The following is a 115,343-nucleotide window of genomic DNA, read 5'->3' as shown; positions in this document are numbered from 1 at the left end:
TGCCGGAAAAGTCATTATTAACATGGAACGCTATGTGCAGACGCTGGGCGATAAGCCGCAGGCGGAAGTGTTCAGCAATACCATCAAACAGATTAAAACCGCTTACCGCCAGTAAGAGTAAGCATGTTGCCCCCCGCGACGGGGGCAAATTCGTCAGTTATGTGCCTGCCAGTTTACCGACACACCCAGCGTCGGCAGCACCTCTTCCGGGCTGAAACGCCGTGTTCCACGATACTTCTCGGCCAGCGCAGGCTGGACCACCGGAATCCGGATCGCAAACAGATTATCTTCCGACAGAATGAGCCCCGGCGTCAGCGGTTCGTAAACCACCTGATGCTGCTCAAACATCTTCTCCAGCATCGGCGTGGCCGAACTGATGATATATTCCATGCCGTTCAGTTCTGCCAGCTGTACTGCGTGCCAGAGAATATTGAGCGGCAGCTCAGCATCCACTTCCAGCCGGGCTGAGAAGCGCGACATCTCCCACACTTTCTCATGGCTGAACGGCAATACGATGCCTTCGCTCTGTTCAGGTTCGAACCACGGCATCAGACGCGCACAGCCACTGATCCCGAAGCGGGCATTCCAGGCGATCAGCCAGGTGACGTCTGAACGATCGTAGCGGTCATACTCCTGGCCTGGCGTACTGAGGCGGGGAGGAATAGACCACCCCTCGCCGCGCGCAAAGACGCTGTAACGGTAGCTGCCCAGTTCGGCCAGTAATGAGGATGGCATATCCTTTAACTGCGTTTGCACTATTTTCATTATGCGCCTCTGACATCCCCATGTTGCTGTGAATTCTTTGCGCCAGCCCGGCAAAGTCCCGGCGCAGGGTAGACAACTGATCCAAACAAAGGAACTGCTAAAAGTGGCAGTTGTTTAAGTTCAAATCAGTCCGATTGCCGCTGCATAGCAGGCAATTTGCGTTTTATTGGAAACATTGAAACGCTTTTGCATATTTTTCTGATGAAAGTTAACGGTATGTTCGGAGATAGATAAAATCAGTGAAATTTCGGCCGCCGTTTTCCCTTCGGCTGTCCATTTCAGAATTTCCAGCTCACGCTGACTAAACTCGTTCTTCAATACCATCATGGCATCATCGCGGATGCGTTCCAGCGTATCCAGGCTTAGTTCCGCTAAAAGATGTAGTTTTACCTCAAGCTCAGCATGACAGAGCTGGAGAGGAATGGACTGTTTCGATGATATAGATAATATACCAATGACGCGATTTGGTGCCATTGCAGAGCACGAAAAACCGCTCAGCAGCCCATATTCTCTCGCCTCATCCCACAGGTTGCCAGCGTCAGCAAACTGCTCTTTCGACCAGACCATCCCCCTGCCCGGCTGCTGACATAATGTGAGCACCGGGTCGACAGCGTAGTAATTCTGCATTTCATAACGCTTTACCCAGAGCCGGGGGTAGGTGCTATGCAAATGAATACGCGGCCGGGTAAAAGGCACCGGATGCTGAATCAGAAAGGCAAAATAGTCGAAGCCTAAAGATTCAGTAAAGTGTTGCAGTAACGTTTTCAGTTCAGAAGAAAGCGTTACTGCCTGAAATTGTTTTTTCACCTCACTTCGCCAGGCGAAATAGTTTTCAGTGCTCATATTGCCTCAGCGTTTTTTTTCACTCGCCCTTACAGGGTTATTCAGTTGAATTCATCCGTTAAAATAAATGACCAGAAGAAGATTAAATTATTCCTGGCGCAAAGCCGTCGCTTCTGCAGCACATTTAACCTTTCACCGTGATAAGGAAGTGAAAACCCGCCCCTGCCAGTACAATGTGAGGCCGATCACAGCAATTTCAATGACCCTAAAAGAATAAGATTTTTCTGATAGGATTTCAATCCCTGCCAGTGCTGTTTAAAAAATCCTGAGCCTGAAACTACCTGTGAAAATAGCGTATAAGGATGCGCCTGTTGCGTAAATAAAGAGTAAACAAAGCGTTAATTATGGCGTGATAAGCGAAACGGTAACGGGAATGACCCACCTATTTTTTTATCAGGAAATAAGACTTAAGTCAGATGACAGTGAGCGCATTCTGTTTTGCAGCCGGGGCAGCATTCCGTCGGGCAGAGAGAGAATAGCTGTCCGCCCGCGACCCCGGCGGTTTTACACGACGCCAGTGACTCAGCTTCCGCAGTGAATGGCTGGCGTTATCGCTGGCTATTTAATCAGGCTGCGTGACAGGCTATTCTTCGCGCCAGTGCGTATCATCCTGTCTCTCCAGCTGCACCCATACTTTTTTTTACTCTACGGATAATCTGATTTGCAGAAAAGTGCCACGCCCATCCTGATTTGACTTAATTCAGCTTGCCGCCCGCAATATGTGCCTGAGATCACAATTCACGACGGTAGCAACGCCTTTACTGGCGCTATTCCGGTCAAAGAAAGTACTTTAAAGATAGTCACATTACGGGCACATTTGCGAATAATTTTTCCACAGGAAACACCGCCTTTTATTTCTTAGCGATTCCTTTTAAATAAACAATTAATTTAGCTTAATTCACGCGTCTGCTGTTCTGAAATAATTTCATCCGGCTGGCCGCAGGCGCAATCGGAATATGCAGAAAATCTGATCAATTTGTTTAGCCCGCCAGCACTTTCCTGTTAAATTAACTGGCACTAAAAATAACCACCTTCATGCTCCCCCTTCTCATTGCCCCGATGAGAATGAAGTCAGGCAGGATGAACGGCCATCATTCAGAGGTTTTATTTCTGCTGGTCCGATCAATATTAAATCAGCGCCGTTCTTTATCCTTTCTGATGATTCAGCGGCAGTAGCCTGTACCACGCATGCCCAGATGAAAATGTGAGGCGTGCGCAGAGTTATAGTCTGGCCCCAGCGCATTACCAAAGACCTCACAGCCTCCGCGCCAGAGCGTATGCAGCATCGCCGCTTTCTCTGCCGGCTGCTGCCAGTGACGACCGACCTCCAGCCGCTGACCATCCGCCAGCTGAAAGCCAGTGATATCCACGGCATCGGCGGTGGCATGTTCGCTGCGTCGTCCCTGCGCGCGATGGTAGATATTACGGCAGGCATAGCTGCCCACATGGGTGATCCGGACCAGGGGACTGTGCATATCGCGGAGCGTCTGCTGGCGGCTGCGCAGCGCATACATGGTGCTGGCCACTGCCATCGGGCAGCTCGCCAGAAAACTGCTGCTCAGGCTGACCGGGCCCAGTTTCTGAATCCGCAGCGGCTGGCTGATCGGGCAGGTTCCGGTGACTGGCGGGCGCTCGGTAAAGCTGACCCAGCCCGCCTGTTGCGCCCGGCGCATGACGTCCAGACAGGCACCGGCGTCACTGGCGAGGCGTTTCATCTTAAGCTGTGTCATCCATCCGGGCGGATCGGTCACAGAGAGCGGGGTAAAGGGATTAAACTGCGGCGGCAGATGCTGCTTAAGCCAGGGTAAGCTGCCCCACCCCAGCGCGATTAACAGCAAAAACAGGATAAGCGTGCGCATAGATCCCTTCGCAGCATGATGATTAACAAATAAAAAGTGTAGAGGCAGAACCCCGTTTCTGCCCTGAGGCTGACATAACGTGATGAATAATTACCCAGACTGACGCAAGAGTAACCGAAACTGTGCGTTATTACCGCTCACGGGACCAGAGGCTTCACAATTGATAAAAAAGCGTTACCCGATTCAGGCCCTCTTCCTCTATCTTATGCCGACTTGCCTCCGGGCAGACGCGTTTACTAACAGCCAGCAGAGCTGACACAACATCAAGACAGGAAAGACAATTCTATGGTTGATCAATCTAAAGAAACCACGCGCGCACCTGATGCGTCCGACAAGCTCCAGCGTAATCTGCATAATCGTCACATCCAGCTTATCGCCATTGGGGGTGCGATCGGTACCGGCCTCTTTATGGGCTCGGGGAAGACGATCAGCCTGGCCGGTCCCTCGATCATCTTCGTTTATATGATCATCGGTTTTATGCTGTTCTTTGTGATGCGCGCCATGGGGGAGCTGCTGCTCTCCAACCTCGAATACAAATCTTTCAGTGATTTTGCCGCTGATCTGCTCGGCCCGTGGGCGGGCTATTTTACGGGCTGGACCTACTGGTTCTGCTGGGTCGTGACTGGCATCGCCGACGTAGTGGCGATCAGCGCCTATTTTCAGCTCTGGTTTCCGGGCTTCTCGATCTGGATGAGCGCCCTGCTCTGCGTCGTGGTGTTCCTGGCGCTGAACATTGCCACGGTCAGACTATTTGGTGAAATGGAGTTCTGGTTCGCGATCATTAAAATCGTCGCCATCGTGGCGCTGATTGTGACCGGCGTTGTGCTGGTTTGTCTTCACTACCCCTCGCCTGGTGGCGGTACGGCGGCGCTGAGCAACATCTGGGATCAGGGTGGTCTGTTCCCGAAAGGCATCAGCGGCTTCTTCGCCGGGTTCCAGATTGCAGTATTTGCTTTTGTCGGTATCGAACTGGTGGGCACTGCCGCGGCAGAAACGCACGATCCACATAAAGTCTTACCGCGTGCGATTAATGCGATTCCGTTGCGCGTCATCATGTTCTATGTGCTGGCGCTGATGGTCATTATGGCGGTGACGCCGTGGACCCAGGTGATAGCCGATCGCAGCCCGTTTGTGGAGATGTTCGTTCTGATTGGCCTGCCTGCGGCGGCGAGTATCGTTAACTTTGTGGTGCTGACCTCGGCAGCCTCTTCGGCCAACAGCGGCATCTTCTCGACCAGCCGTATGCTCTATGGTCTGTCACAGCAGGGTGTGGCGAGCCGCGCCTTTGGCAGACTCTCGGCCCGTTCGGTGCCTACGACCGGCCTCTTCTTCTCCTGCCTCTGCCTGCTGGTGGGCGTGGCGTTGATCTACCTGATCCCGGATGTGATGAAGGTCTTTACCCTGGTGACAACCGTGTCGGCCATTCTGTTTATGTTCGTCTGGACCATCATTCTGTGCAGCTACCTGGCCTACCGGAAAAAGCATCCGCAGCGCCACGCGGAGTCAGCGTTTAAGATGCCGCTGGGCAAATTCATGTGCTGGGTCTGCATGGCCTTCTTCGCCTTTGTGCTGGTGCTGCTGACGCTGCAGGAGGATACGCGTCAGGCGCTGATGGTAACGCCGCTCTGGTTTGCCCTGCTGGGTGCAGGCTGGATGCTGCGCCGTCGTCGAAGCCGCTGATCGTCAGCGCACTCAACAAGCCCGGTCATCTGACCGGGCTTTTTTTTACAGCCGTTCAGCCAGCGCTGAGAAAATGGCGGAGAGCGCCGGACGTGCGTAAGGCAGACGCTGCGGTCGCGGATCGGGCTGCTCAGGCATGCCGAGTCCGAAGGTAAAGGTATACGCCTCCCCTTCCCCCATGCGCAGATCGGCGATCGTCGTCTGCCCATCCTGTTCGCGCAGGGCATAGAAACCGTGGCTGAACCAGGCAACGCGTTCTGCGTACCAGTTGCCCCGGAAACGGTCGAACAGTTCAGGATGGCGCGGATACCACCTCACCTGCAGCGGGCGGGACGGCGATAACAGCGACCACCAGGCTTCGCCATAGCGGTCGGGCGTTATCACCACGCTGCGCCAGACCAGGGTGTTAAAGGGTGTGGGCGTGACCAGCACCCTGTCCGTCGGGATCCGCTGCTGCACCAGCGAATCGTGAATCTGCCCGCCTGCAACAGCCTGAATCACCATACTCCACGCCAGATAAAGGGTGCTCAGCGCGAGTCCAGCCCGGTTGGCGCGCAGCCCGCTGGCGCTGCGCCGCCAGAGCGCCACCCCCAGACCAGCCAGCAGCGGCAGCGTATAGAGCGGATCGACAATATAGATACTGCCGACCGCATAAGGGTAGTCGGTCAGCGGCAGCCCCAGCTGGGTGCCATAGACCGTCATCAGATCCAGCAGCGGATGCGTAATCAGCGCCAGCCAGATTGCGGGCCACCACTGCGGCCATCGCACCCCGCGACGAAACAGCCCCGCCATCAGCCAGGCAATCACCGGCGAGGCGAGCGTGAGCCAGAGCAGCGCATGGCTGTCGGTGCGATGCAGGGTCATATTGCGAATCGCATCACCGTGGTCGAGAAAGACATCCAGATCCGGCAGGGTTCCACAGATCCCGCCCGCCAGCGCGGCCTGCCAGACCGGCACCCGACGCCCCATCACCGCGACACTGACAGCGGAACCCAGCACAAACTGCGACACAGAATCCATGACTTTCTCCCGTTACCCTGTCGTCGGGCGCTCCTGTTTCAGCGCACGCGAATACCTTCGATGATCATGCGCTGTACATTCTCAACGGTCTGGTCGAAAAACGCCGGATCGCTGAGCGTCTGACCGGTTACCGCCTCGACCTGAGTGGCAAAATCGGCGTAGTGTTGCGTGGTGGCCCACAGCATAAAGATCAGGTGCTGCGGCTGAACGCCCGCCAGACGCCCTTCCGCTATCCAGCGTTCGATAATCGCCGCTTTGTCATCCACCAGCTGCTTGAGATCCCCGGCCAGCTCGCCTTTCAGCAGCGGCGCGCCCTGCAGCATCTCCAGGCAGAACAGCCGGGACGCCTGCGGATGGTCGCGCGAGACCTCCAGTTTCAGCCGGATGTAGTGCCGGATGGCCATCAGCGGATCCTGGTCATGGGTCAGCGCACGCAGCGGAGCCAGCCAGACATCCAGAATCTCCTTCAGCACCGCCACATAAAGCACTTCTTTAGAGGGAAAATAGTAGAGCAGATTAGTCTTGGAGACGTCGGCCAGCTCGGCCACCCTGTCGAGACTGGTGCCGTGAATGCCAAATTGTGAGAAGAAGGTCAGTGCCGCTTCCAGGATGGCGGCCCGCTTCGCCGCGACGGCGCGCGAACGGCGTGTTGGCTTTTTTTCATCGGTTTTCACAGGTTTACCTCATCCATCTGGTGTCAGCGCATCATAGCAAAGGCCGGGAGAGCTGCCTAACGGCCCGCCTGCACCTTTTTTGTTCAGCCTGCATGCAAAACGTGCAGTGATTTTTGACCAAACGGTCTGAAATGGACCCGACAGTCCACTTACCTCTTTCGGGTTAATTTTAACTCATTGTTATTTATCACAATAAAAAATGTGGCACACAGTTTGCAAAATTGTGACTGAGCGCAGCCCACAGGGACGTAGCAGGATGCAGTGCCGCGCGTGAAACACCTTTCCCCCATCGCAACGAGGTTTCACATGAAGATAGGCGTCTTTATTCCGATTGGTAACAATGGCTGGCTGATTTCGTCCAACGCACCGCAGTACATGCCGACCTTTGAACTGAACAAAGCGATCGTGCTGAAAGCAGAGCATTACCATTTCGACTTTGCGCTCTCGATGATCAAGCTGCGTGGCTTCGGCGGAAAGACCGAATTCTGGGATCACAACCTGGAGTCCTTCACCCTGATGGCTGGCCTGGCCGCCGTCACCTCGCGCATTGAGATCTATGCCACCGCCGCCACTCTGACGCTGCCTCCGGCGATCGTGGCGCGCATGGCCTCGACCATCGACTCAATTTCGGGCGGACGTTTCGGCGTCAATCTGGTGACCGGCTGGCAGAAACCGGAATATGAGCAGATGGGTATGTGGCCCGGCGATGAGTACTTCAGCAGCCGCTACGCCTATCTCACCGAATATGTCACCGTGCTGCGTGACCTGTGGGGCACCGGCCGCTCAGACTTCAAAGGTGAATTTTTCACCATGAACGACTGCCGTGTCAGTCCGCAGCCGCAGCGCCCGATGAAGGTGATCTGCGCCGGACAGAGCGACGCCGGTATGGCCTTCTCGGCGCAGCATGCAGACTACAACTTCTGCTTCGGCAAAGGCGTCAACACACCAGCGGCGTTCAGCGCAACATCGGTGCGTATGAAGCAGGCGGCGGAGAAAGCGGGCCGCGATGTGGGTTCCTACGTGCTGTTTATGATCATCGCGGCAGAAACCGACGAAGAGGCGCGGGCGAAATGGGAACATTACAAAGCCGGTGCGGATGAAGAGGCGCTCTCATGGCTCACCACCCAGAGCCAGCAGGACACCAAATCGGGCAGCGATACCAACGTGCGCCAGATGGCGGATCCCGTTTCAGCCGTCAACATTAACATGGGGACACTGGTCGGCTCCTGGGCCAGCGTGGCGAAGATGCTGGATGAGGTGGCGCAGGTGGAAGGCACTCACGGCGTGCTGCTGACGTTTGATGATTTCCTGCAGGGGATCGAGAACTTCGGCCAGCATATTCAGCCGCTGATGGCCTGCCGCAGCGCCCTGCTGGACGCACACCAGGAGGTGGCGTGATGAAGACCGTTTACTGCGCTCACATCCGGGATATTCCTCAGGTCGAACTGCCGGCGCGTCCCGAACCGATCGCCTTTCCCCCCGCGCAGTCGGCGCTGATTGTGGTGGATATGCAGAATGCTTACGCCACAGAAGGCGGCTATCTCGATCTGGCGGGTTTTGATGTCTCCGCCACCAGGCCGGTCATCGCGAAGATCCATCAGGCGGTAACGGCAGCCCGCGCGGCAGGCGTACAGATCATCTGGTTCCAGAACGGCTGGGACAGTGATTATGTCGAGGCGGGCGACGCCGGTTCGCCCAACTTCCACAAATCCAATGCGCTGAAAACCATGCGTAAACGGCCCGAGCTGCAGGGTTCGCTGCTGTCGAAGGGCAGCTGGGATTATGCGCTGGTCGATGAACTGGTGCCGCAGCCAGGCGACATCGTGCTGCCAAAATCGCGCTACAGTGGCTTCTACAATACCCCGCTCGACAGCATGCTGCGCAGCCGCGGCATTCGACATCTGATCTTTACCGGCATTGCCACCAACGTCTGCGTGGAGTCGACACTGCGCGACGGCTTCTTCCTTGAATATTTCGGCGTGGTGCTGGAAGACGCCACGTATCAGGCGGGCCCGCCGTCGGCTCAGCAGGCCGCGCTGTTCAACATCGAAACCTTTTTTGGCTGGGTGTCGGATGTCGACACCTTCTGCGAAAGCCTGAATGCCCGCTAATTCAACCCGAGGATGACGCTATGCCGAAAACGATTATTGTACCGCCAGGCACCACGACGCCTATCGCCCCCTTTGTGCCGGGCACGCTGGCGGATGGGGTGGTCTACGTCTCCGGCACCCTGCCGTTTGACGCGGAGAACAACGTGGTGCACGTCGGGGATGCCGCAGCGCAGACCCGCCATGTGCTGGAGACCATTAAAAAGGTCATCGAAACCGCAGGCGGGAGCCTGGCGGATGTGACTTTCAACTCGATCTTTATCACCGACTGGGCCAACTACACGGCGGTTAATCAGGTCTATGCCGACTATTTTCCCGGCGACAAGCCCGCCCGTTTCTGCATTCAGTGCGGACTGGTTAAGCCGGATGCGCTGATTGAGATCGCCTCTGTGGCACACATCGGCCACGCGGAGGTCTGATGCAACTGGATATTCTGGGTCTGCAGGATCCCGATGCGCCGACGCTGGTGCTCGCCTCCGGTCTGGGCGGCGTGGCGGGGTTCTGGCAGCCACAACTGGCGGCCCTGACGGCGCGCTATCGGGTGGTGCTTTATGACCAGCGCGGCACCGGGCGCAGTGCTGACTGTCTGCCGCAAGCGTACAGCATGGCGATGATGGCGGCCGAACTGGCCGACGCGCTGGCGCAGCGGGGCATCCTGCGCTTCAGCCTGGTCGGTCATGCGCTGGGCGGTCTGATCGGACTGCAGCTGGCGCTGGATTTCCCGACGCGCATCGAACGGATCGTAGTCATTAATGGCTGGCTGACGCTGCATCCTCATACCCGGCGCTGCTTTGAGGCGCGGCAGGCGCTGTTGCTCAACAGCGGTGTGGCAGCCTTTGTCCGCGCGCAGCCGCTGTTTCTCTATCCTGCGGAATGGATGGCGCAGCATCAGGCGCGGATGGAGGAGGAGGATCGTCATCACGTCACCCACTTTCAGGGCCAGCAGAATCTGATGTGTCGGCTGCAGGCGCTGATGCATGCCGACTTCAGCGAACAGGCTGAGGCCATCACCCAGCCGGTGCTGGTCATCGCCAGTCAGGACGACCTGCTGGTGCCGTGGAGCTGCTCGGCCGCGCTGGCCCGGGCGCTGCCCGCCGCCACCGAAGAGAGGATGGCCTGGGGCGGACATGCCATGAGCGTTACCGACGCCGAACACTTCAATGCCCTGCTGCTGCAGTGGCTGGATCAGACGGATGACGTGCAGCCGCTGGAGCGCGTCGCTCTCACCTTTTACGGAGAAGATTATGAGCCTGGATACCCTTACCCCCACCGTTGAGAAGATGGCGTTCCGCAATGCGATGTCGCGGCTGGGTGCCGCGGTCAACATCATTACCACCGAAGGCCCGGCCGGACGCGCAGGGTTTACCGCCTCCGCCGTGTGCAGCGTGACGGACTCGCCGCCGACGCTGCTGGTCTGCCTGAACCGCGCCGCCTCGGTTTATCCGGTGTTCCGCGAAAATATGCAGCTCTGCGTCAACACGCTGGCGGCGGGTCATGAAGATCTCTCCAGCCTGTTCGGCGGCAAAACCCCGATGGCTGACCGTTTCAGCGCCGCAGAGTGGTCAGCGGCCGTCACCGGCTCACCCGTGCTGCGCGGCGCGGTCGCCTCTTTCGACTGCCGCATTACCCAGATTGTCAGCGTCGGCACACATGACACCCTGTTCTGCGAAGTCGTGGACGTGGTTCACAGTGAGGACAACCACGGACTGGCGTGGTTTGACCGGGGATACCATCCCCTGAAGCGGCAGGAAGCCCGTTAACGTTTTTTTCGCCCCCCCACCGGCAGTCATGATGCTCTGGAGTAGACGATGGCACAATCCTGGTTTCCACAATGGCAGAAGAAGTCGGCATTAACTGAAAACGGTATTATCGCCCCGGATGAGACGCTGCCGCTGGGGCAGACGCTGGTGCTGGGTTTGCAGCATGCGGTGGCGATGTTTGGCGCAACGGTGCTGATGCCGCTGCTGATGGGGCTGGACCCGAATCTGGCGATTCTGGTTTCGGGTACAGGTACGCTGCTGTTCTTCTTTATTACCGGCGGCCGGGTGCCCAGCTATCTGGGGTCGAGCGCCGCCTTTGTCGGTGTGGTGATTGCGGTCACCGGTTTCAGCGGTCAGGGGTTGAATCCCCATCTCAGCGTCGCGCTGGGCGGGGTGATCGCCTGCGGCCTGCTCTACACGCTGATCGGGCTGGTGGTGATGAAGTCCGGCACGCGCTGGATCGAAAACCTGATGCCGCCGGTGGTGACTGGCGCGGTGGTGATGGCGATTGGCCTGAATCTGGCGCCGATTGCGGTGCACAGCGTCTCCGCCTCGGCGTTCGACAGCTGGGTGGCGGTGATGACCGTGCTCTGCATCGGGCTGGTGGCGGTGTTTACCCGCGGGATGGTACAGCGTCTGCTGATTCTGGTCGGGCTGATCCTGGCCTGGGCACTCTATGCGCTGCTGACCAACGTTCTGGGGCTGGGCAAGCCGGTCGACTTTGCCCTGCTCTCACAGGCCGCATGGTTTGGCCTGCCGCACACCACCGCCCCGACCTTTGATCTGCAGGCGATGGTGCTGATCGCGCCGGTGGCGATCATTCTGGTAGCGGAAAACCTCGGCCACTTAAAGGCGGTGGCGGGCATGACCGGCCGCAATCTCGATCCCTGGATGGGCCGCGCCTTTGTGGGCGACGGTCTGGCCACGCTGCTTTCCGGTTCGGTCGGCGGCAGCGGCGTCACCACCTATGCTGAGAATATCGGGGTGATGGCGGTGACCAAAGTCTACTCGACGCTGGCGTTTGTCGCCGCCGCCGTCATCGCCATTCTGGCCGGTTTCTCGCCGAAGTTTGGTGCGCTGATCCACACCATTCCGGCACCGGTCATTGGCGGTGCCTCTATTGTGGTGTTCGGACTGATTGCGGTGGCAGGCGCACGCATCTGGGTGCAGAACCATGTCGATCTGGGTCAGAACAGTAATCTGATTATGGTGGCGACGACGCTGGTGCTCGGCGCGGGCGACTTCGCGCTGAAAATCGGCTCTTTCACTCTGGGCGGGATCGGCACGGCCACCTTCGGCGCGATTATCCTTAACGCGCTGCTGCGCCGTCGCACCGCGCAGCAGCAGGATGAGCCGCTGGCGCGACAGCAGAGCTAGCTACTCCAGCGGTGTGGCCGCAGGCTGCACCGCTTTTTTTCGCTTCAGACGCAGTTCGCTGACGATCACCCCGCAGACGATCAGCGCCCCGCCCAGCAAGGCCAGCCCGGGCAGACGTTCACCCGCGATGCGTCCCACCACGCCCGCCCAGACCGGCTCCCCGGCATAGATCACCGTTGCGCGGGTCGGTGAAACGCTGCGCTGCGCCCAGTTCATGGTGACCTGAATCAGCGCGCTGGCGGCTCCCAGCCCCAGAGCGCTCAGCAGCAGCGGCGTGGAGAGTGCAGGCACCCCTTCCCCGTTGGGGATCATCAGCCCAAAGGCGCACAGTGAGGCCACCGCCAGCTGGATCAGCGTCACGCGGCGGACATCTACCTTACCGGCGTAGCGGCTGATTAAGATGATCTCGGCGGCGATCGCCAGGGTGCTCAGCAGCGTCGCCAGTTCACCCTGGTTCAGGCTGATGCGCCCATCCTGCGGCCCGGCCACCAGCAGCAGGCCGGTAAAGGCCAGCGCGATCCCCAGCCATGACATCAGGCCGGGCGGACGACGCAGAAACAGCCACTGCAACAGCGGCACCACCGGCACATAGAGCGCCGTAAGAAACGCGGACTGGCTGCTGGATATGGTCTGCATCCCCCAGGTCTGCAGGCCATAGCCGCCCGCAATCGACAGACCAATCAGCGCCCCCGCCTTTACCTCCAGCCAGGTGATGCCAGCCAGATAGCGCCGGAAAAAGAGCGCCAGCAGCAGTGCGGCGGTGGCGAAACGGAGGCCGACAAAGAAAAACGGCCCCGAATGCTGCATCGCGCGATGCACCACCAGAAAGGTTCCGCCCCAGATCATCGTGATAAAAAGAAGTACCAGCTCCTGCCGCGTCAGGCGCAGGGTTAGCGCGCGGGATGTGTCCGACATAATTCACCTGATAGGGTATCCGGACAGTATTGTGAGGAGAGCCAGGGGTAAAAGCAATGACGTTCACCGCCGGTCTCACCCGGCGGCGGAGTGAGGTCAGGCGTCCGCTTTTTTAGGACTGCTGCGACCGCCCTTCTCCCCGGCACGCGCGGCGCGCTCCGGATCGTTTTTAAAATTGCCGCCGCTGTTTTTTCCGCCTTTGCGTCCTGCTTCTGCGGCCCGTTCACGGTTTTCAGCAAAATTGCCTGAACCTCCACGATGTGTGGCCATGATCTGCTCCTGTCGCGTAGTGCGATAAATAAGAATAAAACGCAGAGGGCTGAAGTGCCGGTTACACACTCACCCATGTTTAAAGAATAGCCAGATTCTGCTTTTATCCCGCTGACATTCACATTCAGCAACAGATTAATCGCCATATATTTGACTAAAAATCGCATATTCTGTGGCTGAACAACCGATTAGCTGCTGAATTATTGTCCACCCTTTCTGCCTCCGCTTTCGCTTCGCCCCCACATTACAAAAGCTCTTCTATACTTTTTTTGCACGTTAAAACCACCTGGAGAGATCTATGGCCAAGATTCTGGTGCTTTACTACTCGATGTATGGACATGTTGAAACGATGGCGAACGCGGTTGCAGAAGGTGCTCGTCGGGTTCCCGGCGCGGAAGTGGATATCCTGCGGGTACCAGAAACCATGGAGGCCGATCGCTTCGCACAGGTGGGCGGCAAAACCGATCAGCGGGCAGCAGAAGCAACGCCTGACGTTCTGCCAGACTACGACGCGATTATCGTCGGCACCCCGACCCGCTTTGGCAACATGTCCGGGCAGATGCGTACGTTCTGGGATCGCACGGGCGGTCTCTGGGCGTCAGGTGCGCTCTACGGCAAGGTCGCCAGCGTCTTTACCTCTACCGGCACCGGCGGCGGGCAGGAACAGACCATTACGTCCGTCTGGACCACCCTGGCGCACCACGGCATGGTGATCGTGCCCATCGGCTACGGCACTAAAGAGCTGTTCGATATCTCTGAAGTTCGCGGCGGTACGCCTTACGGCGCGACGACGCTGGCGGGCGGCGATGGCTCGCGCCAGCCGACCGAAGCGGAACTTAACATCGCCCGTTTCCAGGGTGAACATGTTGCCGGTGTGACCGTCAAACTGAAGGGCTGATTCCATTAAAGGAGAAAACTATGTCTACTGAACAATCGAAAGCACATCACGTCGGCGAATGGGCCAGTCTGCGTCATACCTCCCCTGAAATTGCTGAGGCCATTTTTGAAGTGGCCGATTATGATGAACGCCTGGCCGAAGAGATCTGGCGTCAGCAGGGCAGCGATGATGTCCTGATCCGCGCATTTGAAAAGACCGATAAAGATCTGCTGACCTGGGATGACAAGCCTGTCGAACGCAAAAACGTCTGATTCAGGGGCGGGACTTTCCCGCCCTCCTCTTTTTAGCTCACCAAGGAGTACGCGATGTCTTCCTATCAAAGCATTAATCCCGCGAACAACCAGTTGCTGAAAAGCTGGCCGTCACACGACGCCGACGCCGTGAGTCATGCGCTGGAGGTGGCCGACCGCCTGTTCCACTCCGCCTGGAGCAAGGGGGAGATCCAGCCGCGTCTGCAGGTCCTGAAAAAACTGGCTGATCTGATTGATAGCCGTGAGGAAGAGCTGGCGACGATTGCCAGCAAAGAGATGGGCAAGCTGATCGGTCAGAGCCGCGGTGAAGTGAAAATCTGCTCGCAGATTGCCCGCTACTACGCCGAGAACGCCGAACGCATTCTGCAGCCGGAAGCCTATCCCAGTGCACTGGGCGAAGCCTGGGTCGAATATCATCCGATCGGCGTGCTGGTGGCCGTCGAGCCGTGGAACTTCCCTTACTATCAGCTGATGCGCGTGCTGGCACCCAACCTGGCGCTGGGTAACCCGGTGCTGGCCAAACATGCCAACATCGTGCCGCACTGCGCCGATCTCTTTGAGAAACTGGTTCGCGAAGCCGGGGCGCCGGAAGGGGCCTGGACCAACCTGTTTATTTCTAACGAGCAGGTTGCCGATCTGATCGCCGACGATCGCGTGCAGGGTGTAGCCCTGACCGGATCAGAACGTGCCGGCAGCGCCGTCGCGGAGCAGGCAGGCAAGCATCTTAAAAAGTCGACGCTGGAACTGGGCGGCAACGATGTGTTTGTGGTACTGGATGATGCGGATCTGGATGAAGCGGTGCGTCAGGGGGTGCAGGCGCGCCTCAGCAACTGCGGTCAGGTCTGTACTGCCGCCAAACGCTTTATCCTGCATGAAAAAATTGCTGACCAGTTTATCAGCCAGTTCAGCGCCGCGCTGAGCGCTGCCACGCTGGGCGATCCGCTGGATGAGAAAACCACACTGGGGCCGCTCTCCTCTGCCGATGCACGTGACCGTCTGGTAAAACAGGTCGATGACGCGGTCGCCAGCGGCGCAAAACTGCTGATCGGCGGCAAAGCCGTTGAAGGAGAAGGCTGCTTCTATCAGCCGACGATCCTCACCGGCATCACCCCGGATAATCCGGCCTACTATCAGGAGTTCTTTGGCCCGGTTGCGCAGGTTTATGTGGTCGGTGACGATCAGGCTGCCATCGCGCTGGCGAATGACTCCCACTATGGCCTGGGGGGATCGGTCTGGACCCGCGACATTGCACGCGGCCGCCAGCTGGCCTCCGCCATCGAAACCGGCATGGTCTTCATTAATTCGCAGAGCGATACCTCTGCGGAACTGCCTTTCGGTGGGGTGAAACGTTCGGGCTATGGTCGTGAGCTGTCCGACCTGGGCATCAAAGAGTTTGCCAACCAGAAGCTGGTGGTCGTGGCGGGATAACCGTTCCGGCGCCATAAAAAAACCCCGTATCGACGGGGTTTTTTATTATCAGCAGGTGCGGGAGCTTACTGTGTCGCCACGGCTGCCGACTTAGTTTCGTCCTTGTTCGCGGCTGCAGGCGCGTTCGCGGCGTTGTCCGCTTTATCACTGCCTGCGGCTTCCGCCGGTGACTTATCGGCTTTGGCTTTTTCTGCTGCATCTGCCTTTTCGGCAGCGGCTTTGTCCGCTTTCGCTTTTTCAGCCGCAGCTTTGTCTGCTTTAGCCTTCTCGGCTGCCGCTTTATCCGCCGCTGCCTTGTCTGCATTAGCCTTATCAGCCGCCGCTTTATCCGCTTTGGCTTTCTCAGCGGCCGCTTTATCGGCATCAGACTTCGCTTTCGCCGCTGCGGCTTTATCCGTCTGCGCTTTATCCGCCGCCGCATCCTGGGTCGCTGCCGCCTCTGCGCTGTCGTCAGACTGCGCAGCCGCTGCCGGTTGTGGCGCCGCCGCAGACTGCATTGGCGTTCCCTGCAGCGCGCTGTTCAGCGCCTGCGAGAACTGCTCCCAGCTGCAATAGCCGTTTGCATCGGTTTCACACCCCGCCAGTTGCAGCGTGACACGCTTCGGCGGATTCTTCAGGCTCAGTACATCGGCATTACGCAGCTGATCGGCGCTCTGATAGACATACTCTACCTTCAGCAAATCCTTGTCATTTTTCGCGTCATGCCAGCGCTCAAACACAACCTGACCACCAATCGGCGTTTTTTCGTAGGTATCCGGCAGTTCATAAGGTTTGACCTGTAACGCACTCAGCAGCGAAGCGATGTTGGAATCGTGCCCCACCATCAGCGTCACTTTCGGCGCGTTGGCTTTGTCCTGATCCACTAACTGACTGCGGATGTAATCCACCAGCGGCGCCGCGACTTCACGGGAGACATCCGGGCTGGTGAACAGCGCATCCTGATAGCCATTTTTGATGGCCGACAGCTCTTTCCACTGTTCAGGCGTCTTGATCTGGCCCCATGCCACCTGCTCCAGCGGGAAACCTTCATAGTACTGCAGGGTGAACGCATCCATCAGTGAGTTACCCACTTTCAGCGGGCCACTGACGTTCGGCTCTTTGCCATTTTCTGCACTGAAGGTGTTCTGGCCGCTGCTCAGATCGCACTGCTTTTTATTGTTGCAGGCCGGTGAGGCCTTGTAGTCAACAATCTTTTCCAGGCGCTGGAAGGCGGGCTTCAGCGACAGTTTCTCATTCGCGGCAGCCATCGCAGCCAGCGCTTTTTTATTGAATGCTTCACTGCCATCGGTGATGACCGGATTGAAGATAGGATCCATGGTGCCCATTTCATCCTGATGGGTGACAGCGACGTCACAGCCAGGGAAAGCACCATTAACAAAGAACTGGGCGGTTGCCACAGTGCGCTGCAGGCTGTTGGCGTAAACAAAAACGTTGTTGCTGTCAGGACAGCTGCCGTTTTTCACCAGCCCCTGCTGTGCCAGCCACTGGCGGGTATAGTTACCCATATAGACTTCCAGCACGCCACCTTTGGTGGTCAGCTGTCCGCCGGGAACATCCCACTGCGGCCAGCTTTTTTTCGTCGACTGTTCCAGCACGCTGCCATTATCAGCCAGCGGCGCACGCAGATTGTGACGACTTAACATCAGCACCTGCTGGAGCTGCATATCACTGTCAGCCGCCAGGGCTACCGTACCGACCGGCAATGCAGCGAGTACTGACAATGCGCAAAGACTCAGTTTATTGATCATTGTGCCTATTCCATTCATTCAGTAAAGAAACACTCTGGCTATCAACCGATTAGCTCGCCTCAGAGCGATGTAATTAACAGTGTAACTCAGCTCGCCTCAGAAAAGCGCCAGATGTTTGCAAAAACAGTGAGTGGACTATAGCAGAGATGGAACGGAGAAAGGCGTGCGCCGTGGCGTAACCGGGAGACCCGCAGGGTTATTAACGCGGAATTAATCAGGGGAGGAGAGAAACGAAACAGGCCAGCACTGAGTGCTGGCCTGTAAAATCTGGCGGAGGAGGAGAGATTCGAACTCTCGGATGGTTTCCCATCGGCGGTTTTCAAGACCGCTGCCTTAAGCCACTCGGCCACCCCTCCGTTTTAAAACTTTACTGCATCGGCAAAATCGTCAGATCCTGCCACTTTACTCGCTGCTGTTAACACAGGGAAGATAAAGTGGCGGAGGAGGAGAGATTCGAACTCTCGGATGGTTTCCCATCGGCGGTTTTCAAGACCGCTGCCTTAAGCCACTCGGCCACCCCTCCGCAATGACGCGCACTATAAACACCCCGTTTCGCGATGTAAAGCATGATTCTGTCTATTCGCCTGAAAAACAGTCAGATTGTGATTTTTCGCTGTGAAAATCGCCACTCTGCTCAAACAATTAGCAGATTAACGCGTAAAGAAGGGTAAAACGCCTTTTCCCTCTTTAACAGCCTGCGTATTCTCGGCGCATATTTAGTGTTCTGCTTAAAGGAGCGCAACATGGAAAGAATTGTCACCTCATCGCAGTCCTCATTACTGTCAACGCACCGGGTTCTGCGCAATACCTATTTTCTGCTTGGCCTGACGCTGGCCTTTTCGGCCGTGACGGCGACCGCCAGCACCCTGCTCGCCCTGCCTGCGCCGGGTTTAATCCTGATGCTGGTCGGCTTTTATGGATTGATGTTCTTAACGTACCGTATGGCTAACAGCCCGATGGGGATTCTGGCCGCCTTTGCTTTCACCGGCTTCCTGGGATACTGCCTGGGCCCTATCCTCAGCTCGTTCTTAACCGCAGGCATGGGTGATGTGATCGCGCTGGCCCTGGGCGGAACCGCCCTGGTCTTCTTCTGCTGTTCAGCCTATGTGCTGACGACCCGCCGTGATATGTCCTTCCTGGGCGGCATGATGATGGCCGGTTTTGTGGTCCTGCTGGTGGCGGTCGTCGCGAATATCTTCCTGCAGCTGCCCGCGTTACATCTGGCGATCAGCGCGCTGTTTATTCTCTTCTCAGCCGGTGCGATTCTGTGGGAAACCAGCAACATCATTCACGGCGGCGAAACTAACTACATCCGGGCGACGGTCAGCCTCTATGTTTCGCTCTACAACATCTTTGTCAGCCTGCTCAGCCTGCTGGGATTTGCCCGCAGCAACTGATGTGCGCTCGGGTTCCATGTCAAAACCCCGCTCCGGCGGGGTTTTTGCTTTTTCTGACTGCCAGGTTTGATAAACTGCACCATCATTAATAAAGAGGATGTCGCGTGAATTTTAACGGTAACGAAATCGCCGTCGATGCCGAAGGCTACCTGAAGCACCCCGGCGACTGGAGTGAAGCTCTGGCGGCGCAGATCGCCCAACAGGAAGGCCTGGCCATGACGGAGGCGCACTGGGAAGTGGTCCATTTTGTGCGCGCATTTTATCTGGAATATAACACCTCCCCGGCCGTGCGAATGCTGGTAAAGGCGATGGCGCAGAAATATGGCGAGGAGAAAGGCAACAGTCGCTATCTGTTCCGCCTGTTTCCGGAGGGGCCGGCTAAGCAGGCAACCAAAATCGCCGGCCTGCCTAAACCCGCGAAGTGTCTGTAATTACCCGATGCGGAAATCGCGCGGCGGCTCAGCAGGCTGATGCGGCTCCACCAGCACCTGATCAACCCGGGCACTGCGGGGCCCGCCCGCTTTAAGCCAGGCGAGCAGCGCATCAACCTGCTCCGCCTCGCCCCAGGCAAAAACCTCCACGCTGCCATCGTCCAGATTCCGGGCATAGCCCAGCACCCCCAGCGTTCTGGCTTCCGCCTGCGTGCTGTAACGAAACCCGACGCCCTGCACGCGGCCATGCACCCAGGCCTTAAAACCGGTTGCTGACATGATTCTCTCCTGCTGCTGTTCGTTGCAATTTCCCGTTATCCACCGGACAATGGCACCTCATTTTTTCAGGTAAGCATAGCAAACTATGACAGTCAGATTGATTCTCACAAAGGGACGTGAAAAGTCCCTGCTCCGTCGCCATCCATGGGTCTTTTCCGGTGCCGTTGCGCGTCTGGAAGGCAAAGCGCAACAGGGTGAAACCATCGACGTCTGTGACAGCAACGGTAAGTGGCTGGCACGCGCCGCGTATTCACCCGCGTCGCAGATTCGCGCCCGCGTCTGGAGCTGGCAGGCCGATGAATCCATCGATATCGCCTTCTTTGTCCGCCGTTTTGAGCAGGCGCAGCAGTGGCGTCAATGGCTGGCAGCCCGCGATGGTCTGGACAGCTATCGCCTGATCGCCGGGGAGTCTGACGGTTTACCGGGCGTCACGATCGACCGCTTTGGCAACTTTTTAGTGCTGCAACTGCTCTCGGCAGGCGCAGAATATCAGCGTGCGGCGATCGTCACCGCCCTGCAGCAGTGCTTCCCGACCTGCGCCATCTATGACCGTTCTGATGTCGCCGTGCGCAAGAAAGAGGGTCTGGCGCTGGCACAGGGTACCGTGACCGGTGAACTGCCGCCGCCGCTGCTGCCGATTACCGAACACGGTATGAAGCTGCTGGTCGATATCCAGGGCGGGCATAAAACCGGCTACTATCTGGATCAGCGTGACAGCCGTCTGGCCACGCGTCGCTATGCGCAGGACGCCCGTGTGCTTAACTGCTTCTCTTACACCGGGGGCTTCGCTGTTTCTGCCCTGATGGGCGGCTGTCAGGAAGTGATCAGCGTCGATACTTCGCAGGAGGCGCTGGACGTTGCGCGCCAGAACGTAGAGCTGAACGAGCTGGATCTCTCCCGCGCGCGCTTTGAGCGTGATGACGTATTCAAACTGCTGCGCCGTTACCGTGACAGCGGCGAGAAATTTGACCTGATCATTATGGATCCGCCCAAGTTCGTCGAGAATAAAAGCCAGTTAATGGGTGCCTGTCGCGGCTATAAAGATATCAACATGCTGGCCATTCAGCTGCTGAATCCGGGCGGGATCCTGATGACCTTCTCCTGCTCGGGTTTGATGGCGACCGAACTGTTCCAGAAAATTATTGCCGATGCCGCGCTGGATGCCGGTCGTGACGTGCAGTTCATCGAACAGTTCCGTCAGGCGGCGGATCACCCGGTGATCGCCAGCTATCCGGAAGGTCTCTACCTGAAAGGTTTCGCCTGCCGCGTAATGTGACTTGAAAAATCGGCGCCTGCCCCCATATTGAAAGGAGAGCGTTTTTTTCGGAGGTCACTATGATTGCCAGCAAGTTTGGTATTGGTCAGCAGGTTCGTCATCGTCTGTCCGGCGTACTGGGCGTTATTGTCGATGTCGATCCGGAATATTCACTGGATGAGCCAAAAATCGAAGACGTGGGCGCGGAAGAGAAGATGCGCGCTGCGCCCTGGTATCACGTCGTAATGGAAGATGAAGAAGGCGATCAGGTGCACACCTACGTTGCCGAGATCCAGCTTTCAGGTGAAACCAGCGTGGAACATCCCGAGCAGCCTTCAATGGATGAGCTGGCTGCATCAGTGCGTCAGCAGCTTCAGGCCCCGCATCTGCGGCACTAATCTGTGGCGGCACGCTCTGCCGCCACGATTCACTTTTTAGCGAGTGATCCCCAGACGCGGGATCTCTATTTTCGGACAGCGATCCATAATCACCGTCAGCCCCGCATCCTGAGCCAGTACCGCCGCCTGTTCATTGATCACACCTAATTGCAGCCACAAGGTTTTAGCCCCGGCCGCGATTGCATCCTGCGCCACGCCCCACGCGGCTTCAGAATTGCGAAAGACATCCACCATATCAATCTCGCCCGGCACCTCGGCCAGCGTGGCATAAGCCTGCTGCCCCAGCAGCGTTTTGCCTGCCAGTTTCGGGCTGACCGGGATCACGTCATAGCCCTGATCGAGCAGATATTTCATCACACCAAAGCTGGGACGCTCGGGACGATCGCTTGCCCCGACTAAGGCGATACGTTGGGTGCGCGTCAGCACATCACGAATTGTCTGGTCGTTCATGTTTATCTCCTTTCAGGCCAGTGTTGAGTGTAGATGCGTGCGCTCGCTGCCGGGTAAGCCTCTGGCGAAATTAATTGAGCCCGCGCACGAATAAATATGTTTAAATGTAAATTAACTGCCATAATGTAAAAATTTGCTACACATATCCTTTCTGTCACTGGTTACCGGAGTTGAAATGAAGCTGTCGTTGGCTGTCACGGGGTTACTGGCTCTCCTCGTGTCGGCGTCCTGTTCTGCCATCACATTGAAGCTCGATCCACAGATCGATCTGCTGGTGCTGGATGGTCGAAAGATTTCAGGCTCGCTGCTTAAAGGCGCAGACAGCCTGGAGCTGGAGCGCGGTCAGCATCAGTTTCTGTTCCGGGTAGAGCAGCAGCGCCAGGGCCATAAAGACCGGGTGATCACCTACCAGTCCCTGCCGATGATCGTCACCTTCACTGCCACCGCCAGAACGCTGACTATCCGGCTGCCTGCGCTGGAGACAAAGCGTGAGCGTGTTCATTTTGATCGCAGCCTGAACTTTCAGCTGGTGGATGAAAACGGGCAGGAGATCAGCAGCGTGCGGGATCATCTGGCTGCCACCACGCTCGCCGATATGGAAAAGGCGATGCTGAACTACAATCGCACCCGTCAGATCGCCTCGGTGCCCCGCTTTGCGCGCACCGCCGCTGATACTCCCTCTTCCATACAGTTCACCGCCGATCTGGACTGGACAACCCAGGCGGAAATGCCTTCGCTGCAGCGCTGGTTCCAGCGCTTTGATGAAGCTACCCGTCAGCAGCTCCTGGCGCTGGTCAAAATGTTACGTACAAGTTGATAGCGCAGAAACGCCAGAGGTAAACTCATGATTTTCCGCCAGCAGACAGGCGTAATGAGGAAGCTTCGATGGAACAGACTATCCGCACCCTTGGCATAAAAAAACATATCGCACTGGTCGCCCATGACCACTGCAAAGCCGCCCTGCTCGACTGGGTAAAACAGAATCAGCCTGCGCTGGAACCTCATATCCTCTACGCTACCGGCACCACCGGCAATCTGATCAATCGTGATACTGGCCTGAACGTGACCGCGATGCTGAGCGGCCCGATGGGCGGCGACCAGCAGGTGGGCGCGTTGATTTCAGAAGGAAAGATCGATGCGCTGATTTTTTTCTGGGACCCGCTGAATGCGGTGCCTCACGATCCGGACGTGAAAGCATTGCTGCGTCTGGCGACCGTCTGGAATATTCCGGTCGCCACGAACCGCTCCACGGCTGACTTTATTATTCACTCCCCCCTGTTCGCACAACCCGTGGATATTCAGATCCCGGACTATGCGCGCTATCTGGCCGATCGCCTGAAATAAATCAGGCTTTTCGCAGCACCGGCACGCCCAGCTCGCGGAAATGGTCAACAAAAGGGGAAGGTGCAGCTTTATCGAACATCAGAAAAACCTGCTGGCGCGCGCGCGTTAGCGCCACATAGGCCAGACGGCGCTCTTCCGCATCGGGGAACGGCTCTGGCTGCGGTAACAGTCCCTGTTCGATGACTGATTCGCGGACTTCCGCCGGAAACCCCTCTTTTCCCTGCTGCAGTCCCAGCAGAATGACGTAGTCCGCCTGCTGGCCTTTGCTGGCATGAATCGTCATAAACTCCAGATTGAGCTTCGGCCAGCGGGTCCGGGCTTTATCCAGTAAGTCGGGCCGCAGGTAGTGATAGCGGGCCAGTAACAGGATCCGTTCATCCGGCTTCGCATAGCCACTGAGTTTGTTCAGCAGGGCTTCCAGCTGATCCTCTGCCAGCAGCGCAATCGACTTTTTATTGCCTTTGGTGATGCTGTTGAGCGGTTTTGCCAGCTGCTGTGGATTCTGCTGAATAAACCGGTTGGCGATGTCGCCGATGCGATCGTTAAACCGGTAGGTGGTGTCCAGTACGCAACGGTCGCCCTCACCGAAGTAGTGATGAAACGCCGTAGTCAGCGTCATCTCTGCACCGCTGAAGCGGTAGATCGCCTGCCAGTCATCACCCACCGCAAACAGCGCAGTGCGCTTATTCTGCTGGCGCAGGGCGCTGAGCAGTGCGGCGCGCTGGGGTGAGATATCCTGAAACTCATCCACCAGAATATGTTTCCACGGACTGATGAATCGGCCTTTTTCCAGAATGGCGATCGCCTGGTGGATCAGACCCGAAAAATCTACCGCCCCTTCCTCTTTCAGCGCGCTCTTCCAGGCTTTCAGCAGAGGTGCCATCAGCTTAATTCGTTTGCTGAAGCCATCCCGGATCGCCTCCGGCACTTCGGCAATCATCCCGGCCTGGGCGCCACCATGCATGCGCATCAGACCGAGCCAGCGCTCCAGCCGTGACGCCAGGCGTTTTGCCAGCCTGTCATCATCCCAGAAAGGCCCCTCCGGGACTTCCCACGCCAGTTCATCGCGTAACCATTGCCGCCAGCCGTTGGCCTGAGATTTTTTCTCCTGGCACTGCTGCCGCCACGTCTGAATCAGCAGCGTGCGCCGCGCCTCGGCATCACTCTCCAGCCGGCTGACGACCGGCTGTTTACTGCTGCCTTCGCGGATAATATGCAACGCCAGCGAGTGAAACGTGCGTGCCTGGATGTCGCTGGCCGACAGTCGCGACTGAATACGTGCGTTCATCTCTTCGGCGGCTTCCCGGCCAAAGGCCAGCAGCAGGATCTGTCCGGGGCTGGCCAGATTACGCTGCATCAGCCAGCCCGCCCGCGCGACCAGCACCGAGGTTTTCCCGCTGCCTGCGCCAGCCAGTACCAGCAGAGAATCCTCGCCATTCACCACCGCCTCACACTGCGAAGGATTGAGCGGCGTACTTTCGACGCTGGCGAAGAAGGCCTGATAGCGGGTCAGCATGGCCGCCGTCCAGTCGCGATTGCGCTGCCGCAGGGCCGCCTCGCCCTGCTCCAGCCAGTGCTGACAGAACGCCAGGTTCTCCCGGCAGTCAGCAAAAGCATCTAAACGGGCAAGCGGCAGAGGCAAGGCATCGAACTGATTGAGGATGCGGCTTTTCAGCGCCTGTAACTCGTGGCGGTTCAGCCAGCGATCCTGCTCGCTGAAGGTCCGGATCTCATCGCTCAACGTCTGCAGCACCTCGCAGCACACCGCGCTCATCTCCAGGCTCCAGCGCTGCCAGGCCTGCATCAGATAGTGGTGAAAGCGCTGCGTCTCCTGCCATTCCGTTCCGTGCAGGCGAACCACTTTTTCATCTGCCAGTAAAAACTCCAGCTCGCCCCACACCAGCCCGCGTTTGCAGGCGATGTCCAGTAACTGATTAAAGGGGATCAGATACTCGTGCTTATCGCCACTGACTTCGACGCCCGCCGTCAGAAGACGAACACGATTATAAGGATGCTGGGCAAGCCGTTTGCCCATTGAGGTTGCTTTCAGTTCCACGCCGACACCAACGTCAGAGAATAGGATTAGGGGGAGTTTACCTGTCAGACCCTTGGCGCTCCAGCCTTAAAACAGGCTAAACTTGGCGTCACATCTTGCGGAATGCAAAAGGAAAAGAAGATCATGCGCACCGTTTTAAATATCCTGAATTTTGTTCTGGGCGGCTTTTTCACCACCCTGAGCTGGCTGTTTGCCACCCTGATCAGCATCGTGCTGATTTTTACCCTGCCGCTGACGCGATCCTGCTGGGAAATCACTAAAATCTCGCTGCTGCCGTTTGGCAATGAGGCGGTGCATGTCGATGTGCTGCGGCCCGAAAGTAAGAGCGCCATCATGAATACTGGCGGCACCTTCCTGAATATCTTCTGGCTGATTTTCTTCGGCTGGTGGCTCTGCCTCTCCCATATCTCCGTAGGCATTGTGCAGTGTCTCAGCATCATCGGCATTCCGGTCGGGATTGCCAACTTTAAGATCGCCGCGATCGCTCTGTGGCCGGTGGGTCGTCGTGTCGTGTCGGTGGAAGAGGCGCGTGCGGCACGCGAAGCCAATGCCCGTCGCTATTAATATGATGTCACAGAGTCTGCCAGGCTGGCGGAAATACCTGTTTAACAGTACCTGGCGGTATCTGCTGCGGATCCTGTTTGCGCTGAGCGGCTGCGCGGCTATTCCCTGGTGGCTGCAGCAGATCGAATGGACGATTCCGCTGACGCTGGGTGTGGTGGCCGCTGCGCTGGCCGATCTCGACGATCGGCTGACCGGCCGCCTGAAGAATCTGCTGATTACGCTGCTCTGCTTCTGCATCGCCTCGGTGTCTGTCGAGTTACTTTTCCCCTACCCGCTGGCGTTTATGGCCGGACTGGCGATCTCCACCTGGGGCTTTATTCTGCTGGGTGCGCTGGGTCAGCGCTACGCGACCATCGCCTTCGGTGCGCTGCTGATTGCGGTCTACACCATGCTCGGGATCGGCCTGTTCAGCCAGTGGTATATGCAGCCAGTGCTGCTGCTGGTGGGCGCGCTGTGGTACAACCTGCTGACGTTACTGGGGCACCTGATGTTTCCGGTCCGGCCGGTGCAGGAGCAGCTGGCAGGCAGTTTTTCACAGCTGGCCCGTTATCTGGATGCCAAGGCTAACCTGTTCGACCCGGATGCGGGCGATCAGGATGATGCGGCGTTTATTGATGCGGCAATGGTCAACAGTCAGCTGGTGGCCCAGCTTAATCTGACTAAAACCACACTGCAGAGTCGTCTTCGCGGCGATCGCGGTTCGCGCGGCACCCGACGCAGTCTGCACTACTACTTTGTCGCGCAGGATATTCACGAGCGGGCCAGCTCTTCTCATCTGCAGTACCATCTGCTGCGCGGCGACTGGCGCTACAACGAAATTCTGTTTCGCTTTCAGCGCCTGCTCAATATGCAGGCTCAGGCCTGTCGTCAGCTGTCGCACTGCATTCTGATGCGCGAACGATGGGTTCACGACAGCCGGTTTGAGCGCGCCTTTGAGCGTCTGCAGAAAGCAATTGAACGTCTGGCACGACATGAACCTGAAGCGGCGCATACGGGTGCGCTGTTCTGGCTGTTACGCAATCTGCGCGCCATCGACGCCCAGCTGGCGTCCATTGAATCAGAGCAGACGCTGGCCGGTGACGATCCTCAGCACAGCGATAATCTGCTGTCCCGGGAGGGATTGAGCGGCTGGAGTGATATCCGGCTACGCTTCAGCCGTCACCTCTCGCCCTCATCCCCCCTGTTCCGGCATGCGGTACGCATGTCGATAGTGCTCTGCATCGGCTACGGTTTTATTCAGATTACCGGGCTGGAGCGGGGGTACTGGATTTTGCTGACCAGCCTGTTCGTCTGCCAGCCTAACTACAACGCCACGCAGCGACGGCTGGCCCTGCGTATTGGCGGGACGCTGGCCGGGATTGCCATTGGCCTGCCGGTTTTATGGCTGGTGCCCTCTACAGAAGGTCAGTTGATCCTGATTGTTATTGCCGGCGTGCTGTTTTTCGCTTTCCGCCAGGTTCAGTATGCTCAGGCTACCCTCTTTATTACTCTGCTGGTCCTGCTCTGCTTTAACCTGCTGGGCGAAGGATTTGAGGTTGCCCTGCCCCGGGTCGTGGACACATTACTTGGCTGTGGCCTGGCCTGGCTGGCCGTCGCGTTTATCTGGCCGGACTGGCGTTTTCGTCAGCTACCGGCGGTGGCCGAACGGACGCTGAAGGCCAACTGCCGCTATCTGGATGCGATCATGGAGCAATATCATCAGGGCAAAGATAATCGGCTGGCCTATCGCATTGCCCGTCGTGACGCCCACAATGCGGATGCCGAACTGGCGTCGGTCGTATCCAATATGAGCAGTGAGAGTCGCACCAGTCAGAAGCTGCGCGAATCAGCCTTCCAGCTGCTCTGCTCTAACCACTCATTCCTGAGTTACATCTCGGCGCTGGGCGCACACCGCGATAAGATTACCGCGCCGGAGCTGCTGGCCTTGCTGGACGATACCGTCTGCTATGTCGAGGATGTGCTTCAGACGGATGTGGTCAGCGATGAACAGGCTGAAACGATGCGTCATCAGCTGGCTCAGCGAATCAGCCAGCTGGCCGCAGATGCGGATACGCGTGCGCCGCTGGTGCTCCAGCAGCTCGGTTTGCTGGTGGCGCTGATGCCCGAGATCGCGCGCCTGCGCCGCACGCTGATTACCGATCAGCCCTCGCCGCCTCTGGGATCGGCACTGGATAACAGTGTGCGCTGAAACCAGGCATTAAGTTCAGCCCGGGTGGCCTGCGGCAGCGCGGCGGCATGGTGACCGGTGATCGCGCCCTGCAGCGCCAGCAGGGTCTGAAAACCAACGTGCTGGTTGATTGCTTTTAGCTTCAGCCAGCAGCGTTTGGCCCCCATCTGATAGAGATGGTTAACACTCAGGACTCCCGCTTCGTAGAGCATCATCTCCATACGCACGCTGAGATTAGGCAAATCTTTTAATCGCGGCGAGGCGTGTCGATCTTCCAGCTCCAGCTGTGCCGTCTCCAACGAGGCGGCCGAAAGCGCCAGCAGATGTTCAGCGTCGCGCCACAACGTTTCATCAACCCGAAAATAGTTGAGGCTCACGAGCTTGCCCCGCTTGCGGAAGATCAGCGGCTGAAGCGGACGCTCGGTAATATATTGTCGCAGGGGTTCACTGGCGCGCAGATAAAGCTCGTCTTTATTGATCAGGGCAAAAACCACACTTTCCACCGCCAGGGCATATCCCCCAAACTGGGTGCGGGACTCTATCGGGCCTAACGGGGCCAGGCACGCTCTGGAGCGCTCCACCACCGGATTTACCTTTTTCACAACACCACCTCCTTGTAAGAACTATCTTGTAAATTGCCTTGGGTATCAGTCAATTAGAAGATAAAAAAAAGCGCCAGTGGGTTCAACGAATAAATAGGTCTTCTACTAATCTTGTCGCGTTTTTGCGAGGCATTTTCAGAAATTTGGGTTGATCTTTATTCAGGATGACAGTACTGTATATTCATACAGTCCACTGCTGGTGATTAACTTATGCGAACACAACATCCTGATAATGCACGCTATGCTCATCATTATGCGTCCTCATCTCTGCCGGCTTCGCAGCCAGGGGGGATTACTGAGCTACGTTACAGCGAGCAGCCCGGAATGATGCAGATGTTACTGTTGCCTCTGTTACAGCAACTGAGTCAGCAATCGCGCTGGCAGCTATGGTTAACACCGGCACACAAGCTGAATCGCAACTGGCTGCAGGCGTCGGGGTTGCCTCTGGATAAAAGCATGCATATTGCTGATTCTGAACGTCTGAATGCTGTGGAAGCGATGGTCAAGGCACTGCGAACCGGAAATTACAGTGTCGTTCTGGCCTGGATTCCTTACGAGCTTGATGAAGATGAGCGGCGTCAACTCGAAAATGCAGCGGCTGAAGGTGAGGCGATGGGGTTGATTTTGCGTGCAAGTGGAACGCCTGAAGCGCCACTCAGACCGCAAACTGCCATAAAAATTCAGTCGGATTTGTTTCATTAAGTAAAAATCAGAAGTTTCCCAAGCTATTTTTCTTATCTGTCGTCGCTAAACCACTGATTCTGTTAGTTCGAGTATTGACAATGGTTTAGCATGTTTTCAGGGCTTTTTGCCGCGACAATACTGCCAGGCTAATTGTTAGAAATTGTGTATAAACCGCTGTTTTTTTACAGTCGCGTCTCACATCATACTTGTAAGTTTCCAATCTCGTTGTAGACTTTATCTCGCCAGGGTGCTCAATAACCTCCGTTTTTTGCGGTAGAGTCATAAGCGAGCGTTTTGACCCGGCGAAGGATTTAAACCAAGAGCAACCTTTTTGCTCATTGCCTATTTGGATGATAACGAGGCGCAAAATGAAAAAGACAGCTATCGCAATTGCAGTGGCACTGGCTGGCTTCGCTACCGTAGCGCAGGCCGCCCCTAAAGATGACACCTGGTACACCGGTGCTAAACTGGGCTGGTCTCAGTATCACGACACTGGCTACTACGGTCACGGTTACGAAAACAACAACGGTCCAACTCATGAAAGCCAGCTGGGCGCAGGTGCGTTCGTTGGTTATCAGGCAAACCCATACCTGGGCTTCGAGATGGGCTATGACTGGCTGGGCCGCATGCCTAACAAAGGTACTGTGACCAACGGCGCGTTCAAAGCACAGGGCATCCAGCTGGCTGCTAAACTGAGCTACCCAATTTATGACGATCTGGACGTTTATACCCGTCTGGGCGGCATGGTATGGCGTGCAGATTCAACGCAGACTAACCCAACTACTGGCCGCATCAGCGACCACGACACCGGCGTTTCTCCGCTGGCAGCAGTGGGTGTTGAATATGCACTGACCAAAAACTGGGCTACCCGTCTGGACTACCAGTGGGTTAACAACATCGGTGATGCGCAGACTGTTGGTGCACGTCCAGACAACGGCATGCTGAGCGTAGGCGTTTCATACCGCTTCGGTCAGGATGACGTCGCTGCTCCGGCTCCGGCTCCAGCTCCAGCGCCAGCTCCAGTTGTTGAAACCAAGCGTTTCACCCTGAAGTCTGACGTTCTGTTCACCTTCAACAAATCTACCCTGAAGCCAGAAGGCCAGCAGGCTCTGGATCAGCTGTACAGCCAGCTGAGCTCAATGGATCCTAAAGATGGTTCCGTTGTCGTACTGGGCTTCACTGACCGCATCGGTTCAGAGCAGTACAACCAGAAACTGTCTGAGAAACGTGCTCAGTCAGTCGTAGATTACCTGGTTTCTAAAGGTATCCCTTCTAACAAGATCTCTGCACGTGGCATGGGTAAATCTAACCCAGTTACCGGCAACACCTGTGACAGCGTGAAAGGCCGTAACGCCCTGATCGACTGCCTGTCTCCGGACCGTCGCGTAGAAATCGATGTTAAAGGCATCAAAGACGTTGTAACTCAGCCACAGGCTTAAGTTAAAACGTAATAAAAAACCCCGCTACGGCGGGGTTTTTTTATGGCTGTTATCTATGTTATTCAGCGCTCAGGCTGATGCCCTGCCCGGTCAGTCGTTTTCTGTTTCCGACTTGCCCAGAATGGCCTGCAAATCCTGCTTCAGACTCGACATCTGCGTCGCATATTTCTCTTTACGTTCGGCATCTTCAATGAGCTGAACGATAGTGTCTGAAAGGGTGCAGCCGCGCCGTTGTGCCAGACCCGCCAGTCGCTGCCAGACCAGATACTCCAGGTCGATCGACTTTTTACGGGTATGCTGGTGTTCAGCATTAAAATGACGTTTGCGCCGCGCACGAATGGTCTGCTTGAGTCGGTTATCAAGATCGGCATGAATATGCTCCGCAATCCAGTCGTTTACCGTCACCGGATTGTTCTCCATCGCCAGCAGTTTATCGACCGCTGCCTGCGCCGCGCTTAATTCAAGGTGACGCGTGATCAGTTCACCTTCCCGATGTTTCTTCACCAGGTATTTCCACTTCCATCCACTTTCAAGATTTTCGAGTTGCTGGTATTTCATCGGAATCTCATCGTGATCACGTAACAAGCTAAGAATAACAGCTTTTTTCCCGGATGCAGCAACGAAAAACATGCTGTCGTCATCACATCTTCGACGGGAAGTCTGCAGTGCTTAACAAAGGTGAATCCTGTATAATCTCGCTTTTCTTCAAACTGACAAATGCGATTATTTTGACCAGCACTCAACTTACGTGGCAGACCTTACAGCCGGATAGCGCGCAATACCAATCCGTTTTCTCCCGAATTGCTGATGAAGAAACTGATGCTCTGGCAACGGTGCAGCCCAGGTTGCTGAATGCGCTGGCGCATCTGCATCACCAGACGCAGGGATTTCCCTTACTGCTGGTGCGTAGCCAGGAGAATCGCGATTATCTGGCACTGATTGCTCAGGCTGCACAGCGGGTCATGTCCGACAGCACTACGCTATGGGGCGGCGATTACCATATCATGGCTGACAACGTCACGCTTCAGCCCCCTTCCGATCCTCAGCGTCCTTTCACCAGCCAGGGTGGCATTCACTTTGCCGAGTGGGTTGAGATGGAGCAGCTGTTTGGCTGCGTACGCCAGTATAAAGACCGGATCCAGCTGGAGCCCGGGCTGATTCATCAGGCGAACGGCGGCACACTGCTGCTGTCACTGCACAGTCTGATCGCGCAGCCGATTCTCTGGTTACGCCTGAAAAGGTGTATTGAGCAGGGCTATGTGGAGTGGACCTCTCAGGATGAACGCCGGCCGCTGCCTGTATCGATTCCGCCTTTGCCACTCAAACTGAATCTGGTCCTGTGCGGCGAGCGTGAGACGCTGGCCGCGTTTCAGGAACTCGACCCTGAAGCGCACGAGATGGCCATCTATACTGAATTTGAAGAGAACATTCAGATTCTTGATGAGGATGACATGCTGGCCTGGTGTCGCTGGAATAGCGATCTGGCGCAGCAGGCGGGTCTGCCCCAGCCTGAAGAGGACTTCTGGCCAGAGCTGATCAAAGAGGGTGTCCGCTACAGCGGCGACCAGGAAACGCTGCCACTCTGTCCCCGCTGGCTGCAGCGGCAGATACGTGAGTCAGCGCTGATGGGTGATGCTCTGAATGGGGAAGCGCTGCGTGATGCGCTGGAAGCGCGCCTGTGGCGCGAGAACTACCTCAACGAGCGGATGCGTGACGAAATCCTGCTGCGCCAGATCCTGATTGAAACTGAAGGCGAAGTCGTCGGTCAGATTAATGGTCTGTCGGTTGTCGAATATCCTGGCCATCCCCGAGCCTGGGGCGATCCTTCGCGGATTACCTGCGTGGTGCATCCCGGCGATGGTGAGTTCATGGATATTGAGCGAAAAGCGGAGCTGGGCGGCAACATCCACGCCAAAGGCATGATGATTATGCAGGCATACCTGATCGCCGAGCTGGAACTCGATCAGCAACTCCCCTTCTCCGCCTCGATGGTTTTCGAGCAGTCCTACTCCGAGGTGGATGGTGACAGCGCCTCGCTGGCCGAACTCTGTGCCCTGATCAGCGCGCTGGCTAACCAGCCGATCAATCAGCAGATTGCCGTGACGGGTTCCGTCGATCAGTTTGGTAATGTCCAGCCGGTCGGCGGACTGAACGAGAAGATCGAAGGATTCTTCGATATCTGCCACCAGCGGGAGCTGACGGGTCAGCAGGGTGTGATTATTCCCGCCTGCAATGTGCGCCATCTCAGCCTGAACCAGGCGGTGGTGAGTGCAGTGGAACAGGGCCGTTTCCATATCTGGGCGATCGATCGCGCCGATGAGGCGCTGCCGCTGCTGACCGGTAAAATCTGGAGCACCGAAGATGGCCTGGGCGATTGCCTGCTGAATACCATCCAGGAGCGCATCAGCCAGTTCAATCAGCCGGATGTTCCACCACGTCCCTGGGCGCTGCGCTGGCTTAACTGGTTCAACCACCGTTAATCCGATTTGCTCAGCGTACAACTGTTCGCTAATATTCGTGATTCACTAAAACAAGGCTTATTGAAAACATGGTAGATAAACGCGAATCCTATACCAAAGAAGATCTGATCCTGTCAGGTCGTGGTGAACTGTTTGGCGAAAATGGTCCGCCGCTTCCATCTGGCAACATGCTGATGATGGACCGCGTGGTCAAAATGACCGAAGACGGCGGCAAATATGACAAAGGCTTTGTTGAAGCGGAGCTGGATATCAATCCTGATCTCTGGTTCTTCGGCTGCCACTTTATCGGCGACCCGGTCATGCCAGGCTGCCTGGGCCTGGATGCGATGTGGCAGCTGGTCGGTTTCTATCTCGGCTGGCTGGGCGGCGAAGGCAAAGGCCGTGCGCTGGGCGTCGGCGAAGTGAAATTCACCGGTCAGGTTCTGCCGGACGCGAAGAAAGTGACCTATCGCATTCATTTCAAACGCGTGATTAACCGTAAACTGGTGATGGGCGTGGCAGATGGTGAAGTGCTGGTTGACGGCAACCTGATCTACACCGCCAGCGATCTTAAAGTCGGTCTGTTTAAAGATACGGCCGCTTTCTAAACGTTTCCCCGGAAACAAAAACCTCCGCGCATGGCGGAGGTTATTTCCCTTTTCAGTGACAGCCGGTTATGCAGCGACCGACCTGTCCTCCATGGCCTGTCGCCAACCTCCCAACCAGTGAGACTTAGCGTCAATCAACTGATACGGACACATCTCTTTTGAGCGTCCAGTAATGCCTGCCTGATAACCACGTGAATGGGCGCGTTCGAGGCGGTCTCGTTTCTGTCTCTTCATACTCCGTGTCCCTCATGTAAGGTCTGTGGAATCTGGTGGAAAGAAAAGTGGTGAATTAATGTTCAACCACCTTTAATGTTCTACCCCCTGCGCCCGCAAAGATCAATGCCCAATCTTCATACACATGTCATAAATGTGACCTTAATCGGTAAAATTAATGCCGAATTGTGATGCGTAATACAACACTATCCTTCTGATTCAGCTAATAAAAAAGCCCCTGGGCCTGGTCGGTAAATCGCGACCTTTGCTCAGGGGCTTAGCTTATTTATTCACATTAATCTTAATTTAACGCAACCACACTGTTGGCGATTTTCTGTGCCGTCTGCTGCCAGCCGACGGACAGCGTTCTGACCATCGCGTCATAGCCATCTTCGGTCTGCGGCAGTACCACGTTAAAGGCCTGTTTGGTCAGTTTGCCCTGATGTTCCAGCGTCCATTCGCCGCTGACGATCGCTTTGCCATCGTAGCGACCCTGGAAACCGGTCACGGTCACGTTCAGCGTGTCGTGCTGCGCGCCTAACGGTGACCCGGCCACCAGCCGACCCGGCAGCGCCTTACTGAGGTTGGTGATCAGCGTCTGCTGCAGCTGCTGGTCGAGCGGGCTGGCCCAGAGATTGTTGGCGGCGATGACATATTTGACATCGCTGGTCTGATAAACCAGACCGTTGCCCGCCAGATAGTCCGGCACCGTCACCTGCTGCACCCACAGCATCGGCTGTGCTTCGGTCAGCTGACTGCTGCTGACCTGCATGGAGGCTGCCCCGGAGGGCAGCTGATACCAGGTGTCTTTAACGCTGCTGCTGCACGCGCTCAACACCAGCGCGGCAGAAAGTATCAATCCTTTCTTCACTGTTTCGCCCTCTTCGGCTGGGGATCCTGTCCCGGTTTCGCCTCGAATACCAGCGCGTTGCTCTTGGTGTTAAGCGTTCTCAACACCGGCTGCAGCTCACGCAGTACCTGATCCAGTCGCTGCATATCGCCGACCAGCTTAGTGTAGGCCGGTGAACCGGGTTGCAGACCTTTCATACTGCGATTCAGTTCACGCAGCGTCTGCTGCAGATCCTCAGGCAGCGTTTTCATCGCCGGACTGCCGGTCACTTTATTGATGTTGTCGATGGTGCGCTGCAGATCACGCATCGTCTTCTGGCTCTCTTTCAGCGTGCCGGTGGCTTCATTGACCATGCCATTCAGCGGCAGGCTGTTGATCTTATCCAGCGCCGCCATCAGTTTCTGCTGAATCTGGCTCAGACCACCGCTGACCGTTGGGATCACCTCATAGCCCGAGACTTTCTGCGGTCCTTTGTAGGCTGGCGCATTGTCATAGAAGTCGAGGTCAACATAGAGCGCGCCCGAGAGCAGGTTGCCGGTTTTCAGCGTGGCACGCAGGCCGCGTTTCTTACCATCCTGTAGATGCTGTTCCAGATCGAAATTCTCACCCAGTCGGTTGATAAAACGATCCGGCTCGATACGGATCAGCACCGGCACGCGATAGTCGTTGTTGAGCGCCTGATCCAGCCCCGCTTTTCTCAGCGGCGCCTCTGCGACCGTCCCCAGACGAATGCCACGGAACTCAACCGGCGCGCCCGCCTGCAGGCCACGGATGGAGTCAGAGAAGAACATCACGTAGTCGACATGGTTGGTATAGAGCGAATCCTGGATGCTGCGCTGATCGTCAAACAGATGGTAGTCCGACTTATTCTTCGCCGGCTCACCCAGCTCCCAGCCGTCTGGCACATCAAAACTGACACCACCACTGAACAGCGTGGTCAGCGACCCCATTTCCACCCGCATGCCCGAAGCGGACATATCTACGGCAATGCCGCTGTCCTTCCAGAAGCGCACGTTGGTGGTGATCAGACGATCGTAAGGCGCTGCCACAAACAGCTGATAGGTCATCATGCGTTTCTCAGTGTCGAAAACGCTGGTTTCGACCGTGCCGACGCGATAGCCGCGGAACAGCACCGGATCGCCCGGATTAAGCTGACCAGCTTTCTTACTGTCCAGCACGATACGGATCCCTTTGGCATCCGGTGGCGCTAACGGCGGCGCATCCAGCAGCTTGAACTGCTCCGGAGCCTGATCTTTGGTGCCCGGCTGTAATTCGATATAGGCACCTGACAACAGGGTGCCAAGACCACTGATGCCTTCACGCCCGACCTGCGGTTTGACCACCCAGAAAACACTGTCGCTGTGCAGCAGCTTTTCCATGCCCGCATTCAGGCGCGCTTTAATTTCCACATGGTGAAGATCGTCGCTTAACACCGCGCTCTCCACCACACCGACATCGACGCTACGGCTTTTGATCGTGGTTTTACCCGCCACGATGCCCTCAGCGTTTTCGGTGATTAAGGTGACTTCCGGGCCCTGATGGCTGAAGTGATAGAAGAGGATCCATCCGCCAATCAATAGGGTAACGATGGGGACAATCCAGACCGGCGACCAGCGCTTGATCTGCTCCACCTTTGCATGGCCGTGATTAGTTTCCGTCAAGGCGCGACTCCTTCCTGTTATTTTCGCGTACACGATCCCAGGTTAATCGCGGGTCAAAGGTCATGGCCGCAATCATGGTAATAATCACCACCATCGCAAACAGTACCGCTCCCCACGCGGGATAAACATTCATTAACTGCCCCATGCGCACCAGCGCAGAGAGCACAGCAATCACAAACACGTCGATCATTGACCAGCGGCCAACAAACTCCACCACCTCATAGATTTTGTGCATCCTGTGGCTGTCGCGCTGGCCGCGTCCGCTGGCATCCCAGCAGAGCCAGCCAATCGCCACCATTTTCAGTGAAGGCACCATAATGCTGGCGATAAAGATAACCAGCGCCACCGGATAGGAACCCTCCCCCCACAGCAGAATGACGCCCGCCATGATATTGGAAGGATAGGCGGTGCCGAGTGTTTCCGTCACCATGATCGGCATCAGGTTGGCCGGAATGTAGATCAGCACTGAAGTCATCAGCAGCGCCAGCGTCCACTGCAGGCTGTGCTTCCGGCGCGCCTGGGCGGTGACACCGCAGCGCGGGCAGGTATGATCCGCTGCGGGCAGGATAGCCATACAACAGGGACAGGATCGCAGCCCCTGCTCTAATCCGCTGATGCCCGCTTCAGGCAGATGGGGCAAAGCGGGCTGGGGTAAAATCCTGTCCCACAATTCGCGGCGGTCAACGCACTGGAAAGCGCGCAGCTGTAGCAGACAGAACAACACCCAGGGCCAGAAACTGGTCTCAAGGCCGATCTCGCCATAGGCCATCAGCTTAACGAAACTGACCAGTACGCCAGCCATAAAGATTTCTGCCATGCCCCAGTTTCGGAGCCAGAACAGAATGCGGGCCAGGCAGACTCTGAGTGAGACAGGCAAAGGGATAGAATTGACCAGCAGCAGAATGGTGATCATGCAGAAGGCCGGGACCGCCTGTACAAACAGCAGGAACAACGTCGCCAGGCTGCTGTAATCCTCAGATACCATCACTTTCGGGATCTGAGCCAGCGTAATCTGGCTGGTCAGCCCGGCCACTTTCATGGAGACGAAAGGAAACAGATTGGCCAGCAGCAGCATAAAGAGGGCTGCCAGCGCATACCCCGTTGGCCGTTTACGCGGTTCGTGCCAGTTGGCCGTCAGCGTGGTGTGGCAGCGCGGGCATGAGGCTCGGCTGCCGACGGGAATATCCGGCAGCTTAATCATTAAATCGCATTGTGGACAGAGCATCCACGCGTTACTTTTCACTGCTGAACACATCCGATCACCCCGCCTTACGCGCCATTTTTCAGCGATTCAAGCTCTTCCCAGCGCGCAAAAGCGGTTTCCAGCTCCTGCTCGGTCTGAGCCAGCTCATCCAGCACCGGTTGTGTCTGGTCGTGTGCCTGACTGAAGAAGTCCGGATGACTCATCTTCGTCTGCAACTCACCGATGCGGGCTTCCAGCTGCTCCAGTTTTTGCGGCAACTGCTCCAGCTCACGCGTCAGATTGTAGCTGAGTTTATTCACGCTACGCTTAACATCGTTTTTTTCCGCAGCAGGCTTAGCGGAAGGCGTGGCGGCTTTTGCCGGTGCCGCAGCGCGGTGCTGTCGGTAGGCCGCGCGCTGCTGCTGGGCATCGTGATAGCCGCCGACGAAGGTACCAATCTCACCGTTGCCTTCGAAAATCCAGCACTCAGTGACCGTGTTGTCGACAAACTGACGGTCGTGGCTGACCAGTAATACGGTGCCCTGATAGCCGGCGATCAGCTCTTCCAGCAGCTCCAGCGTTTCAACGTCGAGGTCGTTGGTCGGTTCATCCAGAATCATCAGGTTGCTGGGACGCAGGAACAGGCGCGCCAGCAGCAGGCGGTTACGTTCACCGCCTGAAAGGGCACGCACCGGCGTCATGGCACGCTTGGGATGGAACAGGAAGTCCTGCAGATAGCCCAGCACATGCCGTGGTTTACCGTTGACCATCACCTCCTGCTTGCCTTCTGCCAGGTTATCCATCACGGTGCGATCCGGGTCCAGCTCGGCGCGATGCTGGTCGAAGTAAGCCACTTCCAGCCTGGTGCCGGAGTGCACACGTCCATGATCGGCTTTCAGCTGCTGCAACATCAGCCGCAGCAGCGTGGTTTTACCGCAGCCGTTGGGACCGATCAGCGCAATCTTGTCGCCACGCAGCACCTGCGCAGAGAAATCTTTTACCAGCGTTTTGCCGTCCACCGCGTAGCCGACATTTTCCAGCTCAAAGACGATCTTACCGGAGCGGGAGGCTTCACCCACCTGCATGTTGGCTTTGCCCATCACTTCGCGGCGTTCTGAGTGCTCGCGACGCAGCGCTTTCAGCGCACGCACACGGCCCTCATTACGGGTACGACGCGCTTTGATGCCCTGACGGATCCAGACCTCTTCCTGCGCCAGTTTGCGGTCAAACTCCGCATTCTGCATCTCTTCAACGCGCAGCGCTTCCTCTTTACCTTCCAGGTAGAGATCGTAATTCCCTGGCCAGGAGACCAGCTTGCCTCGGTCGAGATCGACGATGCGCGTTGCCATATTGCGAATGAATGAACGGTCATGCGAAATAAAGACGATGCTGCCGCTGAAGTTCTTAAGGAACGTCTCCAGCCAGTCGATGGTTTCGATATCCAGGTGGTTGGTCGGTTCATCCAGCATCAGGACGCGCGGGTTGCTCACCAGCGCCCGGCCCAGCGCCGCTTTACGCAGCCAGCCACCCGAGAGCGAGGAGAGCTCGGTATCAGGCTTCAGGCCAATCTGCTCCAGCACATCATTGATGCGACTCTCCAGCTGCCACAGGTTCTGATGGTCAAGGATGCTCTGCAGGCGCGCCATCTCATTGAGGTTCTTATCGCTGGGATCCTCCATCACCACATGGGAGATGGCGTGATAGGCTTTCAGATGCTCGGCCTGCTCTTCCACGCCCTCGGCCACGAAGTCATAGACGGAACCGGTAATATTGCGCGGCGGATCCTGCTGCAGACGCGCCACCACCAGATCGGTTTCATAGATAATGCGACCATCATCCAGCGGCTGTTCGCCATTGATGATTTTCATCAGCGTGGATTTGCCCGCACCGTTGCGGCCCACCAGACAGACGCGCTCGTTCTCTTCGATATGCAGTTCGGTATTATCTAACAGCGGTGCATCGCTGAAAGAGAGATAGGCACCGTGGATACTGATTAATGACATGTAATCTTATTCCTTACCGGCATGAGTGATGAGCCAGCAGTTGTGAATCTGACGGTTACGTGCGAAGTCCTGCGACTGTGTTTTCTGGGTAATATCCTGCGCCTGCAGGCCCAGTGCTTTCAGGCCATCCATGTCCATTTTAAAACCGCGTTTGTTGTTGGAGAACATGATGGTGCCGCCGCGACGCAGCAGGCGCTTCAGGTTACGCATCAGCATCATATGATCGCGCTGAACGTCGAAGCTCTCTTCCATACGTTTTGAGTTGGAGAAAGTTGGTGGATCAATAAAGATCAGGTCAAAGTTCTCGTCACTCTCGTTCAGCCAGCTCAGACAGTCTGCCTGCATCAGACGGTGCTGACGCCCGGTCAGGCCGTTGAGGCGCAGGTTGCGCTCCGCCCACTCCAGATAGGTGCGCGACATATCAACAGTCGTCGTCGAACGTGCGCCCCCCAGACCGGCGTGTACGCTGGCAGAGCCGGTATAGGCAAACAGGTTGAGGAAATCTTTGCCCTGGCTCATCTGACCGAGCATTTTACGGGCGATGCGGTGATCAAGGAACAGACCGGTGTCAAGATAGTCGGTCAGATTCACCCAGAAGCGCGCATTAAACTCTTTGACTTCGAAGTAGTCACCTTTCTCATTGAGCTTCTGATACTGCGCTTTGCCTTTCTGACGTTCACGCGTTTTCATAATCAGACGATCGGCAGGCAGCTGCAGCACGCTCAGCGTCGCGCTGATCACGTCGAACAGACGCTGACGGGCTTTGTTGGGGTCGATGGTTTTCGGTGGCGCGTACTCCTGGATCACCACCCAGTCTGCATAGCGATCGACCGCAACGTTGTAGTCTGGCAGATCGGCATCGTAAATACGGTAGCACTCAATGCCTTCCTGACGCGCCCACTTCTCCAGCTTCTTAACGTTTTTACGCAGACGGTTAGCGTAATCTTCCGCAATCTGTCCGGCATTTTCGCTGCTGTTAACCGCCAGCTGATAGTTTTTCTGTACGCAATCCAGCGGGCCGTTCTTCGCTTTAAACTGGCGATCGGCACGCAGCTGCAGGCAGCTCAGCAGTTCTGGCGAGGCGCTGAACAGCGAGAGATTCCAGCCGCCGAAGTGCTGCTTCATCAGACGTCCGAGCTGGCTGTGCAGGGCAATCAGCGCGGGCTCGCTCTCCAGACGTTCACCGTAAGGCGGGTTGCTCAGCACCGTGCCGTGAACGGCCGCATCGACCGGATTGGTCAGTTTCAGCAGATCCTGTTGGGCAAACGTAAACAGCTCAAAGACACCAGCCCGGCGGGCGTTCGCCTGTGCCCACTCCAGTACCCGGCCATTGTTATCATAGCCGAAGAAGCGCGCCTGGGTGGCGGCGGTGCCAGCGCGCGCACGGCTCTGCGCCTCGGTTTTGACCGCCTGCCACAACGCCGCATCGAAGCGATTCCAGGCGGTAAAGCCCCAGTGTGTGCGCAGCAGGCCCGGTGCGCGATCGCTGGCGATCAGCGCAGCTTCAATCAGCAGCGTACCCGAACCGCACATCGGGTCGATCAGCGGTGTGGAAGGCTCCCAGCCGGAACGCAGGACGATCGCCGCCGCCAGATTCTCTTTCAGCGGCGCCTGGCCGGTCTGCTGACGATAACCACGCTGATGCAGTGAACTGCCGCTGAGATCCAGCGCAAGGCTGGCGCGGTCGCCGTTCAGCCAGACGTTGATACGGATATCGGCCTGCTCGCGATCGACATCGGGGCGCTCCAGATTCTGCCGGGTAAAGCTGTCCACGATGGCATCTTTCACTTTCAGCGCACCGAACTGGCTGTTACGGATGGATTCGTTGGTGCCGCTGAAATGCACGACAAAGGTTTTGTCGTTGCTGAACAGGGCCGGCCAGTCCACGCTCTGCACACCCAGATAGAGATCCAGGTCGCTGTAGACGCCGAACTCCCCCAGCGGCAACAGGATGCGTGATGCTAAACGGCTCCACATCAGGCTCTGGTACATGACGCGATCGTCGGCTTCGTAGTGAACGCCTCCCTGCACCACTTGCAAATCCTGCGCGCCCAGCGCGTCCAGCTCACTTTTTAACAGCTCTTCGAGCCCACGCGCCGTGCTGGCAAACAGAGAATTCATATCGTCACTTTTTAACTCTTGAGAAAATTGTCGCGCATTATAGCGAATCGGAGACCTATGTCATAAAGTTAGCTTCTTTTGTGTTGCGCGTCGGGTTTCAAGGAGAACACCATGATCACGCTTTCCCGCTTATTTATTCATCCGGTAAAGTCGATGCGGGGACTGGCGCTGTCGCATGCGCAGGTCTCTGACAGCGGGCTGGCCTTTGATCGACTGTTTATGGTGACGGAAACCGACGGCACCTTTATTACCGCGCGACAGTATCCGGAGATGGTGCGCTTTACGCCTGCGCTGTTACCGGATGGCCTGTCGCTGACCGCTCCCGATGGCAGTCACGCCCTGATCCGCTTCAGCGATTTCGCCGATGAAGCGCACCCCACCGAAGTCTGGGGCAACCGTTTTACCGCGCGCATCGCCCCTGCGGCGATTAATCAGTGGCTGAGTCAGTTCTTTCCGCGCGCGGTCGAGCTGCGCTGGATCGGCCCACAGCCCACCCGCCGGGTAAAAGCCTGGGATCATATTCCGCTCAGCTTCGCCGATGGCTTCCCGTTTTTGCTGGTCAACAGCGCCTCACTGCACGATCTGCAGCAGCGCTGCCCTGCCAGCGTGCGCGTTGAACAGTTCCGCCCGAATCTGGTCGTCAGCGGCGCGGCCGCCTGGGACGAAGACAGCTGGGCGGAGATTCAGATTGGCGACGTGATCTTTGAGGTGACGAAACCCTGCAGCCGCTGCGTGCTGACGACGGTGAGTCCTGAGAGCGGGCGCAAACATCACGATGGTCATCCGCTGGCGACGCTGCAGACGTTCCGCACGGCGCAGGATGAGAGCGGGGATATCGATTTTGGTCTGAACCTGATCGCGCGTAACAGCGGGGTGGTGCGGGCCGGTGATGAGCTGCAGATCCTGAAGCGTCATACAGCGCGCGCATATGGCGCAGGCGTAGTGGTGGAAAAGTTACATCCCGAACGTCAGGCGCCCCACGCCGTGACCATCACTTTCAAGAGTCAGACGTTTACCGGCGATAATCAGCAGGTGCTGCTGGATCAGCTGGAGATGCAGGGTTTCCGCATCCCCTACTCCTGTCGGGCGGGACTCTGCGGCAGTTGCAGGCTGAATCTGGTTGCCGGTGAGGTAAAAGCACTGAAGCAGGGCGTGGTGCGTCAGGACGGCACGCTGCTGAGCTGCAGCTGTATCCCGGCGGGCGACATCGAACTGCGATAAATCAAACGGCGATAATCAGACCGCCCGGGCATAGCGCGGCGCGGCATCCTCATACCAGGGCTGCAGGCGATCGTTCATCACCTTGATGGCGTCGCCGAGCACCATATTTTTACCGGCCAGCATTAACTCCGGCTGCGCCAGCAGGCAGAGCGCGGCGTTATGACCACTCTCCACCACCAGCAACCGGGCCTGCTCGCCCTCGTCGGCCAGCGTGACCTGCACCATTTCACCGGCGCGCGGCTGCATCGCCGGGGCGTAGGCGGCAAAGTGCCAGCTTTTTGGCATCAGCGGTTTCAGGAAGCGGGCGGCGACCAGCGCATTCAGCACCAGCTCCGCACGATGGCTGCCGCTGAGTCTGCACTGCCGGCAGGTTTCGTCAAAGGTGTAATAGAGGGCGGCATCATCGACACAAAAGCCGGTGTCGCTGAAAGCATCCGGCGTCAGCATCTTGCGGGAATAGCGGGAACGAAAAAGCATACCGTCTGCCAGATCGAGCATCATTCGGTCGTGGCTGCTGTCGAAATACCAGCGCCAGTTATCGTCGGGTTTAATGTTCATCCTGTGCCCTGTATTTACCGCTGCGCCAGACATCGCGCAGAATTCAGCGAAAAAGAAATATAAGGAAAAAGCTGAAAAAGCGTGCAACAGGACAAAATATAAACGAGCCAGGAGGAGAAATAAACCCCCCGGCCCGTCATTGTGAGAATTGTCTTAGAGGTGGGTGACGATGTCTTTAATTAATCCTGGCCCCTGATAAATAAAGCCCGAATAAATCTGAACCAGCGTTGCGCCTGCGGCAATTTTTTCCCGTGCGGCGGTCAGTGAGTCAATGCCGCCCACGCCGATGATCGGCAGACGGTCCTGCAATTCCTGAGAGAGGCGCTGAATGACCGCGGTGCTGCGCGAGTGGACTGGCCGCCCGCTCAGCCCACCCTCTTCCTGCGCATGCCTGAGACCGCTCACCAGCGAACGATCCAGCGTGGTGTTGCAGGCAATCACGCCGTCAATCTGATGGCGAACTAAACTGTCCGCGACCTGAATTAACTCCTCTTCCGAGAGATCGGGCGCGATTTTTACGGCCACCGGAACATATTTAAGATGACGCTGCTCCAGCTCTTTTTGTTTCTGCTTAATGGACGCGAGCAGATCGTCGAGCGCCTCACCATATTGCAGTGAACGCAGGCCCGGGGTGTTGGGTGAGGAGATATTGATGGCGATATAACCAGCATGGGCATAGACCTTTTCCATGCAGATCAGATAATCCTCTTTTCCCTGCTCGACCGGCGTATCTTTATTTTTGCCGATATTGATTCCCAGCACACCGTTAAAACGCGCTTTCTTCACATTCTCAACCAGATGATCAACGCCCAGATTATTGAATCCCATCCGGTTAATAATGCCGCCAGCTTCAACCAGCCGGAACATTCGCGGCTTATCATTCCCCGCCTGCGCACGGGGTGTCACGGTGCCGACTTCGATGAAACCAAAGCCCATCGCCGCAAAGGCATCAATGCATTCGGCGTTCTTATCCAGACCCGCGGCCAGGCCAAGCGCATTTTTAAAGGTCAGCCCCATGCAGGTGACGGGACGTGACGGAAGATTCTGGCGATAGAACAGTTCCAGCGGCGTGCCGTTCATGAAACGCAGCTGCTGAAAGGTGAGTTCGTGCGCGCGCTCAGGGTCGAGTTTAAACAGCGCCGGTCGGACGATAGGATAAAACATGCACTCTCCTGAAAGACGGAAGCAATCGTTAAAGTCGGTGCACGGGAAATTGTGCGCCAGAATGGTAAAGTGCTCTGGCGCAAAAGTAAATCGAACTGCGGGGATAGTGAAACTTAACGTAAATTGCTTTGATCTTACGCGGCGGAATCGTTTACCGGCTGGCTTTTCACCTCAGAGGGAAACAGGTATTCCCGCAGGATGCCGTGACGATGCATGATGGCAAAGATACCGAAGCAGACAAAGGCTTCCGCGCCGACCATCGACCATGCCGCACCGATCGCCCCGAACTTCCACGCCAGGAAACAGCATAGCGGCACGTTAATCACGCCTGCGGCCATCATGACCCACATACGCTGGCGAGCCAGGCCATGAGGGATCAGGATCTGTAAGCCAGCCGGATAAGCGACGTTGCCGAACAGGAAGCAGAGCACAAAGACGCGCAGCACATCTGCCGACGGAATAAAGTCTTTACCCAGCAGGATAGAGACCACAAGGTCGGCAAAGACCCAGGTGAAGATCACGATCGACAGACTCAGCCCGAACGAGAGCATCAGGCTTTTTCGGGTCGCCGCTATCGCAGCACGTTTATCCCGGCCGAAGAGGTGGCTGACGCGCGGGAAGAAGGCGCTGCCGATCTGCTCGGGTACCGAGTTCGCTGCTTTACGCAGACGGTCTGCACCGTTGTAGATCCCGACCATATAGGTCGATGTAAAGGAAGCGAGGATCACCACGTTGACGCTGTTGAACAGGTTTGCACCGGCAATGGCGATAAAGACATCCAGGCTGTCGGTGATACGCTGCTTAATTTCGCGCGGTTCGAAGCGATAGCGGCCAATGACCTTCATCTCCAGCACGAATTTCAGGGTAATTGCGGCGCTGATGATCGAAACCGTGCCCGGGATCAGCGCGGCCAGCCACGTATCCTGCGGCGATTTAACCAGCAGAAAGGTCAGAGGAATGGCGCAGAAGTTGCCGAAGGTGGCGATCATTGCCGTCTTGCCCAGCTTCTCAAAACCCTGCATCAGCCAGCCGAAGGAGAAGAGTGAACCAATCAGCGTGGTGCAGTTCGCCAGGATAATAAAGAACAGCGGATGCCAGGCAGGATTGAACCAGGTCGCGGTCAGCAGCGTGCCGCTGGTGAGCACCAGCAGCATCAGCTTGGCGTTGAACGTTGACCAGAAGAGCTGACTGACCCGCTCTTTATCATCACGATGGTGAGCAATATCTTTGGTTGTAAAGACATTGAATCCCCAGTCTGAGATGGTACTGCAATAGAGCACACAGGCGATGGCCAGCGCCAGCGTACCCATCTGCTCAACCCCCAGAACGCGGGCAAGATAAGGCAGCGTGGCCAGCGGAAACAGGAACGACGCGCCGCGATAAGCCAGCAGCGAGAAAATATTAATTACCAGACTTTTATCAAGAACTTTTGCCATGACGCAACAACCTTATACACATTGCATGTCTCACCTTCTCATTTCGCAAAGGCATAAACAATATTGCTTCACACTTTTCAGAATCAGGCTGATTTTCAGAATCAGGCGGCGCGTTTCAGCTCTTTTTTGACTTTATAGTGCTGCAGTGTAATAAACAGTTCAGGGCGGTTGAACAGTAGCCACTCTTTGAAGTTCTCTGTTTTCACATTCTGCCCCATAAAGCGGATGGCGTTAATCACATATTCCGGTACCGGCGTGCCGTTATAGAGCGATAAATAGATCATCAGGCGAAATGAGTGCACTAAATAGGCTTTTTCCAGCTGACTGCGCCACGCAGATTTCACCTGCGAACCGGTTAAGGTATTCCAGGCGTGCATAAAAGCATCATAACGCTGGTAAAAAAACTCATTACTTTTGGTACTGTTGGTGAGTGAGCCGTGACGAATGCGCTGCTTATAATAGACATGGCGACTGACCCAGGCCTGCTGACTTTTGATAAACGCGGACAGGGTAAAATTATGATCTTCATGCACGCGTTTCACAAAGCGTAATTTGTGCTGTTCAACAACCCGCTTACTGACGATATAACTCCAGGCCGCCGACGTGTATCTGCCGTTTCGCAGCAGGTGTAACAGGACCTCCTGCGGCTTTTGCTGACCAAAGATATCGTGCCGCACTTTTGGCGAAGTGACATCGATCTGACCGTCACGATAGACAGAGGAGTTGAAGCAGAACAGGTCCGTTTCAGGGTGCTTTTCCGCAACAATCGCCAGTTCAGTGACCAGGCCGTCCGTTACCACATCATCCGGGTCGCAGAAGAACAGGAACTGACCGCTGGCCGCCTCAATCCCCACATCACGGGCATGACCGGCACCGGCGTTTTCCGTTGTAATTATTTTCACCTGAGGCAGATGTGCATAATTCTGTTCAAGCAGAGCCAGCGTGCTGTCGGTGGAACCGTCATTCACAATGAGGATTTCATTGGGCGCTTTAACCTGGCGTAATAATGAATCGACACACTCAACAATATATTTCTCAACGTTGTAAGTGGGAATAATAACGGATAACAGGATGTCAGACATGTGCAATTCTCTGCTGTTAGAAAATGACAATACGATTCACCTGCCAGATGCAGGACCTGACCCGAGGCGAAACGTCGAAAAGAGTACGGCTCTGTTATTATGACTGACTGAATTGAGCCTGATTATCTTAAACCGGTTATCCAAAAAAAGACCAGCCGTAAAAAATCTTTTAACCCGTCACAGGCGGATCACTGTTAACCAAAGTGCATCTATAACTCAAAATAATGTTAAAAGCGTTGAGGTTCGATTTAAAATAGCCTGACAAGGCAGTTGTAACCAGATGGCGAAAAGCGTAAGCGAACATCTGAAAAGGTGAAAAAATTCACTATTCCTTCATTTTTATTACAGTATGCGTTCTGCGATTTATCTTAATATTCTCTCGTTATCTTCACACCGTTGCTGATTTCCGGCTGCCTGACTGGCCTCTTTTTTTCAGCCGCTTCGTTTTATTCGCTTTCTGCATCCGAAATAAAGCATTAAGCAATCAGACAAAAACGCGTTTTTTTTACCCGGGGCTGATTAAAAGCATCTCATATCAATGCTTTTAATGAATCCCCCGCCTGCCTGTGCCTGATTTAAGAATAATCGGAAGCGAAAAATTGCCTTTCAGACCCTGCCGCCTCTATTTCCACATTTCACCCTTGCTTTGCCGGATAAATCATTTAAGCCCACTCCACAGCTCTGACAGTATGAGGACATTAGTTCTCAACATTTGATAATCAATAACTTTTAGTTATAAGGAGTAATGATGCGAGTTATTACGCTGGCAGGCAGCCCACGATTCCCTTCCCGCTCAACCTCGCTACTGACAATCTGTCAGCACAGGCTTGAGGCCCTGGGCGTTGAGGTCATTCCCTGGAATATTCATAACTTCCAGCCGGACGATCTGATCAATGCGCGCTTCGATGCCCCTGCGCTGCTGGCGCTGCGTGAAGACCTGGCGTCGGCCGAGGGTCTGATCGTGGCAACCCCAATCTACAAAGCCTCATTTTCAGGTGCGCTGAAGACGCTGCTCGACCTGCTGCCTGAGCGCGCCCTGGAACATAAAGTGGTGTTACCACTGGCCAGCGGCGGCAGTGCCGGCCATATGCTGGCGATGGACTATGCCCTGAAGCCGGTACTTAACGCATTAAAGGCACAGGAGATCCTGCATGGCGTCTACGCCGGGGATCACCAGATTCATCACTACGACCGTCAGCCCGAGCTGCAGGAAGCGCTGTCCCAGCGGCTGGATGAAGCCGTCGCCGATTTCTGGCAGGCACTGACCCGTCACCACTACCCCGTCGCGCAGGCGGTATAAGGAAGAGCGTCATGAAGCAGAGATTAGGAAAGTGGCTGGTCGCGGGGCTGTTACTGGCTGGCCTTCAGGTTCAGGCCGCCGAATCCGATCCGGCAGAGATTCGCATCGGTTATCAGAAGGGGTCTGTCAGCATGGTGCTAGCAAAGTCGCACCATCTGCTGGAGACACGTTTCCCCCATACGCAGATTAAGTGGATTGAGTTCCCTGCGGGGCCGCAGATGCTGGAAGCGCTGAACGTTAACAGCATCGATCTCGGCAGTACCGGCGATCTGCCGCCGCTGTTTGCGCAGGCCGCAGGCGCGGATCTGCTCTATGTCGGCTCGGAGCCGCCCAAACCCAAAGCTGAAGTGATTCTGGTGCCGAAAAGCAGCCCCCTGAAACAGGTCGCCGACCTGAAAGGGAAGAAAGTGGCATTCCAGAAGGGCTCCAGCTCTCACAACTTACTGCTGCGCGCCCTGCAGCAGGCGGGTCTGAGCTTTAAAGACATCACGCCGGTCTATCTGACGCCAGCCGATGCCCGCGCCGCCTTCCAGCAGGGTAACGTGGATGCCTGGGCGATCTGGGACCCCTACTACTCTTCAGTCCTGCTGCAGGGCAATTCGCGCCTGCTGACGGATGGCAGCTCACTCAACCTGACCGGCTCCTTCTATCTGGCGACCCGCAGCTATGCCGAGGCGCACGGTGCATTTATCCAGAAGGTGCTCAACACCTTCAGCGAGGCCGACGCGCTGACAATCAGCCAGCCGCAGCAGAGCATCACGCTGCTGGCGCAGGCGATGGGCCTGCCTGAACCGGTCATCGCCAGCTATCTCAGCCACCGGCCGCCGACCCGGATTTCACCGGTCAGTGCCGAAACCGCCGCGGCGCAGCAGCGCACCGCTGACCTTTTCTATGCCAATCATCTGTTGCCCGTAAAAGTGACGATCCAGGATCGACTCTGGCAACCGCATACCCTGACGAAATAAGGAGCAACAATGAGCGTTTCCATTTTCTGGTTTCTGCCGACGCATGGCGACGGCCACTATCTTGGCACCGCCGAAGGCGCACGTCCGGTTGACCACGCCTATCTGCAACAGGTGGCCCAGGCCGCTGACCGTCTTGGCTTTGGTGGCGTCCTGATCCCCACCGGCCGCTCCTGCGAAGATGCGTGGCTGGTTGCCGCCTCGCTGATCCCGGTGACGCAGCGTCTGCGCTTCCTGGTGGCGCTGCGCCCTGGCGTAATTTCACCGACCCAGGCGGCGCGCCAGGCCGCGACCCTGGATCGCCTCTCGAACGGCCGGGCGTTGTTCAATCTGGTCACCGGCGGCGATCCGGAAGAGCTGGCCGGTGACGGGGTGTTCCTCGATCACCGCGAGCGTTATGCGGAGTCGGCAGAATTTACCCGCGTCTGGCGCCGGGTGCTGGAAGGCGAAACCGTCGATTACGAAGGCAAACATGTGAAGGTTCGCGGCGCGCGCCTGATGTTCAGGCCTGTTCAGCAGCCTCGGCCGCCGCTCTGGTTCGGCGGATCGTCTGAACCGGCGCAGGAGCTGGCGGCGGAACAGGTGGATGTCTACCTCACCTGGGGCGAACCCCCTGCCCAGGTCAAAGAGAAGATTGATCAGGTGCGTGCTAAAGCGGCGGCGCAGGGCCGGACGGTACGCTTCGGTATCCGGCTGCATGTGATTGTGCGGGAAACCAATGAAGAGGCTTGGCAGGCCGCCGACCGGCTGATTGCCAATGTCGATGACGCCACTATCGCGAAGGCGCAGGCGGCGTTCCAGCGGGCAGACTCTGTGGGTCAGCGCCGGATGGCCGCGCTGCATGGCGGCCGCCGCGACAAACTGGAGATCAGCCCGAACCTCTGGGCAGGCGTGGGACTGGTGCGCAGCGGCGCCGGCACGGCACTGGTTGGCGATGGCCCGACCGTCGCCGCCCGCATTAAGGAGTATGAAGCACTGGGCATCGAAACCTTTATCCTCTCCGGCTATCCGCATCTGGAAGAGGCTTACCGCGTCGGCGAACTGCTGTTCCCGCATCTTGATCTGCAGGTTCCGCTGGTGCCACAGCCGCGCGTGGTTCAGGCGCACGGTGAAGCGGTCGCCAACGATTTCACCCCTGAGAAAAAAGTCGCCCGCGGCTAAGGAGAGGAGAATGGCCAGAACCCGAAAACGCCTTGCCGATACGCTGGTGCCGTGGCTGCTGCCGATAGTGCTGGTCGTGGTGTGGCAGATCGCTTCGCAGACCGGCTGGTTATCGAACCGTATTCTGCCCGCGCCGGAGAAAATCGTGACCACCTTCTGGCAACTGACTGCCAGCGGTGAGCTCTGGCAGCATCTGGCCATCAGCAGCTGGCGGGCGCTGATTGGCTTCAGCATCGGCGGTTCGATTGGTCTGGTGCTCGGCCTGATTACCGGCACCTCCAGAACCGGTGAGCGCCTGCTGGACACCTCGGTACAGATGCTGCGCAATGTGCCGCACTTGGCCCTGATCCCGCTGGTGATCCTCTGGTTCGGCATTGATGAGTCGGCCAAAATTTTTCTGGTGGCGCTGGGTACCCTGTTCCCCATCTATCTCAACACCTATCACGGCATCCGTAATATCGATCGCGGGCTGGTCGAGATGGCGCGCAGCTACGGGCTTTCCGGCTGGAGCCTGTTTATTCAGGTGATCCTGCCCGGTGCGCTGCCCAACATCATGGTGGGGGTGCGTTTTGCGCTGGGGCTGATGTGGCTGACGCTGATTGTCGCCGAGACGATCTCGGCGAATGCGGGGATCGGCTATCTGGCCATGAACGCCCGTGAGTTTCTGCAGACCGACGTGGTCGTCGTCGCCATTATTCTCTATGCCCTGCTCGGCAAACTGGCAGATGTCGCCGCACTGCTGCTGGAACGTGTCTGGCTGCGCTGGCATCCCGCTTATCAACTGAAGGAGGAGAACGCATGAGCCAGACTTTCTCACCGGCCCGCCTGAACAGCGGCACGCCGGTTGGCGTGAACGGCGTCAGTAAACGCTACGGCAATCGCACCATTCTCAACAGCATCGACCTGCATATTCCTTCCGGTCAGTTTGTGGCGGTGGTGGGTCGCAGTGGCTGCGGCAAAAGTACCCTGCTGCGCCTGCTGGCCGGGCTGGAGCAGAGTACGGGCGGTGAACTGCTGGCGGGCAATGCGCCGCTGGCGTCGGCGCGTGACGATACCCGCCTGATGTTTCAGGATGCGCGACTGCTGCCGTGGAAAAAGGTGATCGACAATGTCGGGCTTGGCCTGCGCGGACGCGAATGGCGCAGCGCGGCGATGGCGGCGCTGTCGGCGGTAGGACTGGCGGATCGGGCCGACGAGTGGCCCGCCGCGCTCTCCGGCGGCCAGAAACAGCGCGTGGCCCTGGCCAGAGCCCTGATCCATCGGCCGGGTCTCTTGCTGCTGGATGAACCGCTGGGGGCACTGGATGCCCTGACGCGCATTGAAATGCAGGGGCTGATCGAGTCACTGTGGCAGCAGCACCACTTCACCGTGCTGCTGGTCACGCACGATGTCAGCGAAGCCGTCATGATGGCGGATCGTGTCCTGTTGATCGAAGAGGGTGAGATCGGGCTGGATCTGCAGGTGGATCTGCCACGCCCACGGCGACGTGGGTCGGCGCGGCTGGCCGAGCTGGAGGCGGAGGTGCTGGAACGGGTGATGCAGCGTACGGCGCCGGTATCGCCGGTACGTTACGCGCAGCAGCGCTAAAAAAAGGCGGAGGCCGTCTCAGACGCTCCGCCTTTCTGCTATCAGGCGTTCAGAGCCCGGCTGATTTTCTCGTAGAGGTCACCGGAGAGCTTATCCAGCGCCAGCAGCTGCTCCAGCGCCTGACGCATCAGCGCCTGAAGCTCTTCGTCGTAACGTTTCAGACGGATCAGCGGCTCCACCATCCGCGCCGCGACCTGCGGGTTGCGGCTGTTGAGATCGGTGAGCATCTCGACCAGGAACTTATAGCCGCTGCCATCCCGGGCATGGAACGCGGCCGGGTTAGCGGAGGCAAACGCACCAATCAGCGAGCGAACGCGGTTTGGATTGCTCATGGTAAAGGAGCGATGGTTCAGCAGATTACGCACGTTACGCATCACGTTCGCGGCCGGGCTGGTCGCCTGCAGCACAAACCACTTATCCATCACCAGACCATCCTGATGCCAGCGCTCATCATACGCCGCCAGCAGCGCGTCACGACACGGCAGCTGTGCCGCCACAGCCGCGGAAAGCGCCGCCAGCGCATCAGTCATGTTAGTTGCCTGCTCATACTGCGTCTGCACCAGCTTATCCGCCAGCTGCGCATCGCTGAAAGCCAGATAGGTCAGGCAGACATTTTTCAGGCTGCGCTGACCGATCGCCTGATGTTCCACACGGTATTCAGGCTGCTGACAGGCGTTGTAGATAGCATAGAACTCATCGGCCAGTTCGCGGGCCAGCGTACGCTGCAGCGCATCACGCACCAGGGCAATTGCCTGCGGATCGATGGTATCGAACAGTTCGGCAATTTCGTTCTCTGACGGCAGCGTCAGGATCAGCGCGGTCAGCGCCGGGTCGCTGTCGGCATCGAGGAGCACCGCCCGGAAGGCGTCGGCCACATGTAGCGGCAGCGACAGATGCTGGCCCTGCTGATAGCGGGCGACATTCAGCCGGATATAGGTTGCCAGCAGGCTCTGCGCCGCATCCCAGCGGGAGAAATCATTGCGGGCGTGACGCATCAGGAAGGTCAGCTGGGCATCGCTCCATTTATAGTCGAGCTTCACCGGTGCAGAAAATTCGCGCAGCAGCGACGGCACCGGCTGGAAGTAGACGTTGTCGAAGATAAAGGTCTGGAACTCCTCGGTGACATTCAGCACCGAAGAGACCGGATGACCGTTGTTCTGCAGCGGGATCACCTTGCCTTCGCCGTCATAGAGTTCGATATCCAGTGGAATATGCAGCGGCAGCTTCTCTTTCTGATCGGCGGTCGCCGGGGTGTGCTGCGTGACGTGCAGCGTATACTGCTCCAGCTCCGGGTTATAGTCGTCGCGCACCGTCAGCACAGGCGTCCCGGACTGGCTGTACCAGCGGCGGAACTGTGACAGGTCAACGTTAGAGGCATCTTCCATCGCCTGCACGAAATCATCACAGGTGGCGGCACTGCCGTCATGACGATCAAAGTAGAGCTTCATGCCCTTCTGGAAGTTCGCTTCGCCCAGCAGGGTATGCATCATGCGGATCACTTCCGATCCTTTCTCATACACCGTCAGGGTGTAGAAGTTGTTCATCTCCATAACCTGATCCGGACGGATCGGGTGCGCCATCGGGCTGGCATCTTCGGCGAACTGCGCACCGCGCACGATACGCACGTTGTCGATGCGGTTGACCGCGCGTGAACCCAGGTCGGAACTGAATTCCTGATCGCGGAACACCGTCAGCCCCTCTTTCAGGCTGAGCTGGAACCAGTCACGGCAGGTCACGCGGTTGCCGGTCCAGTTGTGGAAATATTCGTGGCCGATGACCGCTTCGATCCCCAGATAATCTTTATCCGTCGCCGTCTCCGCTTTCGCCAGCACATATTTGGCATTGAAGACGTTCAGCCCTTTGTTCTCCATTGCGCCCATATTGAAGAAGTCGACCGCCACAATCATAAAGATGTCGAGGTCATACTCCAGGCCGAAACGCTCTTCATCCCACTTCATGCTGTTTTTCAGTGAGGTCATCGCCCAGTCCGCACGATCCAGGTTGCCGCGATCGACGAAGATCTCCAGGGCCACATCACGGCCTGAACGGGTGGTGAAGCTGTCGCGCAGTACGTCGAAATCGCCGGCCACCAGCGCAAACAGGTAGCAGGGTTTCGGGAACGGATCTTCCCACTTCACCCAGCTGCGGCCCTGCTCATCGCGGCCGCTGTCGATCCGGTTGCCGTTGGAGAGCAGGAACGGATAGCGCTTACCGTCGGCATAAATCGTGGTGGTGAAGCGGGCCAGGACGTCCGGCCGATCGAGATACCAGGTAATATGACGGAAGCCCTCCGCCTCGCACTGGGTGCAGAGCGCCTCGCCCGATTTATAGAGCCCTTCCAGCGCGGTGTTCTGGTCCGGGTGAATTTCGTTGACGATTTTCAGGGTGAAGCTGTCCGGCAGCTGGCTGATGATCAGCGCGCCCTCTTCTTCCCGGAAGGCGGTCCAGGGCTGCCCGTCGATCTCCAGCGCAATCAGCGTTAAATCTTCGCCGTCCAGACGCAGCTCAGCCTGGCTGTCGCCCAGTCGTTTAACCTGGCTGATGGCCGTGACCAGCGTGGTCGACGCATCCAGCTCAAAGGTTAAATCGATGTCAGTAATGGTGTAATCGGGCGCACGATAGTCGTGGCGATACTTAATTTGGGGCTGTTGCGTCATATTGCGTCTCGCGTTGTTATAAGTTTACCGGCAAAGTCTAAGCTTGTTACTACAAGCTTGCCACGCACAAAGCACCGTAATGACTAAATGGCTACAGTTTGTTAACAAAGGCACAGATTGGCCTCGACCTCTCCGACTGAAATATGCTGTGATCGGCTTCAGATAGTGAATTATACTTCCGCGTCTTTATGACTGTGTACAACACCGGGCTCTGCGCCACCGAACAGGATGCTGAAACGCGCCATGACAGGACATGCTTCCCCGATACTGACCTCGCTGCTGGATACGGATGCCTACAAGCTCCATATGCAGCAGGCCGTTTTTCACCGTTATCATGACGTCACGGTGAAGGCGGAGTTTCGCTGCCGCGGCGACGAACAGCTGGGTCTCTACGCTGACGACATTCGTGACGCGATCACCACAATGCAGGACCTGGCGCTGACTGACGAAGAAGCGACCTGGCTGTCTCATCTTCCCTTTTTCCGTCAGGATTATCTTCACTGGCTGCGCCAGTTTCGTTATAACCCGGAGCAGGTTGAAGTACGCAATCACCACGGCATGCTGGATATCCGCATCCAGGGGCCGTGGCGTGAAGTGATTATGTGGGAGGTGCCGTTACTGGCGCTGATCAGCGAGATTGTGCATCGTCATCGCACGCCGCAGGTCACTACTCAGCAGGCTGTCGACCATCTGCACCAGAAACTCAGCGCCTTTAAAACCGAGGTCGCTGATCTCGATATGTCACGCTTCCGCCTGATGGATTTCGGCACCCGTCGCCGCTATTCGCAGGATGTGCAGGAGGCGATCGTCTCCACGCTGAAACAGGATTTTCCGTGGCTGATTGGCACCAGTAACTATGATCTGGCGCGTCGTCTGTCACTGACGCCGGTGGGCACCCAGGCGCATGAGTGGTTTCAGGCGTTTCAGCAGATCAGCCCGGTGCTGGCCAACAGCCAGCGTGCGGCGCTGCAGGCCTGGCTGGATGAGTATGATGACCAGCTGGGTATCGCCCTGACGGACTGTATTGCGATGGATGCCTTCCTGCGTGATTTCGGGCCGCACTTCGCCCGTCGCTATCAGGGCCTGCGCCACGACTCCGGCGATCCGGTCGAATGGGGAGAGAAAGCGCTCGCCCACTACCGGAAACTCGGTATCGATCCCCTCAGCAAAAACCTGGTTTTTTCAGACAACCTGAACCTCGACAAAGCGCTGGCGCTCTATCGTCATTTTGGTCAGCGAACCAACGTGGTGTTTGGCATCGGCACCCGCCTGACCTGCGACATTCCGGGCGTGACGCCGCTGAATATCGTGATCAAACTGGTGCAGTGCAATGGCAAGCCGGTCGCGAAACTCTCAGACAGTCCGGGTAAAACGATCTGCCAGGATAAAGCCTTTGTCCGCGCCCTGCGCAAAGCCTTTGATCTGCCACTGGTGAAAAAAGCGAGCTGAATCCCTCTTAATCGGGGCGTTGATACGCCCCGCCTCTGCTGTAATAAATCCGCTTTCCCCCTGAATTTTGCTTGTTTCCTGAAGACTCGCAAGTAACATAGCAAAACCCCGGATGGGGCAACTTTTTACTCACTTCTTCTATATAGAGAGATATTTATGAGCGTAGTGCCTGTAGCGGATGTACTGCACGGTCGCGTCGCGGTTGACAGTGAAGTCACCGTACGTGGTTGGGTGCGTACCCGAAGAGATTCAAAAGCCGGTCTTTCCTTCATCGCCGTCTATGATGGCTCCTGCTTTAATCCCGTTCAGGCTGTCGTCAATAATTCTCTGAATAATTATCAGGATGAAGTGCTGCGTCTGACCACGGGCTGTTCCGTTATCGTCACCGGTAAAGTGGTGGCCTCGCCGGGTCAGGGCCAGGCTTTTGAGATTCAGGCGACCAGCCTGGAGGTGGTGGGCTGGGTCGAAGATCCCGACAGCTATCCGATGGCGGCGAAACGCCACAGCATCGAATACCTGCGCGAAGTGGCGCACCTGCGTCCGCGCACCAACCTGATCGGTGCGGTCGCCCGCGTTCGTCATACGCTGGCGCAGGCGCTGCATCGCTTCTTCCATGAGAACGGCTATTTCTGGGTCTCTACCCCGCTGATTACTGCCTCCGATACCGAAGGCGCCGGCGAAATGTTCCGTGTTTCCACGCTGGATCTGGAAAACCTGCCGCGTAACGATCAGGGCCATGTTGACTTCAGCGAAGATTTCTTTGGTAAAGAGGCGTTCCTGACCGTGTCGGGTCAGCTCAATGGCGAAACCTACGCCAGCGCCCTGTCGAAAATCTACACTTTCGGCCCGACGTTCCGTGCAGAGAACTCCAACACCAGCCGTCACCTGGCGGAATTCTGGATGCTGGAGCCGGAAATTGCGTTTGCCTCACTGGATGATGCGGCTGACCTGGCGGAAGCCATGCTGAAGTATGTCTTTAACGCGGTACTGGAAGAGCGCGCCGATGATATGGCCTTCTTCGCCGAGCGCGTAGACAAAGAAGCGGTAGAACGCCTGCAGCGCTTCATTACCACCGATTTCGCGCAGGTCGACTACACCGATGCGGTCGGGATCCTGATGAACTGCGGCCAGAGCTTCGAAAACCCGGTTTCCTGGGGCATCGACCTCTCGTCTGAGCATGAACGCTATCTGGCTGAGAAACACTTCAAAGCACCGGTAGTGGTGAAAAACTATCCGAAAGACATCAAGGCGTTCTATATGCGTTTGAACGACGATGGCAAAACCGTGGCAGCAATGGATGTTCTGGCACCAGGCATCGGTGAGATCATCGGCGGTTCACAGCGTGAAGAGCGTCTGGATGTGCTGGATGCGCGTCTGGAAGAGATGGGCCTGAATAAAGAAGATTACTGGTGGTATCGTGATCTGCGTCGCTATGGCACCGTGCCACATTCTGGTTTCGGCCTGGGCTTTGAACGTTTAATCGCCTATGTTACCGGCGTACAAAATGTCAGGGACGTTATCCCCTTCCCACGTACGCCACGCAACGCGAGCTTCTAAGATTCGGCATTAAATATAAGAAATTCATATATATAAAGAGGTCGGCACTGCCGGCCTTTTTTTATTTTTGTAAATTTTGAGTTGTCTCACAAAGTTCCGTATTTTTTACATTTTGTAATACATATTTTCCTTTTGAAACCAGATTACGAGTTTAGTAGCATTTTCGCGCTAGAATTAAGGCGGGGGGGATGGAAAGATGCGTGCAGACACAGGAAGACACCAAACTTCGTTCAGGGTTCCGTAAAGATTTCCTGACGGCAGTGGCAGGTGTACAAATAACTCCAATGAGGGTAATGAATAATGATGAAGCGCAATATTCTTGCAGTGGTTATCCCTGCTCTGTTAGCCGCCGGCGCAGCCAATGCTGCCGAAATCTATAACAAAGACGGCAACAAACTGGACCTGTACGGTAAAGCTGTTGGCCTGCATTACTTCTCAGATGACGACGGCAACAACGGTGACAACTCTTATGTTCGCTTCGGCTTCAAAGGCGAAACCCAGATCAATGATCAACTGACCGGTTACGGCCAGTGGGAATACAACATTCAGGCGAACAACTCTGAAGGTTCTGACGCACAGGACGGCAACAAAACCCGTCTGGGCTTTGCCGGTCTGAAATTTGGTGACGCGGGCTCAATCGATTACGGCCGTAACTACGGTGTGGTTTACGATGCAATCGGCTGGACCGATATGCTGCCAGAGTTTGGTGGCGATTCAGGCTACTCAGATAACTTCATGAACGGTCGCAGCACCGGCCTGCTGACCTACCGCAACACCAACTTCTTCGGCCTGGTTGATGGCTGGGACTTTGCGGCTCAGTACCAGGGCAAAAATGACCGTGCAGACATTCGTCGCGCTAACGGTGACGGCTACGGTGTGTCAACCAGCTATGTTTCTCCAATTGGTGTAGGCTTCGCAGCAGCATATAGCAGCAGCGATCGTACTAATGCGCAGTCTGCTGGTACCGTTCGTGATACAAATACTAATACCAACGTAGCTACAGGTGTTGGCGAAGGTAAACGTGCTGAAAACTGGGCAACCGCGCTGAAATATGATGCAAACAACGTTTATCTGGCAGCAATGTATGGTGAAACCCGTAACTCTACACCTATCAAATCAGGTGACTTAACCGCGTTTGCTAACAAAGCACAGAACATTGAGCTGGTTGCGCAGTATCAGTTCGACTTCGGTCTGCGTCCATCCCTGGCATACGTGCAGTCTAAAGGCAAGGATATCGAAGGCGTGGGCGATGCTGACCTGGTTAAATACTTCGACGTTGGCGCGACTTACTACTTCAACAAAAACATGTCTACCTATGTTGATTACAAAATCAACCAGCTGAATGACAACAACCCACTGGGTCTGAATACAGACGACGTGGTGGGTGTGGGCCTGGTTTACCAGTTCTAATCCTGCTTCAGCATGTTGAAAAACGGGGCTCTGGCCCCGTTTTTTTATGGCAGCGATTTGAGATATCCGCGTTTTACACCACCTTCCCCCGTGCTTCTTCACGCTGGTTTGACCCTCTCGTCATCTGCAGCGCAAAATGCAGGAATTTGTCTCGCAAACGGTTGGCATTTGCCCGGCCGGGCGCTAACCTGAGAGTCCTCTTGCTTAAGTTCACGCTAATGGACCTGACACATGTTTGAATCGATCTCTGCTGCACCCGCCGATCCTATTCTTGGGCTGGCCGATCTGTTTCGTGCCGACGACCGCCCTGAAAAAATCAATCTGGGTATCGGCGTTTATAAAGACGAAACCGGCAAGACCCCGGTGCTGACCAGTGTTAAAAAGGCTGAGCAATACCTGCTGGAAAACGAAACCACAAAAAACTATCTCAGCATTGATGGTCTGGCGGATTTCGCCCGCTGCACGCAGGCCCTGCTGTTCGGCATCCAGAGCCCCCTGATTACCGCCAGCCGCGCGCGCACCGCGCAGACGCCGGGCGGTACAGGCGCACTGCGTGTTGCAGCCGATTTTCTTGCTACGCAGACCACGGTGAAGCGGGTCTGGATCAGCAATCCGACCTGGCCGAATCATCACAACGTGTTTCACGCTGCCGGTCTTGAAGTCTGCGACTATCACTATTACGACGCAGAGACCCATTCGCTGGACTTTGAAGGGATGATCGCGTCGCTGCAGCAGGTTCAGCCGGGTGATGTGGTGCTGTTCCACGGCTGCTGCCATAACCCGACCGGGATTGACCCGACGGCGGAGCAGTGGCAACAGCTGGCGCAGCTTTCACAGGCCAGGGGCTGGCTGCCGTTATTCGACTTCGCCTACCAGGGCTTTGCCCGTGGTCTGGAGGAAGATGCTGAAGGCCTGCGCATCTTTGCCGCCTCACATCAGGAGCTGATTGTTGCCAGCTCTTACTCGAAGAACTTTGGTCTCTATAACGAGCGTGTAGGTGCCATCACGCTAGTGGCAGCGGAGGCGGGCGTAGCCGATACCGCGTTCAGCCAGGTGAAATATACGATCCGCTCCAACTACTCTAACCCACCAGCGCATGGTGCGGCGGTGGTCGCCACGATCCTGGGCAATGACACGCTGCGCACAATCTGGGAGCAGGAGCTGTCGGATATGCGTCAGCGCATCCAGCGCATGCGCCAGCTGTTTGTGAACACCCTGGCGGAAAAAGGTGCACAGCGCGACTTCAGCTTTATCATCAGACAGAACGGTATGTTCTCGTTCAGCGGCCTAACCAAAGATCAGGTGATCCGCCTGCGGGAAGAGTTCGGGGTTTATGCCGTCAACTCAGGCCGCGTGAACGTGGCGGGCATGACGCCAGACAATATGTCGGCGCTGTGTGAAGCGATTGTCGCTGTGCTGTAACGCAGACGACGTAACGAAAAAATGGGCCGGATGGCCCATTTTTTTATGGCAGGAAAACCGCTGACGCTTTACTGCAGGAAAGGGTTGCTGATGCGTTCATGTCCCAGCGTAGAGACTGGGCCGTGACCAGGCAGGAACGTCACGTCATCGCCCAGCGGCAGCAGTTTGCTGCGGATAGCCGCGATTAACTGCTGGTGATCGCCCTGCGGGAAGTCAGTGCGCCCGATGCCGCCATTGAAAATGACGTCACCGGAGATCAGCAAGCGCCCCAAACGATCAAAGAACACAACATGCCCGGGCGAGTGTCCCGGACAGTGCAGCACCTCCAGCGTGGTCAGCCCGACCTGCACGCTCTCGCCCTCTTCCAGCCAGCGATCGGGGGTAAAAGGCGCGCACTCTTCCAGTCCGAACATCCGGCTCTGCGTGGGCAACGCCTCCAGCCAGAAAGCATCGCGCTTTTGCGGCCCCACAATCTGAACATCATAGAAGGCGGCCAGCTCCACGGCGGCCCCGACATGATCCAGATGGCCATGCGTCAGGAGGATCTGAGCGGGTTTAAGACTAAGCTGTTCCAGCGTTTGCTTAATCAGTTCAGCATCGCCGCCGGGGTCGACCAGCGCGGCTTCACGCGTGGTCTCGCACCAGATAACGGAACAGTTCTGAGCAAACGCTGTAACAGGAATAATGTGGTAATTCATAACGCTCCATGACCGGCTCACGCAGCGTTGCCGGTGTCGTTACCAGTGCCTGATCGGCCCGGTGTCAATGTGCACAAAGTTACTGCGGGGATAATATCCTACACCACCGGCGCGCAGAGATAACGCCGCTTTGCGTACATTCGCTAACGAAATCCCTTCAATATGAAAATCCATCGCCTGACCTTTGGTGTGATAGCTATGCTTGGCTACCCCGGGACCACTTTCCCGCAGCATATTATTGGTGGCCAGAGAGCGATAACCCGACACCAGCTGAATGGGTTTACGCGTCCCCAGCAGGGCCTGCAGGCGAAAGATTTGGTCAAACAGATGGGGGTCAATACTTTTTACTTTGTTGGCGCGATAGTCCCGGAAGAAGTGATTTAATCGTGACAACTCATCCTTGTCGTAACTCTTACCATTAAAAAATTCAGTTTTAAGGGTTTCACCGGTGTGAAGGTTATTGAGCATCAACACACGCGGACGAGACGTTGAAAGTGAGGCCCTGGCAGAAGCTGGCAGGAGTGCCAGTCCGGCGGCGGCGCTACCGCATAACAGTAGTTTGCGACGAAAAGAATCAATAGTAGACATGTAGCGGATTACCTGAGAGTCAAGCCATAGTCATGTGCAAAAAGCGCACAGGCCGAACCATAACTTTCTCTCAGTGGAGCGTCAACCCATCCACCAGCAGTTTGCGAGGCGACCCGCACCAGGATCGCCTCTGGCTGCCTCTTCTCCCTGCACCGCTAACGATGCAAAATCAATCACTAGAGCAGCAATTTCTCTGCCCGGCTCAGCGCCTGGCTGCCCGAACGCGCCGTGTCATCATAATTGTAAATATCTGTACGGAACTGGGGTTTGCCGTCATCTGCGACCCACGCTGTCAGATAGTAAAGATTGACGGGAATGCGATGGCGAATCGGCACATAGCGGGTATCGCCCTCTTTCAGGGTGCTGGAAATGCGGGAATCATTCCAGCCTGCATCTTGCAGCAACAGACCCGCCAGTTCAGAGGCTTTATTGACCCGGACACAGCCTGAGCTCAGCGCACGAATATCGCGCTGGAAGAGGTTGTGGTTAGGCGTGTCGTGCAGATAGATCGCATCCGAGCTGGGCATATTGAATTTATAACGCCCCAGCGCATTGGCTTCACCCGGTGCCTGAATCAGCCGGTAAGGAAACGAGGAGGCGGTTACCATGCGCCAGTCGATCATGCTGGGGTCGATGACTTCAGCATCCGCACTCCAGCCCGACAGCAGGGTATAACCATGCTTGTATAGGTAAGTTGGATCCTGCTTCACTTTAGGAATGATATCTTTGCGCACCAGCGTCGTCGGCACGTTCCACGGCGGATTGAGCACCACATTGTTCAGCGCGCTGCGCATCAACGGCGTTTTGCGATCGGGACGGCCGACGATAACCCGCGATGAGAGAATTTTATTGCCGTTGTTGTAATAGATCAGCGAATAGTTGGGGATGTTGACCATGATGCCGTTATGCATATCGTCCGGCAGCAGACGCAGTCGCTGAATATTCAGCGCCAGCAACGACGCGCGCATCTGCGGAGAGACGTTGAGCCACTGCCGCGTTCTGGCCCCGATAGCGCCATCGCCATCCAGTCCCTGCCACTGCTGAAAACGTTTCACCGCCGCTACCAGCGTCTCATCGTAAATATTGGCCGTGTTGCCTTCGAGTGTCTGGCTGCGGACGTTACCTGGCGACTGCGGTGCAGGGGAAATCAGATTGCTGATCGGCGCAGCAGAAGGGCTGACCGCCACCGGCTGGTCGCTATGCGTTACCGGCGAGGGTGCGACGGGCACCGCATCGTCATCGGGTGCCGGTGCATTTACCTGCGCCGTTAACATGCCGCTGCGCTGCAATATTTCACGCAGTGCCGGTACATCATCGCTGACCTGACCCGGACGCAGCGTTTCACTGCTTTTCAGCTGTGGCCAGGGCTGTCTGTCGCTGAGCAGCGTCTTCAGCGCAGCGTGCATCAGCTTATACTGGGGATGCTGCGGCTGCAGTGAGGTTATAAAGTGGCTGGCCGCTCCGGCATTGACCGCATTCTGCCACTGATTGACTACCGCGACCGACGGCTGCGTCAGCCGGTAAGGAACATTGCTGTAGAGCCAGGTTTCCCCCTGGGTCGGAACACTGGAGACGAACTGCAGATAACCCAGCATCGCATCGGAAAGGGTTACATCCCGCGCAAAGCCGGTAATAGCCGGGTTAGTCAGACGCTCAATCCAGCGCGTGAACTGCGGCTGAACGCCAGACAGCGCCACCTCAGCCAGCTGCTGCTGAAATTTTTCTACTGCCTGGGCATCCTGCCAGAGCGGCTGCATATTGCGGGACGCATAGAGCGCCGCCAGCGGCGCCTGATAGAATGGCTGATCGGCGCCGGAAAAAGCCTGGCGGATACGTTGCTGACTTTCAGTGACGGAGAGTGCCGCATGCGTTTTGCCGGGCAGTGCAGCGATAATCGCGGCTTGTGGTAGCGTAAATGGAACAGCGGTTAGCGCCAGCGCTAACAATGATACAACGCGATGATGATTAACCTTTTTTACCAGCAACATCCCTGCCCCCTTATCTTCTCAACTACGCAGCGTTCCCTGTAACGACTGCGTTCGGGCTGCTACTCATAATGTTGAGTATACAAACAAAAACGGCATTTGCCTTCTGTGACAAATGCCGTAACCAGATTAACCAATGGTTCAGTTTTTGACTACGTCTCTGCCTGGGAATTTTCAGCAGTTAAATCAGGCAGCGCATCCGCGTCGCTGCCTGGCCGCACCGGTGAGGGATCGGCGGCAAAACCGCGCAGCCCGACCACATGGACGTGCTCGGTATTATTGAACACTTTACGCACCAGCTTATAGGTCGTGCCTTTCTCCGGGCTGATGTTTTCTGGCGCGGCAATCACCAGCTGCATCTCCAGTCGCTCGCACAGCTCGAACAGCGTGGCGATGGAGCGGGCATCCAGACGGGCTGCCTCATCGAGGAACAGCAGACGGCATGGCGATATATCTTTGCCGCGCAGACGACGTGACTCCTCCTCCCAGCTCTGTACTACCATCACCAGGATAGACATACCGGTACCGATCGCCTCACCGGTTGACAGCGCGCCGCTCTCTGCCCGCAGCCAGCCATCCGACCCACGGTTCACTTCCACTTCCATCTCCAGATAGTTGCGGTAGTCCAGCAGCTCTTCACCGATGGTCTGCGGCGTGCGCTGTCCCATGTCGATATGCGGATTCAGGCGCTGATAAAGTTTCGCCAGCGCCTCCGAGAAGGTCAGGCGGTTGCTGTTAAACAGATCCTGATGCTGTTCATGCTCTTCCGAGAGGGTGTCCAGCAGCATTGAATGGGTTTCACGCACGTTCACGTTGAGCCGCACGCTGCGAACCTGACCAAAGCTGACGGTCTGCAGGCCCTGGTTAAGCTGGCGGATACGGTTCTGCTCACGCTGGATGGTCTTACGGATGATATTCGCCGCACTGCGGGAGCTGATCGCCAGCGTCTGCTCACGCGCAGTCAGCTCTTCCGTCAGCCGGTTCAGCTCAATTTCCATCTGTTCGATCGCTTCCACCGGATCGTCCGTGCGAATAATATCCTGACGGATACGCTCGCGCAGATGCTGGTAGACCGCAATAAAGAACTGAATTTTACGTTCCGGACGTTTGGGATCTTCCGACAGCCGCAGCACATCCCGCAGATGTTCGTTGTCCGCCACCGCCAGACGCAGCGCACCCAGTGCTTTATCGGACATCGAACGCAGCTCATCGCCGCTCAGATAGGCCAGTTCGCGTCGATGCAGACGGCGCTCCACCCCATTCTCTTTGACCAGACGCAGCACGGTACACCAGCCCGCTTTCGCGCTGACCACCTGCTCACGTACCTGATGATAATTTCGCTCCAGCTGACGCAGTCGCTTCTGCAGGTTGTCCATCTCCGCTTCACAGAAGGTCAGCTGTTTTTCCAGCTGATTGCGGCGGGCACGGTTGTGGCTCAGGGCCGTGTAAAGCTCATCACGACGTACGCGTGCACGGGCTTCTGCGCTGCTATCGGCCTGAACGCCGATATCCTGCATCTCCTGCTGCAACTCCTTCAGCATGTCGCGTTTGGCATCCCAGGCGCTCTTCAGCGAGGCGAGCACCTGAGTGAACTGCGTCAGCTGGGCCTGATGTTCCCGCAGGCGATCGCGACAGCGGCTGCGTTCGCTTTCCGCCTGTTCCAGACGCTGGCGCAGCTTATCGCTGAGATCGTTGTTGCCGTTGAGCATGCCCGCAGAGTCTTCATAGCTGAAGTGTGCTCGGCGCTGTACCACTTCGGTCAGGGCAAAGGCCTGCTGACGTGCGCTGCGCTGCTGCTGCTGCGCCTGCTGATAATCGGCCTGAAGCTGCTCATGCTGCTCCGGATCGCTCTGCAATACGGCGAGGATCGGTTCAAGTTTCGCCAGCTTAGCGCCATGCTGATGCAGGAAGCGCGCCGCGTCCTGCGCGGCATTGACCTGCTCACGGATCTCTTCGCAGCGGTCGGCCAGGGTATCGTCCAGCAGCAGATTAACGCGAGGCAGCAGACGGTTTAACTGCGACACGCCCTCTTTCGCCTGCTCATACTGCTGACGCTGCTGCTGGTTGTTGCTTTCATGCTGATTCAGCGCCCGCTCCAGCTCGCCCCGCCGCGCGCCCAGCTGACGGATCTGCGCTTCCGGATCGTCATCAAAGGCGACAGCCAGATGTGAACCGATAAAGCGGCTGAAGGATTGATGCAGACGCTGGGTTTTCTGCACATCAAACGACAGCGTAGCGTAGCGTTCAGCCAGTTTGTCGCGCTCAAGGTGCAGCTGCTCAAGCTGATTCTCACGCGCTGCGCGGCCAAACAGCGGTATTTTCGGGAAGCGCGAGTAGCGCCACTGACGATCCGCGACCTTCACGACAACGGCATTCTGCAGCTCATCGACGCTGAAAACGCTGTCATCGAACGACTGCGGATCCCCTTCGATCAGATAGAGATCTTCCGGGCACTCTTCCAGCCCGTCCAGCATCTCGCGCACCTGCGAGAGATCGGGCACCACAATCGCATGACGCGACGGACCGTAAAGCGCCGAGAAGTAAGGCGCATCATCCAGTGTCACATCATCATAAATTTCAGAGAGCAGAACGCCGCCAAACCGTTCGGCCAGCTGGGTCAGACGCGCATCTTCCGCACCGCCTGGCTGGCTCAGTCGCTCAATCTGCTGCTCAATATCGCGTTTGCTGGCAGCCACTTCGTCGCGTTCGACGGTGGTTTCACGCTCACGCTCCAGCAGCTGCTGCATATATTCGGTGACATCCTGGCTGCTGCTGAGCGCCTGACCGGTCTGCTCACTGAGCTGCGTCAGGATCTCCTGCGCCGCCAGCCAGTGAGGGGCACGGGCGGTCAGGCTGGTGATGCGCTCACGCAGCTGCTCCAGCTCCTGACGCATCTTCATGCGCTGTTCACCGGCGTCCGACACGCTGCTGTTCAGCTGCTCGATCCGGGCTTCCAGCTCCTGCTGCAGATCCGCCAGCGCATCGGGTTCGTAGTGCTGTCCCTGACGCTTGCAGAACTCGGCCAGCAGACGCTCCGCCTCATGCTGCTCGCGCAGACGCTGTTCCAGTTCATTAAGACGCAGACGCAGCGACGAGAGCTGCTCGGCGTGGTGACGCTGATTGCTCGCATCGCGCAGCAGTTCGCGGCCGATCTGCCACGCATCCTGTCGCGTCACGTCACCGGCGATGCTGGTGACCAGCGCCAGCGCCTGCTCAAACTGACTGTGCGCCGCTTCCGCCACGCTCAGCTTCTGTTCCAGATGGAGCAGACGTTCTGTCGCCTCTTCCTCTTTAGCCTGGAAGCTCTCCTGCCACTCTGCCGCATTATCAATGTTCAGTTCGGGCAGCTGACAGAGCGTCCGGGCGCGCTCCAGCGCCTGCAAGGCCTGCTGATACTGGATAGCACGGGTCTGCTGCACATCGAGCGCCTGCTGGAAATCGGCCAGCTGGCTTTTCAGCTCATCCACTTCCAGCTCGGCTGCTTCGGCGCGGGCTTCGTTCTCTTCCTGAATTTCGCGCGCTTCGGCGACCACTTCGGTCTGCTCTTCCAGCCGCAGGGTCAGATCTTCGATATCCGCGTCGTAACGTTCAATCTTCTCCTGCTGACGCATCGCGGTCTGCACCAGGTTCAGGTGGTCGCTGGCGGCCTGATAATCGACTTCAAGATCGTTTTCTGCGCCGCTGTGCTCAGCCAGTTCGCGCGCCATCTCAACGTGACGATACTGTTCGGTTGCCAGCTGCTTGCGGCTGCTGAACAGCTCGTTGCGCAGCTGCAGCGCGCTGTCGAGGTGCCCCCGTCGCTCGTTGGCGTGACGCATATAGTCCGCTGAGACGTAGCTGGTCGCCTCGGAGATCAGGTGCTTGAAAAGATCGCGGTCAGACTGCGTCACGCGAATCGCTTCCAGCGTCATGCGGTTCTCGCGCAGCGCGGCTTCCATATCCTGGAACGCTTTGCGCACCCCGCTGTTTTCAGGCAGCAGGTAGTCACGCAGCGATCGGGTGATGGCGCTGGAGATCCCGCCATAGAGCGAGGCTTCAATCAGGCGATAGAACTTGCTGCGATCGCTGGCAGAGCGCAGACGACGCGGCACCACGCCGAGATCAAACATCATGGCGTGATAGTCAGTGACGGAGTTATAGGCGCGGAACTGCACGCCCTCCTGCGCCTCGACGCGCTCTTTGACCTCGTTCAGCGGCAGTACGCGCGCCTGACGGCTGTTAAGCACCTCCGTCAGCATGTCGGTCGGATTGGTGTCGGTGGGCAGGCCGTGAATACTGAAGGGCTTGATATCGACCTTTTTATCGCGTCCCGCCACCTGCTGCAGGCGGACGCCGACCACCACACGCTGATGACGTGAGTTAACCACATCCAGCATCGAGTAGCAGACCCCGGCGCGCAGTTTACCGTGCAGACCTTTGTCGCGGGAGCCGGAGGTGGCGCCCGCTTCGGTGGTATTACGGAAGTGCAGCAGCGTCAAATCGGGGATCAGCGCCGTCACGAAGGCGGCCATCGTGGTGGACTTGCCTGCACCGTTACCGCCGGACAGCGTGGTGACTAATTCATCAAGATCAAAGGTACGGGCAAAAAAGCCGTTCCAGTTGATCAGCGTAAGCGAACGAAATTTTCCGCGCTCAATCATGCCTGTTCTTCCTCTGCGTTCTCACTCGCGTCGCTTTCCTGCCCTTCACCTTCGTCGGTGTCGACCGCTGCTGTCGCGTTTTCCAGTAGCATGGCTTCGCCATCCCGAATCAGGCGAAGCTGCGCTTCACGCGCGTCATCGCCGCCGCGCACGTCGGCACCAAAACGAAACACCGATTCGGTGATGCGGAATTTGCTGCTGTCGTTGCCGAAAAACCACACCATGCCCAGGCGACGCAGGCGGCTCAGGGAAGCGCGCACTTTCTCCTGCAGTTTGGTGCGGTCCAGATCGGATCCTGTCGAACGCTGATTGACCAGCTTCAGCAGACGGTTCTCGTCGGCCAGAGAGAGCAGTTCGTCATACAGCTCCTGCTGGGTGAAGATCCCCTCATTGGCCAGCCTTTCCGGGCTGAGATAGAGGTAGCAGAGGATCTTGCCGACCATCATATCCAGCTCAGAGAGTACCGAACGCGGGATCAGCGTGGTTGAACGCGGACGCAGATAGAAAAACCCTTCCGGAGCACGAATTAACTCAACGTGATAGCGGGTGTAAAACTCTTCGAGGTATGACTGGTAATCCATCAGAAAAGCGTGGTTATCCAGCTCTTCGATACCGATATGACGTCCGGCGCGTAACTGACTGTCCAGCGCTGGGAAAATCGGGTTGGCCAGTGCCTGTGCCAGTTTAACCGGCATCACTTGTTCAATATTTGTCGATGACATGTGCCTGCACCTTGGCTCCGTAATCATTGATGGCTTGCCATTCCACAGGCAAACCGGCTAAATCAGCTTCCGCTACGCCGAGACGCACCGCCTGGTCGACCACAATCCGCGCCAGATCGAAATGGCGGGCGCGTGGGTACTGAGCCAGGTAGTCACGCATCACTGACGCGAGGTTGAGCGGTTTCTGTTGCGCTTTATAGACCTGCAGCGCCTCTTCGATCATCGCTGCCAGCTGTTCGCGAATTTCATTGATCTCTTCGTACTCCATCTCCGGCGGCAGTTCGCCCATGACTTCATCATTCCGCAGCGTCAGCGCCTCGTCACGCATGTCATACAGGCGGTCGGCGTTGGCGTAGGTCAGTGCCCAGGGGGAATCGAAGTAGTTCTGCACCGAGACCCGCAGACGCTGCGCAAAGACGCGGTTTTTATCCATGTCGATGGCGGTACGGATAAATTTATGGACATGACGGTCATAGCCGATCCACAGGTCGATCGCCTGCTGGCCCCAGCTGGTGATACGGTCGAGCTTGCTTTGCAGATCAAACACCAGCTTATCGACGAAGCCCAGATCGGGACTGTCCAGCGTGGCATCCTGAATGCGCAGCAGATTTTCCTGAAGTTTGTCCCCTGCCGCTTCCAGCGTATCCCGCAGTTCACGCAGCGTGCCGGACGTTTCAGAGAGCAGCATTTCGCAGCTGGAGATAGCCGCGCGCCAGTCTTTGTTCAGCAGTTCGGCGATGTCGTTTTTCACCGCCTGCTGCTGTTCATCCATCAGACGCTGGGTCATATCAATGCTGTCGAAGATCTCCGCCACAGAATATTTCAGCGGCGCGAAAACGTTGCGGTGCCAGTGAAACTCATCGCCATTTTCCTGAGCGGCATCGGCGGCCCGTTTCAGCTCACTGGCGACAATCGAAAGCTGCATCGACAGGCGCAGCGTTGAAAACTCACGCTGGCGGATGTAGTAGTCAGTGATGCCGATTGCCAGTGGCGTCAGACGATAGATGGCGTTGCCTTCGGTCAGCTCGCTGGTAAAACGGTTGAGCAGACGCTGTCGCACCATGTCGTTGATGGCGTTGTTGGCACGGACCAGCACAGTTTCATGGGTTTGTTCGAAAGCTTTACTGACGTGGCGAAAAGCATCGATCAGATCGCCCTCGCTCATTTCGCCATCCATTCGCTCACCGTTGAGGGTGGCGATAGCCAGCAAAAAGGCCAGACGTTCCACCGGCAGCGCAAGAGAAAAGTCATTTTTGCGCGCCCAGGAGACCAGTTCAGGTACCGTCTGGGAAAATTCACTCATAATTCGTCCTTCTGCCCGGGTTTACGCGCGGTTACGTGAATGTAACGCCCTAAGCTCAAAAAGGGTTCCTGACGGCAGTAACGCCGCTCCATCTCAATGATTTCATCGTCGCTTTTCGGCTCGCCTTTGGGCGGCTTCATATAGTCGCTGAACACCCGGATACCGGCGCGCTGCTCAATCACAAAGCCACACGCTTCAAGCCAGCGGTAGACCTGTTCGGGGTCGCGCGGATAATCAGGCGACAGCGTGCGCTTTTTGCGTTTGGTCAGATTCGTGCGCAGATAGCCGAAGTTTCCCAGCGTCAGGGTGCGCAGTGTCAGGCCGTGCAGATTGTAAAACATCAGCGACATAACGCCGCCCGGACGCAGCGAATCAAACAGCGCCTTCAGCACTGCCTCCGGTTCAGCGACCCACTCAAGCACAGCGTGGAACAATACCAGATCCACCGGCTTATCCAAATGTTCGCCCACCTGCTGAGCGCTGATTTGTCTGAATTGCATGTTGTGGCTCACACCCTGTGCTGCGGCATTTTCTTCGGCCCGGCGCAGCATTTCGCCAGAGAGATCGCACAACAGAACCTGATGCCCCTGCGCGGCGAGGCCACTGGAGACCTGCCCCACACCGCCGCCTGCATCCAGCACGGTGAGCGGGGATGAAGAGAGGCTGGGCACGATCTTTTCCAGCTCGTCCCAGAGGATGGCCTGGCGTATTCGCCCTTTCGTGGTGCCGTAAATATTTTGCGAAAATTTATCCGCGAGATCGTCAAAGTTACGATCCTGCATGGCATGCGCTCCGGTATGCTGCGGTGAGACTTGTGCTATTTTGTCACAGGCACCAGAAGAATGAACCTTTCATCCCCATCTTCCCTTCCGGGTGCTCTATTTTCGGACAACAGGACGCGTTTTTGATGTTATTTACCCTGAAAAAAGTCATTGGCGGGCTGCTTTTACCCCTGCCGCTGCTGCTTTCGCTGATGGCGCTGGGCATTTTACTGCTTTGGTTTACTGGCTGGCAGAAAAGCGGCAAAACCGTGATCTCCGTCAGCTGGCTGCTCATGCTGCTGCTGAGCCTGCAACCGCTGGCCGATCGTCTGCTGCTGCCGCTGGACAGCCGCTATCCGACCTGGAATGGTACAGCGAAGGTCGATTACATTGTGGTGCTCGGCGGGGGCTATACGTTTAACCCGGCCTGGGCACCCAGCTCGAACCTGCTCAATAACAGCCTGCCGCGCGTGGCGGAGGGCATCCGCCAGTGGCAGCGAAATCCGCAGGCCACCCTGATCTTTACCGGCGCCGCCGGTGGCACCAATCCCAGAAGCAGCGCCTGGGTGGCCGCGCAGGTGGCGGAGAGTCTGGGCGTTGCCCGCGAACATATTCAGATTCTCGATCAGCCGCGCGACACGGCGGATGAAGCCCGGGCGGTAAAAGAGGTGGTGGGTGGACGCCCATTCCTGCTGGTCACCTCCGCGAACCATATGCCGCGGGCCATCCGCTTTTTCCACGCGGTCGGGCTGCAGCCAATCGCCGCGCCCGCCAATCAGCTGGCGATTACGTCCCCCCTGAATGGATGGGAACGGGCTATTCCCTCGTCAATCTGGCTGAGTCACAGTGAACGGGCCGTCTATGAAACACTGGGCACGCTGCTGCAGCGGCTCAGAGGCGAAAACGTCGGCTCAACCGAGCCAGGGCAGTAGCTGCGCCCGCGCGTGGTCGAAACGGGCACGATCGAAAAGACCGGTCTGAATCATCTGATCGATGCAGTCCCAGAGCTGATAGAGCCATCGCCGCCAGAGAAAGCCCTCGGAAACCGGTGCCCGCTGCAAATAAGCGTGCAGCAGCGCCGTTTCGGCGGGCGAGTCGCCCAGGTGAATCAGATCATATTCACGCGGCGCCCAGAGGATCGTGCCCGGCTGCGTCATTGCAATTAACTGATCGCTGCGGCTGCTTTTCAGCATACTCTGCAGCCGTACGTTGCCGTGCACCATCACGCAGGGATCGTCGAAGTCGCGGAACAGATGCGCCAGCCGTGCCCGGCAGCGAAACAGCACCTGCCGATCCTCCAGCGTGAAGGCGGGCGGCCGCAGGTAGCCCAGCGTGGCCCACAATACCTCCACCCGCTGCGCATACCAGGCGGGCCAGCGATTCTGCTGCGTGCTGTCTACCGTTCCCACCAGGCCGTGACTGTCGAGGCGGTGCCAGGCCAGCAGCCCCTCGACCACCTGTTCGCAGAACTGATCCCAGCGTCCGGCATTCCGCGCAGGCGCTTCCGCCGTCACGCCATCCAGCCGCGCCAGCAGAAGCATTTCATGAACGGGTGGCCGCTGGCTCATCACCAGACCATAGACGGCGGGCACGGCGATCAGCCCGGCCTGCCCCAGCAGCGCCAGCTTTCTGGCTTCCATCGCCGCCCGGCCCTGATGACGAAAATATCTGGCCACCACGGGCATCGGACGCCCTTCCCGATCGTAGAGCGCATAAAGCCGGGTTGGCGGATGTTCGCTGATAACTTCGAGGCGGCTGATGGTTTCACCCAGCGCCAGCGTGAGTTCCGTTTTGAGTTGTTCCATACGGCATCCTCCTCAGATGAAGATCACACTATCCTGAAGGAAGGTCGGGCGTTTAGCGGCGGATCAAAAATTCTGCACTGAAGCGGGGAGACGGGCTCCCCGGTTTTCAGGATTGCATCGCCTCGCGGACGCGTTGCAGATCCTCTGGCGTATCAACGCCGACGCTGGGGATCGCTTTCGCTACGGCAACATGGATTTTTTCGCCATACCACAGCACACGCAGCTGCTCCAGCAGCTCAATCTGCTCCAGAGGACAGGGCGCCCAGGCGACGTAGCGCCGGATAAAACCGGCACGATAGGCGTAGATGCCAATGTGGCGCAGCAGCGTATCGCCGATCTGTTCGCGCGAGGCGGCGTAACGCTCACGATCCCAGGGAATGGTCGCCCGTGAGAAGTAGAGCGCGTAACCTTTCTCATCCATCACGACTTTCACCGCGTTAGGATTAAAGGCCTCTTCGGCATCGGTGATCGGTACGGCCAGCGTCGCCATGCCGGCCGAGGATCCCGCCAGGTTGGTGGCCACCTGCCGCACAATCTCAGCCGGGATCATCGGCTCGTCGCCCTGAACGTTGACGATGATTTCATCGTCGGCAAACTGATATTTTTCGACCACTTCGGCCAGCCGCTCTGTGCCGGACTGGTGATCGACGCGCGTCATGCAGACTTCGCCGCCTGCCGCTTCCACTGCCTGCGCCACGTCAGGATGATCGGTCGCGACAATGACCCGGCTGGCGCCCGATTCGCGGGCACGCTCCATCACATGCACCACCATCGGTTTACCGTGAATGTCGAGCAGGGGCTTGCCAGGCAGGCGGGTTGAGGCATAACGCGCCGGGATGATGGCGGTAAAACTCATGGATGAATCTCTTCAACAGAGAGGGTGCGCGCTTCCGTTTCCAGCAGCACCGGAATGCCCTCTCTGACCGGGAAGGCCAGGCCGTCAGGTTTGCAGATCAGCTCCTGCTGAGCATTGTTGAAGTAGAGTTTGCCATTACAAACCGGGCAGGCAACGATTTCGAGTAAACGATGATCCATATGTCCTCCATCAGGGACCGAATGCTTGAGAGCTCAAGCATACCATAGCGTGACGCAGGCGGGATGGGGGAAAACGTCTTCGGCGGCGGCCGCCGTAAAAACGCTCACCTCAGCGTCCAGTGCGCGGGCCAGTGTTCTTTTAGTGAATCGGGCATCTGCAGGAGCGTGACGCTCTCCGCCCCCTGCCAGGCCGCAAAGCGTTCAATGGCCCGCCGGATGTCGGTGCCAAAGCGTGCCGTAACGCGCGTCTCCTCTTCAAGCCAGATGTTTTTAATCTCCAGCTGTCTGGCCTGGCGCACCATGCGGGCATCGAGCCGCCCTTTTATCTCGCCGCGATGAAGGAGAGGCAAAACGAAATAGCCAAATTTGCGCTTTTCAGCCGGGGTGTAACACTCGATACGGTAGTCAAAGCCAAACAGTTCCAGCGCGCGTTTCCGATCCCATACGACCGGATCAAACGGCGACAGCAGCGCACTGTGCGTCGCCTGCAGAGGCGTTTCCAGCAGCGGCAGAAGGTCACGATGCAGCCACATCGCACCCAGCTTCTGGGTATTAACGGCGACCAGCTCGCCCGCCGCTTCGGCCTCCGCGATAAAAGCGTTCACGGGGGTCCGTTTCAGGCGATAGTAATCGGCCAGCCAGGCCGCGCGGAAAACCCCTAAGCTGCGGGCACTGTTCAGCAGCATCTGACGGGTTGCTTCGGCCTCGCTGATGCCATGTTTCGCATCCTGCCACTCTGGCATTACGCGGCTGCGCAGAACGTAGACGCGCTGGAAATTGCGGCGTTCGGCGACCATCAGTTCACCGGCGCTGAAGAGGTTTTCCAGATGACGCTTGTGCGGTTTCCATGCCCACCATCCCGCTGGCGTCTTAACCGTCCGGGTGAAGTCGGCGGCGCGCACCGGGCCGTTATCCCTGATCTGTTGCAGTAATTCCGCTATCTCCTGTTGATGTTCGGCAACCCACTGCGCATTATATTTCCACCCCAGACGTTCCGGTGACAACATACGATGACGCAGCAGCCTGTAATCAGACCGGGGAATAAAACAGGCTTCGTGTGCCCAGTACTCAAAAATCTCACCCTGGGCCAGCGCCTGTTCGAGCCAGGCTTGAGGATAGTCTCCCAGACGACTGAAGAGGACCAGATAGGGGCTGCGGGCCACCACATGAATCGTGTCAATTTGCAGCAGCGACATGCGGGAGATGCAGTCAATCAGATCCTGATAAACCGCACGCTTTGCCGGCGGACGCAGCAGGCCCTGCGCGGCGAGATGAAGGTGACGTGCCTGTTGTAACGAAAGTGAATGCGGGGTGTTCATCCTCTTCCTTATCAGGCGTTACCTGAATGGGTGACGCCGTCAGGGCTGACGGCGGCAGAGTTGTTCGATATCGTCCAGCAGCGGTGTGACGGCGTTGCCGGTTAAACGGGCATCGACCGGCAGATACCACCACTCTGGCTGAGCAAAGTCGCGGCATTTCACCGCGTCTTTTTCAGTCATCAGCAACTCCTGGCTGGGCTGCACCAGTCGGGTCAGCTCTTCTTTACTGTAGGCGTGATGATCGGCAAAGGCGATCTCGGCCACCGGCGTTATGCCCTGCTGTTTCAGCGTGGTGAAGAAACGGGGAGGATGACCGATCCCGGCCATTGCCACCACTTCTCCGAGTTCTTCAGGCGGACGGGTTTCACCGGTCAGCAGGTTGGTGGCCAGGCCGGGCTGAAGCTGCATGGTGATCTCGCCAGGCTGCGCTTCGCCTCCGTTGACGATCACAGCATCGACCTGCCGCAGTCGGTCGGCACGTTCGCGCATCGGTCCGGCAGGCAACCACCAGCCGTTCCCGAAGCGACGCACACCGTCCACCACCACAATTTCCCGATCGCGCTGCAAAGCATAATGCTGCAGGCCGTCGTCCGTAATAATCAAATCCAGCGGGCCCTGCGCCAGTAATGCCTCTATCGCCTGTCGCCGTTTCGGGGCAACCGCAACCGGGGCCGCAGTGCGCTGGGCGATCAGGACCGGTTCGTCCCCGGCCTGTTTCGTGCTGGTTTGCGCGGTGACCAGTAAAGGATAGTGTTCTGCCCTGCCGCCATAGCCTCGTGAGACGACGCCCACGCGCAGACCGCGCTGTTGCAACGCGTCGACCAGCCAGATCACGACCGGCGTTTTGCCATTGCCCCCTGCCGTTAAGTTTCCTACCACCACCACCGGCAGCGGCGCGCGCCAGCTTTTACGCCAGCCGCGCCGGTAACTAAGCCGTATCAGAGCCGTGATCGCCCCATAGAGCAGGCTGAAGGGCCACAGCAGCAGCCACAGCGGTGAGCGACCGCTCCAGATACGTTCAATCATTGGCCGAATTGCATCTTGTGCAGCTGGGCATAAGCACCGCGCTCTTCCAGCAGCGCCTGATGCGTGCCACGTTCGACAATCTGACCATCTTCGATCACCACGATCTCATCCGCTTTTTCAATCGTGGAGAGCCGGTGCGCAATCACCAGGGAGGTGCGGTTCTTCTGCAACTCATCCAGTGCCGACTGGATGGCACGTTCCGACTCCGTATCCAGCGCAGAGGTAGCTTCATCCAGGATCAGGATAGGGCAATCACGCAGCAGCGCACGGGCAATCGCAATACGCTGACGCTGACCGCCGGACAACAGCACGCCATTCTCACCGATCACGGTGTCCAGACCTTTGTCCATCTTGTTGATGAAGTCCATGGCATGCGCCATAGTGGCCGCCCGCTCGATCTCTTCACGGCTGTATTGCTCACTGCGCGCATACGCGATGTTATTGGCGATGGTATCGTTGAAGAGATGGACATTCTGCGACACCAGGGCGACCTGATTACGCAGCGAGCGCAGGCTGTACTCACGCAGATCGTGACCGTCCAGCAGGATCTCTCCCGCCTGAATGTCATAAAAACGGGTCAGCAGGCTTGCCATCGTCGATTTACCGGAACCGGAACGGCCCACCAGCGCCACCGTCTTGCCTGCCGGCAGCGACAGGTTAATATTGCGCAGCGCCGGTATGTCGCGGCCCGGATAGGTAAAGGTCACATCGCGGAATTCGATATCCCCTTTCGCACGGGTTATTTCGCGCGTACCGTTGTCCACTTCCTGCTCGCTGTCCAGAATAGAGAACAGGGTCTGACAGGCCGCCATGCCACGCTGGAACTGCGCATTGACGTTGGTCAGGGATTTCAGCGGTCGCATCAGCGCGATCATTGAGGAGAAGACGACGGTGATCGTACCGGCGGTCAGGGTATCCATGACGCTGGGGAAGCTGGCGGCGTAGAGTACGAACGCCAGCGCCAGCGAAGCAATCAGCTGAATAACCGGATCGGAGATGGAGGATGCCGAAACCAGCTTCATACCCTGCTGACGCATACGGTTACTGACGCGGGAGAAACGTTCCGTTTCAATCTCCTGACCGCCAAAGATCAGCACCTCTTTATGTCCTTTCAGCATCTGTTCGGCGCTGGTCGTGACCTGTCCCATGGTGTTCTGCATGCTTTTGCTGATTGAGCGGAAGCGTTTAGAGACGGTGCGTATGGCAAATGAGACGATGGGCGCCAGAACAATCAGGATTAACGACAGCTGCCAGCTGTAGTAGAACATCATGATAAACAGGCCAATGATGGAGGCCCCTTCACGCACTACGGTGACCAGTGCGCCGGAAGAGGATGAGGCGACCTGCTCAGAGTCGTAAGTAATGCGTGACAGCAGGGTCCCGGTGGACTGCTGGTCAAAAAACGACACCGGCATGCCCATCATATGGCTGAACAGCCGACGGCGGATGTTCATCACGACATTGCCAGAGACCCAGGAGATGCAGTAGCTGGAGACATAACTGGTTACGCCGCGAACCAGCATCAGGCCAATTACCACTAACGGCATCCACAGCATCACCGACCTGTCTGCTTTACCAAAGCCATCGTCCAGTAACGGTTTCAACAGGGAGAGCATTAAGGCGTCGCCCGCAGCATTAATAATCAGGGCGACCGAGGCCACAATCAATCCCGCTTTATTAGGCGCGATCATCGGCCAGAGTCGGCGAAACGTCTGCCACGTAGAGAGATCTTTATCTTGATGCATTATTTATTCACGCTGTTGGAAATAGCCGGCCATTCTACCTGGATTCGCGTTTGACGCCAAACCACTGATGATACCAGCGGGGCATTAATTGTTCCCGCAGGCTAAAAATCTGCACTCTGCCCTGCGCTATCCGGAGCGTGATTTGCCCGGACTGCCCGGTATCCAGCCAGCGAAAACCGGCCCTTCTGTAGTTTTCCAGCACCCCTTTCGCTGGCATTCGCCAGGCATTGTAACGCGCCAGAGAGGCAAGAGCGGTGTGGCCTGCCGTCTTGCGCAGCAGCAGCGAAGTGGATGAAGTGCGGCTGCCGTGGTGCGGGACCTGCAGAATATCGACCTTCAGCGCCTGCTTCTCCAGCGCGACCAGCTGACGCTCCGCTTTCGCCTCAATATCCCCGGTCAGCATCAGCCGGACCCGGCCATCATCGACAATGATGACACAGGAGTCGTTATTATCGCCCGCCCCGGCAGCCGTCAGCGGCCAGACCACCCGGAAACTGAGCTGCTGCCACTGCCACCGGGTGCCGCGCACACAGGGCAGATGCGTCTTTTCTCCCAATGCACTTCTGATCTGCGCGCCTGGCCAGCGTTGCGTGATCGCCGCCAGCCCGCCGGTATGATCCAGATGTTTATGACTCAGGATGATCTGCTTTAACCGTAACTGCCTGCGATCCAGCCACGGAACGATAATCCGGCTGCCCGCATTATCATTCTCCCAGCGTGGGCCGGTGTCATACATCACGGCCTCATTGCCCTGGCTGATCACCAGGCTCAGGCCGTGGCCGATATCCAGCATGTCGATTCGCCAGCCCTGCTCTGCCGTGGGCTGGCGGCTCAGTATCATTGACAGCGCCAGCGCACCACTGCTGAACGGCAGAGAAAAGAAGAGCTGCGCACGCCAGAGAATCAGCCCGCCCCATACCATCACCGCAAACCAGGTGGTGCCATTCAGCGGCCACCATCCGTCGGGCAGTAGTGTCAGACAATAAAACAGGGCGCGCAGCGAGTAATCGGCGGCCTGCCAGAAGAAAGCCGACAGAGAAGCAAGCGGCATCAGTATGGCGAGCGTGACCAGCGGCATGGTGAGAAATGAGACAATCGGAATCGCAACAACATTCGCCACCAGCGCGGTCAGGCTGATGCCGTTAAAAATCGCCACCTGCAGCGGCACCATCAAAATCATCATGCCTGCCTGCAGATGCAGCAGTTGCAGGGGCAGCCAGCGCCGCTGAAAACGGAACGCTGCCGGCAGCGGAAACCAGTGATACCAGATCAGCAGCATGCCGACAGCCAGCACCGAGAGCCAGAAGCTGTCGGAGAGTACCGTTAAAGGATCCGTCACCAGCAGCAGCGCAATACAGAACGTCCAGACCTGCCAGCTGTTCAGCTGAACGCCGGCAAACCGGGTGAGCGCCCACAGCGACAGAGCCAGCAGCGAGCGTTCAGCGGGAGGCTGTGCACCTGAAAGCCAGGTATAGAGAGCCGCAATCAGCCAGCTCACGACAAGAGGAAAGAGATAGCCGATGCAGCGGGCGGGCAGAAAAAATTGTACGCCGCGCGCCATCAGCCAGCCGGTGCTGGCGGCCAGCGCGATATGCATGCCGGATATCGCCATCAGATGCGCGGTGCCGGTTTCCCGCAGAAGCTGGCGCGTCTGCGGGCTCATCCCATCCCTGATGCCAAACGCCAGCGCCTCCAGCGTCGCCTGTGTGGAGGTAGCGCGATTTCTCTCACGCTGCTTCAGAATGAAACGCCAGCGGCCATCACAACGCTCATCGACCGCAAGCTGGCTGAGAATGCGGCCCTGTAGCGGCGTATTGTTAGCCAGTGCAAAACGCTGCGCATCGAAATCGCCCTCGTTAAGTCGGGCATGAATCGGTCGCAGAGTGAGCCGCATCTTCCAGCGCTGACCCGGGCAGTAATTTTCCAGGTCAGCGTCGAACCCGATCCAGGCAAAGCGAGGCGGAAAGATCATCTTCTCCTGTTCAGTTAACAGACGAACCCGAATCTGTTTACGCTCCGTGCGAACCTCACTGACCTGAACCGTAAAGGCTGCTGGACGTGCGGAGAGCCGCTCAATATCCCGCACCATCAGGCGGGCATCGTTGCAGGCCCATGCCACCAACAGCAGCGTGATAGCGACCAGACGAATAGATGGATAAGGAGAATGCTGCAATAGCAGGCCTGTAAGCAGCAGCGCCCCAATCACCTCTCCCGAAGGCAGGCTGGGCATCAGCAGTAAAGGGAGTGTGGCAGCGATTGCCAGTCGCGCCAGAACGGTCCATGTCAGCATAATCGCGTCCCATCATTCACTTCGGCTATTGTGCGCAAAGGCCAGAAAAGAAACAGGAGAGGATCGGGGAGGTTCGGGATGCCTCGCAAAAAAAGTGAGGTTGCGGATGACCGCGCGACGGCTATCAGGCCACAGGGTGGATCGCAGGCAAAAAAAAACGACATCCGGAGATGTCGTTTATCTGGTTCGGTATCAGCTTAGCCGTAGATGTTTGCGCGATCGCGCAGCTCTTTGCCTGGCTTAAAGTGGGGAACGTATTTACCTTCCAGATCCACTTTGTCACCCGTTTTCGGGTTACGTCCAGTACGCGGAGCACGATAGTGCAAAGAAAAACTGCCGAATCCCCGGATTTCGATACGTTCGCCCTGTGCCAGCGTAGTGGCCATGTGCTCCAGCATCTCTTTTACTGCATCCTCAACGACTTTCGCCGGTATATGAGTATGCTGTCCCGCCAGTCTTTCAATCAGTTCTGACTTGGTCATGTAACCTCCGGTTTATCCCTGTTGGAATGAATGACAGCTTTTACCGAAACCGGGTGGTTGCCCACCCGGTGCTTCAGGTCGATTACTCGCCTTTAGCCGCTTTGAACGCTTCAGCCATGGCGCTGGAGAAATTGCCTTCTTCCTGTTTGGTGTTAACAGTATTGATAGCTTCTTTCTCATCAGCCTGGTCTTTCGCACGGACAGACAGGCTTACGACACGGTTTTTACGATCAACGCCGGTGAACTTAGCTTCAACGTCGTCGCCAACGTTCAGAACCAGAGTTGCATCTTCAATGCGATCCAGTGAAGCTTCAGAAGCGCGCAGGTAACCCTCAACGCCGTCTGCTAATTCAACTGTAGCACCTTTAGCGTCAACTGCAGTCACTTTACCGGTGACGATGGCACCTTTCTTGTTCAGAGTGATGTAGTTGTTGAACGGATCTTCTGCCAGCTGTTTAACGCCCAGAGAGATACGCTCACGCTCTGCATCGACCTGCAGTACAACGGCAGCGATTTCGTCGCCTTTTTTGTACTCACGAACGGCTTCTTCGCCAGTCGCGTTCCAGGAGATGTCAGACAGGTGAACCAGACCGTCGATGCCGCCGTCCAGGCCGATGAAGATACCGAAGTCAGTGATTGACTTGATTTTACCTTCAACACGATCGCCTTTGTTGTGCGTCTCAGCGAACAGCTGCCATGGGTTAGATTTGCACTGCTTCAGACCCAGGGAGATACGACGACGCTCTTCGTCGATGTCCAGAACCATAACTTCAACCACGTCGCCTACGTTAACAACTTTAGACGGATGGATGTTTTTGTTGGTCCAGTCCATTTCAGAAACGTGTACCAGACCTTCAACGCCTTCTTCGATTTCTACGAAGCAGCCGTAATCAGTCAGGTTGGTCACACGACCGGTCAGGCGGGTGCCTTCCGGATAGCGTTTAGCGATAGCCACCCATGGATCTTCGCCCAGCTGCTTCAGACCCAGAGAAACACGGGTACGCTCGCGGTCGAACTTCAGCACCTTAACGGTGATTTCGTCGCCCACGTTGACGATTTCGCTAGGATGCTTAACGCGCTTCCATGCCATGTCAGTGATGTGCAGCAGGCCATCAACGCCGCCCAGATCAACGAATGCACCGTAGTCAGTGAGGTTCTTAACGATACCTTTAACTTCCATGCCTTCCTGCAGGTTTTCCAGCAGCTGATCGCGCTCTGCGCTGTTTTCGGATTCGATAACCGCACGACGTGAAACCACGACGTTGTTGCGTTTCTGATCCAGCTTGATCACTTTGAACTCAAGCTCTTTGCCTTCCAGGTGCAGCGTATCGCGCACCGGGCGCACATCTACCAGTGAACCTGGCAGGAACGCACGGATACCGTTGAGCTCAACTGTGAAGCCGCCTTTAACTTTGCCGTTGATAACACCGGTAACAGTTTCAGCGTCTTCGTAAGCTTTCTCCAGCGTGATCCATGCTTCATGGCGCTTCGCTTTCTCACGGGACAGCAGGGTTTCACCGAAGCCGTCTTCCACTGCATCCAGAGCAACATCAACTTCGTCGCCTACCTGGATTTCCAGTTCGCCGGCTGCGTTCTTGAACTGCTCTGCAGGAATTGCAGATTCAGATTTCAGACCCGCATCAACCAGAACGACATCTTTGTCAATAGAAACGACGATGCCACGAACGATAGAACCCGGGCGGGTTTCGATTGTTTTTAAGGATTCTTCAAATAGTTGAGCAAAAGATTCAGTCATATTGATAATCTTCAGGATTCTTCAATTTAACGTCCATCTGACTTCATGTCGGATGGGGTTGTTTCACATGCCCTGCACCGGGTCCGTGGTACGGGGTGATAAATTCAGTTAAGCCGGAATGCCCAGCTTTTCGCGGGCATAATGTAGTGCTTTTTCAATGACCTGGTCGATAGACATCGCGGTAGAGTCCAGCACCAGTGCATCAGCAGCAGCCACTAAAGGGGCAATTGCGCGATTGCGATCGCGGTCGTCGCGCTCTTTTATCTCGGCTAAAAGGCGGTCAAAGTTAACATTAAAGCCATTATCCTGCAACTGTAGCATACGGCGCTGAGCACGCTCTTCCGGGCTGGCATCGAGGAAAATTTTCACCGGCGCATCCGGAAAAACCACGGTGCCCATGTCACGACCATCTGCAATCAGGCCCGGCATTTCACGGAAACCACGCTGACGGCGCAACAGCGCCTCACGCACCCGCGGAAAAGCGGCTACGCGGGAAGCGGTATTGCTCACCTCCTGCGTGCGGATTTCACCGGTAACATCTTCGCCTTCGAGGATAACCTGCATTTCACCGTTTTGTGACACGAAACGCACATCAAGATGCGCTGCAATCGGCACCAGTGCTTCTTCAGACTCGATATCCACCTGATGATGCAGTGCGGCTAACGCCAGCACGCGGTAAATCGCACCGGAGTCCAGCAGATGCCACTGCAGCGATTCCGCCATGGCTTTGCACAGGGTTCCTTTTCCCGCTCCACTTGGCCCATCAATAGTTATGACCGGGGCAGTTACTGTCATTATTCCCTCCTGTTGCTGCGTGCCTTATGACCATCTGGTCACCAATAATGCTTAGCATTATACGCTGCATAGCATGGCTTGGTTACCCTTTCGCACTGACAGGGTTCGAAATCTTAGTTAATTCAGAGGATCTCTGCGGAATGACAGCCAGATCAAACCGGGGGGATCCGGTGCGAAACCGCACCGGAGAGGAGATATCAGGCAGGCTGGCTGATTTTTGCCAGCTGAATAAAATAGTCCGGGAAGGTTTTAGCGGTGCAGCCGGGATCCAGAATGGTCACCGGCGTATCGGAGAGCGCCACCAGAGAGAAGCACATCGCCATACGGTGATCGTTGTAGGTACCGATATCGGCATGGATCAGCGTGGCCGGCGGCGTGATACGAATGTAGTCATGTCCCTCTTCAACCTCTGCCCCCACTTTGCGCAGCTCAGTGGCCATGGCGCTCAGTCGATCGGTCTCTTTAACCCGCCAGTTATAGATGTTACGCAACTGGGTTGTGCCTTCAGCAAACAGGGCGGTAGTCGCAATGGTCATGGCGGCATCCGGAATATGGTTCATGTCCATATCGATCGCCTGCAGTTTCCCCGCAGTACAGGCAATGTAATCATCGCCCCACTCGATGGTTGCGCCCATTTTTTCCAGCACGTCTGCAAACCGGATATCGCCCTGCACGCTCTGGCGACCAATCCCGGTGACCCGCACCGTGCCACCTTTGATGGCGGCTGCAGCCAGAAAATAGGAGGCGGAAGAGGCGTCGCCTTCAACCAGATAGTCACCTGGCGACTGGTACTGCTGCTGTCCCTTGATCAGGAAGCGCTGATAGTTCTGATTCTCCACAGTGACGCCGAAGCACTGCATCAGGTTCAGGGTGATATCAATGTAAGGTTTGGAAACCAGATCGCCTTTAATGGTGATACAGGTATCCTGCTGCGCCAGCGGTGCGGTCATCAGCAGTGCGGTCAGGAACTGGCTGGAGACACTGCCATCCACACTGACGTCACCGCCGGTGAACCCACCCCGTAAACGCAGCGGCGGATAGTTTTCGTTTTCCAGGTACTCGATGGTCGCGCCGCCCTGACGCAGGGCATCCACCAGATGGCCGATAGGACGCTCTTTCATGCGCGGTTCGCCGGTCAGCTCCAGATCGTGCTCGCCCAGACAGAGCGCCGCAGCCAGCGGACGCATTGCGGTGCCGGCATTCCCCAGGAACAGTGACAGCGGCTGTGCAGCATGCAGCGGCCCGGCATTACCTGTGACTTCACACACCGTGCGATCGCTGGAAAGCGTATAGCTCACGCCCAGCGCGGTCAGCGCATTCAGCATGTGCCGGACATCATCGCTGTCGAGTAAGTTGGTGAGACGCGTGGTGCCGTTAGCCAGCGCAGCCAGCAGCAAAGCACGATTGGAAACGCTCTTTGAGCCTGGCAGATTTACGGTGCCATTGACGCGGGCAATGGGCTGGAGAGTCAGGGAGTCCTGCATGTGAAACGAAATCCTCAAAAAATACAGAGACCTCGCCGTATGACGAGGTCTGGCATCAGCATAATTGCTGAGATCTTAATAATCAGCCGTGACGGCGTTCGAAATCAACCATGAAATCCGTCAGCGCTTTTACGCCTTCCAGCGGCATCGCATTATAAATAGAGGCGCGCATACCGCCTACGACACGGTGCCCTTTCAGCGCATGCAGGCCCGCCCTGAACGACTCTTCCAGGAAGAGCGCATCCAGAGAAGCATCAGCCAGCTGGAAAGGAATATTCATGCGGGAACGGTTCTCCGCCGCCACATCATTGCGATAGAAGCCGCTGTGGTCGATAACCCCATACAGCAGGTCAGATTTTGCCTGGTTGATGCGATCAATTTCGGCTACACCGCCCTTCTCTTTCAGCCACTTAAACACCAGCCCGGAGAGATACCATGCAAAAGTGGGCGGGGTGTTAAACATTGAATCGTTATCGGCCAGCACTTTGTAATCGAGAATAGAAGGCACGGAGGCGTGCGCCTGGCCCAGCAGGTCTTCGCGCACAATCACCAGGGTTAAGCCGGCTGGCCCTACATTTTTCTGTGCACCTGCGTAGATGACGCCATAGCGGCTGACGTCGATAGGGCGTGACAGAATGGTCGAAGAGAAATCAGCAACGACTGTTTTGCTGCCAAAGTCGGGCTGTTCATCAATGGCGATGCCATCAATGGTTTCATTCGGGCAGAAATGCAGGTAAGCGGCGTCTTCACTGACCGCCCACTCGCGCATCGGCAGAATGGCACGTTTGCCGTCGCGGGTCGTTTTGACATCCAGCGTGCGTGGAGAACAATATTTTTCCGCTTCTTTAATTGCGCTATGCGCCCAGTAGCCGCCGTCGGCATAGTCGGCGCGGGTCGCACTTCCCAGCAGGTTCCCCGGCACGGCGGCAAACTGCGCACGCGCCCCGCCATGACAGAATAAAACTTTGTAATTCGACGGTATTTTTAGCAGATCACGGAAGTCCTGTTCTGCCTCTTCAGCCACCTGAATAAACTCTTTGCTGCGGTGACTGATCTCCATTACAGAGGTACCCAGACCGCGCCAGTTCGTCAGCTCCTGTTCTGCACGACGAAGGACTTCAACCGGTAGCATCGCCGGGCCAGAGCTAAAATTATAAACCTGCGTCATTTCCCCTCACCACTGTTATATCGAACGGTTATGAATAATCATCCGGTTTTATCACTGCATTCTGATAGCTGCAATCATAAATCAGGGCGCGGTCACATTTTCTGAATCCGGCTCGCCGGAGGTTATGTTACCAATGCAAACCGGCACGGAATTTTGTGAGGCGTCATCCGGCCCCGTGAATCCGCATTTGGCTGGCAGGCGGGCCTGATGAAAACTAAGCCGGTAAAATTATCCGCCCTGATAGCGGTCAGTCAGCAAAGTCCGTATCATGGCGCGCTTTACGCACCCTATGACAACTGAGAGAGCGCCACAATGACGCAAACATTTATCCCGGGCAAAGATGCCGCACTGGAAGACTCCATTGCGCGTTTCCAGAACAAGCTGCAGGATCTTGGCTTTAATATTGAAGAAGCATCCTGGCTTAATCCTGTTCCCCATGTCTGGTCAGTGCATATCCGCGACCGCGATTGCCCGCTCTGTTTTACCAACGGCAAAGGGGCCAGCAAAAAAGCGGCGCTGGCGTCTGCGCTGGGCGAATATTTTGAGCGTCTCTCAACCAACTACTTTTTTGCTGACTTCTGGCTGGGAAAAGAGATCGCTAACGGCGATTTCGTGCACTATCCCAATGAGAAATGGTTCGCCGTCCCTGACGATGAGTCACTGCCTGAAGGGATTCTGGACCCGCGCCTGCGGGCGTTTTACGATCCTGACCAGGCGCTGACGGCGTCCGGCCTGATTGATCTGCAGTCTGGTCATACCGAGCGGGGGATCTGTGCCCTGCCCTTTACCCGTCAGTCCGACCAGCAGACCGTCTACATCCCGATGAACATTATCGGCAACCTCTATGTTTCAAACGGCATGTCAGCAGGTAACACGGCGAATGAAGCGCGTGTTCAGGGCCTGTCGGAAGTGTTTGAACGCTACATTAAAAATCGCATTATTGCTGAAGCCATCAGTCTGCCTGCCATCCCGGATGCCGTCATGCAGCGTTATCCTGACGTGACAGAAGCGATTGCCCGTCTGGAAGCCGAAGGCTTCCCGATTTTCGCCTATGACGCCTCGCTGGGCGGAAAATACCCGGTCATCTGCGTGGTGCTGTTCAACCCTGCCAATGGCACCTGTTTTGCCTCCTTTGGCGCGCACCCGGATTTTGGTGTGGCGCTGGAGCGTACCGTGACCGAACTGCTGCAGGGCCGCAGCCTCAAAGATCTGGACGTGTTTACGCCACCGACTTTTGACGACGAGGAAGTCGCTGAACATGCCAACCTCGAAACGCACTTCATCGATTCAAGCGGTCTGATCTCCTGGGATCTGTTCAAAGAGACGGCCGATTACGACTTTGTTGACTGGTCATTTGCGGGCAGCACCGAGCAGGAATTTGCCACACTGATGGCGATCTTTGCCGCTGAAGATCAGGAAGTCTACATCGCCGATTACGAGCATCTGGGCGTATACGCCTGCCGTATCATCGTACCGGGCATGTCAGACATCTATCCGGCGGAAGATCTGGTGCTGGCGAACAACAGCATGGGCGCGGGTATCCGTGAAACCCTGCTCTCCCTGCCTGACAGCAACTGGAATCCGGAAGAGTATCTGGACCTGATCGGTCAGCTTGACGATGAAGGCTTTGACGACTTCACGCGCGTGCGTGAGCTGCTGGGTCTGGCGACCGGTAAAGACAATGGCTGGTACACGCTGCGCGTGGGCGAGTTAAAAGCGATGCTGGCGCTGGCAGGCGGCGATCTGGATCAGGCGCTGATCTGGACTGAATGGACAATGGAATTCAACAGCTCAATCTTCACGCCTGAGCGGGCAAACTATTATCGTTGCCTGCAGACGCTGCTGTTACTGGCGATGGAAGATGAGCGCGATCCGCTGCAGTATCATCACGCTTTCCTGCGGATGTATGGTGAAAGTGCAATGGAGGCGGCTTCAGCGGCTATCAGTGGTGAGAGTCCATTCTATGGCCTTCAGCCAGTTGATGACACGCTGCAGGCATTCCCTGCGCATCAGTCCCTGCTTGCCGCCTACGAAAAACTGCAAGCGGCTAAACGTCAGTTCTGGAAAAACGCGTAATGCCTGACAGGGCAACCTGACACCATCAGCACGACATGGCACCGGATTTATCTGGTGCCATTATTCCCGCCTCTTTTTTTACTGAAACATTAGCGTCATTAAAATTCTTATTTATTACAGTGCATCATTTTATTTAACATGCAATCGTTTCAATCCTGACGCCCCCTCTTTCAGTAAAAGGTTCCGCCTCCAGCCTTTAAAATATTTTTTGTATTTTTAAAATTTATTTAATTCATTATTTTCAATAAATTAGATAGTTATTGCTTTTTCATCTCCGCTTTCCGCTGTCGATCATTTCGGCAAACATGATCTATATCAATTACCACCCACTACGCCTTTGTTAGTATTTTTTCAGACAACTTCAGGAGTAAGTTAGTGTGAAAACTGACAACCCTTTTAATCTTTTATTACCCGCCGCAATGGCGAAAGTGGCCGAAGAGGCCGGTATCTATAAAGCCACCAAGTCCCCCTTCACCACCTTCTTTCTGGCAATAAACGCTGGCGTATTTATCTCAATCGCGTTCGTATTTTACATTACAGCGACCACCGGCAGTGGCGCGATGCCCTATGGCCTGGCCAAACTGATTGGGGGTGTCTGTTTCTCCCTCGGCCTGATGCTGGTGGTGGTCTGCGGTGCCGACCTCTTCACCTCTACGGTGCTAATCGTGGTCGCCAAAGCCAGTGGACGCATCAGCTGGGGCCAGCTGGCCCGCAACTGGATTAACGTCTACGCCGGTAACCTTGCAGGTGCCCTCTTCTTTGTGGCGCTGATGTGGTTCGCCGGGCAGCACATGGTGGCAAACGGCGCATGGGGTCTGAACGTCCTGCAAACCGCCGATCACAAGATGCATCACACGTTTCTGGAAGCGGTCTGTTTAGGCACGCTGGCTAATCTGCTGGTCTGCCTCGCCGTCTGGATGAGTTACTCAGGCCGGACTCTGACCGATAAGCTGGTCGTGATGATTCTGCCTGTTGGCATGTTTGTCGCCAGCGGGTTTGAACACAGCATCGCCAATATGTTTCTTATCCCTTACGCCATTACCATCCGCGACTTCGCGACACCGGAGTTCTGGCAGGCTGCTGGCTCATCGGCTGCACAGTTTCCATCGCTTACCGTCAGTCACTTTATTCTCGACAATCTGATTCCTGTGACGATCGGCAACATCATCGGCGGCGGCGTGCTGGTTGGGCTGACCTACTGGGTTATCTATCTCCGCAAAGGCAGCCAGACACACTGATTCTGAATCTGACGGCACAGAACGAGAGCTGTGCCCGACCGTAAAGTCTCCTCATATAAGGCAGGTATATTATGACCGAACTTAATGCAAAACTGGCTTCAGCATGGGAAGGATTTGCTGAAGGCGAATGGCAGAATAGCGTCAACGTGCGCGACTTCATTCAGAAAAACTACACCCCTTATGAAGGTGATGAATCATTCCTGGCGGGCGCGACTGAAGCGACCACAAAATTGTGGGAAAGCGTGCTGGAAGGCATCAAAATTGAGAACCGCACTCACGCTCCTGTCGATTTTGACACCGACCTCGCCTCAACGATCACTTCCCACGACGCCGGTTACATCAACAAGTCATTGGAAAAAATCGTTGGTCTGCAGACTGAAGCACCATTGAAACGTGCCATCATTCCTTTTGGTGGCATCAAGATGGTTGAAGGCTCCTGCAAAGTCTATGGCCGTGAACTTGATCCTTCACTCAAAAAAATCTTCACCGAGTACCGTAAAACCCACAACCAGGGCGTCTTCGATGTCTACACTCCTGAAATTCTGCGCTGCCGTAAATCAGGTATTCTGACCGGTCTGCCTGACGCCTATGGCCGTGGCCGTATCATCGGCGACTATCGTCGTGTGGCGTTATACGGCATCGACTTCCTGATGGCCGATAAATTCGCTCAGTTCACCTCACTGCAGCAGGATTTAGAGAACGGCGTCAATCTGGAAGCCACTATCCGTCTGCGTGAAGAGATCTCCGATCAGCATCGTGCGCTGGCGCAGATCAAAGAGATGGCGGCAAAATATGGTCACGATATTTCCGGCCCGGCAACCAATGCGATGGAAGCCGTGCAGTGGACTTACTACGGCTACCTGGCCGCAGTGAAATCACAGAACGGTGCGGCGATGTCCTTCGGCCGCGTCTCGACCTTCCTCGATGTTTACATCGAACGTGACCTCAAAGCCGGTAAGCTGACCGAAGAGCAGGCACAGGAACTGATTGACCATCTGGTCATGAAACTGCGTATGGTGCGTTTCCTGCGTACGCCGGAATATGATGAGCTGTTCTCTGGCGACCCTATCTGGGCGACAGAATCCCTGGCCGGTATGGGCGTCGATGGCCGTACCCTGGTCTCAAAAAGCACGTTCCGCTTCCTGAACACCCTCTACACCATGGGGCCTTCACCTGAGCCGAACATGACCGTTCTGTGGTCTGAAAAACTGCCGGTTAATTTCAAAAAATATGCCGCTAAGGTCTCTATCGACACCTCATCCCTGCAGTATGAGAACGATGACCTTATGCGCCCTGATTTCGATAACGATGACTACGCCATCGCCTGCTGCGTAAGCCCGATGGTCGTCGGCAAACAGATGCAGTTCTTTGGCGCCCGCGCCAACCTGGCAAAAACCCTGCTCTACGCAATCAACGGCGGCGTGGATGAGAAGCTGAAAATGCAGGTTGGACCAAAAGGTGACAAAATCAGCGACGACGTGCTGGATTTCGATACCGTCATGGCGCGTATGGACCACTTCATGGACTGGCTGGCCAAGCAGTATGTGACTTCACTGAACATCATTCACTACATGCATGATAAATACAGCTATGAAGCGTCACTGATGGCCTTACACGATCGCGATGTTTACCGCACCATGGCCTGCGGTATCGCCGGTCTCTCCGTGGCTGCAGACTCACTCTCTGCCATTAAATATGCCAAAGTGAAACCAGTACGTGACGAAGATGGCCTGGCTATCGACTTTGATATCGAAGGCGAATATCCGCAGTTCGGTAACAACGACCCACGGGTGGATGACCTGGCCTGTGATCTGGTTGAACGCTTCATGAAGAAAATTCAGCAGCTGACCACCTATCGCAATGCTGTTCCAACACAGTCTGTTCTGACCATTACCTCCAACGTGGTTTATGGTAAGAAAACCGGTAATACCCCGGACGGACGCCGCGCGGGTGCGCCATTTGGACCCGGTGCTAACCCGATGCATGGCCGCGACCAGAAAGGCGCCGTAGCCTCGCTGACATCCGTTGCCAGACTGCCGTTTGCTTATGCGAAAGATGGTATCTCCTACACCTTCTCTATCGTGCCAAACGCGCTGGGTAAAGATGACAACGTGCGTAAAACCAACCTTGCCGGTCTGATGGATGGTTACTTCCATCACGAAGCCAGCATCGAAGGCGGTCAGCACCTTAACGTCAACGTGATGAACCGTGAGATGCTGCTGGACGCGATGGAGCATCCGGAAAAATATCCACAGCTGACCATTCGCGTCTCCGGTTACGCTGTACGCTTTAACTCGCTGACCAAAGAGCAGCAGCAGGATGTGATTACCCGTACCTTCACACAGTCCCTGTAATCACCGTTCTGAGTGATAAAAGGCTCCTCGCGGAGCCTTTTATTTAAAAAGTCTGTTCTGGTCGTCATCTTTTCGGGGTGCCTACCAGAATCGATTTCCTGCCCTGAGCGCAACAGAGATTGCGCCGTCTGTCCCGGCAGACCTACTGGAGAAAACATCGCAATGTCAGTTAACGGTCGTATCCACTCATTTGAATCCTGCGGAACCGTCGATGGTCCCGGCATCCGTTTCATCACCTTCTTCCAGGGCTGCCTGATGCGCTGCCTCTACTGCCACAATCGCGATACCTGGGATACCCACGGCGGCAAAGAGATCAGCGTCGACGCGCTGATGGCCGACGTGCTCTCCTATCGCCACTTTATGAACGCCTCGGGTGGCGGCGTAACGGCATCAGGAGGAGAAGCGATTCTTCAGGCTGAATTTGTCCGCGACTGGTTCCGCGCCTGTAAAGCAGAAGGCATCCATACCTGCCTCGACACCAACGGCTTTGTCCGCCGTTACGACCCGGTGATCGATGAACTGCTCGACGTGACAGATTTAGTGATGCTCGACCTGAAGCAGATGAATGATGATGTCCATCAGATTCTGGTTGGCGTCTCCAATCACCGTACGCTGGACTTTGCCCGCTACCTGCAGAAAAAGGGAAAACGCACCTGGATCCGTTTTGTCGTGGTGCCAGGTTATTCCGATGATGATGACACGGCGCACCGTCTGGGCGAGTTCACGCGGGATATGGAAAACGTAGAGAAAATTGAGCTGCTGCCCTACCACGAGCTGGGTAAACACAAATGGATCGCGATGGGTGAAGAGTACAAACTGGAGGGGGTCAAACCACCGAACAAAGAGACCATGGAGCGGGTAAAAAATATTCTCGCCAGCTATGGCCATGAAGTGATGTATTGACGTCTTAACCGCAAAAAGGGAGCCTGAGCTCCCTTTTTATGTTTCAGCCCTCAGGCATGCGCCACCGGTGTAGCATGCTGATCCGCTTTGCGCAGCAGCATCACCAGATAGATCAGCGACACCGCGGCGATCATCACAAACAGCAGGCGATCAGAATAGTTTTGCATCAGCACCGAGGTCATGGCCGGGCCGAGCAGGCTGCCAACGGTATAACTCATCAGTAACGCCTGGTTCATTGCGACCAGCTCGTGATGTGCCACGGTTTCACACGCCCAGGACATCGCCACCGGATAGAGCGTAAAGCCCGCCAGCCCCAGAACAAACAGGGCCGGAGCCATGGCGGCATTGCTTAACATCGCCATCGCGCCGAGGATGACCACAAAGACCTGCACACGCAGCACCAGCATCCGGCCAAAGCGATCGGCCAGACGCCCTACCGGCCACTGTCCGACAATCCCTGAACTCACCAGCAGTGCCATCCAGTAACCAACATTCGCATCGCTCATGCCCTGATGTGACAGGTAGAGCGGCATCAGGCCATAGAGTGAGCCTAAAACGATGCCGGAAATAATGCAGCCATTGATACCCAGGCGTGAACTGCGGCGACGAAGCATCGGCCAGATACGCGTCGGGGCCGCTTCCGCCGCTTCACCACTGGCGGAAACCCGGGTAAAGACCAGCGGTAATACCGCGCACAGCACCAGCGCAGTGACCCAGGGGATCACGCTCAGCAGCTCAGTAGAAAGCCTGCTGACCAGCAGCTGACCGGCAACGGTGCCCAGGTAATAAACAATCATATAAGCTGCCAGCAGCCGTCCACGATTACGGACGGTACCGCTGCAAAGCAGTGCGCTCTCCACCACCACCCACATCAGCGCACAGCCTGCGCCCGCCATAAAACGCAGCGTGCTCCATATCCAGAACCCCTGCATCATCGCCAGACACACCGTTGCCAGCGCAAAAAGCCCGGTCGCCAGGTAGTAGCTGCGATTAAAACCGTACCGGCTGATCAGCCACCCCGCCAGCAGCGTACCGGCAAGATTTCCGGTGTAATAGGCGGAACTGACGATGCCGACCTGCCAGGTTGTCAGAAGATCATGGGTCAGCCACAGAGGAACCAGCGTATTCAGCACGGCGATGGCGACGGTCATTAACATCAGGCCGCAAAGCAGAAATATCACGGGGCGTGACCAGGTTGACATAGAGGATAAAAACCAGAGCAGATAAAGGAAATTGCGCGCAGTTTGCCATCCGCTTATTTAAAGTCAATGGGCGACATTTAACCGCAGCACATTTTGCTGCCCGACAATTTAATTTACTAATCTTCAGTGGGTTACAAACGTTATAACTATTGGGAGGTTAATTGCTATCTCTATGAAAAATGAGATTTTTAAGCGTTTGGGCGGGTCTGATATCGATAACGTTTATTTGTGATAAATTCTGGTCTGGCTCGACGGGTCACAGCGTTCCGTCCGCATAAAAAACCCGGCCGGAGCCGGGTTTAGCGTGTCGGTATCGCTTAGCCGATCATGTCGACGCCGTTCATATAGGGGCGTAAAACCTCTGGCACCGCAATGCGGCCATCTTCCTGCTGATAGTTTTCCAGCACCGCGACCAGCGTACGGCCGACAGCCAGGCCTGAACCGTTCAGGGTATGCACCAGGCGTGGCTTCTTATCCTGCTTGCTGCGGCAACGCGCCTGCATGCGACGCGCCTGGAAATCGCCCATGTTTGAGCAGGATGAGATTTCACGGTAGGTATTCTGCGCCGGAAGCCAGACTTCCAGATCGTAGGTTTTGGTTGACCCGAAGCCCATGTCACCGGTGCAGAGCAGCACCTTACGATACGGCAGGTTCAGCAGCTGCAGCACTTTCTCAGCGTGACCGGTCAGCTCTTCCAGCGCCTCCATAGAGTGCTCCGGGCTGACAATTTGCACCATTTCCACTTTGTCGAACTGATGCATACGGATCAGGCCGCGCGTGTCGCGACCGTAGGATCCCGCTTCAGAACGGAAGCATGGCGTATGCGCGGTCAGTTTAACCGGCAGGCTCTCCTCTTCGAGGATCTCGTCACGCGCCAGGTTAGTCAGCGGCACTTCTGCGGTAGGGATCAGCGCATAGTGGCTGCTGTCTGACTCTTCTTCCAGCGGACGGGTGTGGAACAGGTCTTCGCCAAACTTCGGCAGCTGGCCGGTACCATAGAGCGTTTCATGGTTTACCAGATAAGGCACGTAGGTTTCGAGGTAGCCATGCTGCTCAGTGTGCAGGTCGATCATGAACTGGCTCAGTGCGCGATGCAGACGGGCAATCTGACCCTGCATCACCACAAAGCGCGAGCCGGTCAGCTTCACGGCTGCCGCAAAATCCAGACCTTTGGCTGCTTCGCCCAGTTCAACATGATCTTTAACCGGGAAGCTGAATTCGCGTGGGGTACCCCAGCGGCTCACTTCCTGGTTTTCACTGTCATCTTTGCCCAGCGGCACTTCATCTGCCGGAATGTTCGGCAGCGCCAGCGCGAAGTCACGGATTTGATTCTGCAGTTCGTCCAGTTCTGCTTTTGCGCTATCCAGGCGTTCGCCCAGTGCGTTCACTTCCTGACGCAGCGGCTCGATGTCTTCCCCACGCGCTTTGGCCTGACCGATGGATTTGGATCGGGCATTACGCTCTGCCTGCAGATTTTCTGTTTCCACCTGCAACACCTTACGACGCTCTTCGAGCGAGCGCAGCGTGTCTACATCCAGTTTGTATCCCCGGCGTGCCAGTTTTTCTGCGACTGCGTCTGGCTCATTACGCAGCAGATTGGGATCGAGCATGCTTATCCTGTGTATTAAAAGTTGGTTAAAAGAAGGCGCGCACTCCGTGGAATGCGTTGAAAACATTGCTCACATTACCGTAACGTCTGTTTCAGCGGTAGCGTTTTGTCGGGCTATTTTGATCCTGCTCAGCCAGCCAGCTTAGCTTTTCGCCAATCTTACCCTCCAGTCCGCGCGTGGTCGGGGTGTAATAGCGCGCACCGGCCAGCGCCTGGGGAAAATAGACTTCGCCCGCGGCGTAGGCATGGGTTTCATCATGCGCGTAACGGTACTCTTTACCCAGCCCCATCTCTTTCATGAGCTTCGTCGGCGCATTGCGCAGATGTTCCGGCACATCGTAATCGGGATGGTCGCGCGCATCGCGCATCGCGGCCTTGAAGGCGGTGTAGACGGCGTTACTTTTCGGTGCGCAGGCCAGATAAACAATCGCCTGCGCAATCGCGCGCTCCCCTTCTGCCGGTCCCACGCGCGTGAAGCAATCCCAGGCCGCAATCGCCACCTGCATCCCGCGGGGATCGGCATTGCCAACATCTTCTGAAGCAATAGCCAGCAACCGTCGCGCGACATAGAGCGGGTCGCCGCCTGCGGTAATGATTCGTGCATACCAGTAAAGCGCCGCGTCGGGTGCGGAGCCACGCACCGATTTGTGCAGCGCCGAGATGAGATCGTAGAAACGGTCGCCCTTGTTATCAAAGCGCGCAGCGCGCTCACCCGACACTTCATTGAGCAACTGCGGCGTCAGCTGTCGCTGGCCGGTGGCGTCGGCTTCCGCCATGTCCGCCATCATCTCCAGCGTATTCAGCGCCCGGCGGGCATCGCCGTTGACCAGTTCAGCGATCATCCGGCGCGTATTCTCCGGCAGCACGATGTCACTGTCGCCATACCCACGGGTTTTGTCCTGCATCGCCTGATCCAGCACCTGCTCAATATCCGCCTGCGTCAGGGATTTAAGCAGGTAGACGCGAGCGCGCGACAGCAAAGCCGAGTTGAGTTCAAACGAGGGGTTTTCGGTGGTCGCACCAATAAAGGTGATGGTGCCATCTTCGATGTGCGGTAAAAAGGCATCCTGCTGGCTTTTGTTAAAACGATGCACCTCGTCCACAAACAGGATGGTGCGCCGCCCGGCATGTTTGTTCTGCCGGGCGCGTTCGATCGCCTCACGGATCTCTTTTACGCCGGAAGTCACCGCCGAGATGCGCTCCACATCGGCGTTACCGTAATGCGCGATGATCTCGGCCAGCGTGGTCTTGCCGGTCCCGGGCGGTCCCCACAGGATCATTGAGTGCAGGTGCCCTGCTTCAATCGCGCGCGGCAGAGGTTTGCCCGCGCCCAGCAGATGCTGCTGACCAATGTACTGTTTCAATGTTTCTGGCCGCATCCGCGCGGCCAGAGGTTTGAAATTTTCGGTGGAAAAATCCAGGGACAGGTTACTCACCGTGACCTCACTGACGTTGGTCGTCCACCGTGACGCCTTTAGGCGGTGTGAACGTAAATTTATCCGGGCTGATAGCCCCGTTCTGCTGGCTCTTCAGCTGGTAGTCGCTGCGCTGACCATCCTGTTCAATCGCGCTGAAGCGATTAATGGTGCCGCCAGGCGTAACCTGGATAGTGAACTGCTTCAGATTGCCGTCGCTGTTTTTCGGCGTCAGCTCGAAGTTGTCACCCTGCTGTTTGATGTTGTACTGCTTCCAGTCGTTTGACTGGTTGCGGGCAATCAGCATAAACGGCGTGTTGCTGGTCGCATTCTGCAACAGGCTGACGGTCGCCTGCTCAACAAACGGATTGTAGAACCACAGCGATTTGCCGTCGGAGATGATGATGCTTTCATCTGGTGCAGTCATATGCCAGTTAAACAGGCTGGGACGTTTCACCCACAGTTCGCCTTCGCCATCCTGAACGTTAGCGCCGCTGCTGTCGGTCACTTTTTGCGTGAAGCTGGCATGGAAGCTGCTGACCTTGTTAAGACGCTGTTGCAGGTCACTGGAAGCATCAGCCAGAACGCTGGCTGAAGAAAAGGTGGCCAACAGGCCCAGAGCGATTACGCGTAGTTTCATCTGCTGCAATTCCTTATTTAAACGTTCCCATCGATTACTGCATTAAGCCTGGTCGCCGTTCCGCCATCAGAACAGAGGAAAAAACCGAAAGCTGATTAAAATATGGGGGTTAGCCCCCTGAAAACAATGAGCCAGTCGAAACTGGCTCATTGAATCATGTTTCAAAATATATCGCCTGCTACATATCGTGCGGCGGAGGCGACAGCACTTCACGGTTGCCGTTGTGGCCAGGTGCAGAGACGATACCCTGCGCTTCCATCTGCTCAATGATACGCGCCGCGCGGTTGTAACCGATGCGGAACTGACGCTGAACGCCTGAAATCGACGCCCGGCGTTTATCGATCACAAAGCTGACGGCCTGATCAAACAGCGGATCCAGCTCTTCATCACTGTCCATCCCCCCCGCGCTTTCGCTCTCTTCGCCTGCGGTAATGCTGTCGATATATTGTGGTCGGCCACGGGCTTTCCAGTCCTGCACCACGGCATGCACTTCCTGGTCACGCACAAATGCACCGTGAACGCGAATCGGCAGGGAGGAGTTCGGCGGCATATAGAGCATGTCACCCATGCCCAGCAGAGATTCGGCACCGCCCTGATCGAGAATGGTACGGGAGTCAATTTTGCTGGAGACGGTAAAGGCGATACGCGTCGGGATGTTCGCTTTGATCAACCCGGTAATCACATCCACCGAAGGACGCTGGGTCGCCAGCACAAGGTGGATACCGGCGGCTCGGGCTTTCTGTGCCAGACGCGCAATCAGCTCTTCAACCTTTTTGCCCACGGCCATGATCAGGTCAGCAAACTCATCGACCATCACCACTATGTAAGGCAGTTTTTCCAGCACCGGCGGCGTCATATCCATGCTGTCGCCCGGCTTCCAGAACGGATCGGGAATCGGACGACCCATCGCCTCTGCCTGCTCTACTTTTTCGTTGTAGCCCGCCAGATTACGCACGCCCAGGGCTGACATCAGCTTATAACGACGCTCCATCTCACCCACACTCCAGCGCAGCGCATTGGCCGCATCCTTCATGTCCGTGACGACTTCGGTCAGCAGATGCGGAATGCCTTCATAGACCGACAGCTCCAGCATTTTCGGGTCGATCATGATGAAGCGCACTTCTTCAGGCGTGGCCTTGTAGAGCATGCTGATAATCATAGCGTTGACGCCGACAGACTTACCGGAACCAGTAGTACCGGCGACGAGCAGGTGCGGCATTTTGGCCAGATCGGCGACGACCGGCTGCCCGGCAATATCTTTACCCAGCACCACAGAGAGCGGTGACGGGTTATCGCGGAATTTAGGGCAGTCCAGCACTTCACGCAGGTAGACGGTCTGACGATGTTTGTTCGGCAGTTCCAGACCCACATAAGGTTTTCCGGGGATCACCTCTACCACGCGCACGGCGACGGTGGAGAGTGAACGCGCCAGGTCACGCGACAGATTGGAGATACGCGCGGCTTTCACACCGGGTGCCAGATCCAGCTCGAACCGGGTGATGACCGGGCCGGGCGAGATACCGACGACTTCCGCCTTCACGCGATAATCGCCCAGTCGCGCTTCGACCAGACGGGCAGTCTGCTCCAGCGAGAACATATCCACCGGCTCTTCCTCTGCCGGAGGCGCGGTCAGCAGATCCAGCGAAGGCAGTGGTGTAGAGGGTTTCTCCAGCGGCTGTTCATGACGCATCAGGAACGGGTGAATCAGGCTGTCATGCAGTGACGGCTTCGCTTCTTCAACAGGTTCAGGCGCGGCTGGCGTGCCATAAGCCGGTGACGGGTATGCCGGTGCCGCAGGCGCGGCAGGTGCACCATACGCAGACGAAGACGCAGGCGTCGTATAGTCCGCTGCAGCGGGCGCGACCGGTGCCCGGTAAGCGGGTTCAGCCGGGGCACTGTAAGCGGGCTCCGCAGGGGCACGGTAAACGGGCTCCGCAGGGGCTAAATGGGTCGGCGCAGGCACCTGAGCCGCAGCCTGAGGTTCTGCAACCTCGCTCACCTGCTGCCAGGGCTCATGTGAAACCGCTGGCGCTTCCGGTTCCGGTGTCGCCGCGATAGTAAACAGCGGTTCGGTCGGGCCATCATCCACCAGATCTTTCATCGGTGAAAAATCAAACGCAGAGGCGGTATCGATATTGAGTACCGGCTCTTTCTTCACGTCAGGCTGATAGCGCTGCTGTTGCTGCTCAGCAAACTGACGCGCCAGCGCATCCTGCTGCTGTGCATCCTGCTCCTCTTCCTCATCCTGCTGCCAGCTGGCGCCGTAACGCTGCTGCTGTTCAGACTGGAAGGCCTGGCGCAGTTCAGCCTGCTGCTGCGCCTCTTCAGCCTCAGCAACCGAAGTCTGACTCTCTGCCGGTGCTGATTCACGCTCTTCCGCCCGGGCTTTCTCTTCTGCCATGCGCTGAGACGGCAGCTTGATACCGTACGAAGCCAGTTCGCGGCGGGTAGGCAGTTTGACCGGGTTAGGGCGTGGTAATGCTGGACCGATGCCCTGTTTAACCTGCGGATTAACCGGGGTTTCAGGGGCTAAGTCAAACACAGGCGCAGTTCGTGTGGCCGATGCGGCTGCGGCTGCGGCCGCTGTTGCGGTCGCGGCGGCAGGGACCGCAGTCGCATCCCGCCAGTTGCCCATCCGGGGCTCATCATCGTCATAAGCACTGAACGCTGGCGCGGCGGGTGCCTCGTCCGGCATTTCGAAATGATAAAGCGGCGGAGAGGTTGCCGGAGCAGATGCAGTCTGCGCTGCTGACGGCGCGCGGTAAGGTTCGGGTGCTTCCGCAGCCACTGGCGCAGTGTAAGGTTCGGGTGCGCTCGGTGCAGCCGCTGGAGCACTGTAAGACGCAGGCGCACTCTGCCCGGCGGCAGTCACAGGCTGTGAGGCAGGAATAGCGGCAGCAGGGGCAACCGGGGCTGGTGTGGTTGCCGCAACCGGCGCTGGCGCGGTATCCACAGCCGCAGGCGCAGGTGTGCCCGCAGCAGCCGGAGCGGCGACGGCAGGTGCGACGCCAGCCGCTTCGGTGGTCGCTGCGACGGCGGCGCTGGTTGCTGCGGCGGCTTTCGCCAGCAGCGGATCGGGCTGTGACGCCGCGCGCGGCGCAGAGAGCAGGACATCGTCGTCCTGATCCGCCCCGCTCATCTCAGGCAGATCGGCATATTCACGCGTATCGCGCTCGTCATCCTCTTCCTGCCACGGCTCATCGTGACGTGAGCGGTTACTGGCAAACGTCAGTACGCCCATCACCACGCCACCAATCCGCTCGGCAATGGTAAGCCATGACCAGCCGGTATAGAGCGTGATGCCCGCCGCCCAGACGCAGAGCAGCATCAGCGTGCCGCCCGCCGGGCTGAACCACGGGGCGATGGCATTACTGACCAGACTGCCAATCACGCCGCCGGAGGCGAAGTACCAGATATCATCGGCATTCAGCGCCGCCATACCACAGGTTGTCACCACCAGCGCAAGCACGCCAATTAAGCGAAGTCCGACCGCAAAGTAGTCGAAATAGTCCTGGTTATCGCGCTGCCGGAAAGCAATCCAGCACAGCCCCAGGATAACGGGCGGAATGGCATACGCCATCACACCAAAGATGAAGAGTAAGGTGTCGGCCAGCCAGGCACCGGGGCTGCCGCCGAGATTGTGAATGGGTTCATGCCAGGCCGTCTGCGACCAGCTCGGGTCGGAAGGATTAAAACTGACCAGAGAAACCATCAGGTAGATGGCAAACAGCGCCACCAGAATGAGCATCGCTTCCAGCAGACGGCGTCCACTGCTCAGCGACTGTAACGAAACGTCTTTATCTTCTGTATATTCCTGGCTCAAGAGGACTCTCCAGGTGCCTGTAAAGTAAGAAGCAACAGCGTCGGGCAAGCCCGACGCTGATCCTGTATGAATTCACAGGAGTGTACCGAAATCTCGCAGGTTTTGCACCTGCGCCGCATCAGCGGGTTTTGATCACCAGCCGATTGCTCTGTTTGACCTCTTCCATCACCACATAGGTTCGCGTGTCGTTTACGCCCGGCAGGCGCAGCAGGGTTTCACCCAGCAGCTTACGATAGGCAGACATATCAGGTACGCGCGTTTTCAGCAGGTAGTCGAAATCACCAGAAACGAGGTGACACTCTTGAGTTTCCTCAAGTTTTTGCACAGCGGCGTTAAATTGTTCAAACACATCCGGCGCGCCACGATTCAGAGTAATCTCAACGAATACCAGCAGAGAGGCATCCAGATAGTGCGGGTTCAGCTGCGCAGTATAGCCAAGAATAAATCCCTGACGTTCGAGGCGGCGCACGCGCTCAAGGCATGGCGTAGGCGATAAGCCTACGCGTTTGGAAAGCTCTACGTTTGAAATGCGACCATCTTTCTGAAGTTCGTTCAGAATGTTCCTGTCAATTCTGTCGAGGTCTTTCCCGGGGCGTTTCTTATTGTCTACCATTATTATTGTCTCTCTTAATTCCTTCCCTTTACCTGCCACGCCCTGAAAACGCTCATTGTTCGGGGCATTTCTGAAGTGAGCTAACAGAACCTGTGTGGTGAGACCTATCGATATGACGCATGTTGTCTGTCCACATCATGCGTCATTATCCATATCAGGCTGCTTTTATCCGGCGTTACGTGCAAAACAGGCGAGGAAAACCTGTTTTGTGCCGATAAATGTTATTCACTTCTGATAATGTTTTCGCAAATGCGCAGGCGATTGTCAAAGTAAAATCACCAAATTCAGGACAAGATGCCAGACAGACCGCTGGGTATCTGTTTTTAAATGAGTATTTTTCCACTCCTGCACCGCTTTAACCCGAGTTTTGCCCCCTATTGGCGCATTGGCCAGGCAAAAAGGTCACTCATCGTCTACGCCGTTTGCAGCTATCGTTAACAAAATTGGCTAAGCCTTGTCATTGCCGCCGGATATTCCCTACAATCGCAGGCTATGTCAGCCGAATGAAACTGAGGAACGCATGAGTACGGCCAAACACAGTAAGTTACTCATTCTGGGCTCCGGCCCAGCGGGTTATACCGCAGCCGTTTATGCTGCACGCGCCAACCTGAATCCGGTCTTGATCACGGGTCTGGAGAAAGGCGGACAGCTGACCACCACCACTGAGGTGGAAAACTGGCCGGGCGACCCGCACGATCTGACAGGTCCATCGCTGATGGAGCGTATGCACGAGCATGCCGAAAAATTTAATACTGAGATCATTTTTGATCATATCCACACCGTGGATCTGCAGAACCGTCCGTTCCGCCTGACGGGCGACAGCGGCGAGTACACCGCAGATGCCCTGATCATCGCGACCGGTGCGTCAGCGCGCTATCTGGGCCTGCCTTCTGAAGAGGCGTTCAAAGGCAAAGGCGTCTCCGCCTGTGCAACCTGTGACGGTTTCTTCTACCGCAATCAGAAAGTGGCGGTCATCGGTGGCGGTAACACGGCGGTTGAAGAGGCCCTTTATCTGGCGAACATCGCCGCTGAAGTGCATCTGATTCACCGTCGCGACAGCTTCCGCGCCGAGAAGATCCTGATCGACCGTCTGATGGAAAAAGTGCGTAACGGCAATATCGTGCTGCACACCCATCGCACGCTGGAAGAGGTAACCGGCGATCAGATGGGTGTAACCGGCCTGACGCTGCGTTCTACCCAGAACAGCGATGAGACGGAAGCACTGGAAGTAGCTGGTCTCTTTGTCGCTATCGGACACAGCCCGAACACGGCCATCTTTGAGGGCCAGCTGGCGCTGGAGAACGGTTACATCAAAGTACAGTCAGGTCTGCACGGCAATGCCACCCAGACCAGCATCCCCGGCGTCTTTGCGGCAGGCGATGTAATGGACCATATTTATCGCCAGGCGATCACGTCAGCGGGCACCGGCTGTATGGCTGCGTTAGACGCTGAGCGTTTTCTTGACGGACTGGTTAAAAACGATCAGTAAGTTGTTAACTCTCTGATCTCAAATGTTCCAGGCGACGGTTTTTCAGTCGCCTTTTTTATTGCCCTCATGCTAGATTCTTGCCTCTGAAGCGCGCGAGACGCGCTTGCTGTTTTCCCCCTCATCGACATTTATCATGGTCTTGCATGGACAAATCGCGGCAGCAGCATCTTACCCGCTGGCTTCGTCAGCAACGTCGTTTCGCCGGTCGCTGGTTGCGGCTCAATACGCTGCTGGGCATGGCAGGAGCCCTGCTGATTATCGCCCAGTCGGCCCTGCTGGCCTCGCTGCTGCAGGCCCTGATTATCGACGGGCAACCGCGCGAAACCCTGACGTTCAGCATCCTGCTGCTGCTGCTCTGCTTTGTCCTGCGCGCCCTGATCAACTATGCCCGCGAACTGACCGGATTCCGGGCCGGACAGGCCATCCGCCAGGCGTTACGCCAGCAGGTACTGGATCGGCTGACTGAGCTGGGCCCGGCATGGATTCAGGGAAAACCCGCCGGAAGCTGGGCAACGCTGCTGCTGGAGCAGATTGAAGAGATGCAGGAGTACTACGCGCGTTATCTGCCGCAGATGACCCTGGCGGCGCTGATCCCCTGCTGCATTCTTCTGACCGTTTTCCCGCTGAACTGGACAGCCGGTCTGATCCTGTTTGTTACCGCGCCGCTGATTCCGCTCTTCATGGCGCTGGTGGGAATGGGCGCAGCCGAGGCGAACCGCCGCAACTTCCTGGTGCTGGCCCGGCTGAGCGGGAACTTTCTCGATCGCCTGCGCGGCCGCGAAACGCTGCGGCTCTTTAATCGCGGCGCCGCCGAGCAGCAGGCCGTTGCCGCCGCCACCACCGATTTTCGCCAGCGGACGATGGAGGTGCTGCGCCTCGCCTTTCTCTCCTCTGCGGTGCTGGAGTTCTTTGCCTCATTAGCGATTGCGGTGGTGGCCGTCTACTTTGGCTTCTCCTATCTGGGCGAACTCCATTTCGGCGATTACGGCCAGGGCGTCACGCTGTTCGCCGGTTTTCTGGTACTGATCCTCGCCCCGGAGTTTTTCCAGCCGTTGCGCGATCTTGGCGCGTTCTATCATGCTAAAGCGCAGGCGGTCGGCGGTGCCGATGCGCTTGAAGCTTTTATGCAGGCCACACCCGACGCCGCCCCGCAGGAGGGCCAGCAGCCCTTTTCCGCCAGTGACGCTGTCTCGGTGATCGCCACGGATCTGCGCGTCTGCGCCCCCGATGGCCAGCTGCTGTGTGGTCCCCTCACCTTCTCCATCGCCCCGTATGAACAGATTGCGCTGGTTGGCCAGAGCGGGGCCGGTAAAACCGCCCTGATGAACGCCCTGCTGGGTTTCCTGCCCTATCAGGGATCCCTGAGGGTCAATGGCACGGAACTGCGTGAAATACGGCGAACGGACTGGCATCAGCAGCTTAGCTGGGTGGGGCAGAATCCTCAGTTACCGGCCGCCACCCTGCGCGACAACATTCTGATGGGTGCCGCCTGTGAGCCCGACCGTTTTAACGCACTGCTTGAATCATGCGGCATTACCGAGTTTCTGCCCCGTCTCCCGCAGGGCATCGACACGCCGCCAGGCGAAGGGAGCCATCAGCTCTCTGTGGGCCAGGCGCAGCGCATCGCGGTTGCGCGCGCACTCTATAAGTCCGCCCATCTTTTACTGCTGGATGAACCTGCCGCCAGCCTGGATGCGCTGAGTGAACGTCATGTGATGATGGCGCTGAACCAGGCCGCGGCCCGTCAGACCACGCTGATGATTACCCATCAGATCGACACGCTGAGCCACGGGCAGACCCTCTGGGTCATGGAAGCAGGTAAACTGGTGCAGCAGGGAAGCTGGCAGCAACTCTCGCAACAGCCGGGTGCCTTCAGCGAGATGCTGAAGCATCGTCAACAGGAGATCCAGTGATGTCCGCCCTGCGTCCTTTTCTTCGTCTCTGGCAGCGCCACCCGTTCCGCCTGGCGCTGGGTATCGTGCTGGCGATGGTGACCCTGCTGGCCAGCATCAGCCTGCTGACCCTTTCCGGCTGGTTTCTTGCCGCCTCATCCGTGGCGGGCGTTGCCGGACTCTATACCTTTAACTATATGCTGCCTGCGGCGGGCGTACGCGGAGCCGCGATCATTCGCACGGCCGCACGCTATGCCGAACGCCTGGTCAGCCACGACGCGACATTCCGGGTTCTGCAGCATCTGCGTGTTCATACGTTCGGTCGTCTGATGGCGCTCTCGCCGGGCCAGCTGTCGCTGTTCCGCCAGGCAGATCTGCTTAACCGCTTTGTGGCCGATGTCGATACGCTGGATCATCTCTATCTGCGTGTCATCTCGCCGCTGACGGGCGCCTTTGTGGTGATTGTGGTGGTGACGCTCGGGCTGAGCCTGATCGCTGTTCCGCTGGCACTGACGCTGGGCGGGATCATGCTCGCCACCCTGGTGCTGATGCCCGCGCTGTTTTATCGCCTCGGCTCACCGGCCGGCACGGCAATTGCCCGTGGCCGCGCCCGCTGGCGTTTACAGCTGACGCAGTGGCTGTCGGCGCAGGCGGAACTGACGCTGTATGGCGCTTCGCAGCCGTGGCGTCAGCAGCTCGATGAGGATGAACAGCGCTGGCAGCAGGCTCAGCGCCAGCAACAGCATCTGCAGGCGGCGGCACAGAGTTTGCTGCTGCTGATCAGCGGCGTGACGGTCACTCTGCTGCTCTGGCTCAGCGCCGCGACCATCAGCGACCAGCAGCTACCCGGTTCGCTGATTGCGCTGGTGGTGTTTTGTTCGCTGGCAGCCTTCGAAGCACTGGCTCCGATCGCCGGGGCGTTTTTGCCGATGTCGCAGGTGATCGCGGCCACGCAGCGGGTCAGTGAGGTGATCGATCAGCCCCCCACGATCGCTTTTCCGGCAGACTCAACGGCCGGGCCCGGCAGCCTGACCGTCCACATCGACCAGGTTGACTTCAGCTACCCCGGCCGTCCGGAGAAGGTGCTGAACCGCTGTAGCCTTGAGGTGGGTGCAGGCGAACGCATTGCGCTTCTGGGGCCGACCGGATGCGGGAAATCTACGCTGCTGGCGCTGTTAACCCGTGGCTGGGAGAGTCAGCACGGCGTAATCAGCCTTAACGATCGGCCCGTTGCAACCTGGTCAGAGTCTGAACTGCGTCAGCGTATCAGCGTGGTCACGCAGCGGGTTCACCTTTTCAGTCAGAGCCTGCGCGATAACCTCCTGCTGGCCTGCCCGGACGCCAGCGACGACCGGCTTATCCGCGCCCTGAATGATGTCGGCCTGCAGCGTCTGCATGAGACCCCGGAAGGGCTGAACGCCTGGATGGGCGAAGGCGGTCGCCCGCTTTCCGGCGGCGAACTGCGTCGTCTCGCGCTGGCACGCGCGCTGCTGCATGATGGCGATCTCTGGCTGCTGGATGAACCGACCGAAGGCCTGGATGCTACTACCGAGCAGCACATCCTCGCGCTTCTGCAGCAGTTAACGGCAGGTAAGACTGTGGTAATGGTTTCCCATCGGCTCAGCGGTCTGGAACAGATGGATCGTATCTGCGTGATGGATAATGGCGAAATTATCGAACAGGGCAGCCATGCCGAATTAATCTCAAAAGCAGGTCGCTACTGGCGTTTCCGGCAGCGTATTGCGTTATAGTCATAGCGAAACGCTGATGGGTAACATAACGCAATGAGACTGGTTCAACTGTCACGGGAATCTCTGCACTTCCCCCCTCCTGAAATGGCCCTGCGCGAGCCGAATGGTCTGCTGGCTATGGGGGGCGATCTCTCCCCTGCCCGGTTACTTAACGCCTATCAGCACGGCATCTTTCCCTGGTTTTCGTCCGGCGATCCAATTCTCTGGTGGTCACCCGATCCCCGCGCGGTGCTGCTGCCTGATCAGTTTCATCTCAGCCGCAGCATGAAACGGTTTCACAGCCGATCACCCTATCGCGTCACCATGAATCAGTCGTTTGCCGCCGTGATTGAGGGCTGTGCCAGCGGTCGCGATGAAGGCACCTGGATTACCTTTGAGATGAAACGCGCCTGGTTACGACTCTATGAACTGGGCCACGCACACTCCATCGAGGTCTGGGATGAGCAGCAGCTGGTCGGCGGCCTGTATGGCCTTGCGCTGGGACAAATCTTCTGCGGCGAATCGATGTTCAGCCGTCAGCAGAATGCTTCTAAAACCGCACTCTGGGTCTTTTGTCAGCATTTTATCCGACACCAGGGACAGCTGATCGACTGCCAGGTGCTCAATCCTCATACGGCCTCGCTGGGCGCGCAGGAGATCCCGCGGGCTGACTATCTGCAGTATGTACAACGCCTTGCGAGCCAGCCGGTCAGCGAAGGCTGCTGGCAGACACAAACCCTTTTTTAGCCGTGTCGAGATGTTTTGCACACATAAAGGCGGTTAAGTGGTATAATGGTCAGGTTTGGTATGTCGTCCGCGCTTCGCATTCCTGAGCCGGAATTGCCAGGCTGGGAATCTCAACGCACTCTCGGAACTGTTTTCAATCGTGCGCGTGTAACCGGTTGATACAGATTCTTAGCCCGCTAATCCCCTGCAGACGTCACATAAACACCCTAATTTTACCGGATGCGCGCCCTGGCGTGCACCCCAGCAAAGCGTTGGCAAAATCGCCGACGGTTCTTTACATAAATCGTTGGATTGGGCATTATCTTGCCGGTTCAACTGAAAGGTAGTACACCCAGAGGATTCGATGGCCAAAGAAGACAATATTGAAATGCAAGGTACCGTACTGGATACGTTACCTAACACCATGTTCCGCGTAGAACTTGAGAACGGACACGTGGTTACTGCTCACATCTCCGGTAAAATGCGCAAAAACTACATCCGCATCCTGACGGGTGACAAAGTGACCGTTGAGCTGACCCCGTACGACCTGAGCAAAGGCCGCATTGTCTTCCGTAGTCGCTAATTTGCAGTAATCTCATCGCTTTGCGTTAAGCAGCGAAAAAAAGGCCGGATAATCATCCGGCCTTTTTCATCTCTGCAGCGGGGCTTAGTGCACCGTGCCTTCCGTTTTACGTTTTTCTGCGCTCAGGAAGTGATAGGTCAGTTCACCCTTCTCACGATCCAGCGCCACTGACACTGAGCCACCATCCACCAGTGAACCAAACAGCAGTTCGTTGGCTAACGGTTTTTTCAGGCTGTCCTGAACGGTGCGTGCCATCGGACGGGCGCCCATCGCTTTGTCATAGCCCTTCTCAGCCAGCCAGTCGCGCGCTTCATCGCTGACTTCCAGCGACACGCCTTTCGCATCCAGCTGCGCCTGCAGTTCGACAATAAACTTGTCGACCACCTGATGGATCACCTCTGGTGACAGGTGACTGAACCAGATGATGTTGTCGAGACGGTTGCGGAACTCTGGCGTAAAGATCTTTTTGATCTCTTCCATCGCGTCGCTGCTGTTGTCCTGATGAATCAGGCCGATCGATTTACGTTCGGTCTCGCGCACACCGGCGTTGGTGGTCATGACCAGCACCACGTTACGGAAGTCCGCTTTGCGACCGTTGTTATCGGTCAGCATACCGTTATCCATCACCTGCAGCAGCAGGTTAAAGACATCCGGATGCGCTTTCTCGATCTCATCCAGCAGCACGACCGCGTGCGGATGCTTAATCACGGCATCGGTCAGCAGACCGCCCTGATCAAAACCGACGTAGCCCGGAGGCGCACCGATCAGGCGGCTGACGGTGTGACGCTCCATGTACTCGGACATGTCGAAACGCAGCAGCTCAATGCCCAGTGCTTTCGCCAGCTGCACGGTGACTTCCGTTTTACCCACACCGGTCGGACCGGCGAACAGGAAGGAACCGACCGGCTTGCGATCCTGACCCAGACCGGCGCGGCTCATCTTGATCGCTTCGGTCAGCGCCTCGATAGCGTTGTCCTGGCCAAACACCAGCATTTTCAGGCGCTCGCCCAGATTTTTCAGCGTATCGCGGTCGGTTGCCGACACGCTCTGCTCCGGAATACGGGCAATACGCGCCACGACCGTTTCAATGTCAGAGACGTTGATGGTTTTCTTACGCTTGCTGGCTGGCATCAGGCGCGCACGGGCACCCGCCTCATCAATCACGTCAATCGCCTTGTCGGGCAGATGACGATCGTTGATATACTTCACCGCCAGCTCCACGGCGGCGCGCACCGCTTTCGCGGTATAACGCACATCGTGATGCGCTTCGTACTTGGTTTTCAGGCCGTTCAGGATCTGCACGGTCTCTTCGACAGAAGGTTCCGTGATGTCGATCTTCTGGAAACGACGGGCCAGCGCACGATCTTTTTCGAAGATGTTGCTGAACTCCTGATAGGTGGTGGAGCCCATTACCCGGATCTTGCCCGACGAGAGCAGCGGTTTGATCAGGTTAGCCGCATCGACCTGGCCGCCTGATGCCGCACCCGCACCGATGATAGTATGGATCTCATCGATAAACAGGATGCTGTGCTCGTCCTGCTCCAGCTGCTTCAGCAGCGCTTTGAAACGTTTTTCAAAGTCACCACGGTACTTGGTGCCCGCCAGCAGGGAACCAATATCCAGCGAGTAGATGGTGCACTCTTTCATCACTTCCGGAACGTCGCCCTGCTCGATACGCCAGGCGAGACCCTCTGCGATAGCGGTTTTACCCACACCCGATTCGCCTACCAGCAGGGGGTTATTTTTACGACGACGGCACAGGACCTGAATGGTACGTTCCAGCTCTTTATCGCGACCAATCAGTGGATCGATCCCACCGACGCGAGCAAGCTGATTAAGATTGGTGGTGAAGTTTTCCATACGCTCCTCCCCGCCTGCTTGCTCTTCGTTAACCGGATTTTCAGCGCCTGGCGCCTGGCCCGGTTCATCTTTGCGTGTACCGTGAGAGATAAAGTTCACCACATCAAGGCGGCTCACTTCATGTTTGCGTAACAGATAAGCCGCTTGCGACTCCTGCTCGCTGAAGATGGCGACCAGCACGTTTGCCCCGGACACTTCGCTGCGACCGGATGACTGGACATGGAAAACCGCACGCTGCAGGACGCGCTGGAAGCTGAGCGTGGGTTGGGTATCGCGCTCCTCTTCGCTGGCGGGCAGCACCGGTGTGGTCTGTTCGATGAAGGCTTCGAGTTCCTGCCGCAGAGCCACCATGTCCACCGTACAGGCTTCCAGTGCCTCTCTGGCCGACGGGTTACTGAGCAACGCCAGTAACAGATGCTCGACGGTCATAAACTCATGACGGTGCTCACGCGCTCTGGCGAAAGCCATATTTAAACTGAGTTCCAGTTCTTGATTGAGCATTAGGCACCTCCCCCAATTATCGCCCTTACCAGCTTCCTATATGGAGACGGGTTCAGGCTTTTTCCAGCGTACACAGCAACGGATGATGGTTTTCCCGCGCATAGTTGTTCACCTGGGCCGCTTTTGTTTCCGCGACTTCTGCAGTAAATACACCACAGATCGCTTTGCCGTGATAGTGAACTTTCAACATCAGTTGCGTTGCACGTTCAACATCATAAGAAAAGAACTTTTGTACAACGTCAATAACAAATTCCATAGGTGTATAATCGTCATTATTCAGAATGACTTTATACATTGAAGGTGGCTTTAATCCTTCGCGTACTTTATCTTCGGCCAGATGTTCAAAGTTAAGCCAGTCGTTTGTGTTTGCCATAGTGTTCCGTTGAGATTGTGCTTTAGCCTTTCTGAGGCTTCATGTTGCAAGTTTAACATGCCTGTCAAGCGGCAGATCGCTGCTGAAAATTTATTCAGAAATTTCCCTGCGCGACCTGCATCACAAAATTCGTAATAGCGTTAACTGCCTCAAATTTTGATGAATTTTTCCCCACCTGGCCCGGTGGTTTGCTTGACGCCAGCGGCGCTTACTCTACATTCTACCTGCACAGGCTGATTGAGTTTTAATCAAATGCGACTCACAGCGCTAAAGACCTCACCTACTTATAAAATGTCTTGCGAGGGAAGTAAAAGCATGGAAACGGGCACAGTTAAATGGTTCAACAATTCCAAAGGCTTTGGCTTTATCTGTCCGGTCGGCGGTGGCGAAGATATTTTTGCGCACTACTCCACCATTCAGATGGAGGGCTACCGAACGCTGAAGGCAGGCCAGCAGGTTCAGTTCGATGTGCATGAAGGCCCGAAAGGCAATCACGCCAGCCTCATCGTCCCGGTTGAGGCACAGGCCGTCGCCTGACCGCCGCCCGTCGCTGAACCCGATCCACAAATGCCAGCCAGTGCCGCTGGCATTTTCCTGTGCACCAGACATTAGTCTGCCTGCCCCTGCGCCAGCCCGACGACCCGATCAAACATCTGCCGCAGCAGCGCCGGGATAGCCTGCGTGCCCCGTTCTGCGGCGGCGCTGGCGACGGCGATCGCCAGTTCTGGCTTCGAACTGCGATGGATAGCTTTAGTAATAATACGCCGGGAACTCATCGGAACGTTTAACGGCAGGTGCGCCATCTGATGATAGACAGCCTGAAACCCCTGGTGATAAAGAAAGTTCTCCATATCCAGGGCGGGCAGCTGTGTGAGAAAGCGGGGTTCGGGCTCACCGGGCTGCAGCTGCGCACGCGCCGTGCTGGCATACTTATTACCCGCCTGATCGCCATCCGTCAGGACATGCCAGGCTATGCCCATTCGCCGGGCAAATTTCAGCAGCGGCTTCAGGCCCGACTGCGCAAACTCGATCACTTTCACCCCTTCAGCGGCGAAGTTGTAGCCGCACTGCTGTGCCAGCTCATGCATGATCCAGACCTCGGTTTCGCCCTCGACCAGCAACCAGCAGCGGGCAAAAAGCGCGGCTGGCCGGTTGACCCGGATATGAAAGCCGATGCGACGGCTCTCCTCTGCACTCAGCCCTTCCGGGCCGATGCGCCAGGCCGCGACGCGCGACGGACCGCGCACCAGCCGGCAGACGTGCTCCACCGGCACCTGCGACAGCAGTTCGGCGGAATTGGTAGTGGCGATTTTCTGCAGGGGTAACAGCCTCAGCAGGTTCCAGGCAACTGACAGCATAATCGGATGCAGCCGGGTTTCCGGATCTTCAATCAGCAGCAGCGGCCGGGCATCGGCGGCCAGCGGCACCTCTCCCCGCGCCGCTATCAACAGGGTAAACATCTGCAGCAGGATCAGCTGACGGCTGCGGGAATCGGTGCCGGCAATCAGCTGATTCAGATGATCCAGCGCCCGCCAGCCGTGCATGCCATCGCGCGTGTGCGATTCCCGGTCGCGCGGCGCGTTAACGGCCTCCGGCGACTGCACCAGAAAGTAGTGCTGCATCAGCTGCTGCATGGTTTTCAGCCCCTGCCGCAGCACCTCATCGCTGAGCTGTTGCGGATGGCGCTCCAGGTCACGCGCCAGACGCTCCATGCCCGCCAGCAACTCGGGATGGGCGGCGGTGACAGGCGCACGATTCCGCGTCCGTTTACTGAAGCGGGCGTCGCGCAGACGCAGCACCGGATAGCGCTTCAGCAACAGCGCAATCGCCGCCGCGCAGTTCTGCTCCGGTAAGCGCTGACCCTTCACGTCCACGAAACGGCGACGGGATTCGATGCCGCTCTCCCGCCAGGTCGCACTGACGCTGTAACAGAGCCAGCGCTGGCCCTGCGCATCCTGCTGCCAGAAGGGGGAGAAGATCGCGTCGGGATCGCGGCCATCGTCCCGGTAGTGAAACACCACCGACAGGCGGCGCATGGCGTCGGTGACGTCGCCCGGTGTGAAGTGAAAGTCGCCCTGAGTAAAGATGTAGGCCGGTTCATGGGGCGAAAGCAGCAGGCTCAGGGCATCCAGCAGGCTGGATTTCCCCCAGGCGTTTTCACCAATCAGCAGGTTGGTCCGGGTCAGGGGCAGTGAGAGCTTATTGATGCCGCGGAAACCGCGAATGTCGATATGTTCCAGAATCATAGGCGTCCTTCCTCCGGTTATAAAGAGCATGGTTGCCGTCAGCCAGCCGGTCAAGCAGTAACGGGGTTTACTCCGTTACGCTTTTTCGCTAGCGTGTGGCCTCTTTCCTCCACGGATGGCTTCTGCTATGTATTCCGGACTTCTGATTATTCTGCTGCCCCTGATCGCGGGCTGGCTGTTACCCTTCCGTCAGACGGCGATGCTGCGCCGCGTCAATCAGCTGCTGGGCTGGATGGTCTATGTCATCCTGTTCTTTATGGGCATCAGCCTGGCGTTTCTCGATAACCTCGGCAGCAATCTGCTGGCGATCTTTCACACCGCGCTGGTGGCGGCCTTCTGCATTCTGCTTTGCAACCTGCTGGCGCTGCGCGGTCTGGAAAAGTTTGTCCCCTGGCAGCATCTTCACCGACAGGAGAAGCTGCCCTCGCGGCTCAATATGGCGCTGGACTCCCTGAAACTCTGCGGCGTCGTGGTCATCGGTTTTCTGCTTGGCCTGACCCAGTGGCCCCTCCTGCATCACGCCGCAACGGCCAGCGAATATGCGCTGATTTTCCTGCTGTTCCTGGTGGGCATTCAGCTGCGCGGCAGCGGCATGACGCTGCGCCAGATTATCCTCAATCGCCGCGGTATGCTGGTGGCCAGCGTGGTGCTGGTCAGTGCGCTTATCGGCGGCGTGATTGCGGCACTGCTACTGGGGATGCCGGTGAAAACCGGGCTGGCCTTATCCAGCGGCTTTGGCTGGTACTCGCTCTCCGGGATCCTGATGACCGAAGCCTTTGGCCCGGTCACCGGCAGCGCCGCTTTCTTTAACGATCTGATTCGGGAGCTGGTGGCGATCATGCTGATTCCGGCGCTGATTGGCCGTCATCGCTCCAGCGCGCTGGGCCTGTGCGGTGCCACCTCCATGGACTTTACCCTGCCGGTGCTGCAGCGGGCGGGCGGCAATGAGATTGTCCCGGCCGCCATCGTGCATGGCTTTGTGATGAGCCTGCTGGCGCCGATTCTTATCGCTCTCTTCTCCGCCTGACCGCAAGCCAGCCCCGCTACGGACGCTCCTTAAACCCGGGGGCGTCATCGGGCGGTCGGGATCAGCCGCTCCGCTTTCTTCTGGCGTCCGGCGGCTGATTGCCAGTAGCGCCTGCGGTTATCCGGCCAGCCCTGCCAGCGCATTTTTTCACGCCTGCTTTTCTGCCGTGTCGTCTACGCTTCTTTTTTCAGTTCTGGTCACGTTGCCGGACGGATCGATAAAGGAGAAGCGCATGAAACAAACCGTAGCGGCACTGGTCGCTAAAACGCTGGAAAGCGCAGGTGTAAAACGCATCTGGGGCGTCACCGGGGACTCCCTGAACGGCCTGAGCGACAGCCTGAATCGCATGGGCACCATCGAATGGATGCCTACACGTCATGAAGAGGTCGCCGCCTTTGCGGCCGGTGCGGAAGCGCATATCAGCGGAGAACTGGCGGTCTGTGCCGGCTCCTGCGGGCCGGGTAACCTGCATCTGATCAACGGTTTGTTCGACTGCCACCGCAATCGCGTGCCGGTCCTGGCGATCGCGGCACACATCCCCTCCAGCGAGATCGGCAGCGGCTATTTCCAGGAAACGCATCCTCAGGAGCTGTTCCGTGAGTGCAGCCACTACTGTGAACTGGTGTCGAACCCGGAGCAGCTACCGCAGGTGCTGGGTATCGCGATGCGAAAGGCGATCCTGAATCGCGGGGTCTCTGTGGTGGTACTGCCAGGG

The 115,343-nt window shown here is 56.9% G+C and carries 98 protein-coding genes and 2 tRNA genes (2 of these 100 cut by a window edge); 46 read left to right on the top strand and 54 right to left on the bottom strand.

All coding sequences use genetic code 11. From position 1 onward, the window contains the following. Positions 1-115, top strand: the 3' portion of a protein-coding gene (locus tag ACR6AS_RS03135) for a DUF2594 family protein (RefSeq protein WP_111138577.1). Its footprint begins 110 nt before the window's first position; only the last 115 of its 225 coding nucleotides appear in the window; the start codon falls outside the window, past its left edge; it ends in the stop codon at positions 113-115. A gap of 38 nt (positions 116-153) precedes the next feature. Here the strand turns inward: ACR6AS_RS03135 and ACR6AS_RS03130 are convergent, their stop codons facing one another. The 3 genes from ACR6AS_RS03130 to ACR6AS_RS03120 form a co-directional block, all read right to left on the bottom strand. Beyond that, the gene (locus tag ACR6AS_RS03130) at positions 154-765 is read right to left on the bottom strand and encodes an acyl-homoserine-lactone synthase (RefSeq protein ID WP_111138576.1); all 612 of its coding nucleotides are present in this window, start codon (positions 763-765) and stop codon (positions 154-156) included. 120 nt (positions 766-885) lie between these two features. Continuing rightward, positions 886-1,608, bottom strand: coding sequence for an autoinducer binding domain-containing protein (locus ACR6AS_RS03125; RefSeq protein WP_434161099.1), 723 nt, complete (start codon positions 1,606-1,608; stop codon positions 886-888). A 1,163-nt stretch (positions 1,609-2,771) separates the two neighbouring features. Beyond that, on the bottom strand, positions 2,772-3,467 hold the full coding sequence (locus ACR6AS_RS03120) for an extensin-like domain-containing protein (protein ID WP_111138574.1): 696 nt from the start codon (positions 3,465-3,467) through the stop codon (positions 2,772-2,774). 285 nt (positions 3,468-3,752) lie between these two features. Between ACR6AS_RS03120 and cycA the strand changes: the two genes are divergently transcribed. Continuing rightward, positions 3,753-5,147 (top strand): D-serine/D-alanine/glycine transporter, encoded by a 1,395-nt coding sequence (gene cycA, locus ACR6AS_RS03115; protein ID WP_418802365.1) that lies wholly within the window; start codon positions 3,753-3,755, stop codon positions 5,145-5,147. Positions 5,148-5,192: 45 nt separating this feature from the next. Here the strand turns inward: cycA and ACR6AS_RS03110 are convergent, their stop codons facing one another. Then, positions 5,193-6,167, bottom strand: a complete 975-nt coding sequence (locus ACR6AS_RS03110; protein ID WP_418802362.1) for a metal-dependent hydrolase — start codon at positions 6,165-6,167, stop codon at positions 5,193-5,195. A 38-nt stretch (positions 6,168-6,205) separates the two neighbouring features. Next, entirely contained in the window at positions 6,206-6,841 is a 636-nt protein-coding gene (gene rutR / locus ACR6AS_RS03105) for an HTH-type transcriptional regulator RutR (protein ID WP_293773939.1), read from the bottom strand. Between the two features lie 306 nt (positions 6,842-7,147). Here rutR and rutA point away from each other — a divergent pair, with 306 nt between their 5' ends. From rutA to rutG, 6 genes are read left to right on the top strand one after another with little or no spacing between them, the layout of a single operon-like run. Beyond that, positions 7,148-8,239 (top strand): pyrimidine utilization protein A, encoded by a 1,092-nt coding sequence (gene rutA, locus ACR6AS_RS03100; RefSeq protein WP_418802358.1) that lies wholly within the window; start codon positions 7,148-7,150, stop codon positions 8,237-8,239. Beyond that, a complete protein-coding gene (gene rutB, locus ACR6AS_RS03095; RefSeq protein WP_111138569.1) occupies positions 8,239-8,952 on the top strand; it encodes a pyrimidine utilization protein B in 714 nt (237 codons plus the stop codon). Before rutA ends, rutB begins: the two co-directional genes overlap by 1 nt. Before the next feature lie 20 nt (positions 8,953-8,972). Continuing rightward, entirely contained in the window at positions 8,973-9,368 is a 396-nt protein-coding gene (gene rutC, locus ACR6AS_RS03090) for a pyrimidine utilization protein C (RefSeq protein WP_111138568.1), read from the top strand. Next, the gene (gene rutD, locus ACR6AS_RS03085) at positions 9,368-10,225 is read left to right on the top strand and encodes a pyrimidine utilization protein D (RefSeq protein ID WP_111138567.1); all 858 of its coding nucleotides are present in this window, start codon (positions 9,368-9,370) and stop codon (positions 10,223-10,225) included. The genes rutC and rutD overlap by 1 nt, the downstream gene beginning before the upstream one ends. Continuing rightward, the gene (rutF, locus tag ACR6AS_RS03080) at positions 10,194-10,709 is read left to right on the top strand and encodes an NADH-dependent FMN reductase RutF (protein ID WP_111138566.1); all 516 of its coding nucleotides are present in this window, start codon (positions 10,194-10,196) and stop codon (positions 10,707-10,709) included. The genes rutD and rutF overlap by 32 nt, the downstream gene beginning before the upstream one ends. A gap of 48 nt (positions 10,710-10,757) precedes the next feature. Then, positions 10,758-12,086: a pyrimidine utilization transport protein G gene (rutG, locus tag ACR6AS_RS03075; protein ID WP_367396230.1), complete on the top strand. Its 1,329-nt coding sequence runs from the start codon at positions 10,758-10,760 to the stop codon at positions 12,084-12,086. Here the strand turns inward: rutG and ACR6AS_RS03070 are convergent, their stop codons facing one another. Next, a complete protein-coding gene (locus ACR6AS_RS03070; protein ID WP_111138564.1) occupies positions 12,087-13,001 on the bottom strand; it encodes a DMT family transporter in 915 nt (304 codons plus the stop codon). 96 nt (positions 13,002-13,097) lie between these two features. Further along, positions 13,098-13,271, bottom strand: coding sequence for a con-10 family general stress protein (locus ACR6AS_RS03065; protein ID WP_111138563.1), 174 nt, complete (start codon positions 13,269-13,271; stop codon positions 13,098-13,100). Positions 13,272-13,569: 298 nt separating this feature from the next. Between ACR6AS_RS03065 and wrbA the strand changes: the two genes are divergently transcribed. The 3 genes from wrbA to ACR6AS_RS03050 are packed head-to-tail and all read left to right on the top strand — an operon-like array spanning position 13,570 to position 15,848. Further along, positions 13,570-14,169 carry an NAD(P)H:quinone oxidoreductase gene (wrbA, locus tag ACR6AS_RS03060; protein WP_293773933.1) on the top strand — a complete coding sequence of 200 codons (600 nt, stop codon included), beginning with the start codon at positions 13,570-13,572 and terminating at the stop codon, positions 14,167-14,169. Between the two features lie 20 nt (positions 14,170-14,189). Then, positions 14,190-14,420: a YccJ family protein gene (locus ACR6AS_RS03055; RefSeq protein WP_009091011.1), complete on the top strand. Its 231-nt coding sequence runs from the start codon at positions 14,190-14,192 to the stop codon at positions 14,418-14,420. A 54-nt stretch (positions 14,421-14,474) separates the two neighbouring features. Then, a complete protein-coding gene (locus ACR6AS_RS03050) occupies positions 14,475-15,848 on the top strand; it encodes an NAD-dependent succinate-semialdehyde dehydrogenase (RefSeq protein ID WP_418797275.1) in 1,374 nt (457 codons plus the stop codon). A gap of 65 nt (positions 15,849-15,913) precedes the next feature. On the opposite strand, the gene agp is transcribed toward ACR6AS_RS03050, so the two are convergent. From agp to ACR6AS_RS03035, 3 genes are all read right to left on the bottom strand, one after another. After that, positions 15,914-17,596, bottom strand: coding sequence for a bifunctional glucose-1-phosphatase/inositol phosphatase (agp, locus tag ACR6AS_RS03045; RefSeq protein ID WP_418802352.1), 1,683 nt, complete (start codon positions 17,594-17,596; stop codon positions 15,914-15,916). 268 nt (positions 17,597-17,864) lie between these two features. After that, positions 17,865-17,952, bottom strand: a tRNA-Ser gene (locus ACR6AS_RS03040). Between the two features lie 79 nt (positions 17,953-18,031). After that, positions 18,032-18,119 (bottom strand) — tRNA-Ser (locus ACR6AS_RS03035). A gap of 220 nt (positions 18,120-18,339) precedes the next feature. Here ACR6AS_RS03035 and yccA point away from each other — a divergent pair. Next, positions 18,340-18,993, top strand: coding sequence for an FtsH protease modulator YccA (gene yccA, locus ACR6AS_RS03030; protein WP_111141655.1), 654 nt, complete (start codon positions 18,340-18,342; stop codon positions 18,991-18,993). A gap of 104 nt (positions 18,994-19,097) precedes the next feature. Beyond that, entirely contained in the window at positions 19,098-19,424 is a 327-nt protein-coding gene (locus tag ACR6AS_RS03025; protein WP_111141657.1) for a TusE/DsrC/DsvC family sulfur relay protein, read from the top strand. Here the strand turns inward: ACR6AS_RS03025 and yccX are convergent, their stop codons facing one another. Beyond that, positions 19,425-19,703 carry an acylphosphatase gene (yccX, locus tag ACR6AS_RS03020; protein ID WP_111141659.1) on the bottom strand — a complete coding sequence of 93 codons (279 nt, stop codon included), beginning with the start codon at positions 19,701-19,703 and terminating at the stop codon, positions 19,425-19,427. It lies immediately after the preceding gene. Between the two features lie 85 nt (positions 19,704-19,788). On the opposite strand from yccX, the gene rlmI reads away from it, so the two are divergent. Then, positions 19,789-20,979, top strand: coding sequence for a 23S rRNA (cytosine(1962)-C(5))-methyltransferase RlmI (gene rlmI, locus ACR6AS_RS03015; protein ID WP_434161096.1), 1,191 nt, complete (start codon positions 19,789-19,791; stop codon positions 20,977-20,979). Between the two features lie 59 nt (positions 20,980-21,038). Next, entirely contained in the window at positions 21,039-21,356 is a 318-nt protein-coding gene (gene hspQ, locus ACR6AS_RS03010) for a heat shock protein HspQ (protein WP_111141663.1), read from the top strand. 36 nt (positions 21,357-21,392) lie between these two features. Here the strand turns inward: hspQ and ACR6AS_RS03005 are convergent, their stop codons facing one another. Further along, positions 21,393-21,806 (bottom strand): CoA-binding protein, encoded by a 414-nt coding sequence (locus tag ACR6AS_RS03005; protein WP_111141665.1) that lies wholly within the window; start codon positions 21,804-21,806, stop codon positions 21,393-21,395. Positions 21,807-21,981: 175 nt separating this feature from the next. Between ACR6AS_RS03005 and ACR6AS_RS03000 the strand changes: the two genes are divergently transcribed. Together ACR6AS_RS03000 and mgsA are read left to right on the top strand one after the other, a co-directional pair. Beyond that, positions 21,982-22,623: a DUF2057 family protein gene (locus tag ACR6AS_RS03000; RefSeq protein WP_418802349.1), complete on the top strand. Its 642-nt coding sequence runs from the start codon at positions 21,982-21,984 to the stop codon at positions 22,621-22,623. A gap of 68 nt (positions 22,624-22,691) precedes the next feature. After that, the gene (gene mgsA, locus ACR6AS_RS02995; protein ID WP_111141669.1) at positions 22,692-23,150 is read left to right on the top strand and encodes a methylglyoxal synthase; all 459 of its coding nucleotides are present in this window, start codon (positions 22,692-22,694) and stop codon (positions 23,148-23,150) included. Position 23,151: 1 nt separating this feature from the next. Here the strand turns inward: mgsA and helD are convergent, their stop codons facing one another. Continuing rightward, positions 23,152-25,206 carry a DNA helicase IV gene (gene helD / locus ACR6AS_RS02990; RefSeq protein WP_434161093.1) on the bottom strand — a complete coding sequence of 685 codons (2,055 nt, stop codon included), beginning with the start codon at positions 25,204-25,206 and terminating at the stop codon, positions 23,152-23,154. A gap of 123 nt (positions 25,207-25,329) precedes the next feature. Between helD and ACR6AS_RS02985 the strand changes: the two genes are divergently transcribed. Both ACR6AS_RS02985 and yccS read left to right on the top strand, forming a co-directional pair. Next, the gene (locus tag ACR6AS_RS02985) at positions 25,330-25,770 is read left to right on the top strand and encodes a YccF domain-containing protein (RefSeq protein ID WP_128084443.1); all 441 of its coding nucleotides are present in this window, start codon (positions 25,330-25,332) and stop codon (positions 25,768-25,770) included. Further along, positions 25,754-27,958 (top strand): YccS family putative transporter, encoded by a 2,205-nt coding sequence (gene yccS, locus ACR6AS_RS02980; protein WP_418802343.1) that lies wholly within the window; start codon positions 25,754-25,756, stop codon positions 27,956-27,958. Before ACR6AS_RS02985 ends, yccS begins: the two co-directional genes overlap by 17 nt. Here the strand turns inward: yccS and ACR6AS_RS02975 are convergent. After that, positions 27,910-28,539 (bottom strand): TfoX/Sxy family DNA transformation protein, encoded by a 630-nt coding sequence (locus tag ACR6AS_RS02975; protein ID WP_111141676.1) that lies wholly within the window; start codon positions 28,537-28,539, stop codon positions 27,910-27,912. The two genes, yccS and ACR6AS_RS02975, sit on opposite strands and share 49 nt — an antisense overlap. Positions 28,540-28,749: 210 nt before the next feature. On the opposite strand from ACR6AS_RS02975, the gene sulA reads away from it, so the two are divergent. Together sulA and ompA are read left to right on the top strand one after the other, a co-directional pair. Beyond that, positions 28,750-29,241, top strand: a complete 492-nt coding sequence (sulA, locus tag ACR6AS_RS02970; RefSeq protein WP_111141678.1) for an SOS-induced cell division inhibitor SulA — start codon at positions 28,750-28,752, stop codon at positions 29,239-29,241. Positions 29,242-29,591: 350 nt separating this feature from the next. Further along, positions 29,592-30,662 carry a porin OmpA gene (gene ompA, locus ACR6AS_RS02965; RefSeq protein WP_111141680.1) on the top strand — a complete coding sequence of 357 codons (1,071 nt, stop codon included), beginning with the start codon at positions 29,592-29,594 and terminating at the stop codon, positions 30,660-30,662. Between the two features lie 90 nt (positions 30,663-30,752). Here ompA and matP read toward each other — a convergent pair whose 3' ends face one another. After that, positions 30,753-31,220 carry a macrodomain Ter protein MatP gene (matP, locus tag ACR6AS_RS02960; RefSeq protein WP_418797267.1) on the bottom strand — a complete coding sequence of 156 codons (468 nt, stop codon included), beginning with the start codon at positions 31,218-31,220 and terminating at the stop codon, positions 30,753-30,755. Between the two features lie 53 nt (positions 31,221-31,273). Between matP and ACR6AS_RS02955 the strand changes: the two genes are divergently transcribed. After that, a complete protein-coding gene (locus ACR6AS_RS02955) occupies positions 31,274-33,142 on the top strand; it encodes an AAA family ATPase (protein ID WP_434161089.1) in 1,869 nt (622 codons plus the stop codon). Positions 33,143-33,210: 68 nt separating this feature from the next. Beyond that, positions 33,211-33,729, top strand: coding sequence for a bifunctional 3-hydroxydecanoyl-ACP dehydratase/trans-2-decenoyl-ACP isomerase (gene fabA, locus ACR6AS_RS02950; RefSeq protein ID WP_009091047.1), 519 nt, complete (start codon positions 33,211-33,213; stop codon positions 33,727-33,729). 66 nt (positions 33,730-33,795) lie between these two features. Here fabA and rmf read toward each other — a convergent pair whose 3' ends face one another. From rmf to rlmKL, 6 genes are all read right to left on the bottom strand, one after another. Next, a complete protein-coding gene (gene rmf / locus ACR6AS_RS02945) occupies positions 33,796-33,963 on the bottom strand; it encodes a ribosome modulation factor (RefSeq protein ID WP_008925875.1) in 168 nt (55 codons plus the stop codon). A 280-nt stretch (positions 33,964-34,243) separates the two neighbouring features. Continuing rightward, the gene (gene pqiC / locus ACR6AS_RS02940) at positions 34,244-34,813 is read right to left on the bottom strand and encodes a membrane integrity-associated transporter subunit PqiC (RefSeq protein ID WP_111142045.1); all 570 of its coding nucleotides are present in this window, start codon (positions 34,811-34,813) and stop codon (positions 34,244-34,246) included. After that, the gene (gene pqiB, locus ACR6AS_RS02935) at positions 34,810-36,453 is read right to left on the bottom strand and encodes an intermembrane transport protein PqiB (protein ID WP_111142044.1); all 1,644 of its coding nucleotides are present in this window, start codon (positions 36,451-36,453) and stop codon (positions 34,810-34,812) included. Before pqiB ends, pqiC begins: the two co-directional genes overlap by 4 nt. Next, a complete protein-coding gene (gene pqiA, locus ACR6AS_RS02930) occupies positions 36,440-37,708 on the bottom strand; it encodes a membrane integrity-associated transporter subunit PqiA (RefSeq protein WP_434161086.1) in 1,269 nt (422 codons plus the stop codon). The genes pqiB and pqiA overlap by 14 nt, the downstream gene beginning before the upstream one ends. A gap of 14 nt (positions 37,709-37,722) precedes the next feature. Next, positions 37,723-39,639: an ABC transporter ATP-binding protein gene (locus ACR6AS_RS02925; RefSeq protein ID WP_111142042.1), complete on the bottom strand. Its 1,917-nt coding sequence runs from the start codon at positions 39,637-39,639 to the stop codon at positions 37,723-37,725. 6 nt (positions 39,640-39,645) lie between these two features. Next, positions 39,646-41,760: a bifunctional 23S rRNA (guanine(2069)-N(7))-methyltransferase RlmK/23S rRNA (guanine(2445)-N(2))-methyltransferase RlmL gene (rlmKL, locus tag ACR6AS_RS02920; protein ID WP_111142041.1), complete on the bottom strand. Its 2,115-nt coding sequence runs from the start codon at positions 41,758-41,760 to the stop codon at positions 39,646-39,648. Positions 41,761-41,871: 111 nt separating this feature from the next. On the opposite strand from rlmKL, the gene ACR6AS_RS02915 reads away from it, so the two are divergent. Beyond that, the gene (locus ACR6AS_RS02915) at positions 41,872-42,981 is read left to right on the top strand and encodes a YcbX family protein (RefSeq protein WP_434161083.1); all 1,110 of its coding nucleotides are present in this window, start codon (positions 41,872-41,874) and stop codon (positions 42,979-42,981) included. Positions 42,982-42,996: 15 nt separating this feature from the next. Here ACR6AS_RS02915 and ACR6AS_RS02910 read toward each other — a convergent pair whose 3' ends face one another. The 4 genes from ACR6AS_RS02910 to ACR6AS_RS02895 all read right to left on the bottom strand — a co-directional run bounded on the left by ACR6AS_RS02910 (position 42,997) and on the right by ACR6AS_RS02895 (position 47,221). After that, the gene (locus tag ACR6AS_RS02910; RefSeq protein WP_111138783.1) at positions 42,997-43,539 is read right to left on the bottom strand and encodes a cell division protein ZapC; all 543 of its coding nucleotides are present in this window, start codon (positions 43,537-43,539) and stop codon (positions 42,997-42,999) included. Positions 43,540-43,692: 153 nt separating this feature from the next. Then, positions 43,693-44,703 (bottom strand): quinone-dependent dihydroorotate dehydrogenase, encoded by a 1,011-nt coding sequence (gene pyrD / locus ACR6AS_RS02905; protein WP_111138784.1) that lies wholly within the window; start codon positions 44,701-44,703, stop codon positions 43,693-43,695. Between the two features lie 134 nt (positions 44,704-44,837). Next, a complete protein-coding gene (locus ACR6AS_RS02900; RefSeq protein WP_111138785.1) occupies positions 44,838-46,139 on the bottom strand; it encodes a flippase in 1,302 nt (433 codons plus the stop codon). A 101-nt stretch (positions 46,140-46,240) separates the two neighbouring features. Then, a complete protein-coding gene (locus tag ACR6AS_RS02895; RefSeq protein ID WP_111138786.1) occupies positions 46,241-47,221 on the bottom strand; it encodes a glycosyltransferase family 2 protein in 981 nt (326 codons plus the stop codon). Between the two features lie 748 nt (positions 47,222-47,969). On the opposite strand from ACR6AS_RS02895, the gene ssuE reads away from it, so the two are divergent. The 5 genes from ssuE to ssuB are packed head-to-tail and all read left to right on the top strand — an operon-like array spanning position 47,970 to position 52,231. Beyond that, positions 47,970-48,521, top strand: coding sequence for an NADPH-dependent FMN reductase (ssuE, locus tag ACR6AS_RS02890; RefSeq protein WP_111138787.1), 552 nt, complete (start codon positions 47,970-47,972; stop codon positions 48,519-48,521). Between the two features lie 11 nt (positions 48,522-48,532). Next, the gene (locus ACR6AS_RS02885) at positions 48,533-49,486 is read left to right on the top strand and encodes a sulfonate ABC transporter substrate-binding protein (RefSeq protein WP_111138788.1); all 954 of its coding nucleotides are present in this window, start codon (positions 48,533-48,535) and stop codon (positions 49,484-49,486) included. A gap of 9 nt (positions 49,487-49,495) precedes the next feature. Then, positions 49,496-50,644, top strand: coding sequence for an FMNH2-dependent alkanesulfonate monooxygenase (gene ssuD, locus ACR6AS_RS02880; protein ID WP_293773918.1), 1,149 nt, complete (start codon positions 49,496-49,498; stop codon positions 50,642-50,644). Positions 50,645-50,654: 10 nt separating this feature from the next. After that, on the top strand, positions 50,655-51,446 hold the full coding sequence (ssuC, locus tag ACR6AS_RS02875; RefSeq protein ID WP_111138790.1) for an aliphatic sulfonate ABC transporter permease SsuC: 792 nt from the start codon (positions 50,655-50,657) through the stop codon (positions 51,444-51,446). Further along, positions 51,443-52,231, top strand: coding sequence for an aliphatic sulfonates ABC transporter ATP-binding protein (gene ssuB, locus ACR6AS_RS02870; protein ID WP_111138791.1), 789 nt, complete (start codon positions 51,443-51,445; stop codon positions 52,229-52,231). The genes ssuC and ssuB overlap by 4 nt, the downstream gene beginning before the upstream one ends. A gap of 41 nt (positions 52,232-52,272) precedes the next feature. Here the strand turns inward: ssuB and pepN are convergent, their stop codons facing one another. Next, positions 52,273-54,888, bottom strand: coding sequence for an aminopeptidase N (pepN, locus tag ACR6AS_RS02865; protein WP_434161078.1), 2,616 nt, complete (start codon positions 54,886-54,888; stop codon positions 52,273-52,275). A 243-nt stretch (positions 54,889-55,131) separates the two neighbouring features. On the opposite strand from pepN, the gene pncB reads away from it, so the two are divergent. The 4 genes from pncB to ACR6AS_RS02845 all read left to right on the top strand — a co-directional run bounded on the left by pncB (position 55,132) and on the right by ACR6AS_RS02845 (position 60,726). Beyond that, positions 55,132-56,337, top strand: a complete 1,206-nt coding sequence (pncB, locus tag ACR6AS_RS02860; protein WP_111138793.1) for a nicotinate phosphoribosyltransferase — start codon at positions 55,132-55,134, stop codon at positions 56,335-56,337. Between the two features lie 156 nt (positions 56,338-56,493). After that, on the top strand, positions 56,494-57,894 hold the full coding sequence (asnS, locus tag ACR6AS_RS02855; RefSeq protein WP_434161075.1) for an asparagine--tRNA ligase: 1,401 nt from the start codon (positions 56,494-56,496) through the stop codon (positions 57,892-57,894). Between the two features lie 300 nt (positions 57,895-58,194). After that, the gene (gene ompF, locus ACR6AS_RS02850; protein WP_111138795.1) at positions 58,195-59,304 is read left to right on the top strand and encodes a porin OmpF; all 1,110 of its coding nucleotides are present in this window, start codon (positions 58,195-58,197) and stop codon (positions 59,302-59,304) included. Positions 59,305-59,535: 231 nt separating this feature from the next. Continuing rightward, complete coding sequence (locus tag ACR6AS_RS02845) at positions 59,536-60,726, top strand: amino acid aminotransferase (protein WP_434161073.1); 1,191 nt, start codon at positions 59,536-59,538, stop codon at positions 60,724-60,726. A 68-nt stretch (positions 60,727-60,794) separates the two neighbouring features. Here ACR6AS_RS02845 and ACR6AS_RS02840 read toward each other — a convergent pair whose 3' ends face one another. From ACR6AS_RS02840 to cmoM, 7 genes are all read right to left on the bottom strand, one after another. Next, complete coding sequence (locus tag ACR6AS_RS02840) at positions 60,795-61,424, bottom strand: MBL fold metallo-hydrolase (RefSeq protein WP_111138797.1); 630 nt, start codon at positions 61,422-61,424, stop codon at positions 60,795-60,797. 39 nt (positions 61,425-61,463) lie between these two features. Next, on the bottom strand, positions 61,464-62,012 hold the full coding sequence (mepK, locus tag ACR6AS_RS02835) for a peptidoglycan L,D-endopeptidase MepK (protein WP_111138798.1): 549 nt from the start codon (positions 62,010-62,012) through the stop codon (positions 61,464-61,466). A gap of 176 nt (positions 62,013-62,188) precedes the next feature. Then, positions 62,189-64,000, bottom strand: coding sequence for a L,D-transpeptidase (ldtD, locus tag ACR6AS_RS02830; protein WP_111138799.1), 1,812 nt, complete (start codon positions 63,998-64,000; stop codon positions 62,189-62,191). Positions 64,001-64,149: 149 nt separating this feature from the next. Next, positions 64,150-68,637, bottom strand: a complete 4,488-nt coding sequence (gene mukB / locus ACR6AS_RS02825; protein ID WP_434161070.1) for a chromosome partition protein MukB — start codon at positions 68,635-68,637, stop codon at positions 64,150-64,152. Further along, a complete protein-coding gene (gene mukE / locus ACR6AS_RS02820; RefSeq protein ID WP_111138801.1) occupies positions 68,634-69,359 on the bottom strand; it encodes a chromosome partition protein MukE in 726 nt (241 codons plus the stop codon). The genes mukB and mukE overlap by 4 nt, the downstream gene beginning before the upstream one ends. After that, the gene (mukF, locus tag ACR6AS_RS02815; protein WP_434161067.1) at positions 69,340-70,662 is read right to left on the bottom strand and encodes a chromosome partition protein MukF; all 1,323 of its coding nucleotides are present in this window, start codon (positions 70,660-70,662) and stop codon (positions 69,340-69,342) included. Before mukF ends, mukE begins: the two co-directional genes overlap by 20 nt. Then, on the bottom strand, positions 70,659-71,444 hold the full coding sequence (cmoM, locus tag ACR6AS_RS02810) for a tRNA uridine 5-oxyacetic acid(34) methyltransferase CmoM (RefSeq protein ID WP_293773903.1): 786 nt from the start codon (positions 71,442-71,444) through the stop codon (positions 70,659-70,661). Before cmoM ends, mukF begins: the two co-directional genes overlap by 4 nt. A 125-nt stretch (positions 71,445-71,569) precedes the next feature. Between cmoM and elyC the strand changes: the two genes are divergently transcribed. Next, positions 71,570-72,355: an envelope biogenesis factor ElyC gene (gene elyC / locus ACR6AS_RS02805; protein ID WP_111138804.1), complete on the top strand. Its 786-nt coding sequence runs from the start codon at positions 71,570-71,572 to the stop codon at positions 72,353-72,355. Here elyC and ACR6AS_RS02800 read toward each other — a convergent pair. The 12 genes from ACR6AS_RS02800 to serC all read right to left on the bottom strand — a co-directional run bounded on the left by ACR6AS_RS02800 (position 72,335) and on the right by serC (position 86,328). After that, entirely contained in the window at positions 72,335-73,228 is an 894-nt protein-coding gene (locus ACR6AS_RS02800) for a phosphotransferase (protein ID WP_434161065.1), read from the bottom strand. The two genes, elyC and ACR6AS_RS02800, sit on opposite strands and share 21 nt — an antisense overlap. A gap of 106 nt (positions 73,229-73,334) precedes the next feature. Further along, complete coding sequence (gene kdsB / locus ACR6AS_RS02795) at positions 73,335-74,084, bottom strand: 3-deoxy-manno-octulosonate cytidylyltransferase (protein WP_111138806.1); 750 nt, start codon at positions 74,082-74,084, stop codon at positions 73,335-73,337. Beyond that, positions 74,081-74,263 carry a Trm112 family protein gene (locus ACR6AS_RS02790; RefSeq protein WP_009091101.1) on the bottom strand — a complete coding sequence of 61 codons (183 nt, stop codon included), beginning with the start codon at positions 74,261-74,263 and terminating at the stop codon, positions 74,081-74,083. The genes kdsB and ACR6AS_RS02790 overlap by 4 nt, the downstream gene beginning before the upstream one ends. A gap of 104 nt (positions 74,264-74,367) precedes the next feature. Then, positions 74,368-75,582 carry a winged helix-turn-helix domain-containing protein gene (locus ACR6AS_RS02785; RefSeq protein WP_434161064.1) on the bottom strand — a complete coding sequence of 405 codons (1,215 nt, stop codon included), beginning with the start codon at positions 75,580-75,582 and terminating at the stop codon, positions 74,368-74,370. Between the two features lie 39 nt (positions 75,583-75,621). Beyond that, positions 75,622-76,608: a tetraacyldisaccharide 4'-kinase gene (lpxK, locus tag ACR6AS_RS02780; protein ID WP_434161063.1), complete on the bottom strand. Its 987-nt coding sequence runs from the start codon at positions 76,606-76,608 to the stop codon at positions 75,622-75,624. Further along, complete coding sequence (gene msbA, locus ACR6AS_RS02775; protein ID WP_111138809.1) at positions 76,605-78,353, bottom strand: lipid A ABC transporter ATP-binding protein/permease MsbA; 1,749 nt, start codon at positions 78,351-78,353, stop codon at positions 76,605-76,607. The genes lpxK and msbA overlap by 4 nt, the downstream gene beginning before the upstream one ends. A gap of 34 nt (positions 78,354-78,387) precedes the next feature. Next, entirely contained in the window at positions 78,388-80,643 is a 2,256-nt protein-coding gene (locus ACR6AS_RS02770; RefSeq protein WP_111138810.1) for a DNA internalization-related competence protein ComEC/Rec2, read from the bottom strand. A gap of 197 nt (positions 80,644-80,840) precedes the next feature. Next, a complete protein-coding gene (ihfB, locus tag ACR6AS_RS02765; RefSeq protein WP_003849360.1) occupies positions 80,841-81,125 on the bottom strand; it encodes an integration host factor subunit beta in 285 nt (94 codons plus the stop codon). 82 nt (positions 81,126-81,207) lie between these two features. Beyond that, a complete protein-coding gene (gene rpsA, locus ACR6AS_RS02760; RefSeq protein ID WP_003849352.1) occupies positions 81,208-82,881 on the bottom strand; it encodes a 30S ribosomal protein S1 in 1,674 nt (557 codons plus the stop codon). 108 nt (positions 82,882-82,989) lie between these two features. Beyond that, entirely contained in the window at positions 82,990-83,676 is a 687-nt protein-coding gene (cmk, locus tag ACR6AS_RS02755; protein WP_111138811.1) for a (d)CMP kinase, read from the bottom strand. 197 nt (positions 83,677-83,873) lie between these two features. Then, complete coding sequence (aroA, locus tag ACR6AS_RS02750) at positions 83,874-85,160, bottom strand: 3-phosphoshikimate 1-carboxyvinyltransferase (RefSeq protein WP_367396216.1); 1,287 nt, start codon at positions 85,158-85,160, stop codon at positions 83,874-83,876. A gap of 82 nt (positions 85,161-85,242) precedes the next feature. Further along, positions 85,243-86,328, bottom strand: a complete 1,086-nt coding sequence (gene serC / locus ACR6AS_RS02745) for a 3-phosphoserine/phosphohydroxythreonine transaminase (protein WP_293773889.1) — start codon at positions 86,326-86,328, stop codon at positions 85,243-85,245. A gap of 312 nt (positions 86,329-86,640) precedes the next feature. Here serC and ycaO point away from each other — a divergent pair, with 312 nt between their 5' ends. The 4 genes from ycaO to pflA all read left to right on the top strand — a co-directional run bounded on the left by ycaO (position 86,641) and on the right by pflA (position 92,899). Then, the gene (gene ycaO / locus ACR6AS_RS02740) at positions 86,641-88,404 is read left to right on the top strand and encodes a 30S ribosomal protein S12 methylthiotransferase accessory factor YcaO (protein WP_111138814.1); all 1,764 of its coding nucleotides are present in this window, start codon (positions 86,641-86,643) and stop codon (positions 88,402-88,404) included. Positions 88,405-88,781: 377 nt separating this feature from the next. Further along, complete coding sequence (focA, locus tag ACR6AS_RS02735) at positions 88,782-89,642, top strand: formate transporter FocA (protein WP_111138815.1); 861 nt, start codon at positions 88,782-88,784, stop codon at positions 89,640-89,642. Positions 89,643-89,713: 71 nt separating this feature from the next. Continuing rightward, positions 89,714-91,996 (top strand): formate C-acetyltransferase, encoded by a 2,283-nt coding sequence (gene pflB / locus ACR6AS_RS02730; RefSeq protein ID WP_434161059.1) that lies wholly within the window; start codon positions 89,714-89,716, stop codon positions 91,994-91,996. Positions 91,997-92,158: 162 nt separating this feature from the next. Next, positions 92,159-92,899 carry a pyruvate formate lyase 1-activating protein gene (gene pflA / locus ACR6AS_RS02725; RefSeq protein WP_111138817.1) on the top strand — a complete coding sequence of 247 codons (741 nt, stop codon included), beginning with the start codon at positions 92,159-92,161 and terminating at the stop codon, positions 92,897-92,899. Positions 92,900-92,949: 50 nt separating this feature from the next. Here the strand turns inward: pflA and ACR6AS_RS02720 are convergent, their stop codons facing one another. From ACR6AS_RS02720 to lrp, 6 genes are all read right to left on the bottom strand, one after another. Further along, positions 92,950-94,101: an MFS transporter gene (locus ACR6AS_RS02720; RefSeq protein WP_111138818.1), complete on the bottom strand. Its 1,152-nt coding sequence runs from the start codon at positions 94,099-94,101 to the stop codon at positions 92,950-92,952. Between the two features lie 317 nt (positions 94,102-94,418). Beyond that, positions 94,419-95,711 carry a serine--tRNA ligase gene (serS, locus tag ACR6AS_RS02715; protein WP_111138819.1) on the bottom strand — a complete coding sequence of 431 codons (1,293 nt, stop codon included), beginning with the start codon at positions 95,709-95,711 and terminating at the stop codon, positions 94,419-94,421. A gap of 91 nt (positions 95,712-95,802) precedes the next feature. Beyond that, positions 95,803-97,146: a replication-associated recombination protein A gene (locus ACR6AS_RS02710; protein WP_111138820.1), complete on the bottom strand. Its 1,344-nt coding sequence runs from the start codon at positions 97,144-97,146 to the stop codon at positions 95,803-95,805. Positions 97,147-97,153: 7 nt separating this feature from the next. Beyond that, positions 97,154-97,765 (bottom strand): outer membrane lipoprotein periplasmic chaperone LolA, encoded by a 612-nt coding sequence (gene lolA, locus ACR6AS_RS02705; RefSeq protein WP_031376650.1) that lies wholly within the window; start codon positions 97,763-97,765, stop codon positions 97,154-97,156. Positions 97,766-97,943: 178 nt separating this feature from the next. Then, a complete protein-coding gene (locus ACR6AS_RS02700; protein WP_434161056.1) occupies positions 97,944-101,588 on the bottom strand; it encodes a DNA translocase FtsK 4TM domain-containing protein in 3,645 nt (1,214 codons plus the stop codon). Positions 101,589-101,706: 118 nt separating this feature from the next. Further along, positions 101,707-102,201, bottom strand: a complete 495-nt coding sequence (lrp, locus tag ACR6AS_RS02695; protein WP_006118610.1) for a leucine-responsive transcriptional regulator Lrp — start codon at positions 102,199-102,201, stop codon at positions 101,707-101,709. Positions 102,202-102,721: 520 nt separating this feature from the next. Between lrp and trxB the strand changes: the two genes are divergently transcribed. From trxB to infA, 5 genes are all read left to right on the top strand, one after another. Continuing rightward, on the top strand, positions 102,722-103,690 hold the full coding sequence (trxB, locus tag ACR6AS_RS02690) for a thioredoxin-disulfide reductase (protein ID WP_111138822.1): 969 nt from the start codon (positions 102,722-102,724) through the stop codon (positions 103,688-103,690). A gap of 143 nt (positions 103,691-103,833) precedes the next feature. Then, positions 103,834-105,603: a heme ABC transporter permease/ATP-binding protein CydD gene (gene cydD, locus ACR6AS_RS02685; protein WP_434161054.1), complete on the top strand. Its 1,770-nt coding sequence runs from the start codon at positions 103,834-103,836 to the stop codon at positions 105,601-105,603. Then, positions 105,603-107,333, top strand: coding sequence for a heme ABC transporter ATP-binding protein/permease CydC (gene cydC, locus ACR6AS_RS02680; protein WP_434161052.1), 1,731 nt, complete (start codon positions 105,603-105,605; stop codon positions 107,331-107,333). Before cydD ends, cydC begins: the two co-directional genes overlap by 1 nt. Before the next feature lie 33 nt (positions 107,334-107,366). Beyond that, entirely contained in the window at positions 107,367-108,059 is a 693-nt protein-coding gene (gene aat / locus ACR6AS_RS02675; RefSeq protein WP_111138825.1) for a leucyl/phenylalanyl-tRNA--protein transferase, read from the top strand. Positions 108,060-108,402: 343 nt separating this feature from the next. Continuing rightward, positions 108,403-108,621, top strand: coding sequence for a translation initiation factor IF-1 (gene infA, locus ACR6AS_RS02670; RefSeq protein WP_002211347.1), 219 nt, complete (start codon positions 108,403-108,405; stop codon positions 108,619-108,621). An 84-nt stretch (positions 108,622-108,705) separates the two neighbouring features. On the opposite strand, the gene clpA is transcribed toward infA, so the two are convergent. Then, positions 108,706-110,982: an ATP-dependent Clp protease ATP-binding subunit ClpA gene (gene clpA, locus ACR6AS_RS02665; protein ID WP_293773874.1), complete on the bottom strand. Its 2,277-nt coding sequence runs from the start codon at positions 110,980-110,982 to the stop codon at positions 108,706-108,708. A 52-nt stretch (positions 110,983-111,034) separates the two neighbouring features. After that, positions 111,035-111,355, bottom strand: coding sequence for an ATP-dependent Clp protease adapter ClpS (clpS, locus tag ACR6AS_RS02660; protein ID WP_003849318.1), 321 nt, complete (start codon positions 111,353-111,355; stop codon positions 111,035-111,037). 315 nt (positions 111,356-111,670) lie between these two features. On the opposite strand from clpS, the gene cspD reads away from it, so the two are divergent. Next, positions 111,671-111,892, top strand: coding sequence for a cold shock-like protein CspD (gene cspD, locus ACR6AS_RS02655; protein ID WP_111141235.1), 222 nt, complete (start codon positions 111,671-111,673; stop codon positions 111,890-111,892). 71 nt (positions 111,893-111,963) lie between these two features. Here the strand turns inward: cspD and ACR6AS_RS02650 are convergent, their stop codons facing one another. Then, positions 111,964-113,601: an ATP-dependent nuclease gene (locus ACR6AS_RS02650; protein ID WP_293773871.1), complete on the bottom strand. Its 1,638-nt coding sequence runs from the start codon at positions 113,599-113,601 to the stop codon at positions 111,964-111,966. A gap of 127 nt (positions 113,602-113,728) precedes the next feature. Here ACR6AS_RS02650 and ACR6AS_RS02645 point away from each other — a divergent pair, with 127 nt between their 5' ends. After that, positions 113,729-114,628: a LysO family transporter gene (locus tag ACR6AS_RS02645; protein WP_111141233.1), complete on the top strand. Its 900-nt coding sequence runs from the start codon at positions 113,729-113,731 to the stop codon at positions 114,626-114,628. A 232-nt stretch (positions 114,629-114,860) separates the two neighbouring features. Beyond that, positions 114,861-115,343: the start of a ubiquinone-dependent pyruvate dehydrogenase gene (poxB, locus tag ACR6AS_RS02640; protein WP_111141232.1), read on the top strand. Its footprint extends 1,239 nt past the window's final position; 483 of the gene's 1,722 nt are visible here — the first part of the coding sequence; it begins with the start codon at positions 114,861-114,863; its stop codon lies off the right edge, out of view.

Source organism: Pantoea phosphatilytica (genome assembly GCF_051025615.1).
Taxonomy (GTDB): Bacteria; Pseudomonadota; Gammaproteobacteria; order Enterobacterales; family Enterobacteriaceae; genus Pantoea.
Note: the sequence above shows the minus strand (reverse complement) of the source record. Positions and strands in the feature narration are given on the sequence as shown.

Bases quoted from the DNA above. Each gene is read 5' to 3' on its own strand.
- ACR6AS_RS03130 (WP_111138576.1), bottom strand. From the start codon at position 765: ATGAAAATAGTGCAAACGCAGTTAAAGGATATGCCATCCTCATTACTG.
- ACR6AS_RS03125 (WP_434161099.1), bottom strand. From the start codon at position 1,608: ATGAGCACTGAAAACTATTTCGCCTGGCGAAGTGAGGTGAAAAAACAA.
- ACR6AS_RS03120 (WP_111138574.1), bottom strand. From the start codon at position 3,467: ATGCGCACGCTTATCCTGTTTTTGCTGTTAATCGCGCTGGGGTGGGGC.
- cycA (WP_418802365.1), top strand. From the start codon at position 3,753: ATGGTTGATCAATCTAAAGAAACCACGCGCGCACCTGATGCGTCCGAC.
- ACR6AS_RS03110 (WP_418802362.1), bottom strand. From the start codon at position 6,167: ATGGATTCTGTGTCGCAGTTTGTGCTGGGTTCCGCTGTCAGTGTCGCG.
- rutA (WP_418802358.1), top strand. From the start codon at position 7,148: ATGAAGATAGGCGTCTTTATTCCGATTGGTAACAATGGCTGGCTGATT.
- rutB (WP_111138569.1), top strand. From the start codon at position 8,239: ATGAAGACCGTTTACTGCGCTCACATCCGGGATATTCCTCAGGTCGAA.
- rutC (WP_111138568.1), top strand. From the start codon at position 8,973: ATGCCGAAAACGATTATTGTACCGCCAGGCACCACGACGCCTATCGCC.
- rutD (WP_111138567.1), top strand. From the start codon at position 9,368: ATGCAACTGGATATTCTGGGTCTGCAGGATCCCGATGCGCCGACGCTG.
- rutF (WP_111138566.1), top strand. From the start codon at position 10,194: ATGAGCCTGGATACCCTTACCCCCACCGTTGAGAAGATGGCGTTCCGC.
- rutG (WP_367396230.1), top strand. From the start codon at position 10,758: ATGGCACAATCCTGGTTTCCACAATGGCAGAAGAAGTCGGCATTAACT.
- ACR6AS_RS03070 (WP_111138564.1), bottom strand. From the start codon at position 13,001: ATGTCGGACACATCCCGCGCGCTAACCCTGCGCCTGACGCGGCAGGAG.
- ACR6AS_RS03065 (WP_111138563.1), bottom strand. From the start codon at position 13,271: ATGGCCACACATCGTGGAGGTTCAGGCAATTTTGCTGAAAACCGTGAA.
- wrbA (WP_293773933.1), top strand. From the start codon at position 13,570: ATGGCCAAGATTCTGGTGCTTTACTACTCGATGTATGGACATGTTGAA.
- ACR6AS_RS03055 (WP_009091011.1), top strand. From the start codon at position 14,190: ATGTCTACTGAACAATCGAAAGCACATCACGTCGGCGAATGGGCCAGT.
- ACR6AS_RS03050 (WP_418797275.1), top strand. From the start codon at position 14,475: ATGTCTTCCTATCAAAGCATTAATCCCGCGAACAACCAGTTGCTGAAA.
- agp (WP_418802352.1), bottom strand. From the start codon at position 17,596: ATGATCAATAAACTGAGTCTTTGCGCATTGTCAGTACTCGCTGCATTG.
- yccA (WP_111141655.1), top strand. From the start codon at position 18,340: ATGGAAAGAATTGTCACCTCATCGCAGTCCTCATTACTGTCAACGCAC.
- yccX (WP_111141659.1), bottom strand. From the start codon at position 19,703: ATGTCAGCAACCGGTTTTAAGGCCTGGGTGCATGGCCGCGTGCAGGGC.
- rlmI (WP_434161096.1), top strand. From the start codon at position 19,789: ATGACAGTCAGATTGATTCTCACAAAGGGACGTGAAAAGTCCCTGCTC.
- hspQ (WP_111141663.1), top strand. From the start codon at position 21,039: ATGATTGCCAGCAAGTTTGGTATTGGTCAGCAGGTTCGTCATCGTCTG.
- ACR6AS_RS03005 (WP_111141665.1), bottom strand. From the start codon at position 21,806: ATGAACGACCAGACAATTCGTGATGTGCTGACGCGCACCCAACGTATC.
- ACR6AS_RS03000 (WP_418802349.1), top strand. From the start codon at position 21,982: ATGAAGCTGTCGTTGGCTGTCACGGGGTTACTGGCTCTCCTCGTGTCG.
- mgsA (WP_111141669.1), top strand. From the start codon at position 22,692: ATGGAACAGACTATCCGCACCCTTGGCATAAAAAAACATATCGCACTG.
- ACR6AS_RS02985 (WP_128084443.1), top strand. From the start codon at position 25,330: ATGCGCACCGTTTTAAATATCCTGAATTTTGTTCTGGGCGGCTTTTTC.
- yccS (WP_418802343.1), top strand. From the start codon at position 25,754: ATGCCCGTCGCTATTAATATGATGTCACAGAGTCTGCCAGGCTGGCGG.
- sulA (WP_111141678.1), top strand. From the start codon at position 28,750: ATGCGAACACAACATCCTGATAATGCACGCTATGCTCATCATTATGCG.
- ompA (WP_111141680.1), top strand. From the start codon at position 29,592: ATGAAAAAGACAGCTATCGCAATTGCAGTGGCACTGGCTGGCTTCGCT.
- matP (WP_418797267.1), bottom strand. From the start codon at position 31,220: ATGAAATACCAGCAACTCGAAAATCTTGAAAGTGGATGGAAGTGGAAA.
- ACR6AS_RS02955 (WP_434161089.1), top strand. From the start codon at position 31,274: ATGCAGCAACGAAAAACATGCTGTCGTCATCACATCTTCGACGGGAAG.
- fabA (WP_009091047.1), top strand. From the start codon at position 33,211: ATGGTAGATAAACGCGAATCCTATACCAAAGAAGATCTGATCCTGTCA.
- rmf (WP_008925875.1), bottom strand. From the start codon at position 33,963: ATGAAGAGACAGAAACGAGACCGCCTCGAACGCGCCCATTCACGTGGT.
- pqiA (WP_434161086.1), bottom strand. From the start codon at position 37,708: ATGTGTTCAGCAGTGAAAAGTAACGCGTGGATGCTCTGTCCACAATGC.
- ACR6AS_RS02925 (WP_111142042.1), bottom strand. From the start codon at position 39,639: ATGTCATTAATCAGTATCCACGGTGCCTATCTCTCTTTCAGCGATGCA.
- rlmKL (WP_111142041.1), bottom strand. From the start codon at position 41,760: ATGAATTCTCTGTTTGCCAGCACGGCGCGTGGGCTCGAAGAGCTGTTA.
- ACR6AS_RS02915 (WP_434161083.1), top strand. From the start codon at position 41,872: ATGATCACGCTTTCCCGCTTATTTATTCATCCGGTAAAGTCGATGCGG.
- ACR6AS_RS02910 (WP_111138783.1), bottom strand. From the start codon at position 43,539: ATGAACATTAAACCCGACGATAACTGGCGCTGGTATTTCGACAGCAGC.
- pyrD (WP_111138784.1), bottom strand. From the start codon at position 44,703: ATGTTTTATCCTATCGTCCGACCGGCGCTGTTTAAACTCGACCCTGAG.
- ACR6AS_RS02900 (WP_111138785.1), bottom strand. From the start codon at position 46,139: ATGGCAAAAGTTCTTGATAAAAGTCTGGTAATTAATATTTTCTCGCTG.
- ACR6AS_RS02895 (WP_111138786.1), bottom strand. From the start codon at position 47,221: ATGTCTGACATCCTGTTATCCGTTATTATTCCCACTTACAACGTTGAG.
- ssuE (WP_111138787.1), top strand. From the start codon at position 47,970: ATGCGAGTTATTACGCTGGCAGGCAGCCCACGATTCCCTTCCCGCTCA.
- ACR6AS_RS02885 (WP_111138788.1), top strand. From the start codon at position 48,533: ATGAAGCAGAGATTAGGAAAGTGGCTGGTCGCGGGGCTGTTACTGGCT.
- ssuD (WP_293773918.1), top strand. From the start codon at position 49,496: ATGAGCGTTTCCATTTTCTGGTTTCTGCCGACGCATGGCGACGGCCAC.
- ssuC (WP_111138790.1), top strand. From the start codon at position 50,655: ATGGCCAGAACCCGAAAACGCCTTGCCGATACGCTGGTGCCGTGGCTG.
- ssuB (WP_111138791.1), top strand. From the start codon at position 51,443: ATGAGCCAGACTTTCTCACCGGCCCGCCTGAACAGCGGCACGCCGGTT.
- pepN (WP_434161078.1), bottom strand. From the start codon at position 54,888: ATGACGCAACAGCCCCAAATTAAGTATCGCCACGACTATCGTGCGCCC.
- pncB (WP_111138793.1), top strand. From the start codon at position 55,132: ATGACAGGACATGCTTCCCCGATACTGACCTCGCTGCTGGATACGGAT.
- asnS (WP_434161075.1), top strand. From the start codon at position 56,494: ATGAGCGTAGTGCCTGTAGCGGATGTACTGCACGGTCGCGTCGCGGTT.
- ompF (WP_111138795.1), top strand. From the start codon at position 58,195: ATGATGAAGCGCAATATTCTTGCAGTGGTTATCCCTGCTCTGTTAGCC.
- ACR6AS_RS02845 (WP_434161073.1), top strand. From the start codon at position 59,536: ATGTTTGAATCGATCTCTGCTGCACCCGCCGATCCTATTCTTGGGCTG.
- ACR6AS_RS02840 (WP_111138797.1), bottom strand. From the start codon at position 61,424: ATGAATTACCACATTATTCCTGTTACAGCGTTTGCTCAGAACTGTTCC.
- mepK (WP_111138798.1), bottom strand. From the start codon at position 62,012: ATGTCTACTATTGATTCTTTTCGTCGCAAACTACTGTTATGCGGTAGC.
- ldtD (WP_111138799.1), bottom strand. From the start codon at position 64,000: ATGTTGCTGGTAAAAAAGGTTAATCATCATCGCGTTGTATCATTGTTA.
- mukB (WP_434161070.1), bottom strand. From the start codon at position 68,637: ATGATTGAGCGCGGAAAATTTCGTTCGCTTACGCTGATCAACTGGAAC.
- mukE (WP_111138801.1), bottom strand. From the start codon at position 69,359: ATGTCATCGACAAATATTGAACAAGTGATGCCGGTTAAACTGGCACAG.
- mukF (WP_434161067.1), bottom strand. From the start codon at position 70,662: ATGAGTGAATTTTCCCAGACGGTACCTGAACTGGTCTCCTGGGCGCGC.
- cmoM (WP_293773903.1), bottom strand. From the start codon at position 71,444: ATGCAGGATCGTAACTTTGACGATCTCGCGGATAAATTTTCGCAAAAT.
- elyC (WP_111138804.1), top strand. From the start codon at position 71,570: ATGTTATTTACCCTGAAAAAAGTCATTGGCGGGCTGCTTTTACCCCTG.
- ACR6AS_RS02800 (WP_434161065.1), bottom strand. From the start codon at position 73,228: ATGGAACAACTCAAAACGGAACTCACGCTGGCGCTGGGTGAAACCATC.
- kdsB (WP_111138806.1), bottom strand. From the start codon at position 74,084: ATGAGTTTTACCGCCATCATCCCGGCGCGTTATGCCTCAACCCGCCTG.
- ACR6AS_RS02790 (WP_009091101.1), bottom strand. From the start codon at position 74,263: ATGGATCATCGTTTACTCGAAATCGTTGCCTGCCCGGTTTGTAATGGC.
- ACR6AS_RS02785 (WP_434161064.1), bottom strand. From the start codon at position 75,582: ATGAACACCCCGCATTCACTTTCGTTACAACAGGCACGTCACCTTCAT.
- lpxK (WP_434161063.1), bottom strand. From the start codon at position 76,608: ATGATTGAACGTATCTGGAGCGGTCGCTCACCGCTGTGGCTGCTGCTG.
- msbA (WP_111138809.1), bottom strand. From the start codon at position 78,353: ATGCATCAAGATAAAGATCTCTCTACGTGGCAGACGTTTCGCCGACTC.
- ACR6AS_RS02770 (WP_111138810.1), bottom strand. From the start codon at position 80,643: ATGCTGACATGGACCGTTCTGGCGCGACTGGCAATCGCTGCCACACTC.
- ihfB (WP_003849360.1), bottom strand. From the start codon at position 81,125: ATGACCAAGTCAGAACTGATTGAAAGACTGGCGGGACAGCATACTCAT.
- rpsA (WP_003849352.1), bottom strand. From the start codon at position 82,881: ATGACTGAATCTTTTGCTCAACTATTTGAAGAATCCTTAAAAACAATC.
- cmk (WP_111138811.1), bottom strand. From the start codon at position 83,676: ATGACAGTAACTGCCCCGGTCATAACTATTGATGGGCCAAGTGGAGCG.
- aroA (WP_367396216.1), bottom strand. From the start codon at position 85,160: ATGCAGGACTCCCTGACTCTCCAGCCCATTGCCCGCGTCAATGGCACC.
- serC (WP_293773889.1), bottom strand. From the start codon at position 86,328: ATGACGCAGGTTTATAATTTTAGCTCTGGCCCGGCGATGCTACCGGTT.
- ycaO (WP_111138814.1), top strand. From the start codon at position 86,641: ATGACGCAAACATTTATCCCGGGCAAAGATGCCGCACTGGAAGACTCC.
- pflB (WP_434161059.1), top strand. From the start codon at position 89,714: ATGACCGAACTTAATGCAAAACTGGCTTCAGCATGGGAAGGATTTGCT.
- pflA (WP_111138817.1), top strand. From the start codon at position 92,159: ATGTCAGTTAACGGTCGTATCCACTCATTTGAATCCTGCGGAACCGTC.
- ACR6AS_RS02720 (WP_111138818.1), bottom strand. From the start codon at position 94,101: ATGTCAACCTGGTCACGCCCCGTGATATTTCTGCTTTGCGGCCTGATG.
- serS (WP_111138819.1), bottom strand. From the start codon at position 95,711: ATGCTCGATCCCAATCTGCTGCGTAATGAGCCAGACGCAGTCGCAGAA.
- lolA (WP_031376650.1), bottom strand. From the start codon at position 97,765: ATGAAACTACGCGTAATCGCTCTGGGCCTGTTGGCCACCTTTTCTTCA.
- lrp (WP_006118610.1), bottom strand. From the start codon at position 102,201: ATGGTAGACAATAAGAAACGCCCCGGGAAAGACCTCGACAGAATTGAC.
- trxB (WP_111138822.1), top strand. From the start codon at position 102,722: ATGAGTACGGCCAAACACAGTAAGTTACTCATTCTGGGCTCCGGCCCA.
- cydD (WP_434161054.1), top strand. From the start codon at position 103,834: ATGGACAAATCGCGGCAGCAGCATCTTACCCGCTGGCTTCGTCAGCAA.
- cydC (WP_434161052.1), top strand. From the start codon at position 105,603: ATGTCCGCCCTGCGTCCTTTTCTTCGTCTCTGGCAGCGCCACCCGTTC.
- aat (WP_111138825.1), top strand. From the start codon at position 107,367: ATGAGACTGGTTCAACTGTCACGGGAATCTCTGCACTTCCCCCCTCCT.
- infA (WP_002211347.1), top strand. From the start codon at position 108,403: ATGGCCAAAGAAGACAATATTGAAATGCAAGGTACCGTACTGGATACG.
- clpA (WP_293773874.1), bottom strand. From the start codon at position 110,982: ATGCTCAATCAAGAACTGGAACTCAGTTTAAATATGGCTTTCGCCAGA.
- clpS (WP_003849318.1), bottom strand. From the start codon at position 111,355: ATGGCAAACACAAACGACTGGCTTAACTTTGAACATCTGGCCGAAGAT.
- cspD (WP_111141235.1), top strand. From the start codon at position 111,671: ATGGAAACGGGCACAGTTAAATGGTTCAACAATTCCAAAGGCTTTGGC.
- ACR6AS_RS02650 (WP_293773871.1), bottom strand. From the start codon at position 113,601: ATGATTCTGGAACATATCGACATTCGCGGTTTCCGCGGCATCAATAAG.
- ACR6AS_RS02645 (WP_111141233.1), top strand. From the start codon at position 113,729: ATGTATTCCGGACTTCTGATTATTCTGCTGCCCCTGATCGCGGGCTGG.